Source organism: Aeromonas sp. 600276, from assembly GCF_049175815.1.
Classification (GTDB): domain Bacteria; phylum Pseudomonadota; class Gammaproteobacteria; order Enterobacterales; family Aeromonadaceae; genus Aeromonas; species Aeromonas dhakensis.
The window spans coordinates 57,672-162,198 of record NZ_JAAKVU010000012.1 but is presented as its reverse complement, the minus strand read 5'-3'; the positions used below and the strand labels follow the sequence as shown (position 1 = coordinate 162,198).

Sequence of the window (104,527 nt, the reverse complement as noted above, 5' to 3'; positions counted from 1 at the left end):
GAGCAGCTCGGTAGCTCGTCGGGCTCATAACCCGAAGGTCGTCGGTTCAAATCCGGCCCCCGCAACCAACTATTTGTGTCCATGGCAGGCAATGCCGCGCGGTGGAGACGAAGACAGCAAGGGGCAACTGCTCTGCCTCTTGTGGTGGCAATACAATTCGGACGCGGGGTGGAGCAGCTCGGTAGCTCGTCGGGCTCATAACCCGAAGGTCGTCGGTTCAAATCCGGCCCCCGCAACCAACTTCCCTTCTTTATTACCTTGTTCCTCTAGCTCGTCATCCAGCCGCCTCGCGGTCTTTCTGCTTTGTCTCCTTTTCGCGCTTGATATTGATTTTCAAGTGCAATCTGGCTGTGACCCCGCTTTGTTGGGTATCATCTCTGGTATCTCTTCATGGACGAGGGCCTTGCCCGATGATGCAACCATTTACCTATCTGCCGCCGCAGATCGACATTCACGACGCCAGCCTTGCTGCCGTCCTCACCAATGGCCTGGCCGCCAACCTGCTGATCTGTGCCGAAGAGCGGCGCGAGAGCCTGCTGGCCCTGCCCGAGCTTGCCGCCGTCAGCGCCCAGATCGCGCTGGGGCAGAAAGCCCCCTACAGCCTGGTGCTGCACAATACCCTGCAACTGTTGGTCTTCCTGCCAGCCCGTCCCTCTCGCGATCATGCCCTCTACAAGCAGGTGCGCAGCTGGGTTGCGCCGCTGGCCGGGCTCAAAATTGAGCGCCTGGGGCTGCACCTGGAGGGGTTTGACGAGGCCGATACCACTCTCCTGGCCGAACTGGCGCTGGCCACCCTGCTGGCGGCCAACGTGCCGCTGCCAAGCCACAAGCATCGCAGCGAAGATCCCTGGCGCTACCAGCAGATCGCGGTCTCTCCCAATTGCGTGCTGGATCTGGCGCGGATCTATGCCGAGGCCGAGGGCAACGGCATCGCCCGCCATCTGGCGGTGTCGCCCGCTTCCGATCTGACCGCCCGCAGCTACCGCGAATGGGTACGTCAGCTGGCCCAGAGCGAGGGGTGGCAGTGGCATGAGTACGATCAGGCCCAGCTGGCCGAGCAGGGGGCCGGTGCCTTCATCGCGGTGGCACGCGGCTCGGAAGACAACCAGGCCGCCATGGTCAAGCTGAGCTACTGCCCACCCAATGCGGTGCGGCGAGTGGCCCTGGTGGGCAAGGGGATCTGTCACGACTCGGGCGGCTACAACCTCAAGGTCTCCGGCAGCATGTACGGCATGCATCTGGACATGGGGGGCAGCGCGGTGGCGCTGGGCACGCTTCACGCCATCAGCCGGGCCAGGCTGCCCTATGAGGTGCACTGCTGGCTCGCCATCGCCGAGAACCACATAGGCCCGCTCGCCTATCGGCCGGGGGAGGTGGTGACCGCCCTCAATGGCACCACCATCGAGGTGGTGGATACCGATGCCGAGGGACGCATGGTGCTGGCCGACACCCTCAGCATGGCGGTGCAGGACAACCCGGATCTGCTGATCGACTACGCCACCCTGACCGGGGCCTGCAAGCGGGCGCTCGGCAGCCGTTACAGTGGCGCCTTCACCAACCGGCCCCAGTGGCTGAGCGAGCTGATCAGCCTGGGTCAGCGCAGCGGTGAGCGAGTCTGGCCCTTCCCGCTGGATGAGGATTACGACGACAACCTCGATAGCGAGTGGGCCGATCTGTTACAGTGTGCGCCCGGCGCCTCGCCGGATCACATCGATGCGGCCCGCTTCCTCAGCCGTTTCGTGCCTGCCCAGACCCCCTGGCTGCACCTAGACTTGAGTGGTTTTCGCAACAAGGGCGGCAATGGTGTGGTCAGCAGCGAGGTGACTGGTTTCGGGGTCAGATTGACGCTGGAACTGCTGGCTAGCCCGCTGGGGCGGCGCAATGAACTTGATCAACCAGAACAGTAAGGGATCCCGTGAAAGAACCAAGTTATGACTGGGTGTTGTTCGATCTGGATGAAACCCTGGTCGATTTCCCGGTCGCTCAGGCGCTGGAGCAGACACTGCACATTTACGGCGTGACGCCGACTCCGCCCAAGATGGCGGAGTACCACGCCCTCAATCACCGGCTCTGGCAGCAGTACAACTCCGGCGAGATCGATGCCGTCCACCTGCAGCAGACCCGTTTCTCCCTCTTTGCCGAGCAGGTGGACGTGGCGCCGATGGCGATGAATGACACCTTCCTGCAGCAGATCATCGCCTTGAGCGTGCCGCTGGAGGGGGTAGAGGAGACTCTGCAGGCGCTGAAGAGCAAGGTGAAGATGGGGATCATCACCAACGGTTTCAGCCTGCCCCAGCGCGGGCGCCTCGACAAGCTGGGCTGGCAGGCCTGGTTCGAGCCGCTGGTGATCTCGGACGAGGTGCAGGTGACCAAGCCGGCGCCGGCCATCTTCCAGCACGCGCTGGCACTGATGGGTCAGCCGAGTCCGGCGCGGGTGCTGATGGTGGGGGACAACCCCAAGACCGATATTGCCGGCGCCGCGGCCCAGGGGCTGGCGACCTGCTGGTACAACCCGGCCCGTCAGGAGGGTCCGAGCGAGGCGACTCACGAGATCCACCACTTCGCCCACCTCTCGGCCATCGTGCTGGGCGAATAGGAACGCCATTTTCCTCTGCTGCGCAGGGGAAATGAAAAAAACAAGGCAGCCCGCGGGCTGCCTTGTCTGTATCCGGCTCTTGCTAGCGGCCGAGGCGGGCCAGCAACCAGGACTCCAGCAAGGCCACGCCGGGCGCCAGCACCGCTTCGTCGAAGTCGAACTCCGGGTGATGATGGGGCGCCGCCAGATTGGCCCCCAGGATCAGGTAGGCCGCCTGGCCGCCGTTACGTTGCACCCGCTCGATGAGAAAACCGGCATCCTCGCTGGCGCCGAAGCGGCGGGTGTGAATGGTCTCCAGCTTGAGCGCCTGGGCGAGCGGGATGATCTCCTCGAGCAGGGATGGGCTGTTGTCGATGCCGATGGCCTCGCCCTGCTTGCGAATGAGGTAGGTGGCGCCCTGCATCATGGCCGCCCCTTCCACCATCTGCTGCACCTGGCTGAACATGTAGTCGTTGAGGGCCGGTGTGGCGCCCCGGGTCTCTCCCTGCAGCAGGGCATGGCCCGGGATCACGTTGCGGCCACTGCCCGCATGGAGCTGGCCCACGTTGATGCGGGTCATGCCATCGCGATGGCGGGCGATGCCGAGCATGGCGGTGGTGGCCATGCAGGCCGCCGCCAGCGCATTGCTGCCGGCGTTGGGCTCGAGCCCCGCATGGGCGGCGCGCCCCATGAACTCCACGTCGAACTTGGTGGAGCAGAGAAATTCGGTGGGATTGACTACCAGCTCGCCGCTGTTGGCATGAATGCCGATGTGCAGCGCAAGCAGGGCATCCACGTCGTCGAGCTGGCCACCGGCGGCCAGCGCCTTGCCGCCGCGACACCCCTCTTCGGCGGGCTGGAAGAACAGTTTGATACGGCCGTTCAGCTGATCGGCGAGGGCGGCGATGCGCTCGGCCAGCACCAGCCCGATGGCGGTATGGCCATCATGGGCGCAGGCGTGCATCCAGCCGGGGTTGCGCGAGTGCCACCCCTCCTGGCTGGGGGGATGCAGCTCATCCTGGCTCTCCTCGACCTCCACCGCGTCGATGTCGAAGCGAAAGGCCAGGGTCGGGCCCGGTCGGCCGCTGTCCCACAGTCCCATCACCCCAGTTATCTCTTCGATCCGGCCCAGCCAGTCCGGATGGGCGCCCTGGCGCAGGGCTCGCTCCTTCTGGGCTTGCACGTCTATGTTGCGTCCCATGATGAGGTTGCTGGCCAGCAGCTTGTCACCCAGCATGATGGAGAAACCGAGTTCATTGAGGTGGTGAGCGATGAGGGAGCTGGTACGAAATTCACACCAGGCCGCTTCGGGCAGACGATGAAGATCACGACGCCAATGGCTTAGCGCATCCTGTGTCATGGTAATTCCTGCATGGCGAATCCAGCGGATATTGTGACGGGCAGGGGGGCAAGAGTAAATCCCGCAGACACAAATGCAACAGGGGGAGCCACTGGCTCCCCCTGTTTACGCTGCCGTGGCACGACAGCTCTGTTTATATACACCGACTGGTGCTAACCACCTTGTCTGCACTCATTTTCGATGAAACGACCAAAAATGACTGAATGCGGTGAATTAACCAGCGCACTGGTGCCTATCGTTGCCCATGCTGATCACGAAGTGGGCAACCAACCGGCTCAAAGCTGTGACAGCGACGGCAGAGAGACGGCAACCAGAGTGAAAAACACGGTGAAAACGGCAGTAACCACAAACTCTTTCATATTATTGTCTCCCTTGGCTGACTGATGATGGAACCAAGATACCACAATTACGCAGTAAAACAATAGTAAAGTGTATTTATGTGGCCATAGTTGTCGCGTAGCGCTCGAAAGCGTCATTTTTATAAATCTAAGGCTGTTTTATCAGCTTCAAGATGGGTGTTGGGCATGCACTAGGATTTGATGTTGTTTTTATTTAATTAAATCAATGCATTATCTTTATTCTTGTTGTGTCTCACTCAGGGTCTTATATGAGGCTTTTTTGGTTTTTTAAAATTTTGTCGGCAAAAGCAGACAGTTTTGCTGGCGATGGAGTGAGTCTGGCATGGTTTGGACTGCTGTCAGCCCCATTTTCCCTACCCCCCAGCATTTCTTGTCGTGCTCCGGGGATTTTTCCCTGTCGTGACGCCACCTTCTGGCGGCAGCACGCTCGCAAATTTGCAGAAATCCTGTGATTGATGACAGTCGTGCAACCATTTAACCGATCCTGTTCGACTCTTTTCACGGCATGTTGGCGGCTCGATGGGGGCTGCTGATGGCAGGTACATGACCACTTGATGATAAGGAGGGTGAGCTGACTGCACAGGTCGCGATGGCCCTGTGCAGTGTTTCGCTGCGAGCCAATGGCAGGTGGGGAGGCTTGCTGGCTGCATCGCCCTGACCGGGCTGCCTGAAGAGGCGAGGGGAAGGCAGGGAGCCATGGGTGGAGGTAACGGCAGACATGGCCAGAGGGTGGAATGGAAGCGGGCGTGCCGGCAGGTGGCCCGCGCCAATAAAAAACCCTCCAGCGGAGGGTTTTTTGTCACAACAGCCTGAACAAGCGGGGCTTAGAACAGGGTGGTGGAGAGATCGTAGAGCTCCTGGTTGAACGGACGCTTCAGGTTCTCGATGCAGTCGATGATGTCGTGGTGCACCATCTCGTTGCCCTGAATACCGACGCAGCGACCACCCTGACCGGCCAGCAGCTGCTCGACGGCGAAGGCGCCCATGCGGCTGGACATGATGCGATCGCGGGCGGTCGGGGAGCCACCGCGCTGGATGTGGCCCAGGATGGTGGCGCGGGTTTCGCGACCTGTCATGGCCTCGATATCCTTGGCCAAGGCGTTCACGTCGGTGACATGCTCACAGATGGTGATGATGGCGTGGCGCTTGCCTTTGGCTTCCCCTTCCTTGATCTGTTGCAGCAGCTTCTCTTTGTCGAAGGCCACTTCCGGCACGATCACGTACTCGGCACCGCCGGCGACGGCGGCAGACATGGCCAGGTCGCCGCAGTGGCGACCCATGATCTCGACCACGGAGATGCGGTGGTGGGAGCTGCAGGTGTCGCGCAGACGGTCGATGGCATCCACTACCACGTTGAGGGCGGTGTCAAAGCCGATGGTGAAGTCGGTACCGGCGATGTCGTTGTCGATGGTGCCCGGCAGGCCGATGCAGGGGAAACCCTCTTCGGTCAGCTTCTTGGCACCCATGTAGGAGCCGTCACCGCCGATCACCACCAGGGCGTCGATGCCGTGCTTTTTCAGGTTCTCGATCGCTTCGGCGCGCACTTTCGGATCTTTGAAGGCCGGGAAACGGGCGGAGCCGAGGAAGGTACCGCCACGGTTGACCACGTCGGAGACACTGTGGCGCTCCAGCTTGACGATACGGTCCTGGTGCAGACCGAGGTAGCCATCATAGATGCCGTAGACTTCCAGGCCATGATGCAGGCCGGCGCGCACCACGGCGCGAATGGCTGCGTTCATACCCGGTGCGTCGCCACCACTGGTCAAAACACCAATACGTTTGATTTGTTTGGTCATGAGTGCCTCTGGATCTGAGTTGTCGAATACGAAAGGGTTAAATGAGACAAGCCACTTTTACTATATCGGCTTTCATATGGGATGCGCTGGCTGCCATAGGAAAAGCGATACGCAGGAGGGGGCAAGCGCCCCCTCCAAGGCAGCCGATTACTTGGCCGCGCCAGCGATGATCTGGGAGAAGTCGTCCACTTTCAGGGACGCACCGCCTACCAGGCCGCCGTCGATGTCCGGCTGACCGAACAGGTCGGCAGCGGTAGCACCGGTCACGGAGCCGCCGTACAGGATCTGTACCTTGGCAGCCACGGTGGCATCAAACCCGGCCAGGTACTGGCGGATGTGAGCGTGCACGGCCTGTGCGATTTCCGGGGTAGCGGTCTTGCCGGTGCCGATGGCCCATACCGGTTCGTAAGCCACGACGGCGTTCTCGAAGGAGGCGATACCGCAACGGTCGATCACGGCTTTGAGCTGGGTTTCGACCACGGAGTTGGTGGTGCCGGCTTCGAACTGGGCCAGAGTCTCACCGATGCACAGCACGGGGATCAGGCCGCCTTTCTGGATGGCTTCGTACTTGGCAGCAACCACCTCGTCGGTCTCTGCGTGCAGGGTACGACGCTCGCTGTGGCCGACCAGGGAGTAGGTGCAACCGAAGGCTTTGAGCATGGACGGAGCGTTCTCGCCGGTGAAGGCGCCAGACTCGTGAACGTCGGCGTTCTGGGCACCGTAGGCAATCTTGCTGCCGGCGGTCAGCTGCTCAACCAGACCCAAAAAGATAACCGGCGGGCAGACGGCGACTTGTACAGAAGGATGAGCGGCAGCCGCCGGGGTCAGTCCTTTGATCAGTGCTTCGACGGAAGCCTTGGTGCCGTTCAGTTTCCAGTTACCCATTACCAGGTGCTGTCTCATCTTCTATATCTCCTAGGCATTTGATTGCGCGACATTATATGAATTGAACCGAGCCCAAGATAGCTGACCCGGCGGCAAATGACGTAATTTTTTTTCGCTTTCCTGATCCAAATCAGGAATGAAAGGCTCGATCGCTCAATCGGTGACCTGACCCCGCAGACGGGCCCACCATACCCCAATCCATTCGTGAATGGCAGCCTCGGAATACATCAGATAGCGCCCCTTGGGCAGGTAGCTGTAGAGGGGTTGCACCACCTGGCTCTGCTTGGCGGTGTAGTCGGTGGGGGCCGGCACGGCATTGAGTCCCTGACCCTGATAGAGCGCCATGGCCCGCGGCAGGTGGGTGGCCGAGCTCACCAGCGCCACCCGCTTGCCCTTGAGATGCTGGCTGATGCTGACCGCCTCGTCGTGGGTGTCTTTGTTGTTTTCAAACAACGTCATCCGCGAGCGCGGGATGCCGAGGCTTGCCGCCATGCGGGCGTTGACCTCGGCGTTCGAGAGAGGATCCCCCGACACATAGCCCGAGAAGATGAGCTCCGCCTGCGGATAAGCCTGGGCCAGCCGTACCCCCTCCAGAGTGCGGGCCAGGGCGATGTTGTTCTGCCAGCTGCGCTCAGGGACGGCCGGGTCGCTCACATGGCCGTTGCCGAGCACCACGATGGCCTCGATGTCCGGATGCTGGCTCACCTCGAAGGGGGGGAAGGTCTGCTCCAGCGGGCGGGCCAGCTGGTAGCTCACCGGCCGCATCCCCATCAGAGCGACGATGAGCAGGGCCAGGGTCGCCAGCAGCTTGCCGGTTTTCTGAAAACGGGTGAACCAGAGCAGCAGCAGCGCCAGCAACAGCAGGGTGACGGAGAAGGGGAGCGGCATCAGCAGCTGACCCAGCCACTTTTTAAGCACAAACACGGCAGAGAGTTCCTTGAGTTTTCAGCAAATTCGGGATGTGACAGAATACCTCTCTTTTTTGGGATGGCCACAACCCTGTGGCGCAAAAGTTGAGTTTCTCCTTGAAGCACGATCAGAGTTTCGACGGGCGGGCCGACAAGTTCGCCCGCAACATTTATGACTCCACCAAGGGGCGCATCCGCACCACAGTTGTGTGGAGCGACATCGAAGCCTGCCTGGCCCGCCTTGGCAACCGGCCCCTGCGCATCCTGGATGCGGGCGGCGGCTTTGGCTACTTCGCCCAGAAGCTGGCGGCCATGGGCCATCAGGTGGAGCTGTGCGATCTCTCCGCCGAGATGCTGGCGCTGGCCCGCAGCCAGATCGCCGAGAAGGGGCTGGAAGACAGAATTCGTCTCATCCATTGTCCCATTCAGGATCTTAAAGCACACGTGACCGGCACCTTCGATCTGGTGCTCTGTCACGCGGTGCTGGAGTGGCTCGCCGAGCCGCGCCAGACCTTGCTCGGTCTGTTCCCTTTCGTCAATGCCGGGGGCATACTGTCGCTGCTTTTCTACAACCGCCACGGCCTGCTGTTCCAGAGCCTGGTGGTGGGCAATTTCGATTATGTGCGCCTGGGTCTTCGCAAGAAGCGGCAGACGGCGCTGACCCCCACCAATCCCCAGCTGCCGGAGCAGGTGTATGACTGGATTGGCCGGGGTGGGCTCAAGATCATCGGCAAGACCGGGGTGCGGGTGATCCACGATTACATGCGCCACAAGCAGGATCAGCTGGAGAAGTTCGACGATCTGCTGGCCATGGAGCAGCAATATTGCCGGCAGGAGCCGTTTATCTCCCTGGGGCGCTATATCCACGTGATGGCGCAGAAACCCGCCGGCTGAGCCCCTTTTTTCGATGCTACCGGATGTAGCCGCGCGCAGGGCTTTGCGCCCAATACAACAACGAGATGACAACGTCATGATGAGTACATCCCGTACCCTGCCAGAGATGGTGGGATGGGTCAGGCAGGAGGGGCTGGCGTTGAGCCTGCCCACCGACCGGCTGGCCTTTCTGATTGCAATCAAGACCCTGTCCGAAGATGAGTCGGACCTGTCGGAAGCGGCCCTGCACGATGCCTTCGGCTACGTCAGCAACGCCTTCGGCCAGATGGACGAGACCCTCACCGGTCGCGCCAACAACGCCATCAACGATCTCATTCGCCAGCAGCTGCTGTCGCGTTTCAACACCGACATGGTGGCGGGGGAGAGCCTCTATCGCCTGTCGCGTCTTGGCATGAGCATCGTCGACTTCTTTATGGATCAGCGCCAGGTGGACTCCATCAAGCTCTCCATCCTGCTCGAGCACCTGGCGGCCGAGCTCGACACCGCCCGCAAGGCGGCGCTCGAGACCAACACCCGCGAGCAGTGGGATGCGGAGGTGCTGCCGCGCCTCACCTTCTCCCTGGAGGAGACGCTGGGACGCATCGATCTCACCCAGCGCGCCATGGATGAGCAGCAAAATCAGGTCAAAAGCGAGATCGCGGCCCTGCTGACCCAGAACTGGGTCGATGCCATCCACAGCTGCGAAAAGCTGCTGCACGAGACCGGCCAGACCCTGCGCGAACTGCAGGATACCCTGGACGCCGCCGGCCACCGTCTGCAGGCGGGCCTGCTCAACATTCAGGAAGCGGCCCAGGGGCGCGAGGATCTGTTCCACGTCGAGGAGCTGACTCACGCCCTGCAGGGGCGGCTGGACGTCATCACCAGCTGGGGCCAGCAGTGTATCGAGCTGTGGGCCCGCTACGACAGGCACGTCCACAAGTTCATCCGCAACGCCATCGACATGGACAAGAACCGCGCCTTCAGTCAGCGGCTGCGCGAATCCATCCGCAACTTCGATCAGCACAACTGGCAGCTGCGGGTGGCCGAAGAGCCCCGCCTGCTGGAGCTGCGCGACGAGACCATCGCCATCCACGACGAGGAGGTGACCGGCGAGGTGCCCCTCGAGATGGAGTACATGGAGATGGTGGACATCAACCAGGAGCTGGCCGAGCGCATCGAGCGCTACCTGGCCCGCTACCCCGAGCAGGGTCAGCAGCTGGATCTCGCCGACGTGCTGCGAGAATACCTGCTGGACTACCCGGCCCATGCCCACTTCGACGTGGCGCGTCTTCTGATCGACCAGGCCGTGCGCCTGGGCCATGCCAGCGGCGAGCACCAGCTGCATCGTCAGCCCGCATGGAAACCCATTAACCAAGCTGGATCCAAGGTTCAGGCCTATGTCATTGATCAATACTGAATTTCCCTTGCCGCTGCGGCTCGCAGAGGCGATTGCCAACCCCTTGTTTCCGCGCATCGACACCGCCTTGCGCTCCGGTCGCCACATCAGTGCCGACGAGTTCGAGCAGCACTCGGCGCTGGTGGAGTATCACCAGGAGCTGGAGATCTTCTACGGCCGCTATCAGGTGGAACTGATCAAGGCGCCGGAAGGCTTCTTCTACCTGCGCCCGCGCCCGAGTGCCGACATCGGCACCACAGTCCTCTCCGAGCTCGACATGCTGGTGGGCAAGGTACTCTGCTACCTCTACCTGAGCCCGGATCGCCTCGCCTCGGAAGGGGTGTTCGCCATGGGCGAGCTGCAGGAGGAGGTGTTGAGCCTGGCCGACGAGAAGCAGCTGCTGCGGATGGTCAACAGCCGCTCCGGTGGCACCGATCTCGACAAGAAGAAACTGCTGGAGAAGATACGTACCTCCATGCGCCGCCTGCGCCGCCTTGGCATGATCACCGCCCTTGGCAACAGTGACAAATTCCGGGTCAACGAGTCGGTGTTCCGCTTCGCCGCGGACGTGCGCTCCGATGAGGATCCGCGCGCCGTGCAGCTGCGGATGATCCAGGAGGGGGAGGCCATCTTCCACGACGACGAAATGCCGAGCAGCGACTCGCTGTTTGACGATATCGAGGCGGACCTCGATGAAGAACAACTGGATCTGGAGGTATAAAAGGTGCGAGGCAAGTTCAAATCCCTGACCATGGTCAACTGGAACGGCTTCTTCGCCCGGACCTTCGATCTCGATCAGCTGGTCACCACCCTCTCCGGCGGCAACGGTGCGGGCAAGTCCACCACCATGGCGGCCTTTATCGCGGCCCTCATCCCCGACCAGTCCCTGCTCCACTTCCGCAACACCACGGAAGCAGGCTCATCCAGCGCGTCCCGCGACAAGGGGCTCTACGGCAAGCTGCAGCGCGGTCACTGCTACTCGGTGCTGGAAGTGATGAACAGCCGCGAGCAGCGGATCTGGGTCGGCGTGCACCTGGAGCAGGTGGCCAACCGTGACAACAAGGTCAACATCACCCCGTTTGCACTGGTGGATGTGCCGGACAATCTGGCACCCACCGATCTGTTGCTGGAGAAGCTCGACGACGGCAAGGGCCGGGTACGTGCCTTCGCCGATCTGAAAGGGGCGGCGGCCGAGCTTGGCGCCATCAAGGTCGCCAAGTTCAATACGGTGACCGACTATCACAACTTCATGTTCGAGTTCGGCATCACCCCGAAGAAGCTGCGTGATCAGAAGGATCGCGGCAAGTTCTATCGCCTGATCGAGGCCTCCCTCTACGGTGGTATTTCGTCTTCCATCAGCCGCTCCTTGCGCGAATACCTGCTGCCGGAGAACTCCGGCGTGCGCAAGGCGTTCCAGGACATGGAGGCGGCCATCTATGAAAACCGCCGCACCCTGGAAGCGATCAAGGAGACTCAGGGCCAGCGGGATCTGTTCAAGAACCTCATTACCGAGACCACCCACTATGTGGCGGCGGATTACGTGCGCAACGCCGCCGAGAAGAACCGCCTCTCCGAGCTGGCCCTCAAGGCCCGCCAGGAGCTTGCCGGCAAGCGCCGCCTGCTGGCCGAGGAGAAGCAGCGCGCCATCTATCTGACCGACGAGGTGGAGCAGCTCACCAACCGCGAGAAGCTGCTGACCGACGAGCTGGAGTCCGCCGCCGAGCACTTGGCCAAGGTGCTGGCCGCCGTGGCACTGCAAAAAAAGATCGAGATGTATCGCGCCGATCTGGCGGATCTCTCTGACAAACTCGAACAGCAGCAGGCGGTAGTGGAAGAGATCCACGGCCAGTTGCTGGAGGTGGAAGAGCGCAAGGAGCTGGCCCAGTCAGAAGTAGACAGCCTCAAGACCCAGCTGGCCGACTATCAGCAGGCGCTGGATATCCAGCAGACCCGCGCCATCCAGTACCGTCAGGCGGTGCAGGCGCTGGAGACTGCCCGCGAGCAGTGCGAGCTGCCGGGGCTGACCGCCGAACAGGCGAGCGACACTCTGCACCAGTTCCGCGCCGCCGAGCAGAGCCTCACCAGCCGGGTGCTGGGGGCCGAACAGCAGCTGGCGCTGGCCAAGGCGGCGGTGGCCGAGCACGAAGCGGCGCTGGCGCTGCTTTTGAGCATCGCCCCCGAGACAGTGCGCGAGGCCGCCTGGCCCACCGCACAGGCGCTGCTCAAGCGTCACATCGAAGACAAGGCCCGCATCGCCCAGGGGCAGGGGCTGCGCGCCGCGCTGGCTCGCCTCGAGAAAGAGAGCGAAAGCCAGCAGGCGCTGCTGCGCTTGCGTGACGAGCTGCAGCAGGCCTCTGGCCAGCTGATCGCCAGCCAGGACGAGCTGGAGTTGTTTCTTGAGGCCCAGCGTACCCGTCAGGAGGAGCTGGCCGAGCAGCAGGCCGAGGTCAATCAGCGCCGCGCCAGCCTTGAGCATCAGGGCAGCCAGCTGGGCCGCGATATCGCGGAGCTGACCAAGCTGGCCCCGCGCTGGCTCAAATCCTTCGAAAAGCTCGAGCAGCTGCGCGAGCAGAGTGGGCTGGCGCTCACCACCGCCGAAGAGCTTTCTTCCGGCATGCAGAGCGTGCTCGACAAGGAGCGCGAGTTCGAGCAGGAGAGCAACCGCATCGCGGCGCAGAAACAGGCGCTGGAGCTGCAAATTCGCAACCTGCAGCTGGGGGCTGGTGAGGCAGATCCGCGCCTGGCACGTATTGCCGAGCAGGTGGGGGGCGTGCTGCTCTCCGATGTCTACGACGACATCTCCATCGACGATGCCCCTTACTACTCCGCCCTCTACGGCCCGGCTCGCAGCGCTCTGGTAGTGCTCGATCTCGAAGGCGCCATCGAGCGGCTGAAAAAGCTGGAAGATTGCCCGGAGGATATCTACCTCATCCAGGGCAACCCCGACTCCTTTGACGAGGATCTGGTGGAGGCGGACGAGCTGGGGGACGCCGTGCTGGTGCGCACCAGCAAGCGTCAGGTGCGCTTCTCCCGCTACCCCGAGCTGCCGCTGTTTGGCCGCGCCGCCCGTGAAAAGCGGATCGAGCAGCTCGACCTTGAGCGTGAAGGGCTGATCGAGGGTTACGCCAAGGCCGCCTTCGAGCAGCAGAAGTACCACCGTCTCTACGGTCACTTCCGCGACTTTATTGGCCAGCATCTGGATATCGCCTTCCGCCCCGACCCCGAAGCCGAAGTGCAGGCCAAACAGGCCGAACTGCGCGCGCTGCAAGGGACCATCGGTGAGTGCGACAAGCAGCTGGCCGAGGCCAAAGCGGCCGGCGCCCAGCTGACCCGTCATATCCAGCTGGTGCAGGGGATGCTGCCGTTTGCCCACCTGTTTGCCGAGACAGAGCTGGCGGCCCGCCTCGAGGCGGCTCACGCCGATGTGGAAGCGCTAAAACAGGCCGAAGCCTTTATCGCCAAACACGGCAAGTCGCTCGAGAAGCTGGAAACCATGGTGCAGGTGCTGCGTCAGGATCCGCAGGATCTTGCCGCGCTGCAGGCCGCCTATGATGAGGTGAGCGACCTGCTGGCCGAGCAGAAACGCCGTTGCTACGCCCTCGATCAGCTGGTGGCCCGTCTGCCGCACTTTGCCTATCAGGATGCGCAAGACCTGCTGGGCAAGGCCTCCGAGATGAGCGAGCGACTCAAAGAGAAGCTCAAGGCAGCTGAGCTGGCTGCCCGCACCGCCGGCGAGCAGCACAAGCAGATTGCCCAGCGCCACACCGAGGCGTTGCAGCTGCGCACCGCGCTCAACTCCAGCGTCGAGGCCAAGCGCCAGACCCTGACCGAGTTCGAGCAGGAGCTGGCGGCCATGGGGCTGACCCTCTCTGACGACATGGAAGAGAAGGCGCGCGCCCACAAGAAAGAGATCGAAGAGCTGCTGATCCGCACCCGTTCCCGTCGCACCAGCGCCGAGGCCCAGCTGCAGGTGACCAAGCGCGAGATCGAATCTCTCGGCGGTCGTCTCAAGCTGGAAGGCAAGGATTACTACGGCGCCCGCAAATCTCTGGTGGGTCACAAGGCGAGCTGGTCGCGGGTGGTGCGGCTGGCGCGGGAGACCGACGTCGAGAAGCGCCTCAACAAGCGCGAGCTGGCGTACCTTGACAGTGACGAGCTGCGCTCCATGTCGGACAAGGCCCTCGGCGCCCTGCGGGTGGCGGTGGCCCACGACGAGGCCCTGCGCGATGCGCTGCGCCTCTCCGAGGGCAACCGCAGCACCGAGCAGAAGGTCGCCTTCTACGTGCAAGTCTACCGTTACCTCAAAGATCGCATCCGCAACGACATCATCCGCTCCGATGATCCGGTGGAGGCCATCGAGGAGATGGAGATCGAGCTGGCCCGTCTGGCCGATGAGCTCAAGCAGCGGGAAACCCATCTGTCGCTCTCCTCTCACGAGGTGGCGGCCAAGATCACCAACATCATCCGCCGCGAGCAGAATCGCATCCGGGTGCTCAACCAGGGTCTGCAGAACATCGCCTTCGGTCTGGTGCGCGGGGTGCGTCTCAACGTCAATATCCGCGAGGCCCACACCCGTCTGCTGACGGCGCTGGCTGACCAAACCGCCATGCACAACGATCTGTTCGCCGACAAGGAGCTCAGCTTCTCCGAGGCGATGGCCAAGCTGTTCCAGCGCCTCAACCCGCAAGTGGAGCAGGGGGATCGCAGCTATCAGGTGATGGGCGACGTGCTGCTCGACTATCGCAACTACCTGGAGCTGGAGATCGAGGTGCAGCGCGGGGCCGATGGCTGGCTGCGGGCCGAAAGCGGCGCGCTCTCCACCGGCGAGGCGATCGGTACCGGTCAGGCCATCCTCTTGATGGTGCTGATCAGCTGGGAGGAGGAGTCCCGCCGTCTGCGCGGCAAGGACATCGCCCCCTGCCGTCTGCTGTTCCTCGACGAAGCGGCGCGGCTTGATGGCAAATCCATCGCCACCCTGTTCGAACTGTGCGAGCGGCAGGACATGCAGCTGCTTATCGCGGCGCCCGAGAACATCAGCCCCGAGAAGGGCACCACCTACAAGCTCATCCGCAAGGTGCAGGGCAAGCACGAGCACGTGCATGTGGTGGGTCTGCGTGGCTTCGGCTTCGCCGACGACAAGCTCATCGCCTGACAGAGGCTGACGGACGAGGTATGAAAACGGGAGGCTTGGCCTCCCGTTTTGTTTGGAAACTGTGGCAAAGTAGCGGCGCGGCCCTGGCAGGCCGGCATCACGCCGGTTTGCTCACGCCCGCTACCGCTTCATTGGCATCGACAACCCCGCAGGGGAGCAAGGACAAGGCACATGGTTGAAAAGGGGCAATTTTTGCGAAAGGGGCTGCTGCTGTCGCTCACCGTGCTGCTGGCCGCCTGCAGCAGTCGCTATGACGAGAGCCACGGCGGTAGCTGGCGCGGCTATAGCGAGACGGGGCTTGCCTCCTACTACGCCGATCGCTACCACAACAAGCGCACCGCCAGCGGCGAGCCTTACCAGCGCCACGCCAACACTGCCGCCCACATGGAGCTGCCCTTCGGCGCCATGGTGCGGGTCACCAACCTCGCCAACGGCAAGAGCGTGGTGGTCAGGGTCAACGACAGGGGCAATTTCCCGCGCGGGCGCATCATCGATCTCTCCAAGGCGGCGTTCAGCGCCATCGGCAATCCCCGTGCCGGGCTTATCAAGGTGAAGATAGAGGCGCTCTAGTCACCGGGTCTGCATGTGCTGGTGCCCCTCCATACCCGAGCCGCTGGAAGAGGGCGCTTCCCAGTGATCGCGGGCCATCTTCTTCATTCCATTGGTGATGTTGCCAACACGACTTCCCATTTTCCGGTGTGCCATTAAGATAGCCAAACGAAAATCAGGGAGTCTTTGCCATCTGGCGGCAATCGGTCAGGCGGGCATCGGGCAGGAGCAGGGGAGGTTGAATGCATATGGAACACCCCTTGCCGTGGGTGGAGGCGATCATGTCTCCCTTCAAAGGGGTGACAGGGGAGGATTTCACCGGCGTTTGCTGCAACCGGGCATGGCATGGTGTGTGAGACACCCCTTCAATCCCCTGCTCATGTTTCGCCGCTAAGGAGCAGGCTATAAAGAGAGACGTTATTCACAGGGAGGAGCAGAACATGACTGACAAGCGCGCCATTCAGGCAGTGGCCATCCCCGAGCACAAGGCAAAGTCCCTTTATCCGGAGCCCTTTGCCTCCCTGGTCAAGCACCGCACCCGGCGCAGGCTGGGGGATCATTTCGGCCTCGCCAATTTCGGGGTCAATCTGACGACCCTGGCACCGGGGGCCATCTCGGCGCTCAAACACCATCACGGCCTGCAGGACGAGTTCGTCTATGTGCTCTCGGGCAATCCCACCCTGCGCCACGGGGAGGAGGAGTACCGGATGTCGCCGGGGGAGTGCATCGGCTTCAAGGGTGGCAGCGGCCTGGCCCACCAGTTGCTCAACCACGGTGAAGTGGACGCCGTCTATCTCGAGGTGGGGGACAGGCTGCCAGGGGACACAGTCGACTATCCCGACGACGATCTGGCCCTGGTACAGGGGGCCGATGGCGCCTGGTCAGCCAGACACAAGGATGGCAGCCCCTACTAGGGTGCCTCTTCGCGCAATGAGAGAGACCTCCATGGTGTTCAGCCCCTTTTCTGTTGTCAGGGCCGAGGATTTTCTGCCGCTGCTCAACGACGAGACGCTGCGAAAGCACCTGATCCCTCACCCGCTTTTCGATGTGGCAGGGGTGCGCGACTGGATGGCGTACAAGCTGGGAGTCGACGCCCGGCCAGGCTGCCGCGTGCGCGCCATCTTCCTCGACGACACCCTGGTGGGATGGTGCGGCATCCAGCCCGATGACGAGGGGGTGGAGCTTGCCATTGTGCTCGCTAGGGCCGGCTGGGGAAGCGGCGTGGCGATTTTCAACGAGATGATGGGGTGGGCGAGGGAGCTTGGCCATCGGACGATCCTCTTTCACCTGCTGGATACCCGCCCACCTTACCGCTCCCTCGCCAGACGGGCCATCTGGGTGAGGAAAACACGCCTGGGCGAATACCCCTTCACTACCTATTGCCTTGACGTTGAACGCTGGTCTGCAGACCCTTAGCCCTTAGCCAGGGGGTAGCAAGCCGTGCCGCCTCCTAGCGGGTCACGTTGACACCCTTTGCGCAATGATCCCTCCCGCTCGTTTGTTCCTCTGTGCACGGCGTGGTGAACACTGTGTTCATTCTGCCCCCCTATATGGTCCCCACCATCCTGCCTACACTGGGCAACTTCTGATGGGGGTGCATCCGGCACTATAAATAGCTGTCTAGGCTGCACTCTCTAGTGTGTTGACGATGTAAAACGGAGAAGGATGGATGAAAAAAGAGACAGACAAACGGGTGTCGATCGCCGTGCTGAAGGCTCGCACTGGCATGAGAGAGCAACTGCGCCGCGAGCTGCTCAAGCTTATTGCGCCGACGCGGCGCGAGCCGGGCAACCTGGATTACGTGCTGTTTGAATTGCAGGACGAGCCGGGCACCTTCTACATGCGCGAGGCGTTCGTCAATCAGGCCGCGCTGGACAGCCACTGCCAGACGGACTATTTCCAGGCCTTTGCCGCCCAGGCCGAGGCGCTGCTGGCAGAGCCGCTGCGGCTGATTTTTATGGAGGAGGTAAGCCTCCCTTAAACCCATCGGGCCCACGGTTGGCCCGATTTCTTCCCATGTCAGGTGCCGCACCGGACGCTATCCCCCGTCATCTTCCCCTTGATTTGCTTTCCTGCATCCTCCGACGAGGAACGTCTCATCACACTTATGCCACCGGTTTGTACCTGCAACCTTTTCATCTCCAGATTGTTTAGTAAGATACCCAAATGAAAATCAACATTGGGGCCAAACCCCGCAGCATCGTCACCATCGCGGGGGCTGTGATGGGGGGATTGGCCGTCATGGCGCAGAACAGATCAGAGGGATGAAATGGAGATAACACTGGCAGGGATCCCGCCAAGTGAGTGTGAACAGCGCTTTGCGGCCGTCAAAGAGGGGATCTTTTCCTATGTCGAGGCTGTGTTTGGCTGGGATGACGAGATGCAGCGCGCGCGGTTGACCAGCGAATATGAGCCGCACTGGTTTTCGTGGATCCTGGTAGAGGGCGAGCGAGTCGGCCTGCTCTGCTGCAAGCCATACGAGGATGCGCTGCACGTCCATCTGCTGATCATCTTCCCTCGCCATCAGGGCCGGCAGCTTGGTTCTGCCGTCATGGCGCGGCTGCAACGGGAAGCGGCATGTGAGGGGAGGGGGCGGGTGACCCTGTCGAGTTTTACCGTCAATCAGGGGGCGCTGCGGTTTTATCGGCGCCTCGGTTATCAGGTGGTGGCGGAGGAGCCGGCGTTCGTCTCCTTGTCCCGGCCGGTGACGAGAGAAGAGTCATGGGGTGCCCATGATTGAGGGAGCGTATTGATGGCAAGGCTGGATATTTTAACGGTTCCCGACCCCAGGTTGAGAGTCAAGGCCGAGTGGGTTGAGGATATTGCGGCCGTGCAAGGCTTGGTCGATGACATGCTGGAGACCCTCTATGCCACCGACAATGGTATTGGTCTCGCCGCCACGCAAGTGGGGCGCAAGGAGGCCATCGTCATCATCGACCTGTCGGAAAAACGGGATCAGCCGCTGGTATTGATCAATCCGCAAGTGATAAGCGGTAGTGAACCGGCGTTTGGGCAAGAGGGGTGTCTCTCCGTACCCGATTATTACGCCGACGTCGAACGTTACAGCACAGTGGTGGTGTCGGCGCTGGATCGTCATGGCGCCCCGATCACGGTAAAGAGCAGCGATTTCCTGGCCGTCGTGATGCAGCATGAGATCGATCACCTGCAGGGAAATCTGTTTCTCGATTATCTCTCGCCGCTCAAGCGCACTATGGCGTTGAAGAAGGTAAAAAAGCACTTCAAGGCGACATGACGCGATATTTCATGCGGCACGTTACATAACCATTTGATTATCTGCACAGGATGACGGGGTAACCATGTACAAGGTTGGTATTGTTTTATTTGATGATTTCACCGATGTGGATTTTTTCTTGATGTATGACCTGCTTGGGAGAAGCAAAGATAGCTGGTCGGTGAAAATACTGGGAACCAAACCGGAGCACGGCTCTGCACTGGGTATCAACGTAAAGACGGATGGACATGTGACGGAAGCCCGTGATCAGGATGTGGTGCTGATCACCAGCGGGCAGCGTGGCATCCCTGCCGCGCTGCAGGACCATGAGTTCATGTCCGCGTTGCGACTGGAGCCGCAGCGGCAGCTGATTGGCTCAATATGCGCAGGTTCATTCATATTGCATGAACTGGGTTTGCTGAAGGGAAAGAAATTGACAACCAACCCTGCAGCCAAAGCCCGGTTGCTGGAGATGGGGGGAGATGTTCAAGACTCTCCCCTGGTCGTGCAAGGAAATATTGCAACGGCAGGCGGCTGCCTCTCCTTGGTTTATTTGATTGGCTGGGTGGCCGAACGGTGTTTTGGTCCGGAGAAGCGCAGGTTGATCCAGTCTCAACTTATTCCTGCCGGACAAATGGAAATCTTCGAAAAACTTATATCTTCCACCATCAGAGATGCTGAGAATGCATTTGACTGATGTCATCCAATGCTCCTGAGCTCGGTTCAGACCATGACAAGCAAGCGCTATGACAAGGATGGTGAATGAACCTCGCGTTCAACAGGGTCAATCTGGCCCGTGACTATGAGTTTTGTGTGGCAGCGCGCCGGGACGCCTATGTGTGCAGCTTCCATCGCGACGACGGATTTGACGCGTTCCTGGCGGGCTATCGGGAACGGATGACGACGAGGCTGACCAGCCGGGAGTGGCATTATCTGCATGTATGGCGCGGTGGCGAGATAGTAGGGCAGCTGGAATTTCGTACCTCTTCATCCGAGCCGGATAGCGGCTACGTTCACCTGATCTATTTGACGCCGCAGGCGCGCGGACAGGGCCTGGCCGCATTGCTGCTCCAACACGTTGCCCACACAATGCAGCAGGCCGGTTGCCGGCGGGCAGTGCTGTCGGTCAGTCGCCTCAACCTGCGTGCGCTGCGTTTCTATCGACGCTGCGGGTGGCGATATCTTGGGCCAAACCCCAAGCATGCCGAGACAGATTTTTATGAATACCGGTTGCCGGACCCGGCTTGAAACTGGGCAAGCGATCTGAGCCGAAGACGGTGGGAGCGCATCCGCACCCTGAATGACGATATGAACAGGACAGGCTGCAAGCCACTGAAGGAGATGAGATGAACAAGGTGCAGTGGGCTGTTGGTGGGAAAGGCAAAGCGCCGGGAAAGATGGCGCTTCGCTGGGGGAGTCTGGTGCTGGTGTCGCTGCTGGGCTGGCTGCTGGCTATGATGCCGGCCCACGCCGAGGAGCCGCAGCTCGGCGCCGAGTATCAGCCCCTGGTGCAGCGGGTGATCGATGCCGCCAAGGCGCGTGATCAGCAGGCGCTGGCCCGCCAGATCAAGTACCCCTTCAAGCGAGAGTACCCCATCCCTGCCATCAAGAGCCCGGCCGAGATGCTGGCCCGTTTCGACGAGGTGTTTGATGACGCCATTTTAAACAGCATCGCCAGCTCCCGGGCCGGGCAGGATTGGCAGGCCATGGGTTGGCGCGGCATCATGCTTGGCAATGGCGAGGTATGGCTGGATTTCGATGGCAAGGTGATCGGCATCAATCATCAGACGGCGCAGGCAGCAAAACGCAAAGCTGAGCTTGTCGCCAAACAGAAAAGCGATCTTTATCCCGGCCTGCGGGAGTACAAACGCCCCGAGCTGATGTGGCAGACCGAGAAATTTACCATTCGCATCGACGGGTTGGGGGATGGCCGCTATCGCTATGCCTCCTGGGCCAAGGGCAAGGCGCTCAGCGACAAGCCGGACCTGGTGCTGAAAAATGGCACTGTCAGGGTGGAAGGCACAGGAGGCAACCACACCTATCTATTCACCAGCGGCCCTTACCGCTACGAGTGCGCCGTGACCGTTTTGGGGGAGCAGGGCATGCCGCCGGGTGAGCTGGTGGTCTATCAGAACGACGTCGCCATCATGCACCAGCCGGTGATCAAGGTGCTCTGAGACTCCGAACGTTCAACGCGCAGCCCGGCCCTGTGCGGTGGTCATCTGCAACGGGCTGGCATTAGCCCTGCGGCATCCTGACCCCCTTGTTGAGGTAGAGGCTGCTGTAGTGAGCGCGATGGGTGACGAACATCACCTGATGACGGCTGCCATCGGAGAGGATGATGAAGTCACCGGCCTGGGCGGGGCTGTGCAGGCTGATCTCATGTTCGGGGGCGGTCAGCTTGTCGACCTCCTCCTTGAAGGTGAGGGTGTAAGAATACATAGGGTGCTCCACTGCAGAACCTTATACAGACACGCCTCAAAGGTAGTTGCTGCCGCCCGGCTCTGCGGCGCCCAAGCGGCACCCGTATACCATTTAATTTACCGGCCACGGCGGGCTCGCTATCTTATGGAAAGCGGCCTGCGGTATGTGCAAATACAGTCGGCAGACCAGGGTTATCAGCCATCGTCAGGAGCAAGTCATGACAAAGCCAGCAGCACAGTGGAAACCCGAGTTGGTGCGTATTGCCGCCTTCTCTTCTGGGGAGACGGGAGGCAATCCGGCCGGGGTCTGGCTTGGTGCTCAGCTGCCCGCTGCCGAGGAGATGCAGCGCATCGCCGCCGAGGTGGGTTTTTCGGAGACGGCCTTTGCCGCGCCGCTCGCCATTGCCGATGGGACGGCCGGGACGACGGCGCCGCAGTGGCGGGTACGTTACTTCTCTCCACTGGCCGAAGTGCCTTTTTGTGGCCATGCCACCATTGCCCTTGGGGTGGCGCTGGGTCGCCGGGTTGGCCCCGGTGAGTATGGGTTGCAGCTCAATCAGGCCACCATTTCGGTATCGAGCTGGCTGGATGGGGAAGGGGAGTGGCAGGCGGCGCTGCAATCGCCCCCCACCAGCAGCAAGCCAGCCCCTGCCGAACTGGTGAGCGCCGCGCTGGCGCTGTTTGGTTATACCCCGGCAGATCTGGATCCCCGCATTCCGCCGGCACTTATACATGGTGGCGCCGATCATCTGGTGCTGGCCCTAAACAGCCGCGCGGCCCTGGCGGCCATGCACTACGAGATGGCCGCGGGGCGCGCCCTGATGCAGCAAGAGGGGCTGGTCACCATCTTGCTGGTTCACGCCGCCCGTGAGCAGCTGTTTCATACCCGCAACCCCTTTGCCTATGGTGGCGTCTATGAAGATCCCGCCACCGGCGCGGCCACCGCAGCCTTTGCCGGTTACCTGCGGGACCTGCACTGGCCCCACGGTGGCATCATCGATCTCTTGCAAGGGGAGGAGATGGGGATGGCATCTCACCTGCACGCCGAGATCCCCCCCGAGCCCGGCAGTTCAATCCGGGTATTTGGCCGCGCCCGCCTGATGTAACCCAGACAATAAAAAACCGCCATCAGGCGGTTTTTTCGTTGTGTCGAGGGAAACCTGCACGGCTGCTTTGGCCTATTGCGGGTCATGTTCCCCAGTCGGGATCTGCTCCTGGTGATCGCTCTGTAGCCAGTGCAGCAGCTGGCGAGCCACCTGCGGGCTGTCGAGCAGCGCCATGTGGCTGGTGCGATAGGCAATCATGGTATGGGCGGGGAGAAAGGCCAACTGGTGGCGTGCCTCGTCATGCAGGCCAAGGGCACTGCGCAGGGGCACCAGACCATCACCAATCAACCGGTCTGCCAGCAGACTGCGTTTGGCCGCCGTGGTGGCCGCAATGGCAAAACAGCGGACTCCGCCCGGCAGGGGTAAGGGCGTACGAGGATCGGCCAAGGGGGAAGAAAGGGGGCTCAGGGCAGGGCATGGCTCCATCACCTTGCCGTGGCGCAGATCCTTGATGCCGGCGCTGCGCAGCTGTGCCAGCCTGACGAACGGCTCGCTGTAGGCCGTCACTGGCAGCAGTCGTTCCAGCCAGTGGCCCACTGATTCGAGCGGCGCGCCATGATGGGGCGTGCCGAGAAACAGCAGATTTTTAAGGTGAGCCGGCCATGCCAGGGCGGCCATGTCGGCGTTGTGACAGGCGCTGCGGATCACCAGCCCGCCCATGCTGTAGGCCAACACGCTGATCTCGCCAAGGCCACCGGGCCAGTGGGTTGCCAGTTGTTCCAGCTGACGGGCCAGTGCTTGACCGTTCTGCACGATGGAGAGGCCCGAGTTGTAGCGCACATAGATGGGCACGTAACCCAGTGCCTTGGCCAGCATCTCCCCGTGATTGGCCGATGTATCCTGGTGCCGTGTCTGCCACTGCAGATCGTTCATGCACAGACCGTGCACCATCAGCAGCACCCGCCCGCGAGGGGGCAGTTGCGCGGGCAGGCTCTGCCAGCTCAGGGGCTTGCCGAGATAACGCAGAGTCATGGGGGTGGCCAGGGCATTGTGGCTTTCGACCAGCTTGTCCCCCATCACGCCATTGAGGGTGGCGAGCAGGGTGGCGCGGCTGGGCGTGTCGGGAATGTGCTGCAAAGGCGGGGCTGGCGGCAGACGGGCAAGCAGGGCATGGAGGCCGCTGCCCAACGCGCTGGCGGCGCCATGTACCCCCTTATAAACCAGCCCGGTGATCCCTGCCGTCTTTCCTTCCTCCCGCCCTTTGAAGCCCATGCCGCTCAAGACCGCCTGATGGACGGCTTCGGTGAGCTGTATGGTCGCAGGCAGGGCCTGAATGGACAGTCGTGTCAGTTCGCGAATGTCCGCAAGATGCCAGGAAGTGGCGGGTAGTGGTGCGGTTGGTTGCGTCATGAGAGCCCCCTGTGAAGATATTGTCGGCCTGCTCCCGCCCGGCCGCGAACAGCGTGCACGACAACCAGCTTGCGTCCTTTGCCCCGGGTTTGCCAGTGACCTGGCAACTCGAGGTGTTTTGCGAGCAAGGCAGCAAACAAAAAAACCGCCATCAGGCGGTTTTTTTGTTCTGCCGGCCCTTATTTCAGGGCTTTCTTCAGCTTCTTGATCTTGCTCTCGTGTTTGGCAATTTTCTCGAGGCGGGTGGCGATCTTCTTCTTGATCTCTTTCTTGCTGACTTTGGCCATCTGGCGTGCTCCTTTTGCAATGATGACACTCGCGGTGTCGGGGTAGGTCAGTCCATTAACCCCCAGAGTGCCACAGGGTAGCTGATGACACCAACCTTTCGCTCAAAATAACGGCAGGCAGCATGCCGGCGTAGGGCCTTGTGTCGCGACGGGCCGTGGCAAGAACAGGGGGGGGGGAAGTGTTATCGGCAGGCACAAAAAAGCGCCCCGTGGGGCGCTCTTGCTAGCAGGGCTGAGGTCGATCAGGCCTTTTTCAGGTAGGCGGCGACCAGCACGATCTGCACGCCGTTGACCTTGCCCTCGATGTGCAGCGGGTTGTTGGTGAGGCGGATGCCCTTCACCAGGGTGCCGCGCTTGGCGGTGAAACCCGCCCCCTTGACGTCCAGATCCTTGATCAGGGTCACTGAGTCACCTTCGACCAGTACGGCGCCGTTGGAGTCGACGGTCGGTACGCTGTCGTCATCCTCACTGGCCAAGCCCGCTTCGGCCCAGGCTTTGGTCTCGTCTTCCATGTACATCATGTCCAGCATGTCCTGGGCCCACACCTCGCCCTGGGCGGAGAGGCTTTTCAGCTGGCGCCACGCCATGACCTGTACCGCAGGGACCTGGCTCCACATGCTGTCACCCAGGCAGCGCCAGTGGTTGACCACTGTGGTTTCTGGCTGCTCCAGCTGGCCACGGCAGGTGTCGCACAGGGCAACGCTGTGATCATCATCGCTGGCCGGAGAGTGGGGGACCGCGAAGGCAGTCAGTGCCTGCTCGGCACCGCACAGTTCACACTTGGCGCCCGCGCGCGCTTGCAGGATGGCATTGATGGTCATGTTTTGGTTCCATTCACGTTGGTAAAATGGCCCGCGCTGGGCAGGCCAAGATAATGAAGGGGCGGAATATACCACAAAACCCCGCTCTTTGTCAGGCTAAGCCCCGCCGCAGGGCTATGGCGGGCCGGAGGAATGGGCCGAAGGGACTCTCTTTGCCCGTGCTGAAGCCCGATGATGGTGGCACAACCATGCCGGCGCAGCATGGATGAGAGTGCTTTTTGGCGCGGGATCGCTAGAATGAGCCTCCATTTTGACGGCAGAACAGGGGCGCGCGTGCTGGCTCAACGTTTTCAACAACTGGATCGACTGCTGAGCGAAGCCCGGCACTGGTGGCAATATCAACCCTATCATCACCTTGACCTCGCCTTTGCCAAGACGGCGCCGGCGCTGGCCGAGCGGCTCAATGCCCTGTCGCTGACCGAGATTGAGCGGCTCGATGGCGACATGCCCGCCCTGTGCGAGCTGCTGGCCCCCTGGATCCCGCAAGGCGCAGCGTTGCATGCCCTGAGCGCGTTGCCGACCCTGACGGGCGAGCCCATCCCGTGCGAGCGGACCATGGCGATGTACATGCCGGGGCGCAAGCAGGCCCAGATTGAAGCCTTCACCGCCTGCCTGCCAGCCCATCGCGGCCCCTATCTGGAGTGGTGTGCAGGCAAGGGCCACCTGGGGCGGCTGGTTTCCCTGCACCGTCAGGCCGAGGTGCTGAGCCTGGAGCTGCAGGCGCCACTGTGCGAGGAGGGGCGCCTGCTGGCCGCCCGCGACGGCGCCCGGATGGTATTTGTCTGTGCCGATGCTTTCGCCGATGAGACCGCCCAGCTGATTGCCCCGGCCCATCACGCCATGGCGCTGCACGCCTGCGGCGAGCTGCACACCCATCTGATTGAACAGGTGGCGGCGCGCGGTGCCGAGGGGGTGACCCTCTCCCCCTGCTGTTATCACCTGATCCGCACCAACCACTACCGCCCGCTCTCCGGCCCGGCCAAGGCTAGCGTGCTGCAGCTTGCCAAGAGCGATCTGAAGTTGCCGCTGCAGGAGACGGTCACCGGCGGCGCCCGCATCGCTCGCCTGCGGGAGCAGGAGGTGGCCTGGCGGCTGGCCTTTGACTGCCTGCAGCGCCAGGTGCGCGGGGTGGATGAATATCTGCCGGTGCCCAACATGCAAAAGAGCCTGCTGACTGGCACCTTCGAGGATTTCTGTGGCTGGGCCGCCGAGCGAAAGGGGCTGTTGTTGCCGGCCGGCCTCGACTACGCCGGGTTTCTGGCAAAAGGGGAGGCGCGTTATGGCGATGTCGCCCGCATGGAGCTGGTGCGTCACCTGTTTCGTCGTCCGCTGGAGCTTTGGCTGGTGCTGGATCGCGCCCTCTTCCTGCAGGAGCAGGGCTACCGGGTGGAGGTGGGGGAATTCTGCGACAAGCCAATGACCCCCCGCAATATCCTGATCCGCGCGGTGCGAACGCCAGAAAGATAAGCGGCGGGCCCCGTCGGTGCGGGGTCTGTTGCAGCGGCTTGCTGTTTACTCTGATGTCGCCGATTGTGGCGTTTGTTTTGTTGAAAGAGCGGCTTTTTCGCTCTTTTTTCATTTTTCTTCGGTTTATTTACATATATCCGGCCGCCGCGTAAAAACATCGGTCCACAATGCATTTTATGGCGGCCGACCGGCAGAGTGAATTGGCTCACAGTTCCGATAATATTCTTAATTCTCATCGTGAATTTAGTGGCTGATAATATTACTCTCGAGGCGACTCTTATCCCGACGTTATTCTGACATAAGGACTGTCTGTTATGTTCAAGCCTACACATTGTGCCTGGCTGGTTGCGGCTGCCTGCGCATTGCCAAGTCATGCCATGAATATTCAACCCGATCCACAAAATGCCGGTGGATATGTGATTTCCGCACCGGATCTGGCGGCGGTTGAAAAATCCAAGACGGCCAATCCCATGTACGGGATCTGGGCAAAGGCGTTGGCGACACGTTCCAATACCATTGTCGATGCCATCAAACCGAGGGCAGTGAGCAACCCGGATAACGTCAAACGGGTCGAGCGGGTATTCACCGAATCGGACTGGGATTATTTAACCCAGATGGCGGCGCCGGAATATACCTACGAACGCTTCTTGCGGGCGGTCGGTAAATTCCCGGCTTTTTGCGGTGAATATACCGATGGCCGTGATGCCGATGCCATCTGCAAAAAATCCATCATCACCGCCTTTGCCCATTTTTCCCAGGAGACCGGTGGCCACATAGCCAAGGAGAATATCTCCGACAACCCGCTGGCCCTGGAGGAGTGGCAACAGGCGCTGGTGCACGTGCGCGAAATGGGCTGGTCGGAGGGGCAGACCGGCTACACCACCGGCTGTGGCCAGAACGACTGGCAGAACAAGAAGTGGCCCTGCAGCACAGGGCAGGGTTATTTCGGTCGCGGCGCCAAGCAGCTCTCTTACCATTTCAACTACGGCGCCTTCTCCGAGGCGATGTTTGACGGCGATGCGTCCGTGCTGCTGAACAACCCCGGGCTGGTGGCGGACTCCTGGCTCAACCTCGCCTCCGCCATCTGGTTCTTCCTGACTCCGCAGGCCCCCAAGCCCGCCATGTTGCACGTGATTGACCGCACCTGGGTGCCCTCCCAGCGCGAGATCGCCGCCGGCATCGGCTACGGCTTTGGCACCACCATCAACGTCATCAACGGCGGCATCGAGTGCGGCGAGCAGAACAAGGACAAGGGGCAGCCGGTCAACCGCATCCGCTACTGGGAAGGGCTGGCCAAGCATTACGAGATCCCGGTCAAGACCGACGAGAAGAACACCTGCTGGCAGCAGACTCCCTATGGCAGCCTCAACCTCAACGGCGCCACCGACGTGCTCTACACCAACTGGGACGGCAACTGGAAATACTACCCGGATCGGCCCGGTGGCTACTCGTTCGAGTGTGAGCTGGTGGGGTTCCAGACCGCCTACTCGGCGCTGGTGCCAGGAGATTACGAGAAGTGCGTGACCAACTTCTACGGCTCCCACGCCAACTGGCCCAAGGTGCGGGTGGTAGCCAAGCTGGATCCTGCGCCGGTTGACCCGACCGATCCCCCGGTGGGCGATGTACCTGCCTGGAGTGCCAGCAAGGTCTATACCGCGGGCAATCAGGTGAGCTACAAGGGGGCCATCTATCAGGCCAAGTGGTGGACCCAGGGCAATGAACCGGGCAAGGGGGATCCCTGGGTGCTGGTGCCGGCGAAATAAAGCAAAGCGGCCTGGATCAATTCGCGAGACGATTGATACATCTATTCAGCCAAGTAGGGGGACAGATTGTCCCCCTTGTTCCATATCCGACATGGAAAAATTGAGCTTGCATTTAATTTGGCAAGAGAGGGCGATACTCCGGCCCTTATCACTTATATGAGGGCCCGATGAGGGGGATAATAACCGACAGTCACCGATGCTGATGCAGGAAGTCAGTCATCTATATCGGACTGACTCAGTTTTTTATCTTGGGGGCCGTCAGCTGAATTTTATTCAGCTGAGCATTGATGATGTGTTGCCTTATTAAACTGGCCCTTGTTTTATCCATCAGGCATGCCTCACCCAGCCGATATTTTATCGGGCGATCACATGCAAGAGTTAAAAGGATTGGCCGCCATCCCGTCATAAGGCATCACTGCGTATGCGTAAATGAGTCAACATCAGGGAGCAACCCCATGTTCACTATTGCCGTGCATGTTGAAATCCCGCTGACAGAGGTTGGGGAGGGCATCAAGGTGGCCAAATTTCAGGACCCGGAAGGCAGCCGGATTGCATTGCAGGAGCGCTGGCCGGCGGCTTTGTTAGTCATCTCGCAGCCGGTTTTGTGATGGGGACCGTCGCCGACGAGGGCGCAACATGGTACTCATCTGATCCGGCAGTGGCCGCAATGGAGCGGTCAGGTCAACGACGACAAGCGACAACAAGACGCAAGGAGGAGTGATGAAGGGACATTGTCTGTGCGGCGGGATTGAGGTCTCGGCCGGCGATCATAAGGAGGTGGGGTTGTGCCACTGCAGCACCTGTCGGCGTTGGTCGGGCGGCCCGCTGTTTGCGGTGCACTGCGGCAAGGAGGTGCGCTTTCGCGGACTCACCCCGGTGGCCTATCGCTCCTCGGAGTGGGCGGAACGGGGCTTTTGTCCCACCTGCGGCACCCACCTTTTCTATCACCTGTTGCCAACGGATGAGTACATAGTGCCGGCCGGCCTGTTTCAAAACGAATCTTTCCAATTGGCGAGCCAGATCTTCATCGACGAGAAGCCCGATTTTTACGAGCTGAAAAACGAGACACCAACCCTGACCGGTCAGCAGGTGTTCGAGCAGTTTGCGCCCAAGCCGTGAGCATGGGGCGAGGTAGCGTGAGCATCGGTCGCAATCAAAGGAACAGACCATGCAATTGGTAGTGATGCGCCACGGGCAAACCCCGGCCAATGCCGAGGAGCGCTATCAGGGGGCGCTGGATATCGGTCTGAGCGACACCGGCGTGGCCCAGATCAGCGCCCAGGCAAGGGCGCTAGCCTTGGCGCAGGCTCCGTTTCAGCGGCTGCTGAGCTCTCCCTTGCTGCGGGCACGGCAAAGCGCGGCCCTGGTGGCGGACGAGCTGGCGTTGCCGGTAATCCTTGCCCCCGCGTTTCGCGAGCGCCATGTCGGGGTGTTCGAGGGGCTGACCCAACAAGAGGCGCGGGCGCGCTACCCTGTGCTGTGGGCCCGCAACATCACCCGGCGCTGGGCCGAGGCGCCACCCGGCGGCGAATCGCTGGACGAAGTCATTGCCCGGGTCGGGCAGGGATTGGCGGAACTGGCGCAGAGTTGCCATCAGGAGCGGGTGTTGCTGGTGGCGCACGGCGTGGTGGCCAAGGTGATCCGGGCGCTGACCGTGGCGGGATTTGACGACTTCTTCGAGTGGCAGCTGGCCAACGGGGCCCTGCTGGAGGTGTCGCTGGCATGTGACGACGCTGGCGGGCCGCTGCGTTTCTTTGCCCGGCCGGGCAGTGAACATGATCTCGCTACCTTGAATTGAGGAAGGCGCCAGGCCTGATGATTGTCTATCAGGCTTGGCGTCGCCTATCAGGGGGAATCTGGCTGCGCCTTCCTTGAGCAGTTGCGCCCCTGTTTCTTGGCCAGATAGAGGGCGGTATCGGCCCGGCGCACCATGCGCTCCACCGTATCCTGCGGGCCCAGACTGGCACTGATGCCGACGCTGATGGTGAGCGGCACCTCGGTGCCTGCGCCCAGTTGATGCAGCTGCGATTCGACGGCGAGGCGGATCCGCTCCGCACTGGCCCAGGCCAGCTCCAGCGAGGTTTCCGGCAGCAATACGATGAACTCCTCGCCGCCCCAGCGGCCCAGCATGTCCACCTCCCGCAGCTGTTTGGCAACCCGCCTGACCAGGCTGAGGATGGCCTGATCGCCCTGTTGATGGCCATAGGTGTCGTTGATCTGCTTGAAGTGATCGATGTCGATCAGCAGCAGGCTCATGGTGTGATTGAAACGCTGGCAGCGCTGCATCTCCAGCTTGACCAGCTCGTCGAAGCGGCGCCGGTTGGCGATCCCGGTGAGGGGATCCGTGGTGGCCGCCACCTTGAGCTCCTCCACCAGCTTGGCCCGCTCCGAGATGTCCCGCAGGATGGCGGTCATCTCGGTGGTCTGACCCAGGTTGATCTTGGCGATGGTCACCTCCAGCGGGAACTCGCTGCCGTCGCGGCGCAGCCCCATCACGGAGGCGCGGGCGTGCATGGGGCGCGAGTTGATGGGGGAGTTGCTGAACGCCTTGAAATAGCCGTCGTGGTTGGCCCGAAAGCGCTGGGGCAGCAGGGTTTCCAGCCGCTTGCCGAGGTAGCTTTCGTCCACCCCGAACATCTCGCAGGCGGCGGTGTTGATAAGTTCGATGCGCGACTCGCTGCTGACGCTGATGATGCCGTCATAGGCGGAGTTGACCACCGCCTCGAAGCGCTTGCGGCTCATCTTGAGCGCCTCTTCCAGCTGCTTTTTGGCGGTGATGTCGATGGCGGTGACCATGATGCGGGTGATGCGGGACTGCTCGGGAATGATGGGGGAGATGACAAAGCGCCACCAGCTGGTGCGCGACAGGGTATCGATGGGCAACTCGCTCTCGAGCCCGGTCTGCTGGCTCACACACTCGTGCATCGGCTGCTCTATGCTGCCGGTGATGTAGCGGGGAAACATCTCGCCCAGGCGCTTGCCGATGCAACCCAGCACATCCAGCTCAAAGGCCTGGGCAAAGGTGTCGTTGGCGGAGATGAGGGTAAAGCGATCGTCCTTGTCGAGGGAAAACACCGCGACGGCGGCACCGATGGCATCGAGAGAGGACTTGATATCGGCGTGGGAACCCTGTGTGAACATGCAACCTCCATGGCGAATAACATATTGATATTCAGTATAGTGCGGCCGCTTTGATGCCCGGTTGGCGGGAGCCGGGCAGGGGCCGGCCACAGAGCGCCCGCTCTGGCAAACTGGCCGGTCGGCTCGGATTGGGCTTTACTTGCGGGCATCTACAAACGGCACCGGATCCGGCGCAGCGGTCTGGTCAGCGCAACGAAGCAGGGAGGGCGAGATGAAGATCAGCATCGAGGCACATATCGAGCAGGAGATAGAGGCGGTCTGGTGGGCCTGGAACGATCCGGACTGCATCGCCAGGTGGAACGCGGCCTCCAGCGACTGGCACACCACCAGCAGCCGGGTCGATCTGGTGGTGGGTGGGCGTTTTTGCCATCACATGGCCGCCAAGGATGGCAGCGCCGGTTTTGATTTCACCGGCACCTTTACCCGGGTGGAGGCGCCGACCCGCCTCTCGTTCTTGATGGATGACGGGCGCGAGGTGGATGTGCGGTTTGCGAGCGAGGCGGGCGGCACCCGGGTGCAGGAGACCTTTGATGCCGAGTCGAGCCACACCCCGGCCCAGCAACAGGCGGGCTGGCAGGGGATCCTCGACAACTTCAAGCGCTACGTGGAGGCGGCAGGCTAGGGGAGAGGTGCCAGTACCAATAAAAAACCACCGCCAGACGTCGGTAGTTTTTTATTGCGCCCTGATTGCGGGGCTCATACCGCTGGCGTTGCCGGCGGGTGGCGCGAAGGCGTTACTCCTCGATATCCAGCAGCACCAGGATGGCGCTGTCACCGCCCCACTCGCGGGGGGCCTGATGGAACGCCTGCACATTGGGATGCTGGGCCAGCCAGCTCGGGATGCGCTGCTTGAGGATGTGTTTGCCGATGCCGTGCATCACCGAGGCGACGTGAATGTTCTCGCGTCGGCAGAGGGTGAGCAGGGCTGCCAGCTCCTGTTTGGCCTGCTGCTGGTTCATGCCGTGCAGGTCCAGGTAGATCTCCGGCGGATAGCTGCCGCGCTTGAGCTTTTTGAGCTCGAATTTCGACACGTCGTCGCGTACGTAACGGGTCGGTCCATCCTCTTCCAGATGGGGCTGGTATTCATCGCTGAAATAGTGGTCAACCCCAAGGGATTCGCGGCTCTCACGCATTTCGCGTTTCTGCTTGACCGGGCGTAACTCGGCCCTTATGGTATCTTGCTTGATTTTCCGGGTACCTTTTATCGCATCGCGGAACAGCAGGGTTTCCTCGTCTGTCGGTGAGGGCGTTTTTTTCATCAGGTACTCGTCTTGCTCGCTGTATAGAATTCTCGGGCCGGATATTACTCGACTTGGAGGTGGATTTGGACAAGATATTTATCGATGAGGTGGTTGCCGAGATGCACACCATCCAGGACATGTTGCGCTGGGCCATGAGTCGTTTCAACGACGCCGGGATCTTCTACGGACATGGTACCGACAACGCCTGGGATGAGGCCGTGCAGCTGGTACTGCCCGCGCTACATCTGCCGCCGGACGTGGATCCGGCCATGCGCCACTCCCGCCTGACCACCAGCGAACGGCACCGCATCGCCGAGCTCATCATCCGCCGCGTGCAGGAGCGCATTCCCGCCCCCTACCTGACCAACAAGGCCTGGTATGCCGGTTGGGAGTTCTACGTGGACGAGCGGGTGCTCATTCCCCGCTCCCCCATCGCCGAGATGGTGGCCAACCGCTTCGCCCCCTTCCTGAAAGACGAACCGACCCGGATCATGGACTTGTGCACCGGCTCCGGCTGCATCGCCATCATCATGGCCCACGAGTTCCCGGAAGCGGAAGTGGATGCCATCGACATCAGTGTCGATGCCCTCAACGTGGCCGAGCGCAACATCAACGATCACGGCTTGGAGCAGCAGGTCATTCCAATCCGCTCCGATCTGTTCCGCGATCTGCCGGTCGGCGACAAGTACGATCTCATCGTCTCCAACCCGCCCTACGTGGACTCCGAAGACATGTCGGATCTGCCGGACGAGTTTCGCCACGAACCCGAGCTGGCGCTGGCCTCCGGCTCCGACGGCCTCAAGCTCACCAAGCGTCTGCTGGCCAATGCCGCCGATTTCCTGAAAGACGATGGTGTGCTGGTGGTTGAGGTGGGCAACAGCATGATCCATCTGGAAGCCCAGTTCCCTGACGTGCCCTTCACCTGGGTGGAGTTCGAGAACGGCGGTCACGGCGTGTTCGTGATGACCCGTGCCGAGCTGGTGCAGTACCAGGACCATTTCGCGATTTACAAGAGCTAAGCAGGAGCAAGCATGGCAGGGAACAGTTTCGGCCAACTCTTTCGGGTTACCACCTTCGGCGAGAGCCACGGCCTGGCGTTGGGCGCCGTGGTCGACGGCTGCCCGCCGGGGCTGGAGATAAGCGAAGCGGATCTGCAGGGGGATCTGGACCGGCGCAAGCCCGGCACTTCCCGCTACACCACGCCACGCCGCGAGCCGGACGAGGTGAAGATCCTCTCCGGGGTGTTCGAGGGCAAGACCACAGGCACCTCCATCGGGCTCTTGATCGAGAACACCGATCAGCGCTCCAAGGACTACTCCGACATCAAGGACTTGTTCCGTCCGGGCCACGCCGATTACACCTATCACCAGAAGTACGGCCAGCGCGACTATCGTGGCGGCGGTCGCTCCTCCGCCCGTGAAACCGCCATGCGGGTGGCGGCGGGGGCCATTGCCAAGAAGTACCTGAAACAGGTGCACGGCATCGAGATCACCGGCTTTCTCTCCCAGCTCGGCCCCATCAAGGCTGAAGCCTTCGACGCCGCGCAGATCGAGCAGAATCCCTTCTTCTTCCCCGATGCGGGCAAGCTGGAAGCGCTCGATCAATACATGCGCGACCTGAAGAAAGAGGGCAACAGTATCGGCGCCAAGGTGCAGGTCATCGCCAGCAATGTGCCGGTGGGCTTGGGTGAGCCGGTGTTCGATCGCCTCGACGCCGACATCGCCCACGCCATGATGGGCATCAATGCGGTGAAAGGGGTGGAGATCGGTGACGGGTTCGCGGTGGTGGAGCAAAAAGGCTCCGAGCATCGTGACGAGATGACCCCGGCCGGCTTTGCCAGCAACCATGCGGGCGGCATTCTGGGCGGCATCTCGTCGGGTCAGGATATCGTGGTGAGCTTAGGCTTAAAGCCCACCTCCAGCATCACGGTGCCGGGCAAAACGATCAATACCGAAGGCGAGGCCATCGAGATGATCACCAAGGGTCGCCACGATCCTTGCGTCGGCATTCGCGCCGTGCCCATCGCCGAGGCGATGCTGGCTCTGGTGTTGATGGATCACCTGCTGCGCCACCGTGCCCAGAACCAGGGTGTGCTGACGCATACTCCGCAGCTGCGCTGATCGGCCTGTTCACCACTCGGCTGATCGAGTGGCGCTACCGCAGACACAATGAAAAGGCGACCTCAGGGTCGCCTTTTTGATGGCCATTCACCCATTCTTGGCGAGTGGGCCGGGGGGCGTGTCAGCTGCCGTGTTGTCGAGCCGGCAGGTGGGCGGGGTCGGGTTGCCGCTTGCCGGCGGCAGGTTGGCGATCGCCGCATCGACCCGGGCCAGGGTGTCGTCATCGATGGCGCTGTTGGCAAACATCAGGCTGACCGGCTGGTGGTGGAGCAGCAGCTGGCAGTGGATAAAACCGTCGGCCCCCAACTGCTGCAACCGGTAACGGGCGTATTGCCACTCGACGATGATGCCGTCGAGGCGGCGGGCCAGCAGCAGATCGATCAGCCGATCGTCGCTGTTGTATTCACTCGCCTGTTTCAAGGCCGGGCAGGATGCCATCAGCTGGGTCGGCCGGGTGCCGCGCAGCTTGCCAAGGCGCAGCTGGCTTTGCTGGCAGAGCCCCTGCAGGCTCTGCACATCCTGCCAGGGTTCACGCTGGCCCGGAATGGGATCGCTGCTCAGCAGCACGAAGGTGCTGCGCCGATAGGGGGCCGAGAAACGGGCAAAGGCGCGCCGCTCCGGCGTATCGAGCGCCCCCATGGCGAGATCGAGTTGCTGCTGCTCTATAAGATGAAGGGCCCGTGCCCAGGGCAGGTTGCGAAAGCGGGGCGTGAGCCCCGCCTGGGCCAGGATCTGGCGGGTCAGGCTCACGTCCAGCCCATCCAGCGTCCCCTGGGCATTGATGTAGCTGAACGGAGGCCAGTGACCCCAGGCGACGGACAACCTGGTGTTGGCCTGCAGCGGCAGAGTGAGGGCAAGCATCAGCAGAAACAGCCAGTAGCGGCCGGCAGGCAGAAAATGAACACGCATGAACCTGAACCTCCTGTTGCAAGATCGCCGCGGCGGCGTCGCCATGGTCTGGCATCAAGCATAGCCTGATTCGAATGAGTTCTTGAACGGCTTTTCTCGGCGGGACGGTGACCGGCTTTTGGCAAACATGCTGGGAGGAACATCACATTTTTCTCGTTTCTCCTCAATAACTCCGTTAGACTGCGCCCCTATTCTTTCCCCTTTGCTCTGCTCCCCGGGGAAATCGTTGTGTTCTCAACAGGCCCGGATCTGGCGAGATGGCATCGGCTCAGCAGAGGAGCCCCATCACGGATCCCCGGCGCCCCTATCCCTAGCAGGTAACTATGAGTTTTACTTCCCTCGGTCTGGCCGAACCCTTGTTGCGTGCCGTTGCCGAGCAAGGCTACGACACCCCGTCTCCCATTCAGCAACAAGCGATCCCGGCGGTACTGGCTGGCCGTGATCTGATGGCGGCAGCCCAGACCGGGACCGGCAAGACCGCAGGTTTCACCCTGCCGATGCTGCAACGCTTGACCGAGAGCAAGCGCAAGGTCTCCCCGAACCGCATCCGTGCCCTGGTGCTGACCCCGACCCGCGAGCTGGCCGCCCAGGTGGGTGAGAGCGTGCGCAACTACGGCAAGCACCTGCCGATCCGCAGCCACGTGGTATTTGGCGGCGTGAGCATCAACCCGCAGATGATGGCGACTCGCCGTGGTCTGGACGTGCTGGTGGCCTGCCCGGGCCGTCTGATGGACCTTTACAACCAGAACGCCGTCAAGTTCGACGAAGTCGAGATCCTGGTGCTGGACGAAGCGGACCGCATGCTAGACATGGGCTTTATCCGCGACATCCGCCGCATCCTGGCTCTGTTGCCGAAAAAGCGTCAGAACCTGCTCTTCTCCGCCACCTTCGCCGACGAAATTCGCGAGTTGGCCACTGGCCTCCTGGACAACCCGGCGGTGATCGAAGTGACCCCGCGCAACAGCACCGCCGAGCGCATCGAGCAGCTGGTGCACCCGTGCGACAAGGCCAACAAGATTGCCCTGCTGAGCCACCTCATCTCCAGCAACAACTGGCAGCAGGTGCTGGTGTTTACCCGTACCAAACACATCGCCAACCGGGTTGCCGAGAAGCTTGAGAAAGACGGCATCAGCGCCGCCGCCATCCACGGCAACAAGAGCCAGGGGGCTCGTACCCGCGCCCTGTCCGGCTTCAAGGATGGCAGCGTGCGCGTCATGGTGGCGACCGACATCGCTGCCCGCGGCCTCGACATCGACAAGCTGCCCCAAGTAGTGAACTTCGAGCTGCCGAACGTGGCGGAAGATTACGTGCACCGTATCGGCCGTACCGGCCGTGCCGGCGCCGCCGGTCACGCCATCTCCCTAGTGGCGGCAGACGAGGGCAAGCTCATCAAGGCCATCGAGCGGCTGACCAAGCAGAGCATCCCCTGCGAGCAGGTGGCGGGCTTCGAAGCCTCCCGCGAGACGCTCGACAACATCGCCCGTGGCATCGGTGCGCCGCTGCGCAAAGAGCCGCGCGATCCGAGCGAGCAGCGCCGTGCGCCGCGCCCGCAAGGCCAGGGCCAGCGTCAGGGCGCCGGTCGCTCCGGCAATGGCGCCGGTGGTAACGGTGGTGGCAATCGCACTGGCAACGGCGGCAAGCCCAAGCCCCAGGGCGGCCAGCGTCCGGCCGATGGTGCCGGCAAATCGGCCCAGGCTCGTCGTCCGCGCCGTTCTACCCATAACCAGTAAGCGGTTAGGGAGCTTCTCTCCCACGCTCAACGGTTGAATAGAAAACCCTGCCAAGTTGGCGGGGTTTTTTGTGCCTGCGGTTTGCAGCAGGATGAAAAAAGGTGGCTCAGGCTGCAAGCAAATGGCGACGCTTGCCGACCTGCGTCTGGATCTGTTGACATAGCGTTTGAATATTCGGTTCATCCATTTTCTCACGGGAAATATAGATGCCAACCGTGCCTCTATTATATTCCTCAGCCATCTCGAGTGGGACGATACCGAATTTTGAGAAGTATTCTCCCATGCTGCCTGGATACGGCATGACCGCATTGCTGGTATTCACCAAATCGATGGCAGCCATCAACGAATTGGAGCTGTAAATGATTTTGTCATTGAGCTGCATCTCTTCATGCTCTTGCTTTTTGATTGCCATATCCTCGACCAGATGAAGATATTTAGGTTCATCCGTGGTAATCAACAGGCTGGGGTAATAAACCAGCTCCTGCTTGCTGCAAATTTTCCCTGAGAGGGGATGTCCAGCTCTGACAAACACGGCATCGCTGGCGGTAAAGAGCGGGATGAATATCAGGCTGTAATGTTTATCCAGACCATGGATTTCATGTCCCAAGAACAGGTCGATATGATTGCCCAGGAGCAAGTCCAGCAGTCGTAGATGATTACCAACTTCGATATTGATGGCGCAAGACGGGTTGGCTGCGCGGTAATGCAGGGTGACAGGTTGCAGCACATGCTGCCACCAGGCGTGGCCGGTCCCCACTCTCAGGGGCTGGGCTGCTCGCTCGCGCAGGATGGCGAGTCGTCTGAGGGTGTCATCGTAGATCCGTTGCATCATGCGGGCCTGGGTCAGCAACAACTCGCCGGCTGCCGTCAGCGCCACACCGCCAGCCTGTCTGATGAGCAGGGGCGTACCCAGACTCTCTTCCAGTTTCTTCATGTTGTGGGTCAGCGTTGGCTGGCTCAGCCCCATGTGCCTGGCGGCGAGACTCACGCTTTTGTGGGTCGCGACTTCAATGAATTGTCTGAGGTGTTTGTCCACGGGAAATAACGTACGTTCAGGATCAGGCGGAGCGCCACGCTAGTGCAAGCATGGGTGACTGTCAATCGCCTCCGTGTCGCCGCAACAGTTTTTGTGTGTGTCTCCTCACGTTGTTTTCTATTCGAGTTGACCGGTAACCGAGTTTATTTTGTGAATGGGATCACGTAATGAAGCCTGGTTATAGATGATGGCTATCCCGTCATTATGGTCGTCTATGTGTTTTTCAAGGCCTGCTGGTGTAGGCTATAAAATACAGCTTATGGCTGTCATTAGAATAACGAAATAATAAATAAAGTAACGAAGGGAATATATGAAAATCCATCCATTGGCTTTATCCGTGTCATTGTTGTGCGGCGGAATGCTCTTGTCCGGTTGTAATGATAATAGTTCATCTGCAAGTAATAATACTATTGAGGCGAAAGCTCCCTGGGATTTTGATCTCTATCTGGTCGGGGAGTTCAGCGGTTGGGATCGTGAAGAGAAGTTCAAACTGGTCTTCAAAGATGGAATATATCGACTGGACAACCTGAAGATGAATTCAGGCATGTCACCGTTCAAGGTCGCGGGCCCCGAATGGACGAAATATCCGGACTTTTCTGCCGATAGCCGCAACGAGACCAGCATCTTCCCCGAACAGCGCTATCCCATGTACTACCAGAATAACGGACAGAACAATCGCCTGGTGGTGACCGAAAAAGGGCTGCTCGATATTCAGGTCAAGGTGACCAATGCCGATCTGGCGGCCCCCGTCGTCGAATTTACCATGGTGCGTGATGACCCCAATTACGCTGAAAACCTCTACCTGAAGGGCATAGACGGCAATCTCGAACCGCTCTTGCAGATGATCTACCAGGGCGACAAACGCTATGTGGTGGTGGCCAGGCTGGCTCCTGGGGAGCACAAGATTAAGATGGCCTCTGCCCAGGACGGGATCGGCTTTGGTGCCAGCGGCACCCTGTCATTGAATGATCCCGCCAGGATGCAGCGCTGTGACAGCAGTTGCCAGCTGGCATCCCTGTCGGTGTCACAGGCGGGATATTACAAGTTTGTCCTCGATGCCAGTGAGGATGAAAAGGCCCCTGTGTTGCTGATCAGTGCCGCGACGGACGAGGATCTGCGCTTGATCAATCCTCATGAGGGGCATGAGCTTATCGAGAAGCGGGAATACCAGACCCATATACCCGGGGTCAAGGAGGTTGCCACCTTCTCGGTCAAGCAGGCCGAGGCCGACTATCGCAGCTATGCCCAGTCGACGACCCAGGAGCTGCGGGATCCGGGGGATAGCTTCACCACCTATCAGGAGCAGGCCGATCTGCCCCGGCTACGCTCGGGCAACATGGTGTTTGACGCCTTGTTTACGCTGGCGACACACGAGATGCGGCAAAACAGCGTGTCCCAGGTCAAGGATGGCAGTTACGGCGGCGGTCAGGCGATCCCCTGCGACTGCTTCGAAACGGGAGCCAAGTGGCATTATGTCTGGACGCGGGATCTCTCTTACGCCACCGATCTGGGGCTGGGGGTGCTGGATCCGCAGCGGGCGCGTAACTCCCTGCAGTTCAAACTCTCCGATTTCAGAACCGAGCTGAAGCAGGGTCTCGACGGCCTGATCCCGCAGGGGCGCCAGATCATTCAGGATACGGGCACGGGGGGCAGCTGGCCCATCAGCACCGATCGCATGGGGTGGGCGCTGGCGGCCGAGCAGGTGTTGGCAGCATTGCCGACCGAGGAACGCAGCGCCTTCCTGCCCGAGGCGTTTGAGGGGCTGCGCAATACCATTGAGAGCGATCGCCTGGCGGCCTTCGATAATGGCGATGGCCTCTATGGCGGGGAACAATCCTTCCTCGACTGGCGTGACCAGACCTATGCCAAGTGGATCAAGACCGATATTGCCCACATCGGCATGAGCAAATCCCTCTCCACCAATGTCCTCCACTACCAGGGTCTGATGCTGGCAGCACACCTGGCCGCCGAGCTGGGCCAGGATGAACTGGTGACTCGCTACAGCCAATGGGCCGCCGCGCTCAAGCAGGCCATCAATCGGGCCTTCTGGCTGGTAGATGAGAAGATGTATGCCAGCCTGATCAATACCGCCACGGATCCGAGCCCGGCCTACAAGTTCGATCTGCTGGGGGAGTCCCTTGCCATTCTGGCGGGCATTGCCGATGAGGCGCAGGCCAGGGAGATCGTCAGCCGCTATCCCATTGGGCCTTATGGTGCCCCTGTCTATTTCCCGCAGCAGCCCGATATGCCGGTCTACCATAACCGTGCCATCTGGCCCTTTGTCTCCGCTTACGGGCTGAAGGCGGCGGCCAGGGTGCAGAACGTGGCCGTGGCCGATCGCCATGTCGACTCCATGATGCGCGGGGCCGCGCTCAACCTCTCCAACATGGAGAATCTGGAGTGGCTCTCGGGCCAACCCTCTCTGATGGATCTGGCTCAACCCGACTTGACGGGGCCTGTCATCAACTCCCAGCGCCAGCTCTGGTCCGTTGGTGGCTATCTCGGCATGGTGACCAACACCCTGTTTGGCTACAACGTGGAAGAGCAGGGGATCCGTGTCTTGCCCTTTGTCACTAGTCACCTGCACAGGCTGATGGGCGCCAGACCCGAGGCCGTGCTCAAGGGGCTGAATTACCGTGGCAAGCAGATCGAGATCAAGCTGCTGCTTCCGGATGTCGGGGAGGAGGGCAGTTACTACCCGGTGCGCGGCATCATGCTCAACGGTGCCCCCGTGGGGGAGTTGATCAGCGAGGATATGCTGGCTGCCAACAACCAGATCGAGGTCCAGTTGGGGGCCGGCATCGCCGATGAACAGGGGATCCGCCTGATCGAGGACGTGGCACCGCTGGATGTGGAAAACCGCAAGGTATTCGCACCGACCGAGCCCACCCTGCTGGGAGTGACCGAGCAAGGTGGCAAGCTGGTCGTCACATGGCAGGACAGCGTCAATAAAGGGGCGCTCAGTTACAACCTGTATCGCGATGGCAAGCTGGTCGCCAAGGGACTCGAGACGGCGGGGGAGTGGGTCGACGACCTGCGGCTGCAACCTGGCATGGCCTATTGCTACAGCGCGGAGGCCATCTATCCCGAGTCCGGTAACCGCTCCCATCATGCCAAGCCGGTGTGCTACCAGCCAGAGACCCGGCGCATCGCGGTCGATGCTGTCACGGTGTCGCATACCGGCACCCTCACGGCGGCCGATGCGGCCATCTCCATGCCCTATCTGAAAGATTGGGGCCGCCCGGAGGATACTGTCCTGGTGCGCAATGTCACACTGGATGGTCAGCGTGCCATTCGCCTGCAGTACAGCAATGCCCAGCACGCCATCAATCTGGGGGTGACCAACGGGGTGAAGCGGATATCCGTGCTCAGCAAGGGCCAGGTGGTCGCAGGCGGCACTGTGCAGATGCCCCATGTGATGAAGGAGGGAGAGATCAAACCGCTGCGAGACTCGACCCCTGTCATCGTTAACGTGCCGGCAGGGCAGTACGACATCCTGGTGAGCGACTTCTATAACATGAGCTATCTGAAGGCGAACGATACCTACAACGATGCCGGCGGGCGGGGCGGGCCGGTCAACCTGATCGATCTGGCCAGCATCACTGTCTCGGCTCGTTAAGCCAACTCAGCGGACAAGCCGGGCTTGTGGCCCGCAACTTGTCCCGCTGAAGAGTGCAAAAAGCCCTGCCACTCTGGCAGGGCTTTTCTGTATTGGTGGTGGCTCAGCCCAAGCCTGGAAAGTGCCCTGACTGTTGCGGGGAGAAGGCGCCACTGCGATGGCCGCAGCGGAAATGACAAGGCCCCGTCAACATCCGTTGGCGGGGCCTTGTCATTGGGGGATTCAATACCGGCTATGGCTTAGAGCGCCGGCAGCAGTCCCATGCTGACGCTCACCTGCACCCCGACGATCAGCACGCCCATGGCACCGGCCAGGCCGAGGGCCAGCACGCCACCCGGGGCGCGGTAGTGGTGCGTCTCGGCCTGCTTGCGGCTCTGCCACACCAGGGCCACCGGCAGCAGTACCGCCAGTATCGCCAGCGCAATGGCAGCGTAGCCGAGCGCCATGATGAAGCCCTGCGGGAAGTAGAGGGCAAACAGCAGGGGTGGCACGAAGGTGATGAGGCCGGTCTGGGTGCGACCCTGCCAGTTGTCCTTGCGACGGGTCACCTTGGCCATGAAGTCAAACAGACCCAGGGTCACCCCGAGGAAGGAGGTGGCCAGCGCCAGATCGGCAAACAGGTGCATGGCCTGGTTGAAGGCGGGCCAGCTCACCAGCTTGCCGACGTTGGCCAGCAGGCTGTCCAGCGCGCCACCGCTCTGGAGCAGGGCCTGTTGACCCAGCAGACCCAGGATGGCGACCTGCCACAGCACGTAGAGGATGAGCGGCAGGGCAGAGCCCCACACGAAGACCCGGCGCAGCTGCTTGGGGCAGTCCCCTAGGTAGAGCATCACGCTCGGGATGGAGCCGTGAAAGCCGAACGAGGTGAAGATGACCGGCAGACCTGCCAGCAGCAGCCCCTGGCCCAGCGGCAGGGAGAGCAGGTGCTGCCCTTCGGTGCGCGGCAACAGCAGCGCCAGCACCGCCACCATGATCACCAGCTTGACGGTGAACATCAGCCGGTTGAGGTAATCCACCTGCTTGGTGCCGATGCAGACCATGCCGCCAAACAGCAGGGTAAAGGCCCAGGCCGCCTGCTCTTGGCTGAGGGGCAGGCCGGCATCGGCCAGCGCCTGGGCCAGCAGGCTGCTGCCGCCGCTGATGTAGGCGGAGGCCAGCGAGTAGAACAGCATCAGGATGCAGAAGGAGGCGATGCGCTTGCCCCAGGGGCCGAGCAGGTGATCCGCCAGCTGGTGCAGGTACCACTTGCCGGTGTTGAGGCTGGCTTCCACCTGCAGCATGGCGGTAAAGGCCATCAGGGCCCAGAGGCCGATCATCAGCAGCAGGGTGGCGGGGCCGCCGAGCGACGAAGAGGCCAGCGGCAGGGCCAGCATGCCGGCGCCTATGGTGGTGCCGGCAATCAACAGGGTACATCCCAGGGTTTTGGTGTTCATGGTGTCCATCCGAATCGAGAAACTGCGCGGTGCGCAGCGGGCAAAGGTGTGTAAGGCGCCTCCGGGGTCGAAACCGGAGGCTAGCAATATCGGAGTGAACCCATCGTTACGAAAAGCCTGTGGTTGTAAAAGTTGGTTGCCAAGTTAACGGATCAAAATGGTGGAAACAAGCCTGAAAAGGCGGATTTTGTACTGGGTTGGCAGAATATGTGGAAATAAATGATGACAGATATGGTTTTCGGCTGGTGAAAAAACGCGCCGCTGCGAGGGGGGCCGCAGCGGCGCGCCATGGAGAGGGGATCAGCGGCGGCGTTTGAGGGTGCGGCTCACATAGTGGAGGCCGCACTGGTATTCGCCGCCAATCGCCTTGAGGGCCAGCTCCAGCGCCTGGCTGGCGAGAGCATCGTGCTGCTGGGGCAGGGAGTTGATGCCGAAGGGGAGGAAATCGAGCAGGCGATCGTCGCCGAAGGTGGCCATGGCGAGCCGGCTCATGTCGGTCTCCTGCTCAAGCAGATAGTCGAGCACCCCCTCCATAAGGATGTAGGAGGTGGCCACCAGTGCCTGGGGCAGCTGGCCGAGCTGTTGATGCAGCGTCTTGATCAGGCGATAGCCTTCGGCGCGGGAGAAGTGGGCCCCTTCACACAGATGGCAAGCCGTGCTGTGGCTGGCAACAGCCTGCTCGAAGCCCGCTCTGCGTTCACGGCTGATCGTGAGCACCGGCAGCGCGGTGATCAAAGCGATGTGCGTGATTGCCGGCGAGAGCAGGGAGGCGGTGAGATCAAAGCTCGCCTTCTGGTTTTCACTGGCGACGGTGACGAACTTGTCGGCCGCCATGGCCCGGTCGATGGCGAGCACCTGGATGCCGCGCGTCTGCAGGCCGAGGTAGAAGGGATCTTCGGGCGGCAGGCAACTGGCCACCAGCAGCGCATCCACGTGGCGGCTGGCCAGCATCTCGGCCAGCTCCTTCTCGGTAGCGGGGTCATCTTCCGAGCAGACGATCAGCAGCTGATAACCCTGTACCCGCGCCCCTTGCTCCAGCCGTTTGGCGAGCTTGGCGTAACTGGCGTTCTCCAGGTCGGGCAGGATAAAGCCCAGGGTCCTGGTCTGGCCACCGCGTAGGGAGGCGGCGCGGCTGTCCGGCTGATAGTTGTGGGCGGTGACCACCGCCATCACCTTGTCGCGGGTAGCCTGGCTGATGCGGTATTGGTCGGCCTTGCCATTGATCACATAGCTGGCCGTGGTGCGCGAGACACCGGCGAGGGCGGCGATTTCATCCAGTTTCATCATGTTGGCTCTGTTTGAGTTGCAAGGCCCACGGGCACTGCCTGGTGAGGGCACCGAAAAGTGTGCGCGGGATCATATCATTGAAAAGCACTCTTTGTGGGTACTTGATCAATTCGCTGAAACGATTCAGTCTGAGTGTAAGTGAAACGATTCAGCTTGTCAGCAGACAATCGATGGCCGGGCATAAAAACCCGGCATGGCTCCCGAAGGGATGCAATCCGGTCTATTGTCAGCTGGCGAGTGGCACGAATGGTTATGTTTGATGCGCCGGTACGGTCAGACCGCCCGGCACCTGATGGAGAATCTCTATGTTGAAGTTGGCGCGACAGCAGATCCTGCTGGGGCAGTCGGTGGCGACCAAGGCCGAAGCCATTGCCCTGTTGGCAGGCAAACTGACCGAAGCCGGTCTGGTGGAGGCGGGGTACGTGGAGGGCATGCTGGCCCGCGAGGCGCAGCACGCCACCTACCTTGGCAGCGGCATCGCCATTCCCCACGGTACCACTGACACCCGGCATCTGGTGAAGAGCACTGGTGTCATGGTGGCCCAGTTCCCTAATGGCATCGAATGGGATGAGGGGCAGATCGCCTACGTCGCCATCGGCATCGCCGCCAAATCAGACGAACATCTGGACATTTTGCGCCAGCTCACCCACGTGTTGGGTGACGAGCAGGCGGCGGCGCAATTGAAAGAGGCCACCGATGCCGACACCATCATCAATATCCTGACCGGTGCCACTGCGCCCAAAGAGGTGCAGTTTCTGGCTTTGGCCGACTTCCCGGCGGACGATCGCGACCAGCTGCTGCTGGGCGCCGCTGCCCGCGCCAAATCCGCCGGCTGGGGCGATGCCGCCATGGTAAGCGCCCTGCTGGCAAGCGAACCCGCCTACCTGGGCGAGGGCGTCTGGCTGGCCCGGGCACAAGCCGCCCAGACCGGCTGGGTGCTGGCCACGCCTAGCACTGCACTGAACGCCGGGGAGCTGCCGGTCAGCGCCCTGCTGTTGCTGTGCGCCGCAGATAGCGGCCATCTGGCGCAGCTCGACAACCTGGCCAAACTGGCGGCTGCCGGTCAGCTCGCCACCTTGGCTGGTAGCGAGGGGCTAGCCATGCTGCAAGCGGGCCCGGCGAGCGGTCTTAGTGAAACCTTCACCATCATCAACCCCCACGGGTTGCACGCCCGTCCGGGCGCCATGCTGGTCAAGGTGGCCAAGGAGTATGAATCCGACATTCGGGTGGCGAACCTGGATGGCAGCGGCGAGGCGGTCTCCGCCAAGAGCCTGATGAAGGTCATCGGCCTTGGCGTCAAGTGTGGCCATCGTCTGGCGTTTTGCGCCGAAGGGGCTGACGCCGAAGCGGCCCTCAAGGGCATAGGCGCCGCCATTGCGGCCGGGCTGGGCGAGGGGGCGCACTGATGGACATAGTGACCATCACTCTCAACCCGGCGCTCGATCTCACTGCCCGTCTGGAGGCGATGAGCCTGGGCGAGGTGAACCTAGTGAGCAAGGCCAATCTGCGTGCGGCGGGCAAGGGGATCAACGTCGCCATGGTGCTCAAGGACTTGGGCCGCGACGTAGGTGTCACCGGCTGGCTTGGCGCCGATAACCAGCAGAGCTTCGTCTCCCTGTTTACGGAGCGGGCCCTGGCCGATCACTTCGTGCGCGTGGCGGGCAGCACCCGCATCAACGTCAAGATCTCCGAGCAATCCGGCCGGGTCACCGATCTCAATCTGCCGGGGCTCACCATCCACCAAGGGGAAGTGAGTGCCCTGGAAGGTGCCATCGACGAGCTGGCACCCCATGCGGAGTGGTTCGTGCTGGCAGGCAGCCTGCCCAAAGGGGTGGCCCCCGATTACTGCGCCCATCTTATCCGCCTGCTCAAGGCCAAAGGCAAGCAGGTGATCTTCGATTGCAGCGGCGCGGCCTTAAGCGAAGGGATCAAAGCGGCGCCGACCCTGGTCAAACCCAATCTGGAGGAGCTCGGCCAGTGGGCCGGCCGCCCCATCAAGACTCTGAGCGAGCAGGCCGAGTGTGCCCGCGCGCTGCAGGCCAGCGGGATCCCCAATGTGGTGATCTCCAACGGCGCCGACGGCCTCATCTGGTTTGCACCCGATGCCGTCTGGCAGGCCATTCCGCCGCGCATGCAGGTGGTCAGCACGGTCGGTGCCGGCGATTCCCTGGTGGCAGGTCTCGCCCATGGTCTGAGCCTTGGCTGGACGCCGGAGCAGACCCTGCGCCTCGCCACCGCCGTCTCGGCGCTGGCGGTCAGCCAGGTGGCGGTCGGCTTTGACGATATCAAGGTCCTCGACCCCTTGCTCGAACAGGTGCGCGTACAGCGTCTGGATGCGCTGGCACCGGTTCAATGCCATACCCCCTCAATGGAAAACTCAGGAGATGCCCAATGAAAGCAATCTTGGTTACGGCTTGCCCGGCGGGCATTGCCACCAGCTTTCTCGCTGCAAAACGGATAGAACAGCAGGCCAAACTGGCAGGCTGGGAGCTCACCCTCGACGTCGGCTCCAGCGTGCAGCCCCGCCAGGTACCAAGCAAGGAGCAGATTGCCGCCGCCGAGCTGGTACTGGTTGTCGCCAGCGCCCCGGTGGATCTCGCTGCCTATGACGGCAAGCGGGTCTATCAGGGCAGCATGGATCTCGCCCTGCAGGATCCGGCCGCACTGCTGGAGGCCGCCGCCAGCGGCGCCAGCGTCTATCGTCACCAAGCCGCCTCCGCCGTTGCCAATGCTGCCGCAAAACCGGCCGCCGCTGGCAAGCGCATCGTGGCGGTGACCGCCTGTCCGACCGGGGTGGCCCACACCTTTATGTCGGCAGAAGCGCTGGAGACCATGGCCAAGCAGCTGGGTCATCAGATCCGCGTCGAGACCCAAGGCTCGGTCGGTGCCCAGAATGCCCTGACCGCCGAGGAGATTGCATCCGCCGATCTGGTATTCCTCGCCACCGACATCGAAGTGGACATGGCCCGCTTCGACGGCAAGCCAGTCTATCGCACCAGCACGGGCGCGGCGCTCAAGAAGACCCGTGCCGAGCTCGACAAGGCCTGGAGCGAGGCGAAAACCTATCGCCACAGCGGTGCCAGCCAACCCAAGAGAGAGGAAAAAGCCGGCCCCTACAAGCACCTGCTGACCGGGGTCTCCTTCATGCTGCCCATGGTGGTGGCGGGCGGCCTCATCATCGCGCTCTCGTTCGTGTTCGGGATCGAGGCGTTCAAGGTGGAAGGCACCTTGGCTGCGGCCCTGATGAAGATCGGTGGCGGCTCTGCCTTTGCCCTGATGATCCCGGTGCTGGCCGGCTACATTGCCTACTCCATCGCTGACCGCCCGGGCCTCGCCCCCGGCATGATCGGCGGCATGCTGGCAAGCTCGCTGGGTGCCGGTTTCCTCGGCGGCATAGTCGCCGGTTTCCTGGCCGGTTACAGCGCCAAGTACCTGAGCGACAAGGTGCGCCTGCCGGTGACCCTGGAAGCGCTCAAGCCCATCCTGATCATTCCGCTGTTTGCCAGCCTGTTTACCGGTCTGGTGATGATCTACGTGGTGGGCGGCCCGGTGGCCGGCATCATGAATGCCATGACCGAGTTCCTCAACAACATGGGTTCTGCCAACGCCGTGCTGCTGGGTGTCATCATCGGCGCCATGATGTGCTTTGACATGGGTGGCCCGGTCAACAAGGCGGCCTACGCCTTCGGGGTCGGCCTGCTGGCCTCCAAGACCTACGCCCCCATGGCAGCCGTGATGGCCGCCGGCATGGTGCCGGCACTGGGGATGGGGATCGCCACCTTCCTGGCCCGCACCAAGTTCATCAAGGCGGAGCAGGAAGCGGGCAAGGCCTCCTTCGTACTGGGTCTGTGCTTCATCTCCGAGGGTGCCATTCCGTTTGCCGCCAAGGATCCGATGCGCGTCATCCCGGCCTGCATGGCGGGCGGCTCCCTGACCGGTGCGCTCTCCATGCTGTTCGGCTGCGAGCTGATGGCACCCCACGGCGGTCTGTTCGTGCTGTTTATCCCGAACGCCATCAGCAACGTCATGATGTATATCGTGGCCATTGCGGCGGGCTCGCTGCTGACCGGGGTGGCTTACGCCATGCTCAAACGCGGTGAGGAACAGGCCAAGCTGGCCACGGCATAAGCCTTGCCATCCGGCAACATCTCATAGTGTCATAAAAGAAAAGCGGCCTGCGGGCCGCTTTTTTATGTTTGTCGTGAAAGGAGGAGGGGGAGAAACTAGAAATCCCAACCCGGTTGCTCTTGCGACTCGTTCTGGGCCCCCTCCAGCGCTTTGCGGCGGGCGGCTTCCACCCGCGCCTTGCGGCCCCGGCACAGGCGCATTACCTCCTGCTGCTGGGCCGGGGTCATGGTGAGCCAGTTGAAACGCTCCTCGCGGCTGCGCAGGCACCCCTTGCAGTAGCCCTTGTTGTTCACTTCACAGACCCCGATGCAGGGGCTCTGCAGCGGGAAGATCTCGAGCTGTTCCATCCATGGCCCCTCACACCTTGTTACCTTGTTATAACCCAGAAGATCCCCTTTGGAGAAATCCGTCGTCGCAGGCTTGAAGGCGTTTGCTTTCCCCCTGCAAATTTGGCATCTTCCCCGCCGAACATGACGCTTGGTGTTATATGAGGACATATGAATAAACACGCGTACTGGCTGACCGCCGCTGTGCTGGGGTTGGCCGGTTGTGCGGGCAACTCTGAGCAAGCCCAGGTGCCCAAAAACAAACCCGATGCCAGATGTTTTCTCAACTGCGAGGTGCCGGAAAATCTGGGCAAGCAGTATCTGGACGGCATGCTGCCCGACGATCTGGTGCGGGTTGAGCGCGTCAACAGCCGCGTGCGCGCCGACTATAGCAAGTTCGGCCCCCAGAGCCGGCTGGTGCTGGAGCGCTCCGGCAAGATGACCCGCCGCTATGGCGAACTCTATCATCAGCTCTCCCGCTGGGTGGCGAACGGCGGCAATCCCGCCGACATTACCCGCTACGGCATCAGCCTGGCCCAGCTGGGGGGCTCGGATCGGATGGGCAACGTGCTGTTCACCGGTTACTACTCGCCGGTGCTGGAGGTGCGTCACCGCCCGGATGCGAAATACAAGTACCCCATCTACGCCATGCCCAACTGCGGCAGCCGTTGTCCGACCCGGGCCCAGATCCACCAGGGGGCGCTGGCCAACCGCGGGCTGGAGCTCGGCTACAGCAAGTCTCTCATCGACAACTTCCTGATGGACGTGCAGGGCTCGGGCTTCGTCCACTATGGCGACGACGACAGGCTGCAATATCTGGGCTACAGCGGCAAGAACGGTCACGGCTATGTGAGCATAGGCCGGGTACTGATCGACCGCGGCGAGGTGCCCAGGGAGCAGATGTCCATGAAGGCCATCAAGGAGTGGGCGAACCGTCAGCCGGAGGAGAGCGTCAAGGAGCTGGTGGAGCAGAACCCTTCCTATGTCTTCTTCGAGCGTCGCCCCACCAACGACGTGATCGGGGCCGCTGGCATCCCGCTGTTGCCGATGGCGGCGGTGGCCGCCGACAAGACCCTGCTGCCGATGGGCACGCCGATCTTGGCGGAGGTACCGCTGCTGGACAAAGAGGGCAACTGGACCGGCAAGCATCAGCTGCGGCTGTTGATTGCGCTGGATGTGGGCGGGGCGGTGAAGAAGGGCCACCTCGACCTCTACCACGGCATGGGCGAGAAGGCCGGTGTCGCGGCCGGTCACTACAAGCACTTTGGCCGGGTCTGGAAGCTGGGCCTGCACCATGGGCCGACCGCTGCGCCCTGGCTGTAATGCCTTGTGGGGGCGGGTGGTGCATCAGCCAGCAGCCCTTGAGGTATAAAGATGGATGTAAAAAAGCCGCCGGAGCAATCCGGCGGCTTTTTGTTTGGCGAGGCGAGCTTGGACATATCAAGGGAGGGCGGTCTTAGCCCTTCTTGATGTCGAGCCGGATGGCCCCCACCGGTTTGCAGCAGCAGGGCAGGCACTCTCCCTGGGAGACAAAGGCGAGCGGCACGGCGGCATAGTGCACCTTGCCTGCCAGCAGCGGCGTACGGCAGGCGCCGCAATAGCCGCTGCGGCACTGGAACTCCACGTGATGACCGTGACGCTCCAGGGTCTCCAGCACGCTCTCGCCGGGGTGGGCGTGCAGCACGCCATCCCGGGTGTGTACCTGCGGTGCGCCCGTCTCGCTCTTGGCGGGGGCGGTGTGCAGGGGCTCGGTCAGCGTGCCGGTGGCGTCACTCACAGCTCGAAATCACCCAGGTCTTCGGCGTTCACTTCGCTGTCGATCTGACCCACCAGGTAGGAGCTCACTTCCACTTCCTGCGGGGCGACCTGCACGTTGTCGGAGGAGAGCCAGGTGTTGATCCAGGGGATCGGGTTTTGCTTGGCGCCGGCAAAGGCCGGTTGCAGGCCAACGGCGGCCATCCGCAGGTTGGTGATGTACTCCACGTACTGGCAGAGGATGTCCTTGTTCAGGCCGATCATGGAGCCGTCCTGGAACAGGTACTCGGCCCACTCCTTCTCCTGGATGGCGGCTTCCTTGAACAGATCGAAGCAGGCCTGCTCGCACTCGCGGGCGATCTCGGCCATCTCGGGGTCGTCCTGGCCGCTGCGCATCAGGTTCAGCATGTGCTGGGTACCGGTCAGGTGCAGTGCTTCGTCGCGGGCGATCATCTTGATGATCTTGGCGTTGCCCTCCATCAGCTCGCGCTCGGCGAAGGCGAAGGAGCAGGCGAAGCTGACATAGAAGCGGATCGCTTCCAGTGCGTTGACGCTCATCAGGCACAGATAGAGCTTCTTCTTGAGCTCGCGCAAGGTGATGGACACCTCGCGGCCGACCACCTGATGGGTGCCTTCACCGTGCAGGTGGTAGAGCGCGGTCGCTTCAATCAGATCGTCGTAGAAATGGCTGATGGAGCCGGCGCGCTTCAGGATCTGCTCGTTGGTGACGATGTCGTCGAACACCTGGGCGGGGGTGTTGACGATGTTGCGGATGATGTGGGTGTAGGAGCGCGAGTGGATGGTCTCCGAGAAGGCCCAGGTTTCAATCCAGGTTTCCAGCTCCGGGATGGAGACCAGCGGCAGCAGCGCCACGTTGGGGCTGCGACCCTGGATGGAGTCCAGCAGGGTCTGGTACTTCAGGTTGGAGATGAAGATGTGCTGCTCGTGGGGCGGCAAAGCCTGGAAGTCGATGCGGTCGTGGGAGACGTCCACCTCTTCCGGGCGCCAGAAGAAGGAGAGCTGCTTCTCGATCAGGCGCTCGAACACTTCGTGTTTTTGCTGGTCATAACGGGCCACGTTGACCGACTGGCCGAAGAACATCGGCTCCTTGAGCTGGTCGTTTTGGGTCTGGCAGAAAGTTGAATAGGCCATGGTTGTCGAATATCGCGAAGTAGGGGAAACAGGAGGGCGGGAGCTTGTCGCTCCCGCCCGGTTCATCAGATCTTGCAGGCGCCGCCGGCACAACCGTCATCTTGCAGATCGGTCTGGGCATCGTCCGCACCATCACGGGTGTTGTGATAGTACAGGGTCTTGAGGCCGTATTTGTAGGCGGTCAGCAAGTCCTTGAGCAGCTGCTTCATCGGTACCTTGTTGCCTTCGAAACGGGCGGGATCATAGTTGGTGTTGGCGGAGATCGCCTGATCTACGAACTTCTGCATGATACCGACCAGCTGCAGGTAACCATCGACGCTCGGTTGCTTCCAGAGCAGTTCGTATTGATCCTTCAGACGGTCATACTCGGGCACCACCTGCTTGAGGATACCGTCCTTGGAGGCCTTGACAGAGACCAGGCCGCGCGGCGGCTCGATGCCGTTGGTGGCGTTGGAGATCTGGCTGGAGGTCTCGCTCGGCATCAGGGCAGTCAGGGTGGAGTTGCGCAGACCCACGGTACGGATCTCTTCGCGCAGCGCTTCCCAGTCCAGGTGCAGCGGCTCGTTGCACAGGTTGTCCAGATCCTTTTTATAGGTATCGATGGGCAGGATCCCCTGGGCATAGGTGGTTTCGTTGAAGGCTGGGCAGGGGCCGAACTCGCGGGCCAGCTGCACGGAGGCCTTCAACAGGTAGTACTGGATCGCCTCGAAGGTGCGGTGAGTCAGTGCCAGACCAGAACCGTCGGAGTAGCGGGCACCGTTCTTCGCCAGGTAGTAGGCGTAGTTGATGACGCCGATCCCCAGGGTACGACGGTTCATGCTGCCCTTCTTGGCGGCCTTGAGCGGGTAGTCCTGATAGTCGAGCAGGGCATCCAGGGCGCGCACGGCCAGCTCGGCCATCTCTTCCAGATCTTCCAGCTTCTCGATGGCGCCCAGGTTGAAGGCGGAGAGGGTGCACAGGGCGATCTCGCCATCCTCGTCATCCACGTTGTTGAGCGGCTTGGTAGGCAGTGCAATCTCGAGGCAGAGGTTGGACTGGCGTACCGGCGCCACGCTCGGATCGAACGGGCTGTGGGTGTTGCAGTGGTCCACGTTCTGGATGTAGATGCGACCAGTGCCGGCGCGCTCCTGCATCATCAGGGAGAAGAGATCGACCGCCTTGAGGGTCTTCTTGCGAATGCTTGGATCCTGCTCGTACTTGACGTAGAGCTCTTCGAACTTGTCTTGGTCTGCGAAGAAGGCATCGTACAGACCCGGCGCATCGGACGGGGAGAACAAGGTGATGTCGCCGCCCTTGATCAGGCGCTGGTACATCAGCTTGTTGATCTGCACGCCGTAGTCCATGTGACGGACCCGGTTCTCTTCGACGCCGCGGTTGTTCTTCAGTACCAGCAGGCTCTCCACCTCGGTGTGCCACAGCGGGTAGAACAGGGTGGCCGCTCCGCCGCGCACGCCGCCCTGGGAGCAGCACTTCACCGCAGTCTGGAAGTACTTGTAGAAGGGGATGCAGCCAGTGTGGAAGGCTTCACCGCCACGGATGGGGCTGCCCAGACCACGGATGCGGCCGGCGTTGATGCCGATGCCGGCGCGCTGGGACACGTAACGCACGATGGCGCTGGCGGTGGCATTGATGGAATCCAGGCTGTCGTCGCACTCGATCAGCACGCAGGAGCTGAACTGACGGGTCGGGGTGCGCACGCCGCTCATGATCGGAGTCGGCAGCGAGATCTTGAAGGTCGAGACCGCATCATAGAAGCGCTTGATGTAGTCCAGACGGGTATCTTTCGGATACTTGGAGAAGAGGCAGGCCGCTACCAGGATGTAGAGGAACTGCGGGCTCTCGTAAATTTCGCCGGTGACGCGGTTCTGGACCAGGTACTTGCCTTCCAGCTGCTTGACCGCGGCGTAGGAGAAGTCCATGTCGCGCCAGTGGTCGAGGTGGGCGTTCAGCTCCTCGAACTCGGCCTGGCTGTAGTCTTCCAGCAGGTGCTTGTCGTACTTGCCCATGTCCACCAGCTTGGCGACGTGCTGGTAGAGGTGGGGCGGCTCGAACTGGCCGTAGGCCTTCTTGCGCAGGTGGAAGATGGCCAGACGGGCGGCCATGTACTGGTAGTCCGGGCTTTGCTCGGAGATCAGATCAGCAGCGGCCTTGATGACGGTTTCGTGGATATCGGCGGTACGGATGCCGTCATAGAACTGGATGTGGGACTTGAGTTCCACCTGGGAGACCGACACGTTGTCGAGACCCTCGGCGGCCCAGTCCAGCACGCGGTGAATTTTATCCAGATCGATGGGTTCTTTGTGGCCGTTACGCTTCGTCACAAACAAGTTCATTGGCTGATGACCTTTAGTTGATTCCCGAAAAACCATCGCACGGCGTTGGCCTCCGGCCCGGGAAGGGCGATGGAGGTGGGTACCTATTGTGCGATGAATCACAAGATGTAGTGTTATTTTTAATGCGAACTACAAGATAGTGAGGTCGATGCGGTAATGCAATCTGTGGATAACGCATTAGCTGTGGATAAATTGTGGGTGTCGGGACGGGAGTTAGTGGACGCTCACAGCGAACGGGTTTTCATCCGTCCGATCCGTCAAATGCAAGTCCGGCGATCGAAGATGGAAAATTAAAATAACTTTTTTTGCTTGCGAAAGCTGGGTGTTTTTACTAGCAAATCCGGCTTGCTCATCCCTTGTGCAGTCAGGGTCAAAAGGTGTCCGATCCCGCTGCCGCACTGCTTGTCAAACCGGCAAAACGGGGGATCAATTGCCGATCCTCCGTTTTGCTGCGCGAGTGACCAGATGGGCGTCATTTTCACCGCTCAGCTCAAGGGATGGTCGCAAAGCTGCGTCTGATATCCATCTCTTGGGTTATCCACCTGCTGCGTTATCCAAGAGAACCCAGGCGTGGAGCTCCCCCTGATCATCCACTTCTATATGTATCCACGGCAGCCTTGCCCGACTGCTCAGGCAGGCGGCGGCCGCTAATCCAGCTCGTAGCGCAGCCAGTGATGCAGGGCCTGCACGGTATCAAAGTGAAGATCGGCGCCCCACTGGGCGGGATCCTCGTCGTCATTGAGATAACCCCAACCGGCGACGGCGGTACGCATGCCGGCGTTGCGGCCGGCCTCGATGTCGCGCACATGATCCCCCACATAGAGGCAGTGGCTGGCCGCGACGCCAAGTTGCTCGCAGGCAAAGAACATGGGGGCGGGGTCGGGCTTGCGCACCGGCAGAGTGTCGGCGCTGACGGTGACGCCGCAACTGGCCAGCGCCGGCAGCGCCGCCAGCAGCGGCTCGGTGAGAAAGCCTGGCTTGTTGGTGACGATGCCCCAGGGCAGCTTTTTCTCGTCGAGCCACTCGATGAGATCCACCATGCCTTCATAGGGGCGGGTGCCGACACAGAGGTTGGCCGCGTAGTAGTCGAGCAGGGCGGTGCGAAGGCGGGTGGCGCCCAGCTCTTCCAGCAGCTCGTCACCAAGACCGGCCCTGAGCAGCCCCAGGGCCCCGTGAGAGGTGGTTTGACGGATGATGTCGTCAGAGAGCGGTGCAAAGCCTTCGCTTATCAGCACGTGGTTGACGGCGGCGCCGAGATCCGGCGCGGTGTCGAGCAGGGTGCCGTCCAGATCGAACAGCACGCAGCCAAGGGGCGCAGCAGGGTGAGTTGTCATCAGCCTTGCTCCGGGCGCTCGAACGCCACCATGTAGTTGACGTCGACGTTGCGACCGAGCTTGAAGCTGTTGGAGAGCGGCGCGTAGTGGACGCCGCTCATGTCCCGTACCAGCAGGCCTGCCGCCTCACCCATGCGACACAGTTCGGCCGGGGTGATGAACTTCTTGTGATCGTGGGTACCCTTGGGGACCATCTTCATCAGGTACTCGGCGCCGAGGATCATCATCAGATAGGCTTTCGGGTTGCGGTTGATGGTGGAGACGAACACCTTGCCGCCCGGGCGCACCAGGGTGGCGATGGCGCGCAGCACGGAGGCAGGATCCGGCACGTGCTCCAGCATCTCCATGCAGGTGACCACGTCGTACTGACCCGGGGCTTCGTCGGCGTGGGCCTCGGCGGTGATCTGGCGATACTCGAGCTCGACTCCCGCTTCCAGGGCATGCAGACGGGCGACGCCCAGGGGCTCCTTGCCCATGTCGATGCCGGTGACCTGGGCGCCGCGACGAGCCATGCTCTCGGCGAGGATGCCGCCGCCGCAACCGATGTCGAGGATGCGCTTGCCAAACAGGCCGCCGCTCTTGTCGGTGATCCAGTCAAGGCGCACCGGGTTGATTTGATGCAGCGGCTTGAACTCTCCTTCCATGTCCCACCAGCGGGAGGCGATGGCTTCGAATTTGGCGATTTCTGTCAGATCGACATTGGCATCACTGTGCATTTTTTGATGATCCTGTGGCAAGGGCGCGCAGGCAGGGTAGTGCGCGCGCAATCTATTGTCCTGGCGGGCATTATAACGGACGGACTTTGTCACACCAGCCCGACTTGTTACCGGATTTGTGGCTTAAGATATTTGGCTCAGTGTGTTACCATGTCGCGCTGTTTAAGCCAAAGAACAACTAATTAGGGATTAAGGCTTTCTATGAGCGATCTGGCCAGAGAGATCACGCCGGTCAACATCGAAGAAGAGCTCAAGAGTTCCTATCTTGATTACGCCATGAGCGTGATCGTAGGACGAGCTCTGCCGGATGTGCGTGATGGCTTGAAACCGGTTCACCGCCGCGTTCTGTATGCAATGAACGAGCTGGGGAACGACTGGAACAAGCCCTATAAAAAATCGGCCCGTGTGGTCGGTGACGTAATCGGTAAATATCACCCGCACGGCGACAGTGCCGTGTATGACACCATCGTCCGCATGGCGCAGGATTTCTCCATGCGTTACATGCTGGTCGACGGTCAGGGCAACTTCGGTTCGGTCGATGGCGACAGCGCCGCGGCCATGCGTTATACCGAAGTGCGGATGGCCCGCATCTCCCACGAGCTGCTGGCCGATCTGGACAAAGAGACCGTGGACTGGGTGCCGAACTATGACGGCACCGAGATGATCCCGGCTGTCATGCCCACCAAGGTTCCCAACCTGCTGGTCAACGGCTCCTCCGGTATCGCGGTGGGCATGGCGACCAACATTCCGCCTCATAACCTCACCGAGATAGTCAACGGCTGTCTGGCGTTGATCGAGAACGGCGACCTCACCATCGACGAGCTGATGACCTACATCACCGGCCCGGATTTCCCCACCGGTGGCATCATCAACGGTCGTTCCGGCATCGTGCAGGCATACCGTACCGGTCGTGGCTCCATCTACGTGCGTGCCAAGGCCGAGGTGGAAGTAGACGAGAAGACCAGTCGCGAGACCATCATCGTCCACGAGATCCCCTATCAGGTGAACAAGGCTCGCCTGATCGAGAAGATTGCCGAGCTGGTCAAAGAGAAGAAGATCGAGGGCATCAGCGCCCTGCGCGATGAGTCCGACAAGGACGGCATGCGCATCGTCATCGAGATCAAGCGCGGCGAGTCCGGCGAGATTGTGCTGAACAATCTCTACAAGCACACCCAGATGCAGACCACTTTCGGCATCAACATGGTGGCGCTGGACAACAACCAGCCCAAGGTGATGAACCTCAAAGAGATCCTGGATGCGTTCCTGCTGCACCGCCGCGAAGTGGTGACCCGCCGGACCGTGTTCGAACTGCGCAAGGCGCGGGATCGGGCCCACATCCTGGAAGGTCTGGCGGTAGCGCTGGCCAACATCGACCCGGTGATCGAGCTCATTCGCCATAGCGCGACCCCGGCCGATGCGAAAGCGGGCCTGGTTGCCAAGGGCTGGGAGCTCGGCAACGTGGCTGCCATGCTGGAGAAAGCCGGCGACGACGCGGCCCGCCCCGAGTGGCTGGAGCCCGAGTTCGGTATTCGCGAGGGTCACTACTACCTGACCGAGCAGCAGGCCCAGGCCATCCTTGACCTGCGTCTGCACAAGCTGACCGGCCTCGAGCACGAGAAGATCCTGGAAGAGTACCAATCTCTGCTGGATCTCATCGCCGAGCTGCTGTTCATCCTGGCAAGCCCGGTACGGTTGATGGAAGTGATCCGCGACGAACTGCTGGCCGTGCGCGAACAGTACGGCGACGAGCGTCGTACCGAGATCAGCATGTCCAGCGCCGAGATCAACATCGAAGATCTGATCACCCCGGAAGACGTGGTCGTGACCCTATCTCACCAGGGTTACGTGAAGTATCAGCCGCTCTCAGACTACGAGGCCCAGCGCCGCGGCGGTCGTGGCAAGTCGGCCACCCGGATCAAGGAAGAGGACTTTGTGGAGCGTCTGCTGGTGGCCAACACCCACGACACCATTCTGTGCTTCTCCACCCGTGGCAAGGTCTACTGGCTCAAGGTGTATCAACTGCCGGAGGCGTCCCGTGGCGCCCGCGGTCGTCCGATCATCAACCTGCTGCCGCTGGATGAGGGTGAGCGCATCACCGCCATTCTGCCGGTCAAGGAATATGACGCCGACAAGTATGTGTTCTTTGCCACCGCCAACGGTACCGTGAAGAAGACCAGCCTGTCCGACTTCAGCCGTCCGCTCTCCTCCGGTATTCGTGCCATCAACCTCAAAGAGGGTGATGAGCTGATCGGGGTGGACATCACCGATGGCAGCAACGAGATCATGCTGTTCTCCGATGCGGGCAAGGTTGTTCGCTTCGCGGAAGGCAGCGGTCGCGCTGATGCCGATGCCACTGACGAGGTCGAAACCGACGACGACGCCGGCAACGACGATGATGGCAGCGACAACGGCGAAGGCACCGAAAGCAAGGGCACCTTCAAGGGCGTACGCCCCATGGGTCGTACCGCTGCCGGTGTACGCGGCATCAAGCTCGGCGCCGGTGACAAGGTGGTCTCCCTCATCGTGCCCCGTGGCGACGGTGCCATCCTCACCGCCACCGAGAACGGTTACGGCAAGCGCACTGCGCTGGACGAATACCCGACCAAGAGCCGTGGTACCCAGGGCGTTATCTCCATCAAGGTGGATGAACGCAACGGCAAGGTGATCGATGCGATCCAGGTCGAAGATACCGACCAGATCATGCTGATCACCAACGGCGGTACCCTAGTACGTACTCGCGTTGCCGAGGTGAGCGTCATCGGCCGCAACACTGGCGGTGTGCGTCTGATCCGTACCGGTGAAGACGAAACCGTGGTCGGCCTGCAGCGTGTTGCCGAGAGCGACGAAGAGGAAACCGAGGCGCTGGCCGTCGAGGGTGAGGTGTCTGAAGGCACTGATACCGCCGCAGACACAGGTGCTGTCGATACCGGGGAGGCGGGCGACGAGTAATCGTTCCCCCTTTTGCCCGATACGAAAGAGCGACCTTCAGGTCGCTCTTTTTTTATGCCCGCCGTTGGCCGTCCCAGCCAGGCTGCCGCCAGAGAGGCAACCGAGATGTCATCGGGGCGTCATGCCTCTGTCATGGGAAAAGGGCATCTTGCCTGCGTCGGCGATCAAACGGCGGCCTCTGCCGCACAGGAGCATCTTATGACCAGCTGGGTGATGTGGGAGATCTGGTGGAGCCGGGTATGGGGCGAAGCCGGGAGGGACGAGGCGCAGCACGAACAGGAGCTGGAAGTGGCCCATGAACCGGCGAGGCTGCCGGTCGAGCTGATTGCCCGCGAGCGCGCTGCAGGAGTGCGCCCCCGAGGCTGACTTGGTCATGCCCACGGGCTGGCGTCATGATGGGAATTAAAACAGCCGCAGCTGCTCGCCTGGGCGGATGAAGGCATCCTGGCGCAGTTGAAAGTGGCGCTTGCCGAGCCCGAGCCGCTTGGCGATCAAGCGAAAGCGCTGGGCCAGCAGATCGGCAAACTGGCCTTCTCCCCGCATCCGGGTCCCGAAGGCGGGACTGTTGAGGGCGCCGTCCCGGCTGGCTCGCAGCTGGTTGAGGATCGCCTCCTTCTGGCCTGGGTAGTATTGCTCCAGCCAGTCACTGAACAGCGGTGCCAGCTCATGGGGCAGTCGCAGCAGGATATAGTCGACGCAATGGGCACCGGCCTCGGCAGCGCTTTTGATGATCTGCTCGAGCTCGGGCTCGTTGAGCCGCGGGATCATGGGGGCCGCCAGCACCCCGACCGGCACGCCGGCGTGGGCCAGTTTCTCCACCACCTTGAGCCGCCCGGCCCCCGTGCTGGCTCTTGGCTCCAGCTGTCGCCGCAGGGTTTCATTCAAGGTGGTGACCGACACCATCACCTGGCAGAGCCCCTCCCGGGCCAGCTCGGTCAGCAGATCGAGGTCGCGCAATATCATGGCGCTCTTGGTGATGATCCCCACCGGATGGCGATGGGCCAGCATCACTTCCAGCAACTGGCGGGTGAGGCGATAGTGGTGCTCGATGGGCTGATAAGGGTCGGTATTGGCCCCCAGCACTATGGTCTGCGGCTGATAGGCGGGTCTGGCAAACTCCCGGCGCAGCAGCTCGGCGGCATTGAGCTTGGCAAACAGCCGGGTTTCGAAGTCGAGGCCGGGGGAGAGCTCGAGATAGGCGTGGCTTGGTCTGGCATAACAGTAAATGCAACCGTGTTCGCACCCCTGATAGGGATTGATGGAGCGGCCGAAGGGAACGTCGGGGGAGCTGTTGTAACTGATGATGCTGCGGGCGCTGATCTCCGTCACCTCGGTGCGGGGAGCACTGGCGGCAAATGCCGCTTCCCACTCGGGTTGGGCCCAGCCGTCGTCGACCGCATCGACCCGCTGGCCGCTGAAACGGTGATCAACATTGTGGGAACTGCCTCGTCCTGCCATCGCATTGCACTAGTACTGTTTATATATACAGTTATCATGCTGCCCCCCATTGCCGAATGCAAGTTCTGCTGACCTATCCCGCCATAAAAAGTATGTCAACGGGATCTCTTGCTTGATCGCGGCGCTACATTTCGTTTACATAGATGAAATGCGAACTGGATCACGGAAATCATCATGGCACCCATCACCTACCGCTGGCTCTTCATCGCTGTTATTGCGCTGGTTATCTGGCGCTTGATCCCGCTCTCTACCGAGCAGGAGCTGGCCTCGGCCAACCGCGCCTGGCGCACTGGCCACTTCGATGAGGCAACCCGGATCTGGTCGCCGCTGGCGGATCAAGGCCAGCCACGGGCGCAGGCATTGATGGGCTGGAGCCATGAAATGGGGCAGGGGAGCGAGCAGGATATGGAACGCGCCATCAACCTCTATCGTCAGGCGGCGCAGGCGGGGGATGCCTTCGGCCAATACCGGCTGGGGGAGGTCTATTTGCGGGGCGCCGGGGTGAAACGGGATCTGCGCGAGGCGTTTCACTGGATGGAGCTGGCGGCCAGGAACGGCGATGTGCCCGCCATGTTGAAGGTGGGGGTGCTGCATCTGATGGGGGTCAGCGGGCGGGTCGATCTGCCCCGTGCCAAGGAGTGGCTCTATCAGGCCGCCAGGCAGGGCAACCAGCTGGCGCTCAAGGTGCTGCAGGAGCTGGAACTGGCCCAGGAGGGGAGTTCCACGTTCGATTTCAACTGGCAGCCTCTGCTAGGGGAATAACCTCCAAGCGGTTCATCTGGTTGTAGAAAATCTCAGCAAACCCGATACAGCCCCGCTTACTTCTGGTAGCATGGGCCGGTTTTTGGTTTGTCTTGCGACGTTGAACGGATTGTTTGCGTCACGGGGCGCCTTCGCAAAGTGCTGTGGAGAGCCAGAACATCACCCATTTTTGAATGAATCTTTCCATCCCGCATGTGCCCTTTGGTAGGGGGCACCACTGTATAAGGAAACACACAATGCCAATCATTACTCTGCCTGATGGCAGCCAACGTCAATTTGCCCACGCCGTTTCCGTCATGGATGTGGCCGCGGACATCGGTCCCGGTCTCGCCAAGGCGTGCATTGCCGGTCGGGTAAACGGTGAACTGGTGGATGCCTGCGAGCTGATCGAAGCCGATGCCTCCCTGGCCATCATCACCGCCAAAGACGAAGAAGGTCTGGACATTCTGCGCCACTCCTGTGCTCACCTGCTGGGTCATGCCATCAAGCAACTCTGGCCCCAGACCAAGATGGCCATCGGTCCCGTCATCGACAACGGTTTCTACTACGATATCGATCTCGACCGTACCCTGACCGATGAAGATCTGGCTGCCCTGGAAGAGCGCATGCTGGCGCTGGCCGCCAAGGATTACGACGTCGTCAAGAAGAAGGTCTCCTGGCAGGAAGCACGCGATGTGTTCGAAGCCCGTGGCGAGACTTACAAGGTCGAGATCCTGGATCAGAACATTGCCCGTGATGACCAGCCCGGTCTTTATCATCACGAAGAGTACATCGACATGTGTCGCGGCCCGCACGTGCCCAACATGCGTCACTGCCACCACTTCAAGTTGCAGAAGATGTCCGGCGCCTACTGGCGCGGCGACTCCAACAACAAGATGCTGCAGCGCATCTACGGCACCGCCTGGGCCGACAAGAAGCAGCTCAAGGCCTATCTGCAGCGTCTGGAAGAAGCCGCCAAGCGCGACCACCGCAAGATCGGCAAGCAGCTCGACCTGTACCACATGCAGGAAGAAGCGCCTGGCATGGTGTTCTGGCACAACGATGGCTGGACCATCTTCCGCGAACTGGAAACCTTCATCCGCGGCAAGCTCAAAGAGTACGACTATCAGGAAGTGAAGGGTCCCTTCATGATGGATCGCGTGCTGTGGGAGCGTTCAGGTCACTGGGAGAAGTACGCCCAAGCCATGTTCACCACCCAGTCCGAGAACCGCGAGTACGCCATCAAGCCGATGAACTGCCCGGGTCACGTGCAGATCTTCAACCAGGGCCTGAAATCCTACCGCGACCTGCCGCTGCGCATGGCCGAGTTCGGCTCCTGCCACCGCAACGAGCCGTCAGGCTCACTGCACGGCCTGATGCGGGTACGGGGTTTCACTCAGGATGATGCCCACATCTTCTGTACCGAAGAGCAGATCATGGAAGAGGTGTCTGCGTGCATCCGCATGGTCTACGACGTCTACGGCACCTTCGGTTTCGAGAACATCGTGGTCAAGCTCTCCACTCGTCCGGAACAGCGTATCGGCTCCGACGAAGCCTGGGATCGCGCCGAGGCCGCGCTGGCCGAAGCGCTGGTGCTGAATGGTCTGAAGTACGACCTGCAGCCGGGCGAGGGGGCCTTCTACGGTCCCAAGATCGAATTCACCCTGCATGACTGCCTTGACCGTGCCTGGCAATGTGGTACCGTGCAGCTCGATTTTGCCCTGCCGGGCCGTCTGGGTGCCACTTATGTGGGCGAAGACAATGAGCGTCACGTCCCCGTGATGATCCACCGCGCCATTCTGGGCTCGCTGGAGCGTTTCATCGGGATCCTGACCGAAGAGTACGCCGGACTGTTCCCGACCTGGTTGGCACCTACCCAGGCCGTGGTCATGAATATTACCGACAATCAGGCCGATTATGCGGTGAAAGTAGCCAAAGCATTGAATGATGCGGGCCTTCGCGCAAAAGCGGACTTGAGAAATGAGAAGATTGGCTTTAAAATCCGCGAGCATACTTTGAAGCGGGTACCTTTTATGCTGGTCTGCGGCGATAAAGAAGTAGAAGCCGGCAAGATTGCAGTACGTACCCGTAAAGGGGCTGACCTGGGCTCTTATCCTGTTGAAGAGCTGATTGCTCTGTTGACCCAGGAAGTTCAGACCCGCGGACAAAAGAAAGTGGAGGAATAAGCTATAAAAGGCGGAAAAAAACTGGGCAAGCAACCGCAAGCCCGCGCTCACCGGATCAACGAAGAGATCCGTCTGAAAGAAGTTCGTCTGACTGGCCTGGATGGTGAAGCCATTGGCATCACCTCCATCCAGGATGCTCTGAACTTGGCCCTTGAGGCCGGAGTGGATCTGGTCGAGATCAGTCCGAACGCTGAGCCGCCCGTTTGCCGGATCATGGATTACGGCAAATTCCTCTACGAAAAGAGCAAAACCACCAAAGAACAGAAGAAAAAGCAGAAAGTCGTCCAGGTCAAGGAAATCAAATTCCGTCCTGGCACCGACGAAGGCGACTATCAGGTAAAACTACGCAACCTGGTTCGCTTTCTGGAAGACGGGGACAAGGCAAAGGTCACCCTGCGCTTCCGTGGTCGTGAAATGGCCCACCAGGATCTTGGTATCAAGGTTCTGGAGCGCGTCAAGAACGACCTGGAAGAGCTGGCCGTAGTCGAATCGTTCCCGAAAGTCGAAGGCCGTCAAGCTGTGATGGTCCTCGCACCCAAGAAGAAATCTTAAGGCCCACAAGAAATTGACTCATGGGGCCAGCCCCATGAGTCGGTTCGCCTTGCGATTTTGTTGTCACTCACAATGCGGAGTATGAAATGCCGAAGATGAAAACCAACCGGGGCGCCGCAAAGCGCTTCAAGAAGACTGGCTCAGGTCGCTTCAAGTGCAAGCACAACCACCTGCGTCACATCCTGACCAAGAAGAGCAGTAAGCGTAAGCGTCAGCTGGGACCGAAGTTCTTTGTTTCCGCTGCCGACCACAAACGTGTTGTCGCTTGTCTGCCGTACGCATAAGGGGGGATGTGAAAAATGCCAAGAGTTAAACGTGGTGTGACCGCTCGCGCTCGTCACAAGAAAGTAATGAAAGCCGCCAAGGGTTACTACGGCGCCCGTTCCCGTGTCTACCGCGTAGCGGTACAAGCGGTAACCAAAGCTGGTCAGTATGCCTACCGTGACCGTCGCCAGAAAAAGCGTCAGTTCCGTCAACTGTGGATTGCTCGTATCAACGCAGCAGCCCGTCAGAACGGTCTGTCCTACAGCCGTCTGATCAACGGTCTGAAGAAGGCTTCCATCGAGATCGATCGCAAGATCCTGTCCGATATCGCCGTTCACGACAAGCTGGCTTTCACCGCCCTGGTTGAAAAGGCCAAAGCAGCTCTGGTTTAATCCGGTTCTGTTATAAATGCTAAAAGGAGGCTCAGGCCTCCTTTTTTGTTGTCTGTCATTTGTCGCTTGCAGGCGGCAATGACTCTACCATCATGATAGCTATACATATGGCTTCATATGCCATCAAACTGAAATTGTGTACCCAATCGCAAAGAAGAAGCAGGTCCGGCTCGAAGCCCTACTTGATAACAAAATGATTTCTAGGGAGAAAAGGGCACCTTAACTATGGTCAGTGAAGGGGCTTTTTTTGTATTATTCCCCTCTTGACCTTATTTAGCCTAAAGGCTCCTGTACCGGGAGTGGTGACGAGGAAGACATGCAACAGCTTGAAGAAGTAGTCGGCCAAGCCAGGGCCGAAATTGAGGGCGTAAGCGACATCGCCGCCCTTGACGAAATCCGGGTCAAATATCTGGGTAAAAAGGGCTTTTTTACCGAGCAGATGAAGGGCCTGGGCGCCCTGTCCGCTGAAGAGCGTCCCGCCGCGGGCGCCGTGATCAACCAGGCCAAACAGCAGGTTCAGGATGCCCTGAACGGGCGTCGTGAAGCCCTCGAAGTTGCCGTGCTGAACCAGAAGCTGGCCGCCGAGACCATCGACGTCAGCCTGCCGGGCCGCCGCATCGAGAATGGCGGTCTGCACCCGGTGACCCGCACCATCGAGCGCATCGAGCGCCTGTTTGGCGAGATGGGCTTCAAGGTTGCCCGTGGTCCCGAGATTGAAGACGGCTTCCACAACTTCGATGCGCTGAATATCCCGGCGCACCACCCGGCGCGTACCGATCACGATACCTTCTACTTCAATCCTGATCTGATGCTGCGCACCCACACCTCGGGCGTGCAGATCCGCACCATGGAGCATCAGCAGCCGCCGATCCGCATCATCGCGCCGGGCCGCGTCTATCGTAACGACTACGACATGACCCATACCCCGATGTTCCACCAAGTCGAAGGCCTGCTGGTCGACGAGCATGCCAGCTTTACCGAACTGAAGGGCATTCTGCACGACTTCCTGCGCAACTACTTCGAGGAAGATCTGACCATTCGCTTCCGTCCTTCCTACTTCCCGTTCACCGAGCCGAGCGCCGAAGTCGACGTGATGGGCAAGAACGGCAAGTGGCTGGAAGTGCTGGGCTGCGGCATGGTGCACCCGAATGTACTGCGTTCGGTTGGCATCGATCCGGAAAAATACTCCGGCTTTGCCTTCGGCATGGGCGTTGAGCGCCTGACCATGCTGCGTTACGGGGTCAACGACCTGCGTGCCTTCTTCGAAAACGACCTGCGCTTCCTCAAGCAGTTCAAGTAAGGGCGAGAGAACATGAAATTCAGTAAATCCTGGGTGATGGAGTGGGTCCGCACCGAGTTGAGTGACAATGCACTGGCCGAGCAGATCACCATGGCCGGTCTGGAAGTGGACGCCGTAGAAGCGGTGGCCGGCCAGTTCAACAACGTGGTGGTGGGTGAAGTGGTCGAGTGCGCCCAGCATCCGGACGCCGACAAGCTGCGGGTGACCAAGGTCAACGTGGGCGAGGCCGAGCTGCTGGACATCGTCTGCGGCGCACCGAACTGCCGTGCCGGCCTCAAAGTCTGCGTGGCCAAGGTCGGGGCGACCCTGCCGGGTGATTTCACCATCAAGAAAGCCAAGCTGCGCGGCCAGCCGTCCCACGGCATGCTCTGCTCCTTCAGCGAGCTGGGTATCGACGTCGAGGCCGATGGCATCATCGAGCTGCCGCTTGACGCTCCTATCGGCACTGATATCCGCGACTACCTGGCGCTCAACGACGTCAGCATCGACGTGGATCTGACCCCGAACCGCGCCGACTGCCTCGGCATCGCGGGTCTGGCCCGTGAAATCGGCGTGCTCAACAGTGTTGACGTGGTCGAGCCGACCTGGACCCCTGCTGCTGCCACCATCGACGCTACCTTCCCGATCCGGGTTGAAGCGCCGGCAGATTGCCCCCGTTATCTGGGCCGTGTCATCAAGGGGCTGAACCTGCACGCCCAGAGCCCGCTCTGGATGCAGGAGAAGCTGCGCCGTGGCGGCATCCGCTCCATCGACGCCATCGTCGACATCACCAACTACCTGCTGCTGGAATACGGTCAGCCGATGCACGCCTTCGACCTGGCGACGCTTGAAGGGGAACTGGTGGTGCGCCGCGCCAAGGCCGACGAGCCCATGACCCTGCTCGATGGCAACGAGGTGAAGCTCAAAGAGACCACGCTTGTTATCGCAGACGCCCAGGGCCCTGCCTGCATGGCCGGCATCTTCGGCGGCAATCGCACCGGTGTCTCCGAGACCACCACCGACATCCTGCTGGAGTGCGCCTTCTTCGCGCCGCTCTCCATCACCGGCCGTGCCCGTGCCTACGGTCTGCACACCGACTCTTCCCACCGTTTCGAGCGCGGGGTGGATCCCGAGCTGCAGGCCAAGGTGATGGATCGTGCCACCCGCCTGCTGCTGGACATTTGTGGCGGAGAGTGCGGTGGTGAAGCGGGTCCGGTCATCGAGGTCAAATCCGATGATCATCTGCCCAAGGCTGCCCCCATCAAGCTGCGCCGCACCAAGCTCGACAAGGTGATCGGCATCAGCGTGGCGGATGCGCAGGTGGTCGAGATCCTGACTCGCCTCGGCATGCAGGTGACCGTGGACGCCGACGGCTGGACCGCGCTGGCTCCCTCCTGGCGTTTCGATATCGCCATCGAGGAAGATCTCATCGAGGAAGTGGCCCGCATCTACGGCTACAACAACATCCCGAACCTCAAACCCGCCGCATCGCTCGCGATGGTAGAGCAGGCAGAAGGGCAGGTGACCCTGAAGCGGGTGCGCGACCTGCTGGTCGATCGCGGCTTCCAGGAAGCGATCACCTACAGCTTCGTCGATCCCAAGGCTCAGCAGACCCTGTTCCCGCAGAGCGATGCCATCGTGCTGCCGAACCCGATCTCGGTCGAGATGTCTGCCATGCGTGTCTCTCTGTTCCCGGGTCTGGTGCAGGCGGTGGTCTACAACCAGAACCGTCAGCAGCCGCGGGTGCGTCTGTTCGAGCAGGGCCTGCGTTTCATCAAGGACGAAAATGCGGAGAACGGCATCCGTCAGGAGCCCATGCTGGCCGGCATCATCACCGGCAACCAGAGCGACGAACACTGGGACATCAAGAGCCGCGCTGCCGACTTCTTTGATCTGAAAGGGGATCTGGAAGCTGTGCTGGACTTGACCGCCGAAGGCGCCACCTTCACCTTCGAGCGTGCCGAACACAGTGCCCTGCACCCGGGCCAGAGCGCGGCGATCCTGCGCAATGGCGAGGTCATAGGTCACATCGGCGTGATCCACCCGAGCCTCGAGAAGAAGCTGGGCCTCAAGAGCCGCGCCGTGATGTTCGAGCTGGAGCTGGACAAGCTGACCCCGGCCAAGGTGCCGGTTGCTGCCGAAGTTTCCCGCTTCCCGGCCAACCGTCGTGACATCGCCGTGGTGGTTGATGTTGCTGTTCTGGCCGGCGATGTGCTAGCAGTAATTAAAAAAGTTGGCGGAAATCAGGTAGTTGGAATAAACTTGTTTGACGTATACCAGGGTGCTGGTATGGCCGAGGACAAGAAGAGCCTGGCCATCAGTCTTGTTTTGCAAGACACCCAGCGCACTCTGGAGGAGAAAGAGATTGCCGAGACCGTAGACAATGTCGTGCGGGCCCTTGGTGAAGAGTTGAATGCATCCTTGAGGGATTGATCTATGGCGCTTACCAAAGCCGACATTGCAGAGCACCTGTTCACCCAGCTCGGGATGAGCAAGCGTGAAGCCAAAGATATGGTGGAAGCCTTCTTTGAAGAGATCAGACAAGCGCTTGAGCGTGGTGAACAAGTCAAGATTTCAGGCTTCGGTAACTTTGATCTTCGTGAGAAGAACCAGCGTCCAGGACGTAACCCGAAAACCGGCGAAGATATTCCCATCAGCGCCCGGCGGGTGGTCACCTTCCGCCCTGGTCAGAAACTCAAGGCCAGGGTCGAAAATGTTGAACCCAACGAGTGACAAAAAGCCAGGCAACCGCCTGGCTTTTACTTTTTCATGATAAAAACCAGTCTTTTGCTAGGTCTGCTGCTGGCCGCGCCACTGCAGGCGATGGATCTGCCTCTCTCCACGACCGCCAAGGCATTTGCCGATGCCACCAAGTCGTTGACCATCTGTTATCCGGCGCTCATCAGGCCGCCTTATCTCGATGAGTCGGGAGGGCTACTGGTCGATCAGATGGAGCGACTGGCCGAACAGCTCCCCTTTCCGCTCATCTATCAGAAGTTGCCCAACTGGTCTGCCGTGCGCAGCGGATTGCTGGAGGGGCGCTGCGATCTCATTCCCAACGTGGGCCCCTCTATGGAGGCCCTGCCCGGGATGGCGCTCAGTCGTGCCATGCTGGAGGCCGAGTCCGCCATCCTCTATCGCGGCGAGCTGGGGCAGGCCAGGTTTCTGGTCTCGCCCATCTGGCAGGCGAACGAGGTGCTGCGAGCCCTCTATCCCCATTCAACCCAGCAGCCCCTGACCGAGGCGGACAACTGGTACGCGGCGCTGGCGGCGGGCAAGGGGACGGCCTACCTCGGCGACTACCTGCAACTGCGTTACCTGATGCGCGAATACCCGGACACCGGGCTGCGGCTGCGACGCCTGCGCAGCGACGAGCTGGTGGTGAGTTACCGGCTGATGATGCGGGACAAACCGGCGCTGCGCGAGCTGATCGACACCGCCATCCGCTACCTGCCGCCGGGCTCCCTCTATCAGGATCTCGACCGCTACCTGGCACAGGGGGAACAGGACATCAACCCGCTCCACTTCACCGACAAGGAGCAGGCCTGGCTGGTCGGCGCCTCCAGCGCCATCAAGCTGGTGGTCAACCCGGATCTGATGCCCTACAGCGGCCTCGACGAGCAGGGCGATCTCAAGGGGTGGAGCGCGGACGTGCTGAAGCTGGTGAGCCAGCAGACCGGGCTCAACTTCCACGTGATCCCCACTACCAGCCGGGAAGAGGCGCTGGCCAAGCTGCAAAGCGGCGAGGCGGACATGATGGTCGGCCTGCTGGAGACGCCGGCGCTGACCGATGCCTTCGACTTCACCCGGATCATGGCGGTCAGCCGTTATGCCCTGGTGAGCCGCAAGACCCAGCCGTTCGAGACGCTGGCGGCGGTGAAGGGCAGGATAGTGGTGCCCGCCACCCTCTATGACGAAGAGATGCTGACCCGCCTGGAGGGCACGCATCGCTGGCGCAAGAGCGACACCCTGGCAGCGGGGATAGCGGCGGTACAGAGCGGCGCGGCCGACGCCATGCTGGCCGAGCTCTATCAGCTGCAATACCCGCTTCGCAACAATCAGCTGGATGGGTTGGAGGTGCGGGAGCTGCCGCAACGCTTCGGGTTGGGGTTTGCCATCAGTCGGCACAGCCCCAGGCTTTCCGGGGTGATGGAGCAGAGTTTGATGACCCTCACCGGCAAGCAGAATGACGATCTCAAACTACGCTGGCACCGGCTGGTACTGACCCAGCAGGCCGGGGTCAGCTACGGGATCTGGCTGGGTTCGGTGTTGCTGGCGCTGCTGATCAGTGCCGGTGTCATCTGGCTGATCTGGCGCTCGCGCCAGCAGCTGGCTCGGGAGGTGAGCCAGCGCCAGGCGATGGAGCAGACCCTGGCTTTGGAGAGCCAGTTCCGGGAGTCCCTGTTCCAGGCACTGCCGGTGCCCGTGTTTCTGCGGGACAATCAGGGCGAGATCATCAAGCGCAACAAGCAGGCCAAGCGGCTGGAGGCCCGCTACCTGGCGGAATTGCACCTGCCGCAGGCCCAGTTGCAAGAGAGCGAGGGGGAGATGGCGCTGGGCGATCAGGTCTACTCCTACGCCCAGATCCCGCTCCAACTCGGCAAGCAGTCGCCGGCGGGGGATCTTATTGCGCTCTCCAACATCAGTGCCCTGCGCGAGCGCACCCGCTTGTTGCGCCAGGCCGAGCGGCGCCTGCGGGCGTTGACCAACACGGTACCCGGCGTGGTGATCCAGTTCCTGCTGCACGAGGAGGGGATCCGCCAGGTGGAGTTCATCAGCCGCGGCAGCTATGAGCTGCTGGGGCTGGCCAGCCAGCAGATCCGCCGCAACCCGGGCGAGGCGCTGGCACGGCTGGCGCCGCAGGACAAGGTCGAGATGCAGCAGCCCATGCGCGAGATGCTGCAGGCCGGCCAGCCCTTCTCCTATGCCCTGCGCTACCAGCATCCGCTCAAGGGTACCCGCTGGCTGCAGTTCTACGGCCGGGGGCGCAGCCTGCCTGAGCAGGGGTGGCGGGTATACGGGGTGGTGCAGGATGTGACGGCGCGGGTCGAGCAGGAGCAGGCGCTGCAGGCCTCCCATGAACGGGCCGAGCAGGCCGTGCTGGCCAAGGGGCGTTTCCTCGCGGCGGTGAGCCACGAAATTCGCACCCCCATGAACGCCATCCTCGGGCTGCTGGAGTGGCTCAGCCACACCCCCCTCAATGCCGAGCAGCACTCTGCGCTCTCCCATGTCAGGCAGGCGGGGGACGAGCTGCTGGGGCTGCTCAACGACGTGCTCGATTTCAGCCGCAACGAGAACCGGCAGCTGGCGCTCTCGCCCCAGCCCACCGATCTGGTGGACTTGTGCGAGCATGTGGCTGCCGTGCACTGGTCCAAGGCTCGCTCCAAGCGGTTGCAGCTGCGGCTGGATCTGGATCACCGGCTGCCTGCCCAGGTGGAGCTGGATCCTCATCGGGTACAGCAGGTGCTGCACAACCTGCTGGCCAATGCCATCAAGTTCAGCAGCCGTGGCGAGGTAGTGCTGTGGGCCCGCCGGGACGGCACCCAGCTGCTGTGCGGGGTGGATGACGAGGGGCCCGGCATCAGTGCCGAACTGCTGCCACGCCTGTTCCTGCCCTTTGAGCAGGGTGGGGAGGAGGGCCAGCCGCGGGCCCAGGGGACCGGGCTCGGGCTTGCCATCTGTCGCCAACTGATGGAGCAGATGGGGGGTGAGATCCGGGTCGAGCCGCGCACGACCGGCGGCAGCCGCTTCATCTGTGCCCTGCCGCTGGTACTGCTGCAGGAGATGCCGCGCTGGCGCCCGCGGGTGAGCAGCGTCCATGTGGTGCTCGACGGGGCGGAGCGGGACTATCTGCTGCCCTGGCTCGGCGAGCTCGATCTGCCGGACGAGCCGGCCGGCCCGGTGCTGAGCGCCCGCCAGGATGAACAGGGGCTGCGCTACTGGGACTGGCAGGGCGAACCCTGGGTGCCGGGCTCGGTGGTCAGCCTGATGCAGCCGCGGCTGGTGCCCTCCGCCCAAGGCATGATCACGCTGCCGGGGCAGGGGATGCGGGTGCTGCTGGTTGAAGATCACGAGGTGAACCGGGTATTGATCAGCATGCAGCTGAGCCAGCTGGGGGCCCAGGTGATCAGCGCGGCCAACGGCCAGCTGGCGCTCGACATGCTGCAGCACGAGACGGTCGATCTGGTGCTGACCGATCTGCAGATGCCGGTGATGGACGGGGCCGAGCTCTGCCGCCGACTGCGAGACTCCCCGCGCTGGCAACATCTGCCCACCTACGTGATCACCGCCGACCTCAGCGAGCCGGCGGCGGCGCAGTTGGCCAGCTGCGGTTGTCGTGGTCATCTGGACAAGCCGCTGCTGCTCAAGGATCTCGCCAATCTGCTGCGCACCCTGGGGGACCCCGCACCCGAGCCGAACCCGGAGCAGAAGGCGGCAGCGCCTGCTTCTTGGTCAGAAGCCCAGATGCCGCTGCTCACCCCCGAGCTCATCTCCCTCTATCTGGAGGCGACCGGCCAGGATCTGGCCGACATTGAGCGCTGTGTCACACAAGCAGACGAGATGGCACTGGAAGCCGCTTTACACAAGATGAAGGGGGCCGCCAAAATGGTGGGCGCGACCCCGCTCGTCCAGGTGATTGAACAGTGGAAACGGGATCCACGGCAACCCCTGCTACCCCCGCTGCGGCAAGCTCTGGACGAGGTGTGCCGGCGACTACGTGAGAGGCTCTGACATGATCATCACAGATGAAGAGTTACTGGCCTTGCTGAACTCGGAAGAGACGGATGAGCGCCTGTTCCACCCCGTGACCATCTATGCCCTGGACGGGGTTGCCTATCGGGCGGCAAAAGCCGTCGAACTGCCGGAATTTGCCACCCTGCGCCGCACCCGGCCCGATGCCTGCTGGCAGTGGGAAGGGCTGTTTGCCGCCGGTGCCATCGCCCTGTTCGATCCCGACTCCCACGCCGCTGCCGACTACCTGCCGCAATTGACAGCGCAGGCGGAGGGGATCTATCGCCTCACCGATGACTGGCTGGCGGGGGTCAATGGCCGCTATCTGGCGTGGCAGGAGTGGCTGGCCCAGACCCAGGTGTTGTTGCTGGAGGATCACCCGTTTCAGGGGGCCCACATTCAGCAGGAGATCAGGGGACTGGGATTGCCCTGTCAGTGGGTGCAGGATGGCAATGCCTGCATCAAGGCGCTGGCCGGTGGCGAGATCAAGCTGCTGGTGAGCGATCTCAGCCTGGTGGATCAGGATGCCATCAGCCTGCTGATGAGCCAGCCCCAATACCAGCACAGCGGCCTGCCCATCGTGCTGCTCTCCGCCCACGACCAGACCCTGATCGACGGCGCCCGCCGCCTGCTGCACGATGCCGGGTTCAACGTGCTGGCGGCCCTGGCCAAGCCGCTGCTGGCCGACGATCTGCTGAGCCTGCTCAAGGGGCTTTATCTGGGGCCGCAGCGTCAGCGCCGCCTGAGCGGACTGCGCCGTACCATCCGCACCTGGCAGGGGGAGGAGAAGGGGCTGCTCGGGCTCTTGTCCGATCCCCCGTCCCCCTTGCCCATCTGGCTGGCGGTGACCGGTTTGCCGCCGCGCTGGGAGCTGGTGCGCGAGTGGCTCGTCCAGCGGGGCAGGGAGCCAGGCGAGCTCACCCTGCTGATCCACCGGCGCGACCACCTGTTGAGCCAGGCGGAGCGTTTTGCCCTGGTGCTGCAGGCCAGTCTGGCGGGGGCACGGCTCGCCCTGCTGCTGGACAACGATCAGCACATTCCGTTCGACTTGCTGGAGCGGATGCCGCTGCAGCACCTGCTGTTGGGGCAGAGCCTGCTGCCGAGCCTGGAGGCCATGACCCCGGACTCCCTGCTGGGGCGCTTCATCAACCGAGCCAGGGAGCTTGGCATCGCCCTCTATCTGGACGATCCCTTCAACCTGCTGGACCACAACCTGTGGCGCGATCGCGGCATGGCGGGGCGCTGGTAGAGGGTGGCCCGCTACCTCTGCTGGCCGCCGGACGAAGCCCGGCTGCGGCGCTCCCTGGCCGGCTGGCTTCATCCCCGTACCCGCGCCGACCTGCCGTTGATGATGGAAGTCGGGGGCGTTCCCTGCCGTTTGCAGGAGCTGGCGGGGGCCGATCCCGCCCGCATCCGGGCGGCTTATGACGAACTCGGCGAGCAGAGCGTCTACCTGCGCTTCATGCGCGCCAAACAGAGGTTGAGCGACGAGCAGCTCGCCTTCTTCCTCGATTACCCCAGGGAACACCAGATCGGCCTGCTGCTGACCGACGGTCAGGGGCGGCCGCTGGCCCAGGCCCAGTCCATCCGGCGGCGGTTGCACCCGGATCGGGCCGAGTTCTCCTGCATCGTCGCCGATCACTTCCAGCACCGAGGGGCGGGGCGGCGCATCCTGCTGGCGCTGGCCTTGCTGGCGCGCGGCGAGGGGATCCGCGAATGGACGGCGGAGGTGCTGCCCCAGAATCGCCCCATGCTGGCGCTGCTGCGCGGGCTGGGCCTGCCGCTCACCCTGGTGACGGGGCGGGAGCTGGTGTTCGTGCGACTCGATTTGAGCGTGCTCGACACCCTGTAACTGCATCATAAGACCAAGGGCGAATAGGCCGGTTTTTCACCCTGTGCTAAGGTCAGCCAGAGAGCTAGCCAGAGGGAGTCAGTCATGGTGCAGTCAGCGAAACACATCGTCATTCTTACCGGTGCCGGGATCTCGGCCGAGTCGGGCATCAAGACCTTTCGTGCCTGTGACGGTCTGTGGGAGGAGCACAGGGTGGAGGACGTGGCGACGCCGGAGGGCTATGCCCGGGATCCGGAGCTGGTGCAGGGCTTTTACAACTCCCGCCGCCATCAGCTGCAGCAACCTCACATTCACCCCAATCCGGCCCACTATGCGCTGGCCCGGCTCGAGCGCCTGCTGCCGGGCTGCGTCACCCTGGTGACCCAGAACATCGACAACCTGCACGAGAGCGCCGGCAGCAAGAACCTCATTCATATGCACGGTGAGCTGCTCAAGGCGCGCTGCCCAGGCTCGGGCCAGGTGATCGAGTGGCGCGGCGATCTCCATCAGGAGGAGCTGTGCACCTGCTGCCAGTTTCCCCAGCCGCTGCGCCCGCACGTGGTCTGGTTCGGCGAGATGCCGCTCGGGCTGGATCGCATCTACGGCGCGCTGGCCCAGTGCGATCTCTTCATCTCCATCGGCACCTCTGGCGCCGTCTATCCGGCGGCCGGTTTCGTGCACGAAGCGGGATTGAACGGAGCCCATACCATAGAGCTCAACCTGGAGCCGAGCGAAGTGGGCAGCCAGTTTGACGAGAAACGCTACGGTCCGGCCTCGTTGCTGGTGCCGGCCTATGTGGATGAGCTGCTGCAACGCTGCGGCGTGCACCAGCCGGCGCAGATCGAGGGGCACAACTGGATGGAGATGCGCGGCCCCTAGCTATTGTGCATCAGCGCAGTTGCAATGAACCGGTGAAATCGCCACACTGGCAGCCAAAAAATGGGACGCAGTTGGCGCAACTTACATGATCACTCTCAAGCAATGGATCGCTTTTTCCCTCCTGATGCTGGCCTGTGCCGGCGCATCGGCACAAGCCTCCCTGATGACCCTGGTGTTGCCAGGTGGCCAGCAAGTGGCCCTCGATGAGGCGACCCTCTCCGCCTTGCCACAGACCGAGTTCACCACCACCACCCCCTGGACCCAGGGTTCCCACCACTATCGCGGGCCGACCCTGGCAACCGTACTGGCGGCACAAGGGATCCAGGATGCCCGCAAGATCGCCGTCTCGGCCCTCAACGGTTATCAACAGGTGGTGGATCTGGCCCTGTTCGACGGCGTGCCGCTGACCCTGGTGCGTGCGGAGGACGGTAAGCCGCTGACCCGGCGCAACAAGGGGCCGCTCTGGTTGCTTATTCCGTTTACCAGCTATCCCAAGCTGGACGTGCCCGCCATCCACAACTGCATGGTGTGGCAGGTGACCCGCATCGAGATCGTCGATTGATGTGGCTATCCCGCCACAAACTGCTGCTGGTGGCGGTCTCGCTGCTGTTTCTGCTCTCGTCGGGCAGCAGCCTCTATCTGCAGCATCGCCAGGAGCAGCTGGTCGACACCTTCTACCGCAACATCCACTGGAACATCAGCCAGGTGATGCTCGAATCCCAGCGTTTCCTCGCCGATCTGCGGCTCTATCGGGTCGGCCAAGTGGAGATGGAGACCCTGAGCCTCGATTACGATCTGCTGTGGAACCGGCTCGACATCTTTCTCATCAGCAGTGAAACCGCCGAGGCGCGCGAGCGGCACGGGCTTGGCAGGGCGCTGGCCGGACTGTTCGAGCAGATCAAGCGGCTCGAGCCCCAGATGGCGGCAGGGGAGCTGCGGGAAGGGGCCCAACTCGCCCGCCTGCAGGAGGAGATCGCCAGCCAGACCCGGCTCATCGAGCAGATAGGCAACCAAATCCTCTCCGGTCAGGAGCGGGAACGTTCGGTGAGCCAGATCCGCAGCAGCCTGTTCTGGCTGCAGATCTGGCAACTGATCCTGCTGCTGACCGGCGGCGCCCTGGTGGCCGCCCTCATTCGCGCCAATCTGGCGAACCGCCGGCTCGCCCTGCTCGACCCCCTGACCCGGCTTGGCAACCGCCGGGCCCTGCAGGAGCAGCTCTCCCGCGCCCTGCATGCCGGCGAGGCGAGCGCCCTGGTGGTGCTCGACCTCAAACGCTTCAAGCAGGTCAATGATCTGCTCGGCTATCAGGTCGGTGATCGGCTGTTGCAGACGGTGGCCGACAAGCTGCAGCAGGCCCACGGCAGTCACGCCTACCGGCTCGGTGGCGACGAGTTCGCCGTGGTGCTGACCACGGCGGACGGGACGCTGGAAGCGCGCATCCACCAGCTGATGAGCCTGCTCCACTTCGAGTTCGTGACCCGGGAGTGCAGCTTCGAGCTGGCCTGCCGGCTCGGGGTGGTCAGGGTGCAGCAGCAGGATGCCGGCCGGCTGCTGGATCAGGCCATCCTGGCCCTCAATCAGGCCAAGCGCAGCCAGGAGGGGGACATCTGCTGGTTCGAACCGGCCATGCTGCAGCAGTTGCAGTTGACCCAGCACCAACTGCATCAGCTGCGCGACTGGCTGGCCGGACGCGAGCCTGCGCCACTGCGAGTGGCGTTGCAGGGGCTGACGGACGGGCAGGGCAACGGCCTGTGGCAACTGGCGCTCTACTGGCAAGAGCAGGGTACATCCTGTCCTATGCGCTGGCTGCAGGAGTGCGGCGTGCTGGGCCCAGTGCTGGCCCGGCTACTGCAGGCGCACGGGACGCTGCATGGCGATAGTCGTGCCTTGTTGGTTCCGCTCGACAATCAGGCTCAGCTGGCCCAGGTGCTGGCCTGTCTGCCGGGGGCATCCCGCACGCCGCTGGTGCTGCTGGTGCCGGCACTGCAACCGGATACTGCCTTGCTGGCGGGATTGCGGCAGCAGGGTTGCACCCTGGCGCTCAGAGACATTGGCAGCGCCACCCCGGCGCAGCTGGCGGCCGGCTGGCCCGTGCGCTATTGGTTGCCGCGGGATGATGAACATGGCGAGTTGTTGCAGCCGCTGGCCCGGCGACTGAGGCTGGTGCAACTGCAGGAGCTGGCGGGCAGTGAGGCAAGGCAGCTGGCCTGAGCACAAAGAGCGGTATTGAACCTGCCAGAGACAAAACGCAGCAAGGCGATCCCAGGGTCGCCTTGTTTTTTTATTGAGCGTGTATGTTAGGGACGAGGAGCGCAGGAATCTCTGATCACCAGGTCAGGGTCAACGGTGATCAGGTGGTCCGCCAGCGCCTCGCCGTTGATGCGTGCCAGCAGCCGGGTGACGGCGAGACGGCCCAGCTCCTCTTTCGGCTGATTGACGGTGGTGAGCGGCGGCGACATGAATTCGGCCAGCGCCACGTTGTCATAGCCGACGATGGAGAGATCCCGCGGGATCACCAGCCCAGCCTGATGCGCCGCGCTGATGGCCCCCATCGCCATCATGTCGTTGCAGACGAACAGCGCGCTGGGGCGCTCGGGCAGCGCCAGCAGGCGGCGCATCGCTTGATGGCCGCTGGCGCAGTCAAAGTCCCCCTCCTGAACCCAGTGCGGATTGACGGTGAGCCCGGCCTCCAGCATCGCCTGCTCAAAACCTGCCTGACGCTGGTTGGCGGGGGCGCGGCTGTGGGGGCCCGTGATGCAGCCGATGGCGGTGTGGCCCAGCCCCAGCAGGTGGCGGGTCGCCAGGTAGCCACCGCGATGGGAGTTGTCGGCGATGAGATCCACGTCGGCACTCTCCATCCCCCAGTCCATCACCACCACCGGCAGGCTCTTGAGCCAGTCGAGCTGGTTGAACACCTCCTGCTGCCCCTCGCTGCACATGATGAGCAGGCCATCGACCCGCTTGCGCAGCATCATCTTGAGGTAGGAGAGCGCCGTCTCGGCCTGCCCCTCGGTGTTGCCCAGCATCAGGTTGTAGCCCTGCTCGAAGCAATAACGCTCCACCCCGCGCACCACCTCGGCGAAGAAGGGGTTGCTGGAGGTGGTGACCAGCATGCCGATACTGTTGGTCTCCTTCACCTTGAGGCTGCGGGCCACTAGGCTCGGGGCATAGTTGAGCTCGCGCATGGCGGCGAAGACCCGCTCGCGGGTCTCCTCGGCGACGAAACGGGTCTCGTTGATGACGTGGGAGACGGTGGTGGTCGACACCCCCGCCAGCGCCGCCACCTCCTTGATATTGGCCATCAGTGCCCCTGCGCAATCTGCTCAAGCAGGAAGGCGTCGACCTCCTGCTTGCTCGGGATGGAGCTCTGGGCTCCAAACCGGGTGACGGAGAGCGCCGCGGCGCCATGGGCAAAGCGCACGGCCGCGTCAAAGTCGGCGCCGGCGAGATCGGCTGCCAAGAGGGCGCCGTTGAAGGTATCGCCGGCCGCCGTGGTGTCCACTGCTTTCACCCGAAAACCCGGGATGAGCGCTTGTTGCTGCCCCTTGCTGCAATAGACCCCTTGCGATCCCAGGGTGATCATCACCTCTTCGATGCCCATCTGGTGGAAACGGGCGGCAGCCTTTGCCGCGCTCGCCTCGTCGGTGACCTTGACGCCGGTCAGCAGCTCGGCTTCGGTCTGGTTGGGGGTGATGAGATCCACCAGTGCCAGCAGTTCGCTCGAGAGCGGGCGAGCGGGGGCGGGGTTGAGCACCACCCGGGTGCCGTGGGCACGGGCCAGGCGGGCGGCTTCCAGCACACTCTCCAGCGGCACTTCCAGCTGCAGCAGCAGGGTGTGGGCATCGGCGATCATCGCTTCATGGCCTTTCACCACGGATGGGGTGAGGGCGCCGTTGGCTTCGGCTGAGATGCCGATGCTGTTCTCCCCCTCATCGCTCACATAGATGATGGCGATCCCGGTGGGGAGCTTGGGGTCGAGCTCGACGGCGCTCACGTCGATGCCGTCTTTAGCAAAGCCGGTCTTCATCTGGTGGCCGATGGCGTCATCGCCGATGCGGGCGATAAAGGAGACTTGTGCACCTAACCGGGCGGCGGCCACCGCCTGGTTAGCGCCCTTGCCACCGGGCACCACTTGATAGCTGTGGCCGGTCAGGGTTTCACCTGGGCGAGGAAAGTGGGGAACGCGCAGCACGTGGTCTGCATTGACACTGCCCAGAACGACGAGACGATTCATGTTGAGTACTCCTGATGCATCTTGGCATGGACACGAAAGCCGGATCCAGGCCGGGAGGCACCGTAAACCTTGAGTGAAAAGGGGGAGGCGAACCTCCCCCCATCAACTTACTTGCTGACCACTTGCAGCGGAACCGGGATGGATTTTTCCACCGGCTGGCCCTTGAGCACCTTGTCGGCGGTTTCCACGCCGATGGCGCCAATCAGGGCGGGCTGCTGGGCCACGGTGGCGGCCAGTTTACCCTTGGCCACGGCGGCCTTGCCATCGTCGGTGCCGTCGAAGCCGACGATCATCACCTCTTTGCCGGCGGCCTGCACGGCGCGGATGGCACCCAGCGCCATCTCGTCGTTCTGGGCGAACACCGCCTGCACGCTCGGATGGGCGGCGAGCAGGTTCTCCATGACGTTCAGACCCTTGGTGCGGTCAAAGTCGGCGGGCTGGGAGGCCAGCACTTCCAGTTTGTTGGCGGCCACGGCCAGGGCAAAGCCTTCGCCGCGGTCACGGGCGGCGGAGGTACCGGCGATCCCTTCCAGCTGGATCACCTTGGCACCGGCACCCAGCTTCTGGGTGATGAAATCGCCGGCCAGTTTGCCACCTGCCACGTTGTCGGATGCAATGTGAGCCTTGACGTCACCCTGCGCCGCGCCGCGGTCCAGGGTCAGCACCGGGATGTTGGCCTTGTTGGCGAGGCGAATGGCGTTACCCACGGCTTCGGAGTCGGTCGGGTTGATCAGGATGGCGTTGACCTTGCGCACGGTGAGATCTTCCATGTTGGAGAGCTCCTTGGCCGGGTCATTCTGGGAATCCAGCACCACCAGCTCGTAGCCAAGCTCCTTGGCCTTGGCTTCGGCCCCTTCCTTCATGGTGACGAAGAAGGGGTTGTTGAGGGTGGAGACCACCATGGCCAGGGTGTGATCGGCGGCCTGGGCGGTGCCCAGCACGGACATGATGGCGGCAGCGAGCAGGGTATTGAGCTTTTTCATCATTTCATTCCTTGTGTGTGCTTACTTGCTTTTGTTATCGATCATCACGGCGAGCAAAATCACGCTGGCCTTGGCGATCATCTGGTAATAGGACGAGACGTCGAGCAGGTTGAGGGCATTGTTGAGGAAGCCGATGATGAGCGCCCCGATCAGGGTACCCATGATGCGGCCCTTGCCCCCCATCAGGCTGGTGCCACCCAGCACCACGGCGGCGATGGCATCCAGCTCGTACCCCATGCCGGCGGTCGGCTGGGCGGAGGAGAGGCGGGAAGTGACGATGAGCCCGGCCAGTGCCGACAGCATGCCGCACAGACCATACACCGCGAGCTTCACCCGGTCCACATTGATGCCGGAGAGGCGGGTGGCCGATTCGTTGCCGCCCAGGGCATAGATGTAGCGACCCAGGCGAGTGTGGTTGAGCATGAACCAGGCCAGCAGGAAGACGATGGCCATCAACCAGATGGGCACCGGCAGACCGAACAGGTAACCGGTACCCAGCCAGGCGAAGTGATCGGCGCCGTCACTGAAACCAGTGGAGATGGGGCGCCCCTCGGTATAGACCATGGTGACGCCGCGCAGGGCGGTCATGGTGACCAGGGTGGCGATGAAGGCCTGCACCTTGCCCTTGGCAATGATGAGGCCGCTGATGCCGCCAAGCAGGGCGCCGGCCCCCAGGGTGAGGGGGATCACCAGCATGATGGGCAGCTCCATGGCCACCATGGTGGCGGCCAGGGCGCCGCACAGGGCCAGTACCGAGCCGACCGACAGATCGATGCCGGCGGTGAGGATGACCAGGGTCATGCCGACCGCCATGATGGCGTTGACCGAGGTCTGGCGCAGGATGTTGAGCAGGTTGTCGGCGGTGAAGAAGTTGGGGCTAAGGAAGGAGACCACGCCGATCAGCACCAGCAGGGCCACCAGCGATTTGTTCTCGATCCACCACTCCTTGCTCATGATGCCTCGGCGGGAAAGGGTTTGGGTTGTCATTGTGCTGCCTCTTGCTCTGCTTGCCACTGTTTGCCGACTGCCGCCGCCATCAGTTTTTCCTGATTGGCGTCGCGGGTATTGAACTCTGCGCTGATGCGCCCTTCGTGCATCACCAGGATGCGGTCACTCATGCCGAGCACTTCCGGCATCTCGGAGGAGACCAGGATGATGCTCATCCCCTCCTTCTTGAACTGGTTGATGAGCTGATAGATCTCCTTCTTGGCGCCGACATCGACGCCGCGGGTCGGCTCGTCCAGGATCAGCACCTTGGGCCTTGTCAGCAGCCCCTTGGCGATGGCCACTTTCTGCTGGTTGCCGCCGGAGAGCAGCTTTATCAGCTGATCTTGACTGGGGGTCTTGATGTTGAACAGGCGCACATAGTCGCCCACCGCCTGGCGCTCGGCCTGGCCGTCAATCTTGCCGTGGCTGATGAACTCGCCAAGGGCGCACAGGCTCATGTTTTCGCGCACCGACAGCTCCAGCACCAGGCCATCGCCCTTGCGATCCTCGGAGATGTAGGCGATGCCGGCGGCCAGGCCATCGGCCGGGCTTCTGGGGGCCAGCGCGTGACCATCCACCGACACCTGGCCGGCGCTGATGGGGCTGGCACCGTAAATGAGCTTCATCAGCTCGGTGCGGCCGGATCCCATCAGGCCGCTGAAGCCCAGAATTTCCCCCTGACGCAGGGAGAAGCTCACCCCGCGCACGCCGGGGCCGGCCAGATCTTTGACCTGCAGGCTGACCGGGCCGAGCTCGCGCACCAGGCGCGGATACTGCTCCTCCAGCCGGCGACCCACCATCATCTCGATGATCCTGTCTTCGTCGAGCTCGCTCACCGCCTGCTCGCCGATCCACTTGCCATCGCGCAGCACAGTGACCCGATCGCAGATCTCGAAGATCTCTTTCAGGCGGTGGGAGATGTAGACGATGCCGCAGCCCTGCTCACGCAGCTCGCGGATAACCTTGAACAGCTGCTCGGTTTCGGTGTCGGTCAGCGCATCGGTGGGCTCGTCCATGATGATGACGCTGGCATCGAACGACAGCGCCTTGGCGATCTCCACCATCTGCTGTTCACCGATGGAGAGACTCCCGAGCCGGGTATCCGGGCCGTGTTTGACGCCGAGGCGTGCCAGCAGGGTGCTTGCCCGTTCGCGCAGCTGCTTGTGGTCGATGCTGCCAAAACGGGTACGCGGTTCGCGGCCGAGGAAGATGTTGGCGGCAATGGAGAGCTCCGGCAGCAGGTTCAGCTCCTGGTGGATGATGCTGATCCCCTGATCCTGGGAGTCGCGGGGCCCTTTGAAGTGAACCGGCTGGCCGCGATAACTGATGGTGCCCGCATCGGCCTGATAGATGCCGGTCAACACCTTCATCAGGGTGGACTTGCCAGCGCCGTTTTCGCCGAGCAGGGCCATCACCTGGCCCGGGTAGACCTTGAGGCCTGCCTCATCGAGCGCCCGCACGCCGGGGAAGGTCTTGACGATCCCGGTGAGCGACAGAATGGGCGAGGGGGTTGTACTCATGGCTGATTCCTTGAAAAGGCTTAAAACGCCACGCCGGCGCAGAGAATGAGGTTGGCGTAGGGGGTCACCTCGCCGCTGCGCACGATGGCCTTGCTCTGGTGGGAGCGAGCTTTGAATTCTTCGTGCAGGCAGTACTCGATGGTGATGGGCTTGCCTTGGGCAGCGGCGTGCACCTCCAGCTGATCCACCAGCGCCTGATGGGCGGCGGGACTGATCTGCTTGATCTCGCTCGCCATGATCACCTTCTCCACCACCAGGTCGGTGAGCAGGGCGGTCAGCACGGTGCCAAGGCTCGGCGTCCCCGCCATCAGCGCCAGATCGATGCGCTCGGGGCCCACCGGGATAGGCAGACCCGCATCGCAGACAGTGATCTCGTCGGTGTGGCCCATCCGTGCCACCAGGGCACTCAGGGGAGCATTGAGCAGTACGCCTCGTTTCATACAGCACCTCGGCAGGCTATGCCCGCGTATCTGATGTTAGCTAGGCAACCGGTTACGCAACCGGTTGCGTCATGGGGTGGAAGATAGGCGTTCAGGCGTTCTGGATCCACCAGGAGATGGCAGAAATGTGAAAACGATCTCAATGGTGAGGGAAAAGCGGGAAAAAAGGTGCCAGAAGAGCACTGGCACCCGCAACGAGAGGAATTAGAGGGCGAGCCCTTGTTGCACGCCGGGGCGTGCCAGCATGCGCCGATAGTGGTCCGCGACCTTGGGAAAGTCGCTGATGGCCACCCCGTCGCCCTCAAGCCAGCTCGCCACCACGAACAGGTAGATGTCGGCCAGGCTGAACTGCTCCCCCAGCACCCAGGGGCCGGCCAGATAATGGCGTTCAATCTCCGCAAAGCCCTCGCGCATGTTGTGTGGCACCTTGGCCTGCATGGCGGCGATGGCCAGCGGGTCATCGGCCCAGCGGCTGCCGCGCCGGCCATGGGCATGGGCGACGTGCACGGTGGCGGCGAGAAAGCCGTGCACCTCCTGCATCCTGGCCAGCAGAAAGGGGTCGTCCAGCGGCGCGAGCCCGGCATCGGGAAAACGCTGCGCCACATAGAGCAGCAAGGCCGGGGTTTCGGTGAGCACGCCGCGCTCGGTCACCAGCGCCGGCACTCGGCCTTTGGGGTTGATGGCGAGATAGGCAGCGGAGCGCTGCTCGCCGGCCGCCAGATCCAGCCGTGTGACAACGTGAGGGGCACCGGCTTCGGTGAGGGCGATACGCACGGCCATGGCGCAGGTGCCGGGAGCGAGATAGAGGGTCAAATCAGACATGAACATCTCCTTGTGAAGCGCGTGCCCCCTGTGATCCCGGGTGGGGCGGGGCGCGCAAAAAAATCCGCACTGTCGCCTGGCATCCTACGCCCCCGGTTGCCGTCGGCCAAGGGCGGGATCCCGGCCAGGACAAGGAGGGCTGATGAAATCAAAGGCTTTTTGAGCGCAGCCACGCGGGAAAAACGGCTACGCATACCGGGTCAAATCGCTATAATGTGCTCCCTGAATAGCAGTTTTTCGGATGTTGGATAGTCAATTGAGTAACAAAATGCGGATAGGTGGTTCCCTCGAACAGTCCCTGAGCCAGGGATATCGTCTCGACCTCAAGGGGGTATTGCAGGAGAGCTGGCAACAGACGCGGCGCACCGGGTTCGGCCTGCTGCTGGCCATCGTCGGGGTAACGGCCATCTGGATACTGTTGAGCAACACCCTGCTGGCCCCCTATGTCAATCAGGAAGGGGGGATGGACGTGGCCCTGGTGCTGAGCCTGCTCATCACCGTCATCATGTCGCCCATGACCTCTTCCCTCGACATGCTGGGGTTGCAGCAGTCGGTGGGGGTGCGTGCCCGGCCGAGCCAGGTGTTCGACTTCTTTCGCCACTTCCTGCGCCTTGGCAGCCTGAGCCTGCTCGGCAGCCTCATCACCAGCCTGTTCGGCCCGCTGTTCGAACTGGTGGGGCTGCCGGTGATGCTGGCCTTTATTCCGTCGGCACTGATCGGCATGGGGCTGGTGTTTACCGTGCCGCTGGTGCTGGAGCGCGGCCTGTCGCCGGCGCAGGCCATTCTGGTCTCCCTCAAGCTGTTTGCTCGCGGCTGGCCCAGCATAGTGCTGCTGCACGGGGTCATGATGGCGCTCTTCTTCCTGGCGCTGATCCCCATGGGGCTGGGGCTTATCTGGGTGGCACCGCTCTATTTCAACTGCAAGGGGATCCTCTACCGGGATCTGTGCGGGGTGGCGGTCGAAGTAACCGACGTGAGCCAGGGCCCCGATCACTTCAACGCCTGACGGGCATGCAGGGCGTCAGACAACAGCAACAGATAGCGGCGCGTGTAGATGCGTGATGCAAAAGGATGGCATATGAACAATCGATACGGGATGGCAGCCGCGCTGTTGCTGACCCCCATGCTGGCAGTGGCGCAGCCCTTCCTCGAGCTGCAGTACGGCACCTTCTACAGCCAGATGAAGACCTTCGCCAAGGGGGAGTTTGGCCACGCCAGGCTGGGCTTTTATCTGACCGATCAGCAAAATGGCCGGCGCTGCCAGCTCACCTCGGCCCGGGTCTCGACCCTGGATCGGGACGTGGCGGCCGAGGTGACCGTCGACAGCGAATTGCGACTGCCCTATGACGACGACCTGAATCTCGACAAGGCAAGCGTGGTAGTGGGGCTCACCGAGCCTCATGAGGCCTGCGATCTGTCGGTGCAGGTGATGGCCGATGTGCCGCCGCCGGCAGACAGTCGGTGGGAGCTCAAGGTGAGCGAGCTGACGGGGCGCCAGCACGACATGCGGAGCCTGCTGGAGAAGCTGGCCGGCATGGTCGGCAAATATTTCCTGCCCGAGATGACGGGGGTGAGGGTCAGCCTGGTGCAGCCAAGCGGCACCGCCTACCTCATCGACGGTGCCCGCCAGCTGCCGCTGCCCTGGCAGGAGGGACAACTGCTGCTGAGCAACGCCCAGCTGGCGGAGTTTGCCGAGGGCAAGCTGCAGCTGCAGGGGGAGATCCTGCGGCTGACCCCCTGGCTGCACAAGGGTTGATGGGGCCCGGGCCGCTTGCTTGCCGGCATAAAAATAAAAAAGGAGCGCTTGGCGCTCCTTTTTTCATTGGTGATGGTGAGGGCTTAGCGCACCTCAATCACGTCCAGCATGTCCATCTCGTCGATGTCCAGCAGCGGTGCCTTGGGCAGCTCGGGCGGATCAAACGCCTTGTCGCCGCCGTCGATGATGCCGGAGTCGCGGTTGATGCTCTTGAAGTCAAACAGCTTGTGATCGAGCAGGTGGCTCGGGATCACGTCCTGAATGGCGGTGAACATGGTCTCGAGACGACCCGGGAAGCGGCGATCCCACTCCTGCATCATCTGCTTGATGGCCTGGCGCTGCAGGTTCTCCTGGGAGCCGCACAGGTTGCACGGGATGATGGGGAAGGCCTTGACCTCGGCATAGCGCACCAAGTCCTTCTCCTTGCAGTAGGCGAGCGGGCGGATCACCACGTTCTTGCCATCGTCACTCACCAGCTTGGGCGGCATGGACTTGAGCTTGCCGCCGTAGAACATGTTGAGGAACAGGGTCTCGAGGATGTCATCGCGGTGGTGACCCAGGGCAATCTTGGTGCAACCCAGCTCCTGGGCGGTGCGGTAGAGAATGCCGCGGCGCAGGCGGGAGCAGAGGGCGCAGGTGGTCTTGCCCTCCGGCACCTTCTCCTTGACGATGGCGTAGGTATCTTCTTCGACGATCTTGAAGTCGATGCCAAGGGTGCTCAGGTATTCGGGCAGCACGTGCTCGGGGAAGCCGGGCTGCTTCTGATCCAGATTGACCGCCACCAGATCGAAGTGGATGGGGGCGCTGGCCTTCAGGCTCATCAGGATGTCGAGCATGGCGAAGCTGTCCTTGCCGCCGGACAGGCACACCATGACCTTGTCACCCTCTTCAATCATGTTGAAGTCGGCAATGGCCTGACCTACGTTGCGCCGCAGGCGCTTCTGCAGTTTGTTGAAACTGTATTTTTCTTTGGCGTTAAGCTCTTCTAGCATGACCTGAAACCCGGGACAAAAATAAGCGGCTTATTATAGCCATGTCCCGGGGGAGGGCAAGAAAGGCTTATGCTGGACGGCGGCTATCGACCGGGCAGCTGTAGTCGGCGGGCTTGAGAATCAGCATGTCGCAGGCGAGGCGATCCACCACATGTTCGGCGGTGTTGCCAAGCAGGGCGGCGGAGAGCCCGGTGCGACCGACGCACCCCATGATCATCAGGGTAGCCTGCAGCTCGCCGGCGAGATCGGGCAGTACCTCTTCGGGCAGGCCTTCCGCCACCCGGGTCCAGAGATGGCCGATGCCGTACTTGTCGGCGTGGCTAAGCAACAGGCTCTCGTGGTGTTTGCGAATGGCGTCGTTGTAGGCGTTGGGGTCAAACTCCGGCAGCTCGATGGCCACGTTGACCGGGGTGCCCGGATAGGTGTTGACCAGATAGAGGTTGGAGCCGAGCAGCTCGGCGATGGCGATCCCCTCTTCGGTGATCCGCTCGTTGAGCAGCTTCTGATCCTGATCGTCGCTGGAGCAATTGATGGCGGCGATGATGTTGCCACCCCGCTGCCAATGCCCCTCTTTCACCAGCAGCACGGGGCAGGGGCACTTGCGCAGCAGGTGCCAGTCGGTGGGGGTGAAGATGAAGGTTTGCAGGAAGGAGTGGTGGTGAGTCGCCTTGACCACCAGATCGTGGCGCTGCTCCAGCACTTCCTGAATGATGCATTCGAAGGGACGGTTGTGCCAGACCACCTTGATCTCGCAGTCCAGCCCACGGGCACGGTAGGGTTTGAGTATGTCGTCGAGCCATTCACGGCGCTGGGAAATGACTCCGTGGCGCATCTCTTCCCGCTCATCCACCGACAGCATGGCGGTCATTTCATACGAGAAGTCGTAAATGGTGAGTAACAGGGTCAGCTGCGCCCCTTCATCCAGCTCGGCGACCTTGACCGCACGTTCGAGGGCGATTTGCCGCTCTTCTTCCGGGTTGATGACCACCAGGATTTTTCGGTACTTGACCATGTTCTCCTCCTCCTTGGCAAAAATACCAATGATGGCAGACCTTTAGCCATTACAGCTTAGCTCAGGAGGAGAGAGGGGGACGTGTGCCGGATCAAATTTCGGGGTAAACCGATCCGGCACCAGAGAGAGGAAGCTTAACCGCAGGGGGGGCGGGTTGCACCGGCCATGACGCCGAGGGCGACGTGATCCAGAACGGTAATGTACTTGCCCTTGACGCTGATGAGACCGGACTTCTGGAAGCGGCCCAGCAGACGGCTGATGGTCTCGACGGTGAGGCCGAGGTAGTTGCCGATGTCGCCGCGGGTCATGGAGAGGCGGAACTCCTTGGCGGAGAAACCACGCTCGGAGAAGCGCACCGACAGGTTGTGCAGGAAGGCGGCAAGGCGCTCTTCGGCATTCTTCTTGGAGAGCAGCAGGATCATCTCCTGGTCGCCCATGATCTCGTTGCTCATCAGCCGCATGATCTGCTGGCGCAGCTTCGGCATCTTGCCGGAGAGATCGTCGAGCACGTCGAACGGGATCTCGCACACCATGGCGGTTTCCAGCGCCTGGGCGAAGGAGGGGTGCGCCTGTTTGTGGATGGCGTCAAAGCCGACCAGATCGCCAGCCAGGTGGAAGGCCGTGATCTGCTCGTCACCCTGCTCGGTAATGGTGTATGACTTGATGGTCCCGGAACGGATGGCGTAGAGCGATTTGAGCTCATCGCCGGCCTTGAACAACTCTTCACCCTTCTGGATCGGCTTCTTGCGCTCGATGATGCTGTCCAGCTGATCGAGCTCGTTGTCGTTTAGAGTGAAGGGAATGCAGAGCTGGCTGATGCTGCAATCCTGGCAATGAATTGCACAGCCACCGCTCTGAATACGTCTGCCAGGTTTCTTTTCCGGGATCATAGGCTCATACGAATAATTGATTTATATCAAACAAGTTTACCATCAACTCATCCGTTTTGGATAGGGTTTCAAAAGGATGCAATCCCGATCCAGAGGGTATGCAGACCGTATGCGATGAGCAGCAGGGCCCCGCCAAGGCGCAAACTGCGCAGGGTCAGCCAGTAGCGCAGTCGATCCGCCAGCCCTCCCAGCGCAAACAGGGTCGGCAGGGTGCCGAAGCCGAAAAAGAGCATGATCAGCGCGCCGCCAGCGGCCGATCCCGCCGCCGCGCTCCAGGTCAGCATGGAGTAGACCAGCCCGCAGGGAAGCCAGCCCCACACCATGCCAAACGGCAGTGCCTGCCAGGCCGAGGTGAAGGGGATGAACCTGCCCGCCAGCGGCTTGAGGCGGGGCCACAACCTGGCGCCAATGCGCTCGAGCAGCAACACCCCCTGCCACCAGCCGGCGAGATAGAGCCCGAGGGCAATCATCAGGAAGGCCGCCACCAGCCGCAGGCCGGCGATGGCGTGCTTGCCCGCGCCGAGCTCGCTGGTGGTGGCGAGCAAGCCCCCCACCAGGGCGCCGGCAATCACATAGCTCAAGATCCGGCCGAGGTTGTAGTTGAGCAGGTAACCGAGCCGACCCCAGAAGTGCTGCTTCTCGGCAGGAATGGCCATGGAGAGGGCGGCGGAGACACCGCCGCACATGCCGATGCAGTGGCCGGCGCCGGCCAGTCCCACCAGCAGGGCGCCCAGCAGATCAAGGGTGGCCGTCATCTTTGTGCTCGTGCTCGGCGTGTTTGGAGGCGGGTTGCTCTTCATCGAACAGGATGTTGGAACCCTGGCGGTCGAGATCTTCAAACTGCTCGGAGCGAATGGCCCAGAAGAAGACGGCGCCGGCGATGATGACGAAGAGGATGGCGATGGGGATGAGGACGAAGATGATGTTCATGCAGCAAACCTTGCAATAAGAGGGGCCATGGTACACCCGTTGGTGGCCGCAGGCCCGTCGATTTGATGGTGAAGGGAGCAAGGCTCGCTCCCTTCACCCTGTCTGTCCCTGTGGTCACGGCTCAGCGGTTGAGCCGCATGGAGTTGGTGACCACGATGAGGGAGCTCAGCGACATGCCCGCCGCCGCCACATAGGGGGGCAGCCAGCCGCTGGCCGCCAGCGGCAGCACCAGCAGGTTGTAGCCGATGGACCAGGCGAAGTTCTCCTTGATGATCTTGCGGGTGCGCAGTGCCAGGGCACGGGCATCCAGCAGGCGGGAGAGATCGTCGGCCAGCAAAATGGCGTCGGCGCTGTTCTTGGCCAGATCGGTGCCGCCGGCCATGGCGAAGGAGGCATGAGCGCCGGCCAGCACAGGGGCGTCGTTGATGCCATCTCCCACCATGATGCTGATGTCGCCGCGGGCCTCGTGCTCCTTGAGATAGGCCAGCTTGCCATCCGGGGTGACCCCCTTGACCAGCTCGTCGACCCCCAGCTCGCGGGCCACCTCGTCGGCCTGGGCCGAGCTGTCGCCGGTGAGGATGGTGGTCTTGAGGCCAGCCGCCTTGAAGGCCTGGATCAGCGCCTTCGCATCGGGGCGCAGGGTGTCGGTCAGCAGGAAACGGGCGAGCGCCCGATCCTCGTCGGCCAGATAGATGACCAACCCGTCCGCTTGCGCTGCGTGGGCATCGCTGATGCCGAGCCAGCGGGCACTGCCGAGGCGATAGTGGCGACCGTCGATCACCCCTTCAATACCGTGTCCGATGACGGGGGTCACCTTGCTGGCCGCCAGCAGCACTGCGTCCTCTGCGGCGTTGCTGCGAAAGGCGCGGGCGATGGGGTGTTCGGAATAGGCCTCCAGGGCGCGGGCGATGGCAAGGCAGCGCGCCTCGTCGAAATTGCCCAGGGCCTCCGTGCTGGTGAGGCTGATGTTGCCCGTAGTCAGGGTGCCTGTCTTGTCCATCACGATGCGGTTGGCCCGGGTCAGTACGTCCAGCACGTGGCCGCGGCGCAGCAGGATGCCGGCACGGGTCAGGCGGGCGGTGGCCGAGGTGAGCGCGGTAGGAGTGGCCAGCGACAGGGCGCAGGGGCAGGTGGCCACCAGCACCGCCAAAGTGACCCAGAAGGCCTGCTCCGGCTGATGGAAGTGCCAGAAGGTCCATACCCCGGCGGCGATGAACAGCAGCACCAGAATGAAGTGGCGGGAGAGCACATCCGCCATCTGGGCGATGGCGGGTTTGTCGTCCAGCGCGTGATCCTGCAGCCGCATGATCTGGGCCAGACGCGACTCTTCGATACGATGACTGACCCGGATCTCCAATGGGGCGTCGGTGTTGATGGTGCCGGCGTAGACGGCATCTCCCGCCTGCTTGAGCAGCGGCAGCTGTTCACCGGTCAGCATGGATTCGTTGAGGCTGGCCTGCCCAAGCAGGATGATGCCATCCGCCGGCAGGGTGGCCCCCGCCAGCACTCGCACCCGATCGCCCACCTGCAGCGTCTTGGCCGCCACCTCGTGTTCACCATCCTCATCGAGCCGGGTGGCCATAATGGGCACCAGCCGCGCCAGGTTGGAGCTCGACTCGGAGGCCTTGCGTCTGGCCCGCAGCTCGAGGAAGCGCCCCAGCAGCAGGAAGAAGACGAACATGGTGATGGAGTCGTAGTAGACCTCGCCGGTGTTGAACACGGTGGCCCACATGGAGGCGACGAAGGCACCGATCAGCGCCAGCGACACCGACACGTCCATGGAGAGGTGCCCCTGCCTGAGGCTGCGCCAGGCGCCCACGTAGAAGGGCTGGGCCGAGTAGATCATGATGGGGGTGGAGAGCAGCAGACTTATCCACTTGAAATAGACCATGAACTCCTCTTCGACGCTGATGAAGAGGTCCATGTAGAGCGCCACCGCGCACATCATCACCTGCATGGAACCGAGCCCCGCCAGTGCCAGCCGGAACATGTAGCTGCGCACCTCTTTGGCGTAGAGCGCTTCCTGCTGGTGAGTCTGGAAGGGGTAGGCGCGATAGCCGATCTTGGCAAAGCCCTTGAGGATGTCGCTCAACGAGAGCCGGTCCGGATCCCACTTGATGCGGGCTCTGTGGGTGGTGGTGTTGACGTTGATGTAGTGCAGCCCGGTCAGGTTGCCCAGATGGCGTTCGATGAGCCAGGCACAGGCGGCGCAGGTCAAGCCTTCCACCGTCAGCTGGATCTCGCGCACCTTGTGGCTGCCGGTGGCGCTGTCGGTGACAAAATCCTGCTGTACTTCGGCCAGATCATAGTGGGTGAGGGCGGCGAGCTCTGCGGGTACCAGCTCGCCCTTGGTGCCGGGGGCGGTGCGGTGCTCGTAATAGCTGGCCAGGCCGCATTCGAGAATGGTTTCCGCCACCGCCTGACAACCGGGGCAGCACATGGGTTGGATTATGCCCTTTATCTCGAGGGCATAGCGGCTGCCGGCGGGGACCGGCTCACCACAGTGAAAGCAGCCAGTCATGGCAGATTGTCGCAGAGCACCGGGTCTGCGGATGAAAAGCGGTGACCACCGATCAGGGCCGGCAGGTCAGGATGAAGCGGGCCAGTCATGACTCAGCGCCCTTTGGGATCGAGTTCGACGGGGGCCTTGGTGGGGAGCTGGACTGTCTCTTGCAGCCGCCATTCGTGGTTGAAGGCATCCACCCGCACGTGCCACTTGCCGGTGAGCGGCTTGTCGAGCAGCAGGCGATAGACGCCGTTGCCGTCGGCGGTCACCATGTGCTCGCTGTCCATGCCGGCGAGGGTGGGGTGAAACAGGGAGAGGTAGAGCGCCTGGCCGGCCGGGATATCCCCTGACAGCGGTTTGAGGGTCAGCTCGTTGCCGTTGACCTCCAGCGCGATGTGGATGTTGAGGGCTTCGGCGCGATCAAACTTGCTGAGATCCTGATTAATCTCTTTGCCTTGCTTGTAATAGTCTTCGGCCACCAGATTGACGCCATCCTTGCTGGCGATGATCGCCGTGCTGATGCTGCCGATCACGGCGGCGGTCGGGAGGGCGATGATGAACCAGGGCCAGAATTGGCGATACCAGGGTTGGGACATAGTGCTACTACCGTGAAACCAGTGGTTAACGAAACAGAGGAATTTCAGTCAACACAAGATAACAAAAAGCCTCGAAGAGTCGAGGCTTTTTGCTGAGTAATCACGTGTTTATCACATGTTACTGCTTATTTTGCTGGTCGTTGTGGGACAAGCTGTAAACGTAGGAGGCGAGCAGGTGCACCTTGTCTTCACCCAGAATATCCTTCCAGGCCGGCATCACGCCGTGACGACCGTGGGTGATGGTCTGCTCGACCACCTGACGGGAACCGCCGTAGAGCCAGGTGTTGTTGGTGAGATCCGGTGCCCCGAAGGCGATGCCGCCCTTGGCGTCCGGACCGTGACAGGCGGCGCAGATGGTGAAGCGCGCTTCACCCTTCTTGGCTTCCACCATGTCCACCTTGCGACCGGAGAGGCTCAGCACGTACGAGGCCACTTCGCGGACCCCGTCCTTGCCGAGGATCTCGCCCCAGGCTGCCATCACGCCCTGACGACCGCCCATGATGGTGGTCTTGATCTGGTCGGGCGCGCCGCCCCATTGCCATTCGCTGTCGGTCAGGTTCGGGAAACCGCGACCGCCGCGGGCATCGGAGCCGTGGCACTGGGAGCAGTTCTGCAGGAACAGACGCTGACCCACCTTGCGGGCTTCCGGATCGGCGGCGATCTCCTCGATGGCGCGATAGGTCTTGCCATCGGCCTGATAGGCCAGCTCACGGAACTTGGCGCCGTAGATCTCGTCAGCCTTGACGAGCTCGCGATCGTACTCCACCGCACGGCCTTCCGCCTTGGCGGAAGCCGCCGCCGCCTTGGACTCGGCCAGCGAGCGTACGTCCTGGTTGGAGCTCTGCCAGCCCAGCACGCCCTTGAAGTTGCCAAGGCCCGGGAAGGCAATCAGATAGACCAGACCGGTGACGATGAAGAAGAGGAACATGTAGGTCCACCACTTCGGCAACGGGTTGTTGATCTCTTCGATACCGTCGAAGGCGTGTCCCATGGACTTGCCTTCTTCCACGCCCATCTTGTCGCGCAGGCACCATACCAGCAGCAAGAAGCAGCCGAGGATGGTCCCCAGACTGATGACGGTCACAAAAATGCTAAACAAAGTGCTCATTATTGTTTCGCTCCTGCGTTCTTGTTATCAGCACTGGGTTGCTCGTCGTCGGCAAATACCAGATTGGCAGCCTCGTCGAAGGAGGTCTTGCGGCGCTTGCTGTAGGCCCAGACGATGATGCCGATCATGATGGCCATCAACAGCAGGGTATACAGGCCGCGAAAAGTGCCGTAATCCATATCCTGACTCCTTTATTTCAGGGCATGACCCAGTGATTGCAGATAGGCTACCAGCGCATCCAGCTCGGTCTTGCCCTTCACGGCCTCACCGGCCCCCTGAATGTCGGCATCCGTGTAGGGTACGCCGAAGTGATCGCGGAACAGGGCCAGCTTCTTGCCGGTCAGCTCACCGGTCAACACGTTGGTGTCGAGCCAGGGGAAGGCGGGCATGTTGGACTCGGGCACCACGTCGCGCGGGTTGATCAGGTGGGCACGGTGCCAGTCGTCGGAATAACGACCGCCAACTCGGGCCAGATCCGGACCGGTACGCTTGGAGCCCCACAGGAAGGGGTGCTCCCAGACGCTCTCACCGGCGACCGAGTAGTGGCCGTAACGCTCGGTTTCGGCGCGGAACGGACGGATCATCTGGCTGTGGCAGACGGTGCAGCCTTCGCGGATGAAGATGTCGCGCCCTTCCATCTGCAGGGCGGTGTAAGGCTTGAGGCCCTCGACCGGCTCAGTGGTCTGCTTTTGGAAGAACAGCGGGGTGATTTCCACCAGGCCCCCCAGGCTGATGGCAAAAATGATGCCGACCACCAGCATGGGAACGCTCTTTTCAAAGATCTCGTGACGGTTATTGTTGCTCATGCTTTGACCTCTTCAATCATGCTGGCTGTGCGACAGGTTCCAGGGAACCTTTGGGCGCAGTGATGGTGCGATAGGCGTTGTAGGCCATCAGCAACATGCCGGTGACAAAGAAGCAGCCACCCAGGAAGCGCACGAAGTAGAAGGGATAAGAGGCCTGCAGCGCTTCTACGAAGCTGTAGGTCAGGGTGCCGTCGTCGTTGACCGCACGCCACATCAGACCCTGCATCACACCGGAAATCCACATGGCGACGATGTAGAGCACGGTACCCACGGTCGCCAGCCAGAAGTGGACGTTGATGAGCTTGATGCTGTACATGCGGCCCTGGCCGAACAGGTTCGGGATCAGGTGGTACACGGCACCGATAGATACCATGGCAACCCAGCCCAGTGCGCCGGAGTGGACGTGACCGATTGTCCAGTCGGTGTAGTGGGAGAGGGCGTTGACGGTCTTGATCGCCATCATCGGGCCTTCGAAGGTGGACATGCCGTAGAACGACAGGGACACGATCAGGAAGCGCAGGATGGGGTCGTAACGCAGTTTGTGCCAGGCACCGGAGAGGGTCATGATGCCGTTGATCATGCCGCCCCAGGAGGGCACGAACAGGATCAGGGACATCACCATGCCGAGGGACTGTGCCCAGTCAGGCAGGGCGGTATAGTGCAGGTGGTGCGGACCGGCCCAGATGTAGAGGGAGATCAGCGCCCAGAAGTGAACGATGGAGAGACGGTAGGAGTAGACCGGACGACCCGCCTGTTTCGGTACGAAGTAGTACATCATGCCGAGGAAGCCGGCAGTCAGCAGGAAGCCTACCGCGTTGTGGCCATACCACCACTGCACCATGGCATCCATGGCGCCGGAGTACATGGAGTAGGACTTCATGCCCGAGAGCGGCACTTCCATGTTGTTGACGATGTGCAGCACGGCCACCGTGATGATGAAGGCACCGAAGAACCAGTTCGCCACATAGATGTGGGAGGTGGTGCGCTTGACCAGGGTGCCGAAGAAGACCACGGCATAGGCGACCCAGACGATGGTGATGGCGATATCAATCGGCCATTCCAGCTCTGCGTACTCCTTGGAGGTGGTGTATCCCAGCGGCAGCGAAATGGCGGCAGAAAGGATGATGGCCTGCCAGCCCCAAAACACGAAGGTCGCCAGCGGGCCACCAAACAGTCGGGTTTGACAGGTGCGTTGCACCACATAGAAGGAGGTCGCCATCAGGGCGCTACAGCCAAATGCGAAGATGACCGCGTTGGTGTGCAGAGGGCGAAGGCGACTGTAAGTCAGCCAGGGAGTATCAAAGTTGAGGGCAGGCCAGATCAACTGGGCTGCAATCAGTACGCCAACCGACATGCCGACAATTCCCCAGACAATCGTCATGACGGTGAACTGGCGAACAACGGTGTAGTTGTACTCAGGATGGTTAGTTGTATGGCTCATCGTTGTATTCCGCTTCCGATGCTGCTGTTGTTTGATTTTGTGTCCAGTGAGGTGGACCGACTTCATTGGCTACTGCCTTTTCTCTTGTTAACAACTGTTAATAAAAGGAAAAGCAAAAAGTAGCTAAATGAAAATTCAATGGGAATGATACTGAACTGACAGGTAAAATAACAGTATAAACAGTGATATATTTGGCTCCGTTGGGTCTCGCCTGTTCAATTATTTACCTTGCGCGAGATCACGAAAATGTCATTTTTCAGACATCTTACAAGGTTGTTTTTTCATGAAAGAGAGACTCACTTCACGCAAAATTATCCATTTGGCGATCGTGTTGACTATTTTGCTCGGTTTGGTTGCCTATCGAACCTGGTTCGATGGCGCGCAGACGGCGATGGCTAGCTCGGAAAAAGATCAGATTTGTGATCTGTCCCACAGCTCATGCCCCCTGCAGGTGGGGAATAAGCCGCTGACCGCCCGCATCGCCTCGCTGCCGGTCCAGGCCGAACGTGACTTCGTGATACAGCTTCAGGGCGGCGATCCGGCCGTCACGCCGGTGAAGGCGTGGCTGGAGGGGCGGGACATGTTCATGGGGACCATTCCGGTCACTTTTGAGGCCACAGCCCAGGGCTGGCAAGGGACGACCCTGGTGGGATCCTGCACCTCGCCGATGATGGTCTGGCTGCTCAATATCGAGTGGAGCAATGGCCAGCGCCAGCAACTGGCGCTCTCCGTCGCTCGCTGAGGGCCTCTTCCTGAGGTGTAAAAGGAGGGGGCAAGGTGAAAATTGATTTGAATTTTTCAGGCAGGGCGTTACCTTGCACTGATTGTCAGGGAGTGAAGTTCATTTAATCATGATTGAAAAACAAGCATTTTATCGCACGCTCAACCAGCAGGCCCAGGCATTGCTGGAGGGAGAGCCGGATCTCATCGCCAACCTGGCCAACCTGTCCGCCCTGCTCAATCAGGAGCTGACCGACATCAACTGGGTCGGCTTTTACCTGTTGCAGGGGGAGACCCTGGTGCTCGGCCCTTTCCAGGGCAAGCCGGCCTGCGTACGCATTCCGGTTGGGCGTGGTGTCTGTGGCACGGCGGTGGCCGAGGGCAAGACCCAGCTCATCGACGACGTGCATCAATTTGAGGGGCATATCGCCTGCGACGGTGCCAGCAATGCCGAAATCGTGATCCCGCTGCGCCAGCGTGGCGAGATCATTGGCGTACTGGATATCGATAGTCCAATCTTTAACCGCTTTGACGAGCAGGACCGGATTGGCCTCGAAGAAACGGTGCAAATTTTGGAAAGCATGCTCTAAGTCATTGCTTGATGGTTCGCAAAAGGCCCCAAGCTCTCTATAATGGGGCCTTTGTTGTGCTCGGGCGTGCCCGCGCGTTTATATGAAAGCCAAGGTTATACATGGAAAACACTGAGAAGCTGAAGAACAGTAAAGAGATCGTTGCCTACCTGGTCGAGAAATTCCCGGCCTGCTTCATTGCTGAAGGAGAGGCCAAGCCGCTCAAGATTGGCATCTTCCAGGATTTGGCCGAGCGTCTTGCTGACGACGCCAGAGTCTCCAAGACCATGCTGCGCTCCGCTCTGCGTCAATACACCTCCAGCTGGCGTTACCTGCATGGCCTCAAGGCCGGCCAGGCCCGTGTCGATCTGGACGGCAACCCGGGCGAGCTGCTCACCGAAGAGCACATCGAGCACGCCAAACAGGCTCTGAAAGAGAGCAAAGAGCGCGTCTTTGCCAGCCGTCGTACCAACAATAAAGAAGAGAAGGCCAAGCAGCCGCGTCGTCCTGCCCCGCGCAAGGCCGATGCCGCCGCCAAGTCCAGCAAGCCGAAAGCCGCTCCCAAGGCTGCCCCGGTTGCTGACGAGGCCCCGCTGGTCAAGGTGGATGCCGCTACCCTGAAAGTAGAGCAGGGCGTGCGCGTGGTGCTGGGCAAGTCGCCGGTACCGGCCACCATCAAGGAAGTGACCAAGGATGACGTTCAGGTTCAATTGCAGACCGGCATGATGCTGCGGGTCAAATTCGAGCACCTGGTTCTCTAAGGAGACAAATGTTGAAGCATGGCGTAATTCGTTTTTCCCTCGTTGCCTGTAGCCTGGCGCTTGCCGGGCTTGCACAGGCCATCGAGCCGGTGCTCAAGGAAAGTGATTTGCCTGTGTTGGCTCAGGAGAGCCAACATGCTACGGCTAGCAAGCGAATTGCCAATCTGTTTACCCGCTCGCATTACAAGCAGTTCAAGCTGGACGATGCCTTTTCCTCCGTGATCTTTGACAAGTATCTGGAGAATCTGGATTACAGCCGCAACCTGTTTCTGGCCTCTGACATCAGCCGTTTTGAAAAGTACCGTACCGGCTTTGACACCGACCTCGAAAGAGGGCGGCTGGCGCCGGCCTACGAGATGTTCAACCTGAGTCAGCAGCGGCGTTATGAGCGGTTCGAATACGCCCTCAAACTGCTCGATACTCCTTTCGATTTTACCCAGCCCGACAACTACGTGTTTGATCGGGAAGGGGCGGCCTGGCCGAAAGACGAGGCCGAACTCAACGAGTTGTGGCGCCAGCGGGTCAAGTTCGATGCCCTGAGCCTCAAGCTCAGCGGCAAGGAGTGGCCCGAGATCAAGGAGCTGCTCGGCAAGCGTTACAACAACGCCATCAAGCGGATGTCCCAGACCGAGAGCGAGGATGTATTCCAGCTCTTCATGAACTCCTTCGCTCGCGCCATCGAGCCGCACACCAGCTATCTGTCTCCGCGCAGCGCCGATCGTTTCAACACCGAGATGAACCTCTCGCTGGAGGGGATTGGGGCCGTGCTGCAGGCCGAAGATGACTTCACCGTCATTCGCTCTCTGGTGCCCGGTGGCCCGGCCGCCAAGTCCAACCACCTTAAACCGGACGACAAGATCGTCGGGGTAGGGCAGGACGACGGCAAGATTGTCGACGTGATCGGCTGGCGTCTCGATGACGTGGTCGAGCTCATCAAGGGGCCCAAGGGCAGCAAGGTGAAGCTGGAGATCCAGCGCGGCAAGGGCGCCAGCGCCAAGACCGAGCAGATCGAGCTGGTGCGTGACAAGGTACGTCTGGAAGACAGGGCCGCCAAGTCCAAGGTGATCACCGCCGAGGGCAGGAAGATCGGCGTGCTCGAGATCCCGAGCTTCTACGTCAACCTGCACGACGACGTGATCAAGGAGCTCTCCAGCCTCAACAAGCAGAAGATCGAGGGGCTGATCGTCGATCTGCGTGGCAACGGCGGTGGTGCGCTGACCGAGGCCTCTGCCCTGAGCGGCCTGTTCTTCGCGAGCGGCCCGGTGGTGCAGATCCGGGATCACATGGGCCGCATCACCGTCAATGGTGATGACGACGGCAACGTCTACTACGGCGGCCCCATGTCGGTGATGATCGACCGCTACAGTGCCTCGGCTTCCGAGATCTTTGCCGCCGCCATGCAGGATTACGGCCGCGCCCTGATCCTCGGCGAGAACTCGTTTGGCAAGGGCACGGTGCAGCAGCATCGCAGCCTCGCCAAGGTTTATGACTTCTACGAGCAGCCGCTGGGTCACGTGCAGTACACCATCGCCAAGTTCTACCGGATCAACGGTGGCAGCACCCAGAACAAGGGGGTCGCCCCGGACATCAGCTTCCCCACCGCGGTGGCACCGGAAGAGACAGGCGAGAGCCGCGAGTTCAACGCCTTGCCGTGGGACAAGATAGCGTCGGCCAAGTACGACAAGCTCGGCAACTTTGCCAGCTTGCTGCCCAAGCTGCAGGCGGCCCACGAGGCGCGGATCAACAAGGATCCGGAGTTTGCCTACGTGATGCAGGACATCGCCGAGTACAAGGAGGAGAAAGACAAGAAGTCGGTCTCCTTGAACGAGGCGGAGCGTCTGGCGGATCAGGCCAAGCAGGACGAGAAGGCGCTCAAGCGCGCCAACGAACGCCTGACTCGCCTGGGCAAGCCGACGGTGAAGAGCCTGGACGATCTGCCTGCCGATTTTGAGGCACCCGACGAGTATCTGGTCGAGGCTGCCAACATCACGGCGGATCTGGCCAAGCTCAGCAAACGCGGCTGAACAGGGACAGCCAATTAATCAACAAGGGCGACTTCGGTCGCCCTTTCCTTTGCCTGAATGCAAACTATTTGACCCTGCCAACCGGTTATGACAGCCTCTGACACGTCAATAACAAGCGTGGAAGCAAACAATAATGACCGATCACTCCCAGGCCATGACGGCCAAATATCGCCAGGATTACCAGGCGCCGCTCTACTGGTGCGACAGCATCGATCTCGACTTTCAACTGCAGGAGCCGCAGACCCGGGTCACCGCCATCTCCCGCCTGCGTCGCAACGGCGACCACAAGGAGCCGCTGGTGCTGGATGGCGAAGGGCTGGTCCTGCACGCCATCAGCGTGGACGGGGTTGCCTTTACCCAGTATGAGCAGGGGGAGAGCAGCCTGACCCTGTTCAACCTGCCGGCAGAATGCGTGCTGACCATAGTCACCGACATCAACCCGGCCGCCAACACCGCGCTGGAAGGGCTCTACAAGTCCGGAGATGCCTACTGCACCCAGTGCGAGGCGGAAGGGTTCCGACGCATCACCTATTACATGGACAGGCCCGACATTCTGGCCCGCTACAGCACCCGCATCACCGCCGACAAGGCCAAGTATCCTTTCCTGCTCTCCAACGGCAACAAGGTCGACAGCGGCGATCTGGGTGATGGCCGCCACTTCGTGCAGTGGCAGGATCCCTTCCCCAAGCCGAGCTACCTGTTTGCCCTGGTGGCCGGGGACTTCGACGTGGAGCGGGGTAGCTACGCTACCCGTAGTGGCCGCAAGGTGGCCCTCGAGATCTTCGTCGACAAGGGCAACCTGGACAGAGCCGGTTTCGCCATGGAGAGCCTCATCAACTCCATGCGCTGGGACGAGCAGCGCTTCGGCCTCGAGTATGACCTCGACATCTACATGATCGTGGCGGTGGACTTCTTCAACATGGGCGCAATGGAGAACAAGGGGCTCAACATCTTCAACTCCAAGTTCGTGCTGGCCAACCCGGCTACCGCCACCGACAGCGACTACCACGGCATCGAGCGGGTGATCGGCCACGAATACTTCCACAACTGGACCGGCAACCGCGTCACTTGCCGCGACTGGTTCCAGCTCAGCCTGAAAGAGGGGCTGACGGTGTTCCGGGATCAGGAGTTCTCCTCCGATCTGGGTTCGCGCGGGGTCAATCGCATCAACAACGTGCGCACCGTGCGCGGCCCGCAGTTTGCCGAGGATGCCGGCCCCATGGCCCATCCCATCCGCCCGGATGTGGTGATCGAGATGAACAACTTCTACACCCTGACCGTCTACGAGAAAGGCTCGGAAGTGATCCGCATGCTGCACACCCTGCTGGGTGAGGAGGCCTTCCAGGCGGGCATGCGCCTCTATTTCGAGCGCTTTGACGGTCAGGCGGTCACCTGCGATGACTTCGTGCAGGCGATGGAAGATGCCTCCGGGGTCGATCTCGGCCGCTTCCGCCGCTGGTACAGTCAGTCCGGTACCCCCGAACTCACCGTGACCGACGAGTACGATGCCGACAGCGGCGTCTATCGCCTGCACGTGAGCCAGCACACCCCGCCGACCCAGGATCAGCCGCAGAAACTGCCGCTGCATATCCCCCTCGACATCGAACTCTATGACGAGCAGGGTGCCGTCATCCCGCTGCAGTACCAGGGCAAGGCCATCGGCAACGTGCTGGACGTGTTGGAAGCGGAGCAGACCTTCGTGTTCGACAAGGTATCGGTCAAGCCGGTACCCTCCCTGCTGCGGGACTTCTCTGCGCCGGTCAAACTGCACTATGACTACAGCGACGAGGCTCTGGCCTTCCTGATGCGCTTTGCCCGCAACGAATTTGCCCGTTGGGATGCGGCGCAGATGCTGATCAACAAGGCGGTCATCGACGGCGTGGCCCGGACTCAGCAAGGGCAGGGGGTTGATGTCTCCCGGACCCTGCTGGCGGCCTTTGTCGCCATCCTTGACGACGAGGGGCTCGACCCCGCCTTCAAGGCTGAGATCCTGGCGCTGCCGGGTGAGGCGACCCTGGCCGAGCTGTTCGAGGTGGCCGACATCGATGCCATCCATCAGGTGCGCAACGAGATCCAGACCTCGCTGGCCCACGCCTTCGGGGCCCGTCTGGTGGCCTGCTACGAGAGTTTGCGCCTGCCGGCTTATCAGGTGGTGCACGCCGACATGGCCAAGCGGGCGCTCAAGGGGGTCGTGCTGGGCTATCTGGCGGCCCTCGATGCCGGCAGCGCCGATCTGCTGGTGCGCCAGCAATATGCGGCTGCCGACAACATGACCGACACCCTGGCGGCGCTGCAGGTGGCCAACAGCCATCTGCTGCCGTGCCGCGCCGAGCTCTTGGCCGATTTCGAAGGCAAGTGGGCCAAAGACGGACTGGTGCTGGACAACTGGCTGCGGCTGGTGGGTGCCAAGCCGGCGGAAGACGTGCTGGAAGAGGTGAAGCAGGCGATGGCGCACCCCACCTTCAGCATTCGCAACCCGAACCGGCTGCGGGCGCTGGTGGGCAGCTTTGCCATGAACAACCAGGTGCAGTTCCATGCGCGCGATGGTCGCGGTTACCGCTTCCTGACCGATCTGCTGATCGAGCTTAATGAGGTCAATCCGCAGGTGGCATCCCGCCTCATCACTCCGCTCATCCAGTTCAAGCGGCTCGATGAGGGGCGCAAGGCGCTGATCCGCACCGAGCTGACCCGTCTGGCCAACCTCGAGGGGCTGGCGCGGGATTTGTTCGAGAAGGTGAGCAAGGCGCTGCAGCAGTAAGCACGAGCGGGCGGGGGAGTCATCTCCCGCCCTTTACCGTGAGTCTTCAACCACGACCAGAGGAGTCATCGTGAAGCAGTTTACCTTTCGCCTCTCATTGAGCCATGACGAGGTCATGCTGATGTACCAGGGCCATGCCAAACGGCTGGTGGTGCGCAGCGAGCAGGGGCTGACCCTGGAACTGGGCATTGAGAAAATCCGGCCCTTCGTCGCCATCAGCGGGGTACATGGCTACTTTCGCCTCAAAACCCAGGACGATTATCGCTTTATCAGCCTCGAACGCATAAATTAACAAAACTTGAACATATTTCCGCGTAATTCACTGCTTTCAGTCACTATCTATCCGGTAAATCCGTAACCATCCAGTGGGATTTTCTGTTTTTTGCCAGAACGGCAAAATTTTTCACAGCTTAAGGCGTGATCTGCCCCTTGTTTTTAACAACTCATTATCACCTTTGCTCGCCTTCCTTGATCCAAGACATTACACTTCGCAGCAACTCTGTACCGGTGGGCATCCAGGGTGGATGTCTCTGTGTCGGTGGTTAATGTCGTCCGATAAGGAATATAGAAATGGCATTGAAAGACGCCCCTACCTCAGTTCTGCTCGAAAACGTTCTCAGCCTGATCCATCAGAAGTTGCCCAAGAAGAGTGCCTCCCTGGTCGAGTGCTTCGTCGCCAAGTTCTACGGCAACATGGCGAGCACCGATCTGCACGATCGCAATGACAGCGATCTCTATGGCGCCGCGCTCAGCCTGTGGAATGCGCTCAACCAGCGCACCAGCACAGAGCCCTATATCCGGGTCTACAATCCCGAGCTGACCCGCCACGGCTGGCAGTCTCCCCATA

92 protein-coding genes, 1 tRNA gene and 1 pseudogene (1 of these 94 running past the window's edge) are annotated in these 104,527 nt (G+C 61.6%); 56 read left to right on the top strand and 38 right to left on the bottom strand.

Going from position 1 to position 104,527, the window contains the following annotated elements; all coding sequences use genetic code 11:
• Positions 1-162 precede the first annotated feature (162 nt).
• The 3 genes from G5134_RS13735 (at position 163) to yjjG (ending at position 2,596) form a co-directional block, all read left to right on the top strand.
• Positions 163-239, top strand: a tRNA-Met gene (locus G5134_RS13735).
• 171 nt (positions 240-410) lie between these two features.
• Complete coding sequence (locus G5134_RS13730; RefSeq protein ID WP_065017680.1) at positions 411-1,907, top strand: M17 family metallopeptidase; 1,497 nt, start codon at positions 411-413, stop codon at positions 1,905-1,907.
• A gap of 8 nt (positions 1,908-1,915) precedes the next feature.
• The gene (gene yjjG / locus G5134_RS13725; protein WP_065017679.1) at positions 1,916-2,596 is read left to right on the top strand and encodes a pyrimidine 5'-nucleotidase; all 681 of its coding nucleotides are present in this window, start codon (positions 1,916-1,918) and stop codon (positions 2,594-2,596) included.
• 82 nt (positions 2,597-2,678) lie between these two features.
• Here the strand turns inward: yjjG and G5134_RS13720 are convergent, their stop codons facing one another.
• From G5134_RS13720 to elyC, 4 genes are all read right to left on the bottom strand, one after another.
• Complete coding sequence (locus G5134_RS13720) at positions 2,679-3,935, bottom strand: M20 family metallo-hydrolase (RefSeq protein WP_065017678.1); 1,257 nt, start codon at positions 3,933-3,935, stop codon at positions 2,679-2,681.
• Positions 3,936-5,118: 1,183 nt separating this feature from the next.
• Entirely contained in the window at positions 5,119-6,090 is a 972-nt protein-coding gene (gene pfkA, locus G5134_RS13715; RefSeq protein ID WP_005300508.1) for a 6-phosphofructokinase, read from the bottom strand.
• Between the two features lie 147 nt (positions 6,091-6,237).
• Positions 6,238-6,993, bottom strand: coding sequence for a triose-phosphate isomerase (gene tpiA / locus G5134_RS13710; protein WP_065017677.1), 756 nt, complete (start codon positions 6,991-6,993; stop codon positions 6,238-6,240).
• A gap of 135 nt (positions 6,994-7,128) precedes the next feature.
• Entirely contained in the window at positions 7,129-7,899 is a 771-nt protein-coding gene (gene elyC, locus G5134_RS13705) for an envelope biogenesis factor ElyC (protein ID WP_042049455.1), read from the bottom strand.
• Between the two features lie 101 nt (positions 7,900-8,000).
• Between elyC and cmoM the strand changes: the two genes are divergently transcribed.
• From cmoM to G5134_RS13640, 13 genes are all read left to right on the top strand, one after another.
• Positions 8,001-8,777 (top strand): tRNA uridine 5-oxyacetic acid(34) methyltransferase CmoM, encoded by a 777-nt coding sequence (cmoM, locus tag G5134_RS13700; protein WP_010634083.1) that lies wholly within the window; start codon positions 8,001-8,003, stop codon positions 8,775-8,777.
• A gap of 76 nt (positions 8,778-8,853) precedes the next feature.
• On the top strand, positions 8,854-10,173 hold the full coding sequence (gene mukF, locus G5134_RS13695) for a chromosome partition protein MukF (RefSeq protein WP_005300519.1): 1,320 nt from the start codon (positions 8,854-8,856) through the stop codon (positions 10,171-10,173).
• The gene (gene mukE / locus G5134_RS13690; protein WP_005300522.1) at positions 10,154-10,873 is read left to right on the top strand and encodes a chromosome partition protein MukE; all 720 of its coding nucleotides are present in this window, start codon (positions 10,154-10,156) and stop codon (positions 10,871-10,873) included. Before mukF ends, mukE begins: the two co-directional genes overlap by 20 nt.
• A 3-nt stretch (positions 10,874-10,876) precedes the next feature.
• Positions 10,877-15,304, top strand: coding sequence for a chromosome partition protein MukB (gene mukB / locus G5134_RS13685; protein WP_065017675.1), 4,428 nt, complete (start codon positions 10,877-10,879; stop codon positions 15,302-15,304).
• A gap of 171 nt (positions 15,305-15,475) precedes the next feature.
• The gene (locus G5134_RS13680) at positions 15,476-15,874 is read left to right on the top strand and encodes a septal ring lytic transglycosylase RlpA family protein (protein ID WP_017410169.1); all 399 of its coding nucleotides are present in this window, start codon (positions 15,476-15,478) and stop codon (positions 15,872-15,874) included.
• A 419-nt stretch (positions 15,875-16,293) separates the two neighbouring features.
• Positions 16,294-16,767: a cupin domain-containing protein gene (locus tag G5134_RS13675; protein ID WP_065017674.1), complete on the top strand. Its 474-nt coding sequence runs from the start codon at positions 16,294-16,296 to the stop codon at positions 16,765-16,767.
• Positions 16,768-16,783: 16 nt separating this feature from the next.
• On the top strand, positions 16,784-17,269 hold the full coding sequence (locus tag G5134_RS13670) for a GNAT family N-acetyltransferase (protein WP_065017673.1): 486 nt from the start codon (positions 16,784-16,786) through the stop codon (positions 17,267-17,269).
• 253 nt (positions 17,270-17,522) lie between these two features.
• Positions 17,523-17,834: a putative quinol monooxygenase gene (locus tag G5134_RS13665; protein WP_065017672.1), complete on the top strand. Its 312-nt coding sequence runs from the start codon at positions 17,523-17,525 to the stop codon at positions 17,832-17,834.
• Between the two features lie 288 nt (positions 17,835-18,122).
• Positions 18,123-18,593: a GNAT family N-acetyltransferase gene (locus G5134_RS13660; protein WP_065017671.1), complete on the top strand. Its 471-nt coding sequence runs from the start codon at positions 18,123-18,125 to the stop codon at positions 18,591-18,593.
• A 12-nt stretch (positions 18,594-18,605) separates the two neighbouring features.
• Positions 18,606-19,106: a peptide deformylase gene (gene def / locus G5134_RS13655; RefSeq protein ID WP_065017670.1), complete on the top strand. Its 501-nt coding sequence runs from the start codon at positions 18,606-18,608 to the stop codon at positions 19,104-19,106.
• A 64-nt stretch (positions 19,107-19,170) separates the two neighbouring features.
• Positions 19,171-19,782: a DJ-1/PfpI family protein gene (locus G5134_RS13650; protein WP_065017669.1), complete on the top strand. Its 612-nt coding sequence runs from the start codon at positions 19,171-19,173 to the stop codon at positions 19,780-19,782.
• 65 nt (positions 19,783-19,847) lie between these two features.
• Positions 19,848-20,333: a GNAT family N-acetyltransferase gene (locus tag G5134_RS13645; RefSeq protein WP_065017668.1), complete on the top strand. Its 486-nt coding sequence runs from the start codon at positions 19,848-19,850 to the stop codon at positions 20,331-20,333.
• 98 nt (positions 20,334-20,431) lie between these two features.
• On the top strand, positions 20,432-21,262 hold the full coding sequence (locus tag G5134_RS13640; protein WP_065017667.1) for a hypothetical protein: 831 nt from the start codon (positions 20,432-20,434) through the stop codon (positions 21,260-21,262).
• 61 nt (positions 21,263-21,323) lie between these two features.
• Here the strand turns inward: G5134_RS13640 and G5134_RS13635 are convergent, their stop codons facing one another.
• Complete coding sequence (locus G5134_RS13635) at positions 21,324-21,527, bottom strand: hypothetical protein (RefSeq protein ID WP_065017666.1); 204 nt, start codon at positions 21,525-21,527, stop codon at positions 21,324-21,326.
• A 199-nt stretch (positions 21,528-21,726) separates the two neighbouring features.
• Here G5134_RS13635 and G5134_RS13630 point away from each other — a divergent pair, with 199 nt between their 5' ends.
• Complete coding sequence (locus G5134_RS13630) at positions 21,727-22,614, top strand: PhzF family phenazine biosynthesis protein (RefSeq protein ID WP_065017665.1); 888 nt, start codon at positions 21,727-21,729, stop codon at positions 22,612-22,614.
• Between the two features lie 72 nt (positions 22,615-22,686).
• On the opposite strand, the gene G5134_RS13625 is transcribed toward G5134_RS13630, so the two are convergent.
• Both G5134_RS13625 and G5134_RS13620 read right to left on the bottom strand, forming a co-directional pair.
• Positions 22,687-23,964, bottom strand: coding sequence for an esterase/lipase family protein (locus G5134_RS13625; RefSeq protein WP_065017664.1), 1,278 nt, complete (start codon positions 23,962-23,964; stop codon positions 22,687-22,689).
• Positions 23,965-24,493: 529 nt separating this feature from the next.
• On the bottom strand, positions 24,494-25,072 hold the full coding sequence (locus tag G5134_RS13620; RefSeq protein WP_065017663.1) for a PhnA domain-containing protein: 579 nt from the start codon (positions 25,070-25,072) through the stop codon (positions 24,494-24,496).
• Positions 25,073-25,309: 237 nt separating this feature from the next.
• Here G5134_RS13620 and G5134_RS13615 point away from each other — a divergent pair, with 237 nt between their 5' ends.
• The 5 genes from G5134_RS13615 (at position 25,310) to G5134_RS13595 (ending at position 30,100) form a co-directional block, all read left to right on the top strand.
• Positions 25,310-26,539: a methyltransferase gene (locus tag G5134_RS13615; protein WP_065017662.1), complete on the top strand. Its 1,230-nt coding sequence runs from the start codon at positions 25,310-25,312 to the stop codon at positions 26,537-26,539.
• Positions 26,540-26,853: 314 nt separating this feature from the next.
• On the top strand, positions 26,854-28,302 hold the full coding sequence (locus G5134_RS13610) for a chitinase (RefSeq protein ID WP_082970030.1): 1,449 nt from the start codon (positions 26,854-26,856) through the stop codon (positions 28,300-28,302).
• 455 nt (positions 28,303-28,757) lie between these two features.
• Positions 28,758-28,910 (top strand): glyoxalase, encoded by a 153-nt coding sequence (locus G5134_RS13605; protein WP_065017661.1) that lies wholly within the window; start codon positions 28,758-28,760, stop codon positions 28,908-28,910.
• 112 nt (positions 28,911-29,022) lie between these two features.
• A complete protein-coding gene (locus G5134_RS13600; RefSeq protein WP_065017660.1) occupies positions 29,023-29,421 on the top strand; it encodes a GFA family protein in 399 nt (132 codons plus the stop codon).
• Between the two features lie 49 nt (positions 29,422-29,470).
• Positions 29,471-30,100, top strand: coding sequence for a histidine phosphatase family protein (locus G5134_RS13595; protein WP_065017659.1), 630 nt, complete (start codon positions 29,471-29,473; stop codon positions 30,098-30,100).
• Positions 30,101-30,147: 47 nt separating this feature from the next.
• Here the strand turns inward: G5134_RS13595 and G5134_RS13590 are convergent, their stop codons facing one another.
• Positions 30,148-31,443 carry a sensor domain-containing diguanylate cyclase gene (locus tag G5134_RS13590; RefSeq protein WP_065017658.1) on the bottom strand — a complete coding sequence of 432 codons (1,296 nt, stop codon included), beginning with the start codon at positions 31,441-31,443 and terminating at the stop codon, positions 30,148-30,150.
• Positions 31,444-31,654: 211 nt separating this feature from the next.
• Here G5134_RS13590 and G5134_RS13585 point away from each other — a divergent pair, with 211 nt between their 5' ends.
• A complete protein-coding gene (locus G5134_RS13585) occupies positions 31,655-32,065 on the top strand; it encodes an SRPBCC family protein (protein WP_065017657.1) in 411 nt (136 codons plus the stop codon).
• A 112-nt stretch (positions 32,066-32,177) separates the two neighbouring features.
• Here G5134_RS13585 and smrB read toward each other — a convergent pair whose 3' ends face one another.
• The gene (smrB, locus tag G5134_RS13580; RefSeq protein WP_005300583.1) at positions 32,178-32,702 is read right to left on the bottom strand and encodes an endonuclease SmrB; all 525 of its coding nucleotides are present in this window, start codon (positions 32,700-32,702) and stop codon (positions 32,178-32,180) included.
• 65 nt (positions 32,703-32,767) lie between these two features.
• On the opposite strand from smrB, the gene prmB reads away from it, so the two are divergent.
• Together prmB and aroC are read left to right on the top strand one after the other, a co-directional pair.
• Complete coding sequence (prmB, locus tag G5134_RS13575) at positions 32,768-33,703, top strand: 50S ribosomal protein L3 N(5)-glutamine methyltransferase (protein WP_005300587.1); 936 nt, start codon at positions 32,768-32,770, stop codon at positions 33,701-33,703.
• Positions 33,704-33,715: 12 nt separating this feature from the next.
• Complete coding sequence (gene aroC, locus G5134_RS13570) at positions 33,716-34,804, top strand: chorismate synthase (protein ID WP_005300590.1); 1,089 nt, start codon at positions 33,716-33,718, stop codon at positions 34,802-34,804.
• An 87-nt stretch (positions 34,805-34,891) separates the two neighbouring features.
• Here the strand turns inward: aroC and G5134_RS13565 are convergent, their stop codons facing one another.
• Positions 34,892-35,713 carry a substrate-binding periplasmic protein gene (locus tag G5134_RS13565; protein WP_065017656.1) on the bottom strand — a complete coding sequence of 274 codons (822 nt, stop codon included), beginning with the start codon at positions 35,711-35,713 and terminating at the stop codon, positions 34,892-34,894.
• 323 nt (positions 35,714-36,036) lie between these two features.
• Between G5134_RS13565 and G5134_RS13560 the strand changes: the two genes are divergently transcribed.
• Entirely contained in the window at positions 36,037-37,443 is a 1,407-nt protein-coding gene (locus G5134_RS13560) for a DEAD/DEAH box helicase (RefSeq protein WP_065017655.1), read from the top strand.
• Positions 37,444-37,549: 106 nt separating this feature from the next.
• Here G5134_RS13560 and G5134_RS13555 read toward each other — a convergent pair whose 3' ends face one another.
• The gene (locus tag G5134_RS13555; RefSeq protein ID WP_065017654.1) at positions 37,550-38,479 is read right to left on the bottom strand and encodes a LysR family transcriptional regulator; all 930 of its coding nucleotides are present in this window, start codon (positions 38,477-38,479) and stop codon (positions 37,550-37,552) included.
• A 517-nt stretch (positions 38,480-38,996) separates the two neighbouring features.
• Between G5134_RS13555 and G5134_RS13550 the strand changes: the two genes are divergently transcribed.
• On the top strand, positions 38,997-42,098 hold the full coding sequence (locus G5134_RS13550) for an MGH1-like glycoside hydrolase domain-containing protein (RefSeq protein WP_065017779.1): 3,102 nt from the start codon (positions 38,997-38,999) through the stop codon (positions 42,096-42,098).
• Positions 42,099-42,337: 239 nt separating this feature from the next.
• On the opposite strand, the gene G5134_RS13545 is transcribed toward G5134_RS13550, so the two are convergent.
• Together G5134_RS13545 and cra are read right to left on the bottom strand one after the other, a co-directional pair.
• Positions 42,338-43,531, bottom strand: coding sequence for an aromatic amino acid transport family protein (locus G5134_RS13545; protein ID WP_065017653.1), 1,194 nt, complete (start codon positions 43,529-43,531; stop codon positions 42,338-42,340).
• 300 nt (positions 43,532-43,831) lie between these two features.
• Positions 43,832-44,818: a catabolite repressor/activator gene (gene cra, locus G5134_RS13540; protein ID WP_065017652.1), complete on the bottom strand. Its 987-nt coding sequence runs from the start codon at positions 44,816-44,818 to the stop codon at positions 43,832-43,834.
• 305 nt (positions 44,819-45,123) lie between these two features.
• Between cra and fruB the strand changes: the two genes are divergently transcribed.
• The 3 genes from fruB to fruA are packed head-to-tail and all read left to right on the top strand — an operon-like array spanning position 45,124 to position 48,946.
• Positions 45,124-46,224 (top strand): fused PTS fructose transporter subunit IIA/HPr protein, encoded by a 1,101-nt coding sequence (gene fruB, locus G5134_RS13535; RefSeq protein WP_065017651.1) that lies wholly within the window; start codon positions 45,124-45,126, stop codon positions 46,222-46,224.
• Positions 46,224-47,213, top strand: coding sequence for a 1-phosphofructokinase (gene pfkB / locus G5134_RS13530; protein WP_065017650.1), 990 nt, complete (start codon positions 46,224-46,226; stop codon positions 47,211-47,213). Before fruB ends, pfkB begins: the two co-directional genes overlap by 1 nt.
• A complete protein-coding gene (fruA, locus tag G5134_RS13525) occupies positions 47,210-48,946 on the top strand; it encodes a PTS fructose transporter subunit IIBC (RefSeq protein WP_065017649.1) in 1,737 nt (578 codons plus the stop codon). Before pfkB ends, fruA begins: the two co-directional genes overlap by 4 nt.
• A 95-nt stretch (positions 48,947-49,041) precedes the next feature.
• Here fruA and G5134_RS13520 read toward each other — a convergent pair whose 3' ends face one another.
• Positions 49,042-49,293, bottom strand: a complete 252-nt coding sequence (locus G5134_RS13520; RefSeq protein WP_054544945.1) for a DUF1289 domain-containing protein — start codon at positions 49,291-49,293, stop codon at positions 49,042-49,044.
• A 150-nt stretch (positions 49,294-49,443) separates the two neighbouring features.
• Here G5134_RS13520 and mltA point away from each other — a divergent pair, with 150 nt between their 5' ends.
• The gene (mltA, locus tag G5134_RS13515) at positions 49,444-50,595 is read left to right on the top strand and encodes a murein transglycosylase A (protein ID WP_005300625.1); all 1,152 of its coding nucleotides are present in this window, start codon (positions 49,444-49,446) and stop codon (positions 50,593-50,595) included.
• 133 nt (positions 50,596-50,728) lie between these two features.
• Here mltA and yfaE read toward each other — a convergent pair whose 3' ends face one another.
• From yfaE to ubiG, 5 genes are all read right to left on the bottom strand, one after another.
• On the bottom strand, positions 50,729-51,049 hold the full coding sequence (yfaE, locus tag G5134_RS13510) for a class I ribonucleotide reductase maintenance protein YfaE (RefSeq protein WP_010634047.1): 321 nt from the start codon (positions 51,047-51,049) through the stop codon (positions 50,729-50,731).
• A complete protein-coding gene (gene nrdB, locus G5134_RS13505; protein WP_065017648.1) occupies positions 51,046-52,179 on the bottom strand; it encodes a class Ia ribonucleoside-diphosphate reductase subunit beta in 1,134 nt (377 codons plus the stop codon). Before nrdB ends, yfaE begins: the two co-directional genes overlap by 4 nt.
• Positions 52,180-52,244: 65 nt before the next feature.
• A complete protein-coding gene (gene nrdA / locus G5134_RS13500) occupies positions 52,245-54,512 on the bottom strand; it encodes a class 1a ribonucleoside-diphosphate reductase subunit alpha (RefSeq protein WP_026139081.1) in 2,268 nt (755 codons plus the stop codon).
• A gap of 647 nt (positions 54,513-55,159) precedes the next feature.
• Positions 55,160-55,846: an HAD family hydrolase gene (locus G5134_RS13495; protein ID WP_017782904.1), complete on the bottom strand. Its 687-nt coding sequence runs from the start codon at positions 55,844-55,846 to the stop codon at positions 55,160-55,162.
• Positions 55,846-56,562 (bottom strand): bifunctional 2-polyprenyl-6-hydroxyphenol methylase/3-demethylubiquinol 3-O-methyltransferase UbiG, encoded by a 717-nt coding sequence (ubiG, locus tag G5134_RS13490; RefSeq protein ID WP_005300640.1) that lies wholly within the window; start codon positions 56,560-56,562, stop codon positions 55,846-55,848. The genes G5134_RS13495 and ubiG overlap by 1 nt, the downstream gene beginning before the upstream one ends.
• Before the next feature lie 201 nt (positions 56,563-56,763).
• Here ubiG and gyrA point away from each other — a divergent pair, with 201 nt between their 5' ends.
• Positions 56,764-59,511 carry a DNA topoisomerase (ATP-hydrolyzing) subunit A gene (gene gyrA, locus G5134_RS13485; protein WP_017764547.1) on the top strand — a complete coding sequence of 916 codons (2,748 nt, stop codon included), beginning with the start codon at positions 56,764-56,766 and terminating at the stop codon, positions 59,509-59,511.
• Positions 59,512-59,709: 198 nt separating this feature from the next.
• Positions 59,710-59,877, top strand: a complete 168-nt coding sequence (locus G5134_RS13480; RefSeq protein ID WP_005300645.1) for a hypothetical protein — start codon at positions 59,710-59,712, stop codon at positions 59,875-59,877.
• A gap of 36 nt (positions 59,878-59,913) precedes the next feature.
• On the opposite strand, the gene G5134_RS13475 is transcribed toward G5134_RS13480, so the two are convergent.
• A complete protein-coding gene (locus tag G5134_RS13475) occupies positions 59,914-60,969 on the bottom strand; it encodes a PA0069 family radical SAM protein (protein ID WP_065017646.1) in 1,056 nt (351 codons plus the stop codon).
• 174 nt (positions 60,970-61,143) lie between these two features.
• Between G5134_RS13475 and G5134_RS13470 the strand changes: the two genes are divergently transcribed.
• From G5134_RS13470 to G5134_RS13405, 14 genes and pseudogenes are all read left to right on the top strand, one after another.
• Entirely contained in the window at positions 61,144-61,731 is a 588-nt protein-coding gene (locus G5134_RS13470) for a tetratricopeptide repeat protein (RefSeq protein WP_065017645.1), read from the top strand.
• 236 nt (positions 61,732-61,967) lie between these two features.
• A complete protein-coding gene (gene thrS / locus G5134_RS13465; protein WP_005300655.1) occupies positions 61,968-63,896 on the top strand; it encodes a threonine--tRNA ligase in 1,929 nt (642 codons plus the stop codon).
• A 21-nt stretch (positions 63,897-63,917) separates the two neighbouring features.
• Positions 63,918-64,448: a translation initiation factor IF-3 gene (gene infC / locus G5134_RS13460; RefSeq protein ID WP_185219337.1), complete on the top strand. Its 531-nt coding sequence runs from the start codon at positions 63,918-63,920 to the stop codon at positions 64,446-64,448.
• Between the two features lie 86 nt (positions 64,449-64,534).
• Positions 64,535-64,732 carry a 50S ribosomal protein L35 gene (gene rpmI / locus G5134_RS13455; protein ID WP_005300673.1) on the top strand — a complete coding sequence of 66 codons (198 nt, stop codon included), beginning with the start codon at positions 64,535-64,537 and terminating at the stop codon, positions 64,730-64,732.
• A gap of 15 nt (positions 64,733-64,747) precedes the next feature.
• Positions 64,748-65,104 carry a 50S ribosomal protein L20 gene (gene rplT, locus G5134_RS13450; protein ID WP_005300683.1) on the top strand — a complete coding sequence of 119 codons (357 nt, stop codon included), beginning with the start codon at positions 64,748-64,750 and terminating at the stop codon, positions 65,102-65,104.
• Between the two features lie 316 nt (positions 65,105-65,420).
• Positions 65,421-66,404 carry a phenylalanine--tRNA ligase subunit alpha gene (pheS, locus tag G5134_RS13445; protein WP_005300689.1) on the top strand — a complete coding sequence of 328 codons (984 nt, stop codon included), beginning with the start codon at positions 65,421-65,423 and terminating at the stop codon, positions 66,402-66,404.
• Positions 66,405-66,416: 12 nt separating this feature from the next.
• The gene (gene pheT, locus G5134_RS13440) at positions 66,417-68,816 is read left to right on the top strand and encodes a phenylalanine--tRNA ligase subunit beta (RefSeq protein ID WP_065017644.1); all 2,400 of its coding nucleotides are present in this window, start codon (positions 66,417-66,419) and stop codon (positions 68,814-68,816) included.
• A 3-nt stretch (positions 68,817-68,819) separates the two neighbouring features.
• Positions 68,820-69,116, top strand: coding sequence for an integration host factor subunit alpha (gene ihfA / locus G5134_RS13435; RefSeq protein WP_005300715.1), 297 nt, complete (start codon positions 68,820-68,822; stop codon positions 69,114-69,116).
• A gap of 54 nt (positions 69,117-69,170) precedes the next feature.
• Positions 69,171-73,115, top strand: a complete 3,945-nt coding sequence (locus tag G5134_RS13430; protein WP_421232056.1) for an ATP-binding protein — start codon at positions 69,171-69,173, stop codon at positions 73,113-73,115.
• Position 73,116: 1 nt separating this feature from the next.
• A complete protein-coding gene (locus G5134_RS13425) occupies positions 73,117-74,364 on the top strand; it encodes a response regulator (protein WP_065017642.1) in 1,248 nt (415 codons plus the stop codon).
• 3 nt (positions 74,365-74,367) lie between these two features.
• Positions 74,368-74,967, top strand: a complete 600-nt coding sequence (locus G5134_RS13420) for a GNAT family N-acetyltransferase (protein WP_017782894.1) — start codon at positions 74,368-74,370, stop codon at positions 74,965-74,967.
• Between the two features lie 66 nt (positions 74,968-75,033).
• A pseudogene (gene cobB / locus G5134_RS13415) lies at positions 75,034-75,825 on the top strand (Sir2 family NAD+-dependent deacetylase); the annotation flags it as partial.
• Positions 75,826-75,910: 85 nt separating this feature from the next.
• On the top strand, positions 75,911-76,387 hold the full coding sequence (locus tag G5134_RS13410) for a hypothetical protein (RefSeq protein ID WP_065017641.1): 477 nt from the start codon (positions 75,911-75,913) through the stop codon (positions 76,385-76,387).
• The gene (locus G5134_RS13405; protein ID WP_065017640.1) at positions 76,387-78,036 is read left to right on the top strand and encodes a sensor domain-containing diguanylate cyclase; all 1,650 of its coding nucleotides are present in this window, start codon (positions 76,387-76,389) and stop codon (positions 78,034-78,036) included. The genes G5134_RS13410 and G5134_RS13405 overlap by 1 nt, the downstream gene beginning before the upstream one ends.
• An 86-nt stretch (positions 78,037-78,122) precedes the next feature.
• On the opposite strand, the gene G5134_RS13400 is transcribed toward G5134_RS13405, so the two are convergent.
• The 7 genes from G5134_RS13400 to G5134_RS13370 form a co-directional block, all read right to left on the bottom strand.
• A complete protein-coding gene (locus G5134_RS13400) occupies positions 78,123-79,127 on the bottom strand; it encodes a substrate-binding domain-containing protein (protein ID WP_065017639.1) in 1,005 nt (334 codons plus the stop codon).
• A complete protein-coding gene (rbsK, locus tag G5134_RS13395) occupies positions 79,127-80,059 on the bottom strand; it encodes a ribokinase (RefSeq protein WP_065017638.1) in 933 nt (310 codons plus the stop codon). Before rbsK ends, G5134_RS13400 begins: the two co-directional genes overlap by 1 nt.
• Before the next feature lie 107 nt (positions 80,060-80,166).
• Positions 80,167-81,042 (bottom strand): ribose ABC transporter substrate-binding protein RbsB, encoded by an 876-nt coding sequence (gene rbsB, locus G5134_RS13390; protein ID WP_010634030.1) that lies wholly within the window; start codon positions 81,040-81,042, stop codon positions 80,167-80,169.
• A gap of 21 nt (positions 81,043-81,063) precedes the next feature.
• Positions 81,064-82,029 carry a ribose ABC transporter permease gene (gene rbsC / locus G5134_RS13385; protein WP_005300744.1) on the bottom strand — a complete coding sequence of 322 codons (966 nt, stop codon included), beginning with the start codon at positions 82,027-82,029 and terminating at the stop codon, positions 81,064-81,066.
• Positions 82,026-83,549, bottom strand: coding sequence for a ribose ABC transporter ATP-binding protein RbsA (gene rbsA / locus G5134_RS13380; RefSeq protein ID WP_065017637.1), 1,524 nt, complete (start codon positions 83,547-83,549; stop codon positions 82,026-82,028). Before rbsA ends, rbsC begins: the two co-directional genes overlap by 4 nt.
• Before the next feature lie 20 nt (positions 83,550-83,569).
• Positions 83,570-83,989, bottom strand: a complete 420-nt coding sequence (gene rbsD / locus G5134_RS13375; RefSeq protein ID WP_065017636.1) for a D-ribose pyranase — start codon at positions 83,987-83,989, stop codon at positions 83,570-83,572.
• Positions 83,990-84,193: 204 nt separating this feature from the next.
• On the bottom strand, positions 84,194-84,811 hold the full coding sequence (locus tag G5134_RS13370) for a glutathione S-transferase family protein (RefSeq protein ID WP_065017635.1): 618 nt from the start codon (positions 84,809-84,811) through the stop codon (positions 84,194-84,196).
• 268 nt (positions 84,812-85,079) lie between these two features.
• On the opposite strand from G5134_RS13370, the gene G5134_RS13365 reads away from it, so the two are divergent.
• A complete protein-coding gene (locus G5134_RS13365; RefSeq protein WP_005300757.1) occupies positions 85,080-85,817 on the top strand; it encodes a hypothetical protein in 738 nt (245 codons plus the stop codon).
• Positions 85,818-85,889: 72 nt separating this feature from the next.
• Positions 85,890-86,567 carry a DUF2987 domain-containing protein gene (locus tag G5134_RS13360; RefSeq protein ID WP_065017634.1) on the top strand — a complete coding sequence of 226 codons (678 nt, stop codon included), beginning with the start codon at positions 85,890-85,892 and terminating at the stop codon, positions 86,565-86,567.
• Positions 86,568-86,650: 83 nt separating this feature from the next.
• Here G5134_RS13360 and ttcA read toward each other — a convergent pair whose 3' ends face one another.
• From ttcA to ccoN, 11 genes are all read right to left on the bottom strand, one after another.
• The gene (gene ttcA / locus G5134_RS13355; RefSeq protein WP_005300763.1) at positions 86,651-87,559 is read right to left on the bottom strand and encodes a tRNA 2-thiocytidine(32) synthetase TtcA; all 909 of its coding nucleotides are present in this window, start codon (positions 87,557-87,559) and stop codon (positions 86,651-86,653) included.
• 67 nt (positions 87,560-87,626) lie between these two features.
• Positions 87,627-88,571: a universal stress protein UspE gene (gene uspE / locus G5134_RS13350; RefSeq protein ID WP_017764530.1), complete on the bottom strand. Its 945-nt coding sequence runs from the start codon at positions 88,569-88,571 to the stop codon at positions 87,627-87,629.
• 134 nt (positions 88,572-88,705) lie between these two features.
• Positions 88,706-89,461: an FNR family transcription factor gene (locus G5134_RS13345; protein ID WP_005300768.1), complete on the bottom strand. Its 756-nt coding sequence runs from the start codon at positions 89,459-89,461 to the stop codon at positions 88,706-88,708.
• 68 nt (positions 89,462-89,529) lie between these two features.
• Positions 89,530-90,216 (bottom strand): sulfite exporter TauE/SafE family protein, encoded by a 687-nt coding sequence (locus G5134_RS13340; protein ID WP_065017633.1) that lies wholly within the window; start codon positions 90,214-90,216, stop codon positions 89,530-89,532.
• The gene (ccoS, locus tag G5134_RS13335; protein ID WP_019838738.1) at positions 90,200-90,391 is read right to left on the bottom strand and encodes a cbb3-type cytochrome oxidase assembly protein CcoS; all 192 of its coding nucleotides are present in this window, start codon (positions 90,389-90,391) and stop codon (positions 90,200-90,202) included. The genes G5134_RS13340 and ccoS overlap by 17 nt, the downstream gene beginning before the upstream one ends.
• Positions 90,392-90,512: 121 nt before the next feature.
• A complete protein-coding gene (locus tag G5134_RS13330) occupies positions 90,513-92,912 on the bottom strand; it encodes a heavy metal translocating P-type ATPase (protein WP_065017632.1) in 2,400 nt (799 codons plus the stop codon).
• Between the two features lie 92 nt (positions 92,913-93,004).
• On the bottom strand, positions 93,005-93,493 hold the full coding sequence (locus tag G5134_RS13325; RefSeq protein ID WP_017782879.1) for a FixH family protein: 489 nt from the start codon (positions 93,491-93,493) through the stop codon (positions 93,005-93,007).
• A 118-nt stretch (positions 93,494-93,611) separates the two neighbouring features.
• Positions 93,612-94,601, bottom strand: coding sequence for a cytochrome-c oxidase, cbb3-type subunit III (ccoP, locus tag G5134_RS13320; protein ID WP_005300777.1), 990 nt, complete (start codon positions 94,599-94,601; stop codon positions 93,612-93,614).
• Positions 94,601-94,780 carry a CcoQ/FixQ family Cbb3-type cytochrome c oxidase assembly chaperone gene (locus G5134_RS13315; protein WP_005300779.1) on the bottom strand — a complete coding sequence of 60 codons (180 nt, stop codon included), beginning with the start codon at positions 94,778-94,780 and terminating at the stop codon, positions 94,601-94,603. Before G5134_RS13315 ends, ccoP begins: the two co-directional genes overlap by 1 nt.
• 12 nt (positions 94,781-94,792) lie before the next feature.
• Entirely contained in the window at positions 94,793-95,407 is a 615-nt protein-coding gene (gene ccoO, locus G5134_RS13310; protein ID WP_005300783.1) for a cytochrome-c oxidase, cbb3-type subunit II, read from the bottom strand.
• A gap of 16 nt (positions 95,408-95,423) precedes the next feature.
• Positions 95,424-96,848, bottom strand: coding sequence for a cytochrome-c oxidase, cbb3-type subunit I (gene ccoN, locus G5134_RS13305; protein WP_005300785.1), 1,425 nt, complete (start codon positions 96,846-96,848; stop codon positions 95,424-95,426).
• A gap of 283 nt (positions 96,849-97,131) precedes the next feature.
• Between ccoN and G5134_RS13300 the strand changes: the two genes are divergently transcribed.
• From G5134_RS13300 to G5134_RS13270, 7 genes are all read left to right on the top strand, one after another.
• Positions 97,132-97,590: a hypothetical protein gene (locus G5134_RS13300; RefSeq protein WP_019838735.1), complete on the top strand. Its 459-nt coding sequence runs from the start codon at positions 97,132-97,134 to the stop codon at positions 97,588-97,590.
• Between the two features lie 109 nt (positions 97,591-97,699).
• Positions 97,700-98,158 carry a GAF domain-containing protein gene (locus G5134_RS13295; RefSeq protein WP_065017631.1) on the top strand — a complete coding sequence of 153 codons (459 nt, stop codon included), beginning with the start codon at positions 97,700-97,702 and terminating at the stop codon, positions 98,156-98,158.
• Between the two features lie 101 nt (positions 98,159-98,259).
• Entirely contained in the window at positions 98,260-98,898 is a 639-nt protein-coding gene (proQ, locus tag G5134_RS13290; RefSeq protein WP_005300795.1) for an RNA chaperone ProQ, read from the top strand.
• 8 nt (positions 98,899-98,906) lie between these two features.
• A complete protein-coding gene (gene prc / locus G5134_RS13285; protein ID WP_065017630.1) occupies positions 98,907-100,922 on the top strand; it encodes a carboxy terminal-processing peptidase in 2,016 nt (671 codons plus the stop codon).
• A 133-nt stretch (positions 100,923-101,055) separates the two neighbouring features.
• A complete protein-coding gene (gene pepN, locus G5134_RS13280; RefSeq protein WP_421232054.1) occupies positions 101,056-103,680 on the top strand; it encodes an aminopeptidase N in 2,625 nt (874 codons plus the stop codon).
• Positions 103,681-103,750: 70 nt separating this feature from the next.
• On the top strand, positions 103,751-103,972 hold the full coding sequence (locus G5134_RS13275) for a DUF2835 domain-containing protein (protein ID WP_005300804.1): 222 nt from the start codon (positions 103,751-103,753) through the stop codon (positions 103,970-103,972).
• Between the two features lie 278 nt (positions 103,973-104,250).
• On the top strand, positions 104,251-104,527 hold the 5' portion of the coding sequence (locus G5134_RS13270; protein WP_408824798.1) for an NAD-glutamate dehydrogenase. It continues 4,586 nt past the right edge of the window; 277 of the gene's 4,863 nt are visible here — the first part of the coding sequence; the start codon lies at positions 104,251-104,253; its stop codon lies off the right edge, out of view.

Excerpts from the sequence above, each read along its gene's own strand:
- G5134_RS13730 (WP_065017680.1), top strand. The coding sequence starts at position 411 with ATGATGCAACCATTTACCTATCTGCCGCCGCAGATCGACATTCACGAC.
- G5134_RS13720 (WP_065017678.1), bottom strand. The coding sequence starts at position 3,935 with ATGACACAGGATGCGCTAAGCCATTGGCGTCGTGATCTTCATCGTCTG.
- pfkA (WP_005300508.1), bottom strand. The coding sequence starts at position 6,090 with ATGACCAAACAAATCAAACGTATTGGTGTTTTGACCAGTGGTGGCGAC.
- tpiA (WP_065017677.1), bottom strand. The coding sequence starts at position 6,993 with ATGAGACAGCACCTGGTAATGGGTAACTGGAAACTGAACGGCACCAAG.
- mukF (WP_005300519.1), top strand. The coding sequence starts at position 8,854 with ATGATGAGTACATCCCGTACCCTGCCAGAGATGGTGGGATGGGTCAGG.
- mukE (WP_005300522.1), top strand. The coding sequence starts at position 10,154 with ATGTCATTGATCAATACTGAATTTCCCTTGCCGCTGCGGCTCGCAGAG.
- G5134_RS13680 (WP_017410169.1), top strand. The coding sequence starts at position 15,476 with ATGGTTGAAAAGGGGCAATTTTTGCGAAAGGGGCTGCTGCTGTCGCTC.
- G5134_RS13675 (WP_065017674.1), top strand. The coding sequence starts at position 16,294 with ATGACTGACAAGCGCGCCATTCAGGCAGTGGCCATCCCCGAGCACAAG.
- G5134_RS13670 (WP_065017673.1), top strand. The coding sequence starts at position 16,784 with ATGAGAGAGACCTCCATGGTGTTCAGCCCCTTTTCTGTTGTCAGGGCC.
- G5134_RS13665 (WP_065017672.1), top strand. The coding sequence starts at position 17,523 with ATGAAAAAAGAGACAGACAAACGGGTGTCGATCGCCGTGCTGAAGGCT.
- G5134_RS13660 (WP_065017671.1), top strand. The coding sequence starts at position 18,123 with ATGGAGATAACACTGGCAGGGATCCCGCCAAGTGAGTGTGAACAGCGC.
- def (WP_065017670.1), top strand. The coding sequence starts at position 18,606 with ATGGCAAGGCTGGATATTTTAACGGTTCCCGACCCCAGGTTGAGAGTC.
- G5134_RS13650 (WP_065017669.1), top strand. The coding sequence starts at position 19,171 with ATGTACAAGGTTGGTATTGTTTTATTTGATGATTTCACCGATGTGGAT.
- G5134_RS13645 (WP_065017668.1), top strand. The coding sequence starts at position 19,848 with ATGAACCTCGCGTTCAACAGGGTCAATCTGGCCCGTGACTATGAGTTT.
- G5134_RS13640 (WP_065017667.1), top strand. The coding sequence starts at position 20,432 with ATGAACAAGGTGCAGTGGGCTGTTGGTGGGAAAGGCAAAGCGCCGGGA.
- G5134_RS13635 (WP_065017666.1), bottom strand. The coding sequence starts at position 21,527 with ATGTATTCTTACACCCTCACCTTCAAGGAGGAGGTCGACAAGCTGACC.
- G5134_RS13630 (WP_065017665.1), top strand. The coding sequence starts at position 21,727 with ATGACAAAGCCAGCAGCACAGTGGAAACCCGAGTTGGTGCGTATTGCC.
- G5134_RS13625 (WP_065017664.1), bottom strand. The coding sequence starts at position 23,964 with ATGACGCAACCAACCGCACCACTACCCGCCACTTCCTGGCATCTTGCG.
- G5134_RS13620 (WP_065017663.1), bottom strand. The coding sequence starts at position 25,072 with ATGACCATCAATGCCATCCTGCAAGCGCGCGCGGGCGCCAAGTGTGAA.
- G5134_RS13615 (WP_065017662.1), top strand. The coding sequence starts at position 25,310 with ATGAGCCTCCATTTTGACGGCAGAACAGGGGCGCGCGTGCTGGCTCAA.
- G5134_RS13610 (WP_082970030.1), top strand. The coding sequence starts at position 26,854 with ATGTTCAAGCCTACACATTGTGCCTGGCTGGTTGCGGCTGCCTGCGCA.
- G5134_RS13605 (WP_065017661.1), top strand. The coding sequence starts at position 28,758 with ATGTTCACTATTGCCGTGCATGTTGAAATCCCGCTGACAGAGGTTGGG.
- G5134_RS13600 (WP_065017660.1), top strand. The coding sequence starts at position 29,023 with ATGAAGGGACATTGTCTGTGCGGCGGGATTGAGGTCTCGGCCGGCGAT.
- G5134_RS13595 (WP_065017659.1), top strand. The coding sequence starts at position 29,471 with ATGCAATTGGTAGTGATGCGCCACGGGCAAACCCCGGCCAATGCCGAG.
- G5134_RS13590 (WP_065017658.1), bottom strand. The coding sequence starts at position 31,443 with ATGTTCACACAGGGTTCCCACGCCGATATCAAGTCCTCTCTCGATGCC.
- G5134_RS13585 (WP_065017657.1), top strand. The coding sequence starts at position 31,655 with ATGAAGATCAGCATCGAGGCACATATCGAGCAGGAGATAGAGGCGGTC.
- smrB (WP_005300583.1), bottom strand. The coding sequence starts at position 32,702 with ATGAAAAAAACGCCCTCACCGACAGACGAGGAAACCCTGCTGTTCCGC.
- aroC (WP_005300590.1), top strand. The coding sequence starts at position 33,716 with ATGGCAGGGAACAGTTTCGGCCAACTCTTTCGGGTTACCACCTTCGGC.
- G5134_RS13565 (WP_065017656.1), bottom strand. The coding sequence starts at position 35,713 with ATGCGTGTTCATTTTCTGCCTGCCGGCCGCTACTGGCTGTTTCTGCTG.
- G5134_RS13560 (WP_065017655.1), top strand. The coding sequence starts at position 36,037 with ATGAGTTTTACTTCCCTCGGTCTGGCCGAACCCTTGTTGCGTGCCGTT.
- G5134_RS13545 (WP_065017653.1), bottom strand. The coding sequence starts at position 43,531 with ATGAACACCAAAACCCTGGGATGTACCCTGTTGATTGCCGGCACCACC.
- cra (WP_065017652.1), bottom strand. The coding sequence starts at position 44,818 with ATGATGAAACTGGATGAAATCGCCGCCCTCGCCGGTGTCTCGCGCACC.
- fruB (WP_065017651.1), top strand. The coding sequence starts at position 45,124 with ATGTTGAAGTTGGCGCGACAGCAGATCCTGCTGGGGCAGTCGGTGGCG.
- pfkB (WP_065017650.1), top strand. The coding sequence starts at position 46,224 with ATGGACATAGTGACCATCACTCTCAACCCGGCGCTCGATCTCACTGCC.
- fruA (WP_065017649.1), top strand. The coding sequence starts at position 47,210 with ATGAAAGCAATCTTGGTTACGGCTTGCCCGGCGGGCATTGCCACCAGC.
- G5134_RS13520 (WP_054544945.1), bottom strand. The coding sequence starts at position 49,293 with ATGGAACAGCTCGAGATCTTCCCGCTGCAGAGCCCCTGCATCGGGGTC.
- mltA (WP_005300625.1), top strand. The coding sequence starts at position 49,444 with ATGAATAAACACGCGTACTGGCTGACCGCCGCTGTGCTGGGGTTGGCC.
- nrdB (WP_065017648.1), bottom strand. The coding sequence starts at position 52,179 with ATGGCCTATTCAACTTTCTGCCAGACCCAAAACGACCAGCTCAAGGAG.
- nrdA (WP_026139081.1), bottom strand. The coding sequence starts at position 54,512 with ATGAACTTGTTTGTGACGAAGCGTAACGGCCACAAAGAACCCATCGAT.
- G5134_RS13495 (WP_017782904.1), bottom strand. The coding sequence starts at position 55,846 with ATGACAACTCACCCTGCTGCGCCCCTTGGCTGCGTGCTGTTCGATCTG.
- ubiG (WP_005300640.1), bottom strand. The coding sequence starts at position 56,562 with ATGCACAGTGATGCCAATGTCGATCTGACAGAAATCGCCAAATTCGAA.
- gyrA (WP_017764547.1), top strand. The coding sequence starts at position 56,764 with ATGAGCGATCTGGCCAGAGAGATCACGCCGGTCAACATCGAAGAAGAG.
- G5134_RS13480 (WP_005300645.1), top strand. The coding sequence starts at position 59,710 with ATGACCAGCTGGGTGATGTGGGAGATCTGGTGGAGCCGGGTATGGGGC.
- G5134_RS13475 (WP_065017646.1), bottom strand. The coding sequence starts at position 60,969 with ATGGCAGGACGAGGCAGTTCCCACAATGTTGATCACCGTTTCAGCGGC.
- G5134_RS13470 (WP_065017645.1), top strand. The coding sequence starts at position 61,144 with ATGGCACCCATCACCTACCGCTGGCTCTTCATCGCTGTTATTGCGCTG.
- thrS (WP_005300655.1), top strand. The coding sequence starts at position 61,968 with ATGCCAATCATTACTCTGCCTGATGGCAGCCAACGTCAATTTGCCCAC.
- rpmI (WP_005300673.1), top strand. The coding sequence starts at position 64,535 with ATGCCGAAGATGAAAACCAACCGGGGCGCCGCAAAGCGCTTCAAGAAG.
- rplT (WP_005300683.1), top strand. The coding sequence starts at position 64,748 with ATGCCAAGAGTTAAACGTGGTGTGACCGCTCGCGCTCGTCACAAGAAA.
- pheS (WP_005300689.1), top strand. The coding sequence starts at position 65,421 with ATGCAACAGCTTGAAGAAGTAGTCGGCCAAGCCAGGGCCGAAATTGAG.
- pheT (WP_065017644.1), top strand. The coding sequence starts at position 66,417 with ATGAAATTCAGTAAATCCTGGGTGATGGAGTGGGTCCGCACCGAGTTG.
- ihfA (WP_005300715.1), top strand. The coding sequence starts at position 68,820 with ATGGCGCTTACCAAAGCCGACATTGCAGAGCACCTGTTCACCCAGCTC.
- G5134_RS13425 (WP_065017642.1), top strand. The coding sequence starts at position 73,117 with ATGATCATCACAGATGAAGAGTTACTGGCCTTGCTGAACTCGGAAGAG.
- G5134_RS13410 (WP_065017641.1), top strand. The coding sequence starts at position 75,911 with ATGATCACTCTCAAGCAATGGATCGCTTTTTCCCTCCTGATGCTGGCC.
- G5134_RS13405 (WP_065017640.1), top strand. The coding sequence starts at position 76,387 with ATGTGGCTATCCCGCCACAAACTGCTGCTGGTGGCGGTCTCGCTGCTG.
- G5134_RS13400 (WP_065017639.1), bottom strand. The coding sequence starts at position 79,127 with ATGGCCAATATCAAGGAGGTGGCGGCGCTGGCGGGGGTGTCGACCACC.
- rbsK (WP_065017638.1), bottom strand. The coding sequence starts at position 80,059 with ATGAATCGTCTCGTCGTTCTGGGCAGTGTCAATGCAGACCACGTGCTG.
- rbsB (WP_010634030.1), bottom strand. The coding sequence starts at position 81,042 with ATGAAAAAGCTCAATACCCTGCTCGCTGCCGCCATCATGTCCGTGCTG.
- rbsC (WP_005300744.1), bottom strand. The coding sequence starts at position 82,029 with ATGACAACCCAAACCCTTTCCCGCCGAGGCATCATGAGCAAGGAGTGG.
- rbsA (WP_065017637.1), bottom strand. The coding sequence starts at position 83,549 with ATGAGTACAACCCCCTCGCCCATTCTGTCGCTCACCGGGATCGTCAAG.
- rbsD (WP_065017636.1), bottom strand. The coding sequence starts at position 83,989 with ATGAAACGAGGCGTACTGCTCAATGCTCCCCTGAGTGCCCTGGTGGCA.
- G5134_RS13370 (WP_065017635.1), bottom strand. The coding sequence starts at position 84,811 with ATGTCTGATTTGACCCTCTATCTCGCTCCCGGCACCTGCGCCATGGCC.
- G5134_RS13365 (WP_005300757.1), top strand. The coding sequence starts at position 85,080 with ATGCGGATAGGTGGTTCCCTCGAACAGTCCCTGAGCCAGGGATATCGT.
- G5134_RS13360 (WP_065017634.1), top strand. The coding sequence starts at position 85,890 with ATGAACAATCGATACGGGATGGCAGCCGCGCTGTTGCTGACCCCCATG.
- ttcA (WP_005300763.1), bottom strand. The coding sequence starts at position 87,559 with ATGCTAGAAGAGCTTAACGCCAAAGAAAAATACAGTTTCAACAAACTG.
- uspE (WP_017764530.1), bottom strand. The coding sequence starts at position 88,571 with ATGGTCAAGTACCGAAAAATCCTGGTGGTCATCAACCCGGAAGAAGAG.
- G5134_RS13345 (WP_005300768.1), bottom strand. The coding sequence starts at position 89,461 with ATGATCCCGGAAAAGAAACCTGGCAGACGTATTCAGAGCGGTGGCTGT.
- G5134_RS13340 (WP_065017633.1), bottom strand. The coding sequence starts at position 90,216 with ATGACGGCCACCCTTGATCTGCTGGGCGCCCTGCTGGTGGGACTGGCC.
- ccoS (WP_019838738.1), bottom strand. The coding sequence starts at position 90,391 with ATGAACATCATCTTCGTCCTCATCCCCATCGCCATCCTCTTCGTCATC.
- G5134_RS13330 (WP_065017632.1), bottom strand. The coding sequence starts at position 92,912 with ATGACTGGCTGCTTTCACTGTGGTGAGCCGGTCCCCGCCGGCAGCCGC.
- G5134_RS13325 (WP_017782879.1), bottom strand. The coding sequence starts at position 93,493 with ATGTCCCAACCCTGGTATCGCCAATTCTGGCCCTGGTTCATCATCGCC.
- ccoP (WP_005300777.1), bottom strand. The coding sequence starts at position 94,601 with ATGAGCACTTTGTTTAGCATTTTTGTGACCGTCATCAGTCTGGGGACC.
- G5134_RS13315 (WP_005300779.1), bottom strand. The coding sequence starts at position 94,780 with ATGGATTACGGCACTTTTCGCGGCCTGTATACCCTGCTGTTGATGGCC.
- ccoO (WP_005300783.1), bottom strand. The coding sequence starts at position 95,407 with ATGAGCAACAATAACCGTCACGAGATCTTTGAAAAGAGCGTTCCCATG.
- ccoN (WP_005300785.1), bottom strand. The coding sequence starts at position 96,848 with ATGAGCCATACAACTAACCATCCTGAGTACAACTACACCGTTGTTCGC.
- G5134_RS13300 (WP_019838735.1), top strand. The coding sequence starts at position 97,132 with ATGAAAGAGAGACTCACTTCACGCAAAATTATCCATTTGGCGATCGTG.
- G5134_RS13295 (WP_065017631.1), top strand. The coding sequence starts at position 97,700 with ATGATTGAAAAACAAGCATTTTATCGCACGCTCAACCAGCAGGCCCAG.
- proQ (WP_005300795.1), top strand. The coding sequence starts at position 98,260 with ATGGAAAACACTGAGAAGCTGAAGAACAGTAAAGAGATCGTTGCCTAC.
- prc (WP_065017630.1), top strand. The coding sequence starts at position 98,907 with ATGTTGAAGCATGGCGTAATTCGTTTTTCCCTCGTTGCCTGTAGCCTG.
- pepN (WP_421232054.1), top strand. The coding sequence starts at position 101,056 with ATGACCGATCACTCCCAGGCCATGACGGCCAAATATCGCCAGGATTAC.